This window comes from Microbacterium halophytorum, assembly GCF_002970975.1.
Taxonomy (GTDB): domain Bacteria; phylum Actinomycetota; class Actinomycetes; order Actinomycetales; family Microbacteriaceae; genus Microbacterium; species Microbacterium halophytorum.
This window is the reverse complement of record NZ_PNFA01000015.1, coordinates 1-108,703: the sequence shown is the minus strand read 5'-3', so window position 1 is coordinate 108,703 and position 108,703 is coordinate 1. Positions and strand designations below refer to the sequence as shown.

Genomic DNA, 108,703 nt, shown 5'->3' with positions numbered 1-108,703 from the left:
CCACCCCGAACGGTTCCGGAGCCGGCCGGTCACGCCATCACCCGCCGACCACGTCGGCATCAACCTACCCAACAAAGAAGCAGTCACAATCTGAACCGAGTGACTCCACACAGCTTGACATCCGACGATGCGGCGCGGATTTCGCGACCGCGGCGGATGCGGGGTGCGGCAGTGATCGCGCGGAGCGGATCACGCGTCGTCTGCGGGCATCGGCGCACGCGGACCTTAGGCTGGAGGGGTGACCCTTCGGCTGTACGACACCCGCGCGCAGGAGCTGCGCGACTTCTCGCCCCTCGACCCCGAGAACGTCACCGTCTACGTGTGCGGGCCGACGGTGCAGTCGGGGCCGCACGTCGGGCACGTCCGCGCCGCTCTCGCGTTCGACCTGCTGCGCCGCTGGCTCGCGCACCGGTACCCCCGGGTGACGTTCGTGCGGAACGTCACCGACATCGACGACAAGGTGCTGCAGAACGCGACGCCGGATGAGCCGTGGTGGGCCCTCGCGTACCGGATGGAGCGCGAGTTCACGGCCGCGTACGAGGCGGTCGGCATCCTGCCGCCGACGTACGAGCCGCGCGCGACGGCGTCGGTGACGCAGATGCAGGAGCTGATCGCCGAGCTCATCGAGCGCGGCCACGCCTACGCCGCGGGAGGCGACGTGTACTTCGACGTTCGCTCGTGGCCTGAGTACGGCGCGCTCACCCACCAGTCGACCGACCAGATGGAGGACGCGGCCGACGCCGACCCCCGAGGCAAGCGCGACCCGCACGACTTCGCGCTGTGGAAGGCGGCGAAGCAGGGCGAGCCGGAGAGCGCGGTCTGGGCGTCGCCCTGGGGCGCCGGCAGGCCTGGGTGGCACATCGAGTGCTCGGCGATGTCGCGCCGGTACCTCGGCGAGGAGTTCGACATCCACGGCGGTGGGCTCGACCTGCGCTTCCCGCACCACGAGAACGAGCTGGCGCAGTCGGCCGCGGCCGGCCACGGTTTCGCGAAGTACTGGGTGCACAACGGCCTCGTCACGGTCGACGGGCAGAAGATGGCGAAGTCGCTCGGCAACTTCACGCCGGCCGCCGACCTGCTCGCCGCGCGCCCCGCCGACGTCGTGCGCTACGCGCTCGCTGCGGCCCACTACCGCTCGAACCTCGACGTCTCCGACCGGGCGCTCGACGAGGCGGCGTCGGCGCTCGAACGCGTCCGCGGGTTCCAGGAGCGCGCCGCGCGCGCCGTCGGGCACGCGGAGCCGGGCGATGTCCCCGCTGCCTTCGCGGCGGCCATGGACGACGACCTCGGCGTGCCGCAGGCGCTCGCCGCGCTGCACGAGACCGTGCGCGCGGGCAACACGGCGCTCGACGCCGGAGACGAGGTGGCCGCACGGGGCGCGCTCTCAGCCGTATCGGCGATGATGGGCGTTCTGGGCTTCGCGGCGCAGGATGCCGCCGGCGCCTCATCCGGTGCCGCCGACGAGGCGCTCTCGGCCCTGATGGATCACCTCATCTCGCAGCGCGCCGAGGCGCGCGCAGCGAAGGACTGGGCGACCGCCGACCGCATCCGCGACATGTTCGCGGCGGCGGGCGTCACGCTCGAAGACACCGCAGACGGAACACATTGGAGCATCGATGGCTAAGCCAGGGCGCCCCGGCGCGAGCAAGGGCAAGAAGGGCCCGACCAAGGGGTCGGGCGGCAAGGGGCGCCGCTCGCTCGAGGGCCGCGGCGCGACGCCGAAGGCCGAGGATCGGCCGTACCACAAGGCGTACAAGAGCAAGCAGCTCGCGGAGCGGTCGGAGGCCAAGCGCGGCGGCCAGCGGCCGGCACCGCGGCGGCAGCCCCGCGACGGCTCGGACGTCGAGCACGTGACGGGCCGCAACTCGGTGCTGGAGGCGCTGCGCGCCAAGATCCCCGCGACGGCGATGTACGTCGCCCAGCGGATCGAGATGGACGACCGCGTCAAGGAGATGCTGTCGATCGCGCGCAAGCGCGAGCTGCCCGTGCTCGAGGTCACGAAGCCCGAGCTCGACCGGATGGCCGGCTTCGACGGCGTGCACCAGGGCGTCGCCCTGAAGGTTCCGCCCTACGAGTACGCGCAGCCGCAGGATCTCCTCGAGGGCATCTTCGAGCGGGGCGAGACCCCGCTCCTGCTCGCGCTCGACGGCATCACAGACCCGCGCAACCTCGGTGCGATCATCCGGTCGACCGCGGCCTTCGGCGGCCACGGCGTCATCGTGCCGCAGCGCCGGTCGGCGGGTGTGAACTCGGCGGCGTGGAAGACGAGTGCCGGCGCGCTCGCGCGCACGCCCGTTGCGCTGGCGGGGAACCTGACGTCGACGCTCAAGGACATGAAGAAGCAGGGCGTCTTCGTGCTCGGCCTCGACGGCGACGGCGACGTCGCGCTGTCGTCGCTCGAGCTCGCCGACCGCCCGATCGTCGTCGTCGTCGGCAGCGAGGGCAAGGGCCTCAGCCGCCTGGTCGCCGAGAACTGCGACCAGATCGTGTCGATCCCGATCTCCGCCGCGACCGAATCGCTGAACGCCGGTATCGCCGCCTCGGTCGCGCTGTACCAGGTCTCGACGCTGCGCGCCGAGATCGAGCGCGCCGACCTCTGAGCCGGGCACAGGCGCCGAACGGCCCCCGGGGCGCTCGCGAGTCCGCACGCCGGACCGGCGAGACCGCGGGGCCTTCGCCGTGCGGCGCGGCCGGGACGGCGAAGGGGCGCGGCCCGGCTGATGCCGGACCCGCGCCCCTCGCGCCGTCGGAGTGATCACACCGTGGTGATGATGCGCTCCTTCGTGAGGCGCTCGCCCGTGGTGCCGTCGAAGACGTGCACGTGCTTCTGCACGGGAGAGAGGGTGACGACGTCGCCGGCCATCGGGTGGTCGCGGCCGTCGACGCGCGTGACGATCTCCTTGTCGCCGCCCTCGATCGTGCCGTAGAGGTAGCCGTCGGCGCCGAGCTCCTCGACGAGGTTGACCTTGACGCGCAGGCCCGCCGAGCCGTCGGAGACGACGTGGAGGTCCTCGGGGCGCACGCCGACCGTGACCGACGAACCGGTCGCGTCGGCGAGCGTCGAGCGGTCGAGCGGAACCGTCTCGGTGCCGAACTTCACGCCGCCGTCGACGACCTCCGTCGGGAACAGGTTCATCGCGGGCGAACCGATGAAGCCGGCGACGAACTCGTTCGCGGGCGACTCGTACAGGTCGCGCGGCGTGCCGACCTGCTGCAGGAGGCCGTCCTTCAGCACGGCGATCCGGTCGCCCATCGTCAGGGCCTCGGTCTGGTCGTGCGTGACGTAGACGGTCGTGACGCCGAGGCGGCGCTGCAGCGAGGCGATCTGCGTGCGCGTCTGCACGCGCAGCTTCGCGTCGAGGTTCGACAGCGGCTCGTCCATCAGGAACACCTGCGGCTCGCGCACGATCGCGCGGCCCATGGCGACGCGCTGGCGCTGACCGCCCGAGAGGGCCTTCGGTTTGCGGTCGAGGTAGGGCTCGAGGTCGAGCAGCTTCGCCGCGTCCTGCACGCGCTGGGCGCGCTCGTCCTTGCTGACGCCGGCGATCTTGAGCGCGAAGCCCATGTTCTCGGCGACGGTCATGTGCGGGTACAGCGCGTAGTTCTGGAAGACCATCGCGATGTCGCGGTCCTTCGGCGGCACGTCGGTGACGTCGCGGTCGCCGATCAGGATGCGGCCCTCGTTGACCTCTTCGAGGCCGGCGAGCATACGCAGCGAGGTGGACTTCCCGCAGCCGGACGGGCCGACGAGGACGAGGAACTCGCCGTCTGCGATGTCGAGCTGGAGCTCGTGAACGGCCGGGCGCTCTCCGCCGGGGTACAGACGGGTGGCCTTCTCATAGGTGACCGAAGCCATCATTTCTCCTTCACCGGCAGGTACGTGCCGGACGATCCGTAGTGAATGGAACGGCGGGTACGACCGCCGCGGCCCGTCTCTGGGCCGGAATCAGTATGGCACACGTGAAGCGGTTTCCCATACTCCGCCGATCCGCTCCCCGCCGCGCGGGTGCGTGGCGGCGGCTCCCAGCAACGTGCCCTAGTGTCTTCTGGGTTGTATCAGGGCCGCGCGAGCGGCGAGGGAGGATCATGTCGAACCGGGATCGCGGACCCAGCGACGATCGGCCGGAAGCGGACGACGTCGAGGGCGCAGAGCAGTACGACGCCGACGCGAGCCTGGCGGAAGCCGACGACACCGCCGACGCCGCTTCGGCTGCCGAGCGGCGCGTCGCCGTGCGGCAGAAGGCGAAGCGCGTTTCGACCAAGCAGCGCGTGCGCAAGGTCGTCGTGCGCGTCGTGATCGTCCTCGTCGTGATCGCCGCGCTCGTCGCGGCCGGTCTCTGGATCCGGCAGACCGTCGTGACGGAGGTCACCAAGCCCGCTGTCGAGCCGTTCAACGCCCCGGAAGGCGCCTTCGTGTTCGACGACAAGGACCTCTCGAGCATGCTCGACGACGGCGCCGACGCGGAGCCCACGGAGGCGCCGGAGGAAGAATCCTCCGAGGAGGAGCCCTCGGACGACGAGGCGCCCGAGCGGGTGCGCGTCGACGTGTACGTCGACTACCTCTCGCCGGAGTCCGGCCTGTTCCACACCTCCAACGCGGCCCAGCTCGCGAAGTGGGTCGAGGAGGACGCGATCTCGCTGACGTACCACCCCGTCGCCCTGCTCACGGCGAAGTCCAACGGCACGCGCTACTCGGAGCGGGCCATGGGTGCCGCCGGCTGCGTGGCCAGCGGCGACGCCGGCTACATCGTGGCGTACAACGACGCGCTGCTGACGGAGCAGCCGGAGGTCGACACCCCCGGCCTCACGAGCGAAGAGCTCGCGGAGCTGGCCTCCGAGGTCGGCGTCGAGAACCCGGATGTCGGCACCTGCATCGAGACGGACAAGTACGCGGACTGGGCGCGCGAGACCACCTCCGCGCTCAGCGAGGGCGGCCTGCCGGGGCAGAGCGGTCAGCAGCTCACGGGCGCCCCGACGATCCTCGTCAACGACCAGCCCTACACCGGAGCCCTCGACGACCCGGGCGAGCTCAGCCAGTTCGTCCTCACGATCGAGAGCAGCGAGTTCTACGAGAGTCCGTCGCCCGCACCGACGGAATGACCCGAGGGTCACGGGCATCCCGCCGTCGTCATAGGATGGGATGCGCGCCGGCTTAGCTCAGTTGGCAGAGCACCGCTCTTGTAAAGCGGGGGTCGTGGGTTCGAACCCCTCAGCCGGCACACGAAGAATGGGGCCCGAAAGGGGCCCCATTTTCGTGTCGTTTTTCGGAGTCCTCGGCGTCGGCATGCGATCTTCCCTGCTCCGCAGGAAAGATCGTGCCGACGCCTGCGGGGCGGGCCGGGCTGGCAGGGAGGGCGGGGCCCCGGCGGTGTCTGCGATCTTCCCTGCTCCGCAGGAAAGATCGTGCCGACGCGGGATCTGGCCGCCGGAAGGGCAGCCAGATCCCGTTGTGTTCTTTGGAGTCCTCGGCGTCGGCATGCGATCTTCCCTGCTCCGCAGGAAAGATCGTGCCGACGCCTGCGGGGCGGGGCAGCGGCGGCAGGGGCATCCGGCGTGTCCGATCGTTCGAGGTCTGTGCGAACGATCGCGCCACTGCTGGCGCGGCGGTGGGTACTCGACTGAAGTCACAGCCGGCTCCCAGACATTCGGGACCAAAACTCGGCGGGCGTGCGTTGTACCGGGTGTCGCCGCAGCCAGCGGCGGCGGAACAGGAGGCAGATCATGTCCACCGAATACCGCAGGACCCAGGAGGCAGTCGCCCGCCTCACCCCGCACCAGTACCGGGTCACGCAGGAAGGCGGCACGGAGCCGGCCTTCCGCAACGAGTACTGGGACAACGCGCGGGACGGCATCTACGTCGACGTCGTCTCAGGGCAGCCGCTGTTCTCATCCCTCGACAAGTACGACAGCGGCACGGGTTGGCCGAGCTTCACGCGCCCGATCGAGGAGGGCGCCGTGCGCACGGCCGTCGACGACAAGCTCTGGATGACGCGCACCGAGGCGCTCTCGTCGGGAGCACGCAGCCACCTCGGCCACATCTTCGACGACGGCCCGCGCGCCGCGGGCGGGCTGCGCTACTGCATGAACTCCGCGTCCCTCCGCTTCGTGCCGGTCGCCGACCTCGAAGCGCAGGGATACGGTGAGTATCTCCGACTCTTCACAACACCCGACGACACTCAGGAGCGTGCCGCATGACCAGTGGAACCGAAGACACAGGGCGCATCACCCAGGAACAGGGCACCGAGACGGCCGTCCTCGCAGGCGGCTGCTTCTGGGGCCTCGAGGACCTCATCCGGCGCCAGCCCGGCGTGCTCACCACGCGCGTCGGCTACACGGGCGGCGACAACGATCACGCCACCTACCGCAACCACCCTGGCCACGCAGAGGCCGTCGAGATCCTGTTCGACCCGAACGAGACGTCGTTCCGCGCGATCCTGGAGTTCTTCTTCCAGACGCACGACCCGACGACGCTGAACCGCCAGGGCAACGACGTGGGGACGAGCTACCGCTCGGCGATCTTCCCACTCTCGCCCGAGCAGGAGGCCACGGCGCGCGACACGATCGCCGACGTCGACGCCTCGGGCCTGTGGCCGGGCGAGGTCGTCACGACGATCGAAGAGCCCGGCGACTTCTGGGAGGCCGAGCCGGAGCATCAGGACTACCTGATCGACAACCCCGGCGGCTACACCTGCCACTTCGTCCGCCCCGGATGGGTGCTTCCGAAGCGCGAGTCGGCCGACGCCTGACCGACCCGCTGTCCTCAGGCACCCGCCCCGCAGGCTTCGGCACGATCTTTCCCGCGAAGCGGGGAAGATCGCAGTGCCGAGGCCGAGGACTCCAGAAAGGGCAGTGGGGTCGGGCTGCCCTTTGGCAGCCCGACCCCACCCCGATCTCACTCGGGGCTGAAGCTGAGCGCGAGCGAGTTCATGCAGTAGCGGTCGCCCGTGGGGGTGCCGAAGCCGTCGGGGAACACGTGGCCGAGGTGGCCGCCGCAGCGCGCGCAGCGGACCTCCGTGCGCACCATGCCGTGGGTGCGGTCCTCGAGCAGCTCGACGGCCTCCGGCCGTACCGACTCGTAGAAGCTCGGCCACCCGCAGTGCGCGTCGAACTTGGTGCCGCTGCGGAACAGCTCGTTGCCGCATCCGGCGCAGGCGTACAGTCCCGCGCGCTCCTCGTCGAGGAGCTCGCCCATGAACGGCCGCTCTGTCGCGGCCTGGCGCAGCACCTGGTACTGCGCTTCGTCGAGCTGCCGGCGCCATTCGTCGTCGGTCTTCGTCACCTCGTAATCCATGGTTTCACTCTACGAGCGCCGCGGTGTGGTGTCACCGGATGCACGGGTCGCGCGCGTAGCGTGGGGGTCATGGCGCTGCATGATCGGGACCGCGACATCCTCGCGTTCGAGGCGCGCTGGTCCGTGCACGCGGGCGCCAAGGAGGAAGCGATCCGCGCCGAGCTCGGGCTGACGCCCGCCCGCTACTACCAGTTGCTGGGGCGCCTGATCGATACGGCGGACGCCCTCGAGCACGACCCGCTGCTCGTCAAGCGACTGCGCCGCGTGCGCGACGAGCGCGTCGCCAGGCGGGCGGCGCCCGCGATCGCCGCGCGCCGGTAGCCGGCGCTGCCGATCGACGATCCGGATGCCGAGCACAGGCGCCGCGGGTAACATGCTGGTCGTGCCGACCGAGACGCATCCCCGAGACCGCTTCGACGACGTTCCCCGCCAGCGCGGCCGCATCGGAGCGCACCGCGCGGACGAGCCGCACGCCAGGGGCATCGTGGTTCTCATGTGGGTCGTGATCGCCCTCGTCGTCTTCGGGGCGGCGCTTGTCGTCGGCTTCCTCGCGCTCGCGCAGGACAACCCGCTGCTGAGCGCCCCCGCGGGGCAGGGCCCCGTGCTCGCCGTCGCGCAGCACGCGATCGCCGCCGCCTGACGCGGCCGCAGTCGAGCGGGCGCTCGCGGCCCGGCGCGCTGCCGCACGCGCATCGATCGTCCGCCCGTGACGAACAGCTCTCCCGCGGCTTGCACTCGATGGGGTCGAGTGCCAGAATGCGTATTAGCACTCGGATGTTCAGAGTGCTAAACCCATACGCATACGTCCGGGAGGGACGACACACTCATGGCAAAGATGATCGCTTTCGACGAGGAGGCCCGCCGCGGCCTCGAGCGCGGCCTCAACACGCTGGCCGACGCCGTCAAGGTGACGCTCGGCCCCCGCGGTCGCAACGTCGTGCTCGAGAAGAAGTGGGGCGCCCCCACGATTACGAACGACGGTGTTTCGATCGCCAAGGAGATCGAGCTCGAGGACGCGTACGAGAAGATCGGCGCCGAGCTCGTCAAGGAGGTCGCGAAGAAGACCGATGACGTCGCCGGTGACGGCACCACGACCGCCACGGTGCTCGCCCAGGCGCTCGTGCGCGAGGGCCTGCGCAACGTCGCGGCCGGTGCCGACCCCATCAGCCTGAAGCGCGGCATCGAGAAGGCCGTCGCCGCCGTCTCGGAGGAGCTCCTGGCGAACGCCAAGGAGGTCGAGTCGAAGGAGCAGATCGCCGCGACCGCGTCGATCTCGGCCGCCGACCCTGAGATCGGCGAGCTGATCGCCGAGGCCATCGACAAGGTCGGCAAGGAGGGCGTCGTCACGGTCGAGGAGGCCCAGGCCTTCGGCACCGAGCTCGAGCTCACGGAGGGTATGCGCTTCGACAAGGGCTACCTGAACCCGTACTTCGTCACGGACCCTGAGCGCCAGGAGGCCGTCTTCGAGGAGCCGTACATCCTCATCGCGAACCAGAAGATCTCGAACATCAAGGACCTTCTGCCGATCGTCGACAAGGTGATCCAGTCGGGCAAGGAGCTCGTCATCATCGCCGAGGACGTCGAGGGCGAGGCGCTCGCGACTCTCGTGCTGAACAAGATCCGCGGCATCTTCAAGTCCGTCGCCGTCAAGGCTCCGGGCTTCGGCGACCGCCGCAAGGCCCAGCTGCAGGACATCGCGATCCTCACGGGCGGCCAGGTCATCACCGAGGAGGTCGGCCTCAAGCTCGAGAACACCGAGCTCGAGCTGCTCGGCCGTGCGCGCAAGGTCATCGTCACCAAGGACGAGACGACGATCGTCGAGGGCGCGGGCGAGGCCGACCAGATCGAGGGTCGCGTCACGCAGATCCGTCGCGAGATCGACGCGACCGACAGCGACTACGACCGCGAGAAGCTCCAGGAGCGCCTCGCGAAGCTCGCCGGCGGCGTCGCCGTCATCAAGGCGGGCGCGGCGACCGAGGTCGAGCTCAAGGAGCGCAAGCACCGCATCGAGGACGCCGTCCGCAACGCGAAGGCGGCCGTCGAAGAGGGTGTCGTCCCCGGCGGCGGCGTCGCACTGCTGCAGGCCGCGGCCGCGGCGTTCGGCAAGCTCGAGCTCACGGGTGACGAGGCGACCGGTGCGTCGATCGTCCGCATCGGCATCGAGGCTCCGCTCAAGCAGATCGCCCTCAACGCCGGCCTGGAGCCGGGCGTCGTCGCGCACAAGGTCGCCGAGCTCCCCTCGGGCCAGGGCCTGAACGCCGCGACCGGCGAGTACGTCGACATGTTCGGCGCCGGCATCATCGACCCGGCCAAGGTCACCCGTTCGGCGCTGCAGAACGCCGCGTCGATCGCCGGCCTGTTCCTCACCACGGAGGCCGTCGTCGCCGACAAGCCGGAGAAGGCTCCGGCCGCCCCGGCAGGCGACCCGACGGGCGGCATGGACTTCTGATCCAGCCGTCTCGGCACTGACGAGCGGTCCCCTCCTTCGGGAGGGGGCCGCTCGTCTGCGTGCGGGGCGGCGTCAGCGGAACATCGACGCCGCGCTCTGCTCGGCCTCGGCGTAGCCGGTGCCGGCGATCGCGAGCGCGTTGCCGAGCGCGGCCAGGGCCTCGTCGACCCGGAGCTGCACGCTGCGCCAATTATCGGCGCTCACCTGGAACGCCGCGGCGGCCTGACCGGTCCACGAGCGCTGCAGGTCGGCGAGCTGACCCTGCAGCGCCGCGGTCTCGGACTGCACGCGTCCGACGGTCGCCTGCACGGCGGCCGATTTGGTCTGGATCTCTTCGCTGTCGACGGTGTAGACGGGCATCGTGGGCTCCTTCGGTGGTGGGTTGATCACGATCACGCTAGGAACCCGGGCGGCGCCGCGGGAAGCGCGTCGCGGCCCTGTGGAGGCGCGGCGCAGGGCGAGCGCGGCTGTGAGCGAAGCCCGGCCAGCGGCCCGGCCCCGCCGACGCCCCGCGCGGGCCGCAGCGCTCGGGCCCGCGGGTGCGGGGTGCGCCGGATCGAGGAGGATCGGCGTTGTCGAGGAGCGATCGCGAGATTTCGTCCTCGATGATGCGGGATCTCCTCGTTCTCTCGGCCCGGTCCCTGCGGCGGGGCGGGGGCGCCGTTCAGTAAACTGATCCGGTGGCGAAGCTGTACTTCCGATACGGGGCGATGAACTCGGGGAAGTCGACGGCTCTCCTGCAGGCGGCGTTCAACTACGAGGAGCGCGGTCAGGCGGTCCTCCTTGCCAAGCCGTCCGTCGACACCAAGGCCGCCGACACGGTCGCGTCCCGCCTCGGGGTCGCGAGGCCCGTCGACTTCCTGATCGGCCCGGACGACGACGCCCGCGCGCGCTTCCGCGACGAGCGCGCCGCGTACCGCAGGCGGGCCGGCGATGCGCTGATCCAGCCGGAGGCGCCGGCCGACATCGCCTGCCTCCTCGTCGACGAGGCGCAGTTCCTGGCGCCGGCCCAGGTCGACGACCTGTTCCGCGTGGCCGTCGAGGACGGCGTGCCCGTGATGGCCTACGGCATCCGGACCGACTTCCGGACCCTGGCGTTCCCCGGTTCGCGGCGCCTGCTCGAGCTGGCGCATTCCCTCGAGGAGCTCAAGACCATCTGCCGCTGCGGGCGCAAGGCGCTGTTCAACGGCCGGAGGGTCGGTGGGCGCTTCGTGTTCGACGGCGACCAGGTCGCGATCGACGCGGAGGGTGCGCCCCTCGACAACCACAACGTCACGTACGAGTCGCTGTGCGGGGCCTGCTACCTGCGGGAGTCGGGCGGCGAGCTCGCGCCGCGCTGAGCGGCGACGCGGCCGTCAGGCCCGCAGGTCGTCGAGCATGGCCCTGAGCGTCGCGGCCATGTCGAAGGACGGGTCGAGCAGGAACTGCGCCTGCAGGCCGTCGGTCGCGGCGATCACGAGGGCGGCCGTCGCATCCGGGTCGAAGCCCGCTCGCAGCGCGCCGTCGCGCTGGCCGGCGCGCAGCGATGCCGCGAAGCGCTCGCGCAGGCGCGCGAAGCGCTCGGCGAAGTACCCGTGCGCCGGATGCTCCGGATCGGCCGCCTCGACCGAGAGCTGCGCGTAGAGCTGCACGAGGCCGGGGACGTCGGCGTTGTGCGCCACGATGCGCACGAGGTCCTCCAGCGGATCCCGGCGGGCGGAGGCCGGGGCGTCGACCTCGTCGCGCTTCATCAGGACGGCGGTGAACAGCGCGTCCTTGCTGCCGAAGTAGTGCAGGAGGCCGGCCTGGCTGAGGCCGACGGCATCGGCGATCTCGCGCACGGACGCACCGCGGTACCCGTGGCGTGCGATCACATCGAGCGCCACCGCGAGGATCTCCTCCCGCTTGGCGATGCCCTTCGCATACGCGCCCCGTTGTGCCATGGCCCCATTAAACCCGAATGTCACTTGTGTTTCAAAAGCGAACGTCATAAGGTTTTTGCATCCGCCCTCGACACGATGGAGAGTCATGACCGACGCGTCCTTCCCCGACATCTCAGACCTCACGCTCGAAGAGAAGGCCGCGCTCACCAGCGGCCTCGACTTCTGGCGGCTGAAGGCGATCGAACGGCTCGGCGTGCCGAGCATCATGGTCACGGACGGTCCCCACGGCCTCCGCAAGCAGGCGGGGGAGAGCGACCACCTCGGTCTGAATGCTTCCGTGCCCGCCACGTGCTTCCCGCCCGCCGTCGGGCTCGGCGCCTCGTGGGATCCGGAGCTGGCGCGCCGCGTCGGCGAGGCGATCGGCCGCGAAGCCGCGATCGAGGATGTCGCGGTCGTGCTCGGCCCCGGCGTGAACATCAAGCGCAGCGTGCTGTGCGGCCGCAACTTCGAGTACTTCTCGGAGGACCCCATCCTGGCCTCCGACATGGGCTCGGGCGTCGTGCGCGGCATCCAGTCGCAGGGAGTCGGCACCTCGCTGAAGCACTTCGCGGCGAACAACCAGGAGACCGATCGCATGCGGGTCTCGAGCGACATCGACCCGCGCCCCCTTCGCGAGATCTACCTGCGCGCATTCCAGGGCGTCGTCGAGGACACGCAGCCGTGGACGGTGATGTGCTCCTACAACCGCGTCAACGGCGTGTACGCCTCGGAGGACCCGTTCCTGCTCACCGAGGTGCTCCGCGACGAGTGGGGCTTCGAAGGCCTCGTCGTCAGCGACTGGGGTGCGTCGAACGTGCGCACCGAGGGCATCCGGGCCGGGATGGACCTGGAGATGCCGTCGTCGGGCGGCGTCACCGATCGGCAGCTGGTCGACGCCGTGCGTGCCGGAACGCTCGACGAGGCCGACCTCGACCGCTCGGCGGCGCGCGTTCTGAACCTGATCCGCCGCGCGAACGAGCGCGCGGCCGTGTCTGATCCGCTCGACGTCGACGCGCACCACGCGCTGGCGCGCGAGGCCGCCGGCCGCTCGATCGTGCTGCTCAAGAACGACGGCGGAGCGCTGCCGCTGAAGCCGGCCCAGAAGGTCGCCGTGATCGGCGAGTTCGCCGAGAAGCCCCGCTATCAGGGCGGCGGCTCGAGCCACATCAACCCGACGAAGGTCGACACCGCACTCGACGCGATCCGCGAGGTCGCAGGCTCCGTCGCCTACGCGCCCGGCTACGTGCTCCCGGATGCGCCGGAGGGCATCGGCATGAGCGCCGTCAAGTCGCCGAAGCCGGCGGACGAGATCCTCGACTCTCTGCGCGCCGAGGCCGTCGCCGCGGCCGCCGGCGCCGACGTCGCGCTGGTGTTCGTCGGGCTCCCGGATGAGGACGAGTCGGAGGGCTTCGACCGCGAGCACATCGACCTGCCCGGCGAGCACCTCGCGCTGATCGACGCCGTCGTCGAGGCGAACCCGAACACCGTCGTCGTGCTCTCGAACGGCGGCGTCGTCGCGCTGCCCTTCGCGGATCGCGTGCCGGCCATCGTCGAGAGCTGGCTGCTCGGTCAGGCGGGCGGTTCGGGCGTCGCCGACGTGCTCTACGGCGCCGTCAACCCGTCGGGCCGGCTCGCCGAGACGTTCCCGTACCGGCTCGAGGACACCCCGGCCTACACGGCGTTCCCCGGCGAGAGCCAGCACGTGCGCTACGGCGAGGGCCTCTACGTCGGCTACCGCTGGTACGACGCCCGCAGGATCGACGTGGCCTTCCCGTTCGGTCACGGCCTCAGCTACACCGAGTTCTCCTACGGCGATGCGGTCGCCTCGGCGAACTCCGATGGCGGCATCGACGTGACGGTCGATGTGACCAATACCGGCTCCGTCGCCGGCCGCGAGGTCGTGCAGGCGTACGTGTCGATGCCCGGCTCATCCGTCGAACGCGCGCCGCGCGAGCTGAAGGCGTTCCAGAGCGTCGAGATCGCGGCGGGCGAGACCGCGACGGTCGCGCTCACGATCCGTCGTCGCGACCTCGCCTACTGGTCGACGCGCGCGGAGCGCTGGGTCGTCGAGGGCGGGGAGTGCGCCGTCGAGGTCGGCGCGTCGAGCCGGGACATCCGCGGCGCGGCGACGGTCGCGCTCGCCGGCGACGAGGTCGTCGTTCCGCTGACGCGCGATTCCTCCGTCGGTGACGCCTTCTCGCACCCCGTCGCGGGGCCCGCGGCCCGCGAGCAGCTCGCGGAGTCGTTCGGCATCTTCATGACGCCCGACGGCGAGCTCAGCCCGATGGGTCGCGACATGCCGCTGAACCGCCTCGTGAGCTTCGGCATGCCGGCCGAGGTCATCGAGCGGCTCCTCGAGCTGGGCGCGTAACCCCTGCCGAACGACCCCCGTGCCGCGCGGCACGGGGGTCGTTCGGCGTTCCAGGGCCCGCCGCCTCGTAGACTGGACCCCATGCGCGTACTTCTCGCCGGCGGCGCCGGATATGTCGGAACCCACACTGCGATCGCCCTCATCGAGGCGGGCCACGAGGCGGTGCTGCTGGACGACCTGAGCAACACGAGCGCCGAGGTCACGGCGCGCATCGAGAGCATCACGGGCAAGGCGGCGCCGCTCGCCTCGGGCAGTGCGGCGAGCGTCGCCGACGTCGAGCGGGTGTTCGACGAGTTCGGCCCGTTCGACTCGATCATGCACTTCGCGGCGAAGAAGGCCGTGGGGGAGTCGGTCGAGAAGCCGCTCGACTACTACCGGAACAACCTCGGCTCCACGTTCGCTCTGCTCGAGGTCGGGATCGCCAGGGGCATCCGGTCGTTCATCTTCTCGTCGACGGGCACGGTGTACTCCGACCCGGCCGACCTGCCGTTCGGCGAGGGCGCGACCCGCAACCTCGTGGAGCTGTCGAACCCGTACTCGAAGTCGAAGCTGATGAACGAGGTCGTGCTCAGCGATGTGCAGCGGGTGAATCCCGAGCTGAACATCACCCTGTTGCGCTACTTCAACCCGGTCGGTGCGCACGAGTCGGGCCTCGTCGGCGAGGACCCGAAGGGCATCCCGAACAACCTGATGCCGTACGTCGCGCGCGTCGCGGTCGGCGGGCTCTCCGAGATCAGCGTGTACGGCACCGACTACGACACCCCGGACGGCACCGGCCAGCGCGACTACATCCACGTCGTCGACCTCGCCGACGGCCACGTCGCCGCGCTCGAGAAGGCCGAGCCGGGCCTGAAGGCGTACAACCTCGGCACGGGCAACCCCGTCAGCGTGCTCGAGCTGATCTCGTCGTTCGAGAAGGCGGTCGGCCGCGAGCTGCCGAAGAAGATGGCGCCGCGCCGCGCCGGCGACCTCGCCGCGACCTACTGCGACCCCGCCGTGGCCGAGCGCGAGCTGGGCTGGAAGGCCGCCCGCACGATCGACGACATGACCCGCGACGTCTGGAACTGGCAGAGCAGGAACCCCCGCGGCTACGACGGCTGAGCTGATACGGAGGAACGCCCGCTCCCCTCGGGGAGCGGGCGTTCCTCCATGTCAGGGGTCAGCGGGCGATGACCTGGCGCTTCGACGAGATCACGCCGGTGTCGAAGCCGGCGAGGTGCAGGCCGCCGTGGAAGCGCGCGTGCTCGATCTTCACGCAGCGGTCCATCACGACGTCGAGGCCGGCCGCCTCGGCGATCGCCGCCGCCTCCTCGTTCCACGATCCGAGCTGCAGCCACAGCGCCTTCGCGCCGACCGCGACGGCTTCGCGTGCGACGCCCGGCAGGTCGGCGTCCTTGCGGAACACGTCGACGATGTCGGGCACGACGGGCAGGTCGGCGAGCGAGGCGTACGCCTTCCGGCCGAGGATCTCGTCGGCGCGCGGATTGACGAAGTACACGTCGTACGGCGAGCTCGACAGCAGGTACGTGGCGACGAAGTAGCTCGCGCGCGCCGGGTTGTTCGACGCGCCGACGATCGCGATCGACTTCGCGCGCCGAAGGATGTCGAGGCGCGCACCGGCGCCGGGTCCCTGCCAGGTGCGGTCGGCGTGGGCGGGGTCGGTTCCGCCCGACGGCGCCGCCGGCGGCGTGAAGGCACATGCATCGGTCATCGTTCCACTCCCGTCGCGCTGGTGAGGGCCTGGTCGAGATCCCACACGATGTCCTCCGCGTCTTCGAGGCCGACGGAGATCCGGATGAGGTCGGCGGGCACGCCCGCCGCCGTCAGCTGCTCGGCCGTCAGCTGCTGGTGCGTCGTGGACCCGGGATGGATCACGAGCGTGCGCGCATCGCCGATGTTGGCGAGGTGGCTGGCCAGCTGCAGCGACTCGATCACGTTCTCGCCCGTCGAGCGAGCCGCCGCGAGCCGCGCGTCCTCGTCGGCGAACTCGCCCGTCGGCTTCACGCCGAAGGCGAAGACCGAGCCGGGCCCGAGGGGGAAGTACTTCTGCGCGCGCTGCTGGTGGGGGTGGCCGTCGAGGCCCGCCCAGGTCACGAACGATACGCGCGGATCGGACGCGAGCCATTCGGCGACGACGCGGGCGTTGGCGACGTGCCCGTCGATGCGCTGCGGGAGCGTCTCGATGCCCTGCAGCAGGTTGAACGCCGACTGCGGGCTGAGGGCGGGGCCGATGTCGCGCAGCTGCTCGCTGCGCAGTTTCGTGAGGAAGCCGTACTCGCCGAAGTTGTCCCACCAGCGGATGCCGCCGTACGACTCGACCGGCTCGGTCATGGTGGGGAACTTCCCGTTGCCCCAGTCGAACGTGCCTGCTTCGACGACCACGCCGCCGAGCGTCGTGCCGTGGCCGCCGAGGAACTTCGTCACCGAATGGATGACGATGTCGGCGCCGTGCTCGATCGGCCGTACGAGGTACGGCGTCGCGAGAGTCGCGTCGACGACGAACGGGATGCCAGCCTCGTGCGCGACGGCGGCGAGGCCCTCGAGATCGGCGATCTCGCCGCCGGGGTTCCCGATCACCTCGGTGTAGAGCACCTTGGTGTTGGCGCGGATGGCCTTGCGGAACTCCTCGGGGTCGTCGCTCGCGACGAACGTCGTGTCGACGCCGAAGCGGCGCAGCGTCACGTCGAGCTGAGTCACGGTGCCGCCGTACAGCTGAGCGGAGGCGACGACGTGGTCGCCCGCGCCCACGAGCGCCGCGAAGGTGATGAACTCGGCCGACATGCCGCTGGCCGTCGCGACCGCGCCGATGCCGCCCTCGAGCGACGCGATGCGCTCCTCGAGCGCCGCGACCGTCGGGTTGCCGATGCGCGAGTAGATGTTGCCGTACTTCTGCAGCGCGAACAGGTTCGCGGCGTCCTTGGCGTCGTCGAAGACGAACGACGTCGTCTGGTAGATCGGCACGGCGCGCGCGCCCGTCGCGGCGTCCGGCGTTCCGCCGGCGTGGAGAGCGCGGGTCCGGAACCCGAACTGGTGCTCGCTCATCTGGTCTCCTTCGTCTGGGCGAGGCGCACGGCATCGCGTACGCCGTCGACGGCCCATGGGTTCTGCAGGCTGGTCGTATCGCCGAGCGTATCGCCCTGCCACAGCTGCGCGAGCAGCCTCCGCAGGATCTTCCCCGACCGCGTCTTGGGCAGTTCGGGGACCCGGATGATGTGCTTCGGCTTCGCGATCGGGCCGATGTCGTGCGCGACCCTGGCGCGGAGCGCGGCGGGGTCGGCGGCGCCCGCGGAGCCGTCCGTCACGAACGCCGCGACAGCTTGGCCCATGAGCGCGTCGGCGACGCCGGCGACGCCCGCCTCGCCGACGGCGGGGTCGGCGACGAGCGAGGATTCGATCTCGATCGTCGAGAGCCGGTGCCCCGACACGTTCACGACGTCGTCGAGCCGACCGAGGATCCAGATGCAGCCGTCCTCGTCGATCGTCGCGCCGTCGCCGGCCACGTAGTAGCCGCCGTGCTCGCCGCGACCGGCGTATGCGGCCCAGTAAGAGTCGCGGTAGCGCTCGGGGTCGCCCCACACAGTCCTGGCCATGCCCGGCCACGGCCGCCGCGACACGAGCGTGCCGGAACGGCCGGGCGCAACCGGGCGCCCCTGCTCGTCGACGACGGCCATGTCGATCCCCGGCAGCGCGACCGTCGCGGAACCCGGCTTCAGCGTCGTTGCGCCCGGCAGGGGCGCGATCATGGCGGCGCCCGTCTCCGACTGCCACCAGGTGTCGACGACGGGAGCCTCGCCCCGCCCGAAGGCGTTCCGGAACCAGACCCAGGCCTCGGGGTTGATCGCCTCGCCGACGGTGCCCAGCAGCCGGATGCTCGACAGGTCGTGCCCATCGGGCAGCGCACCGCCGAACCACGTCATGAACGTCCGGATGAGCGTGGGCGCCGTGTAGTAGACGGTTACGCCGTAGCGCTCGATGATCTCGAGGTGCCGCTCGCGGTGCGGCGCATCCGGGGTGCCCTCGTAGATCACCTGGGTCAGGCCGTTCGACAGGGGGCCGTAGATCTCGTAGGTGTGCGCCGTGACCCACGCGAGGTCGGCGGTGCACCAGTGCACGTCATCCGGCTTGGCGTCGAAGTGGGCCCAGTGCGCCCAGCTCGTGTGCGTCAGGTAGCCGCCGGATGTGTGGACGAGGCCCTTCGGGCGGCCCGTCGTCCCCGAGGTGTAGATGATGAAGAGCGGATGCTCGGAATCGAACGCCTCTGGCGCGTGTTCGCTCGACTGGGCCTCGACGACGTCGTGCCACCACACGTCGCGGCCGTCGGTCCATGGCACGTCCTGACCAGTGCGGCGGACGACGAGGACGTGCTCGAGGTGCTCGAGACCCGCGGCGGCCTCGTCGGCGGCGGACTTCACCTCGACGGGCCTTCCTCGGCGGTTCTGGCCGTCGGTCGTGACGAGCAGCTTGGCGCCGGTGTCCTCGAGCCGGAAGCGCACGGCCTCGGCCGAGAAGCCCCCGAACACGAGGGAGTGCACGGCGCCGATGCGGGCGCAGGCGAGCGCGATCACCACGGTCTCGACGAGGACGGGCAGGTACACCACGACGCGGTCGCCGGGCCCGATGCCGAGCTCGGTCAGCCCGTTCGCGGCGCGGGCGACCCGGCGCTGCAGGTCGGCGTACGTCACGGCCTCGCGATCGCCCGGCTCCCCCTCGAAGAAGAGCGCGACCTTGCCGCCGCGGCCGGCCTCGACGTGCCGGTCGACGCAGTTGTAGGCGACGTTCAGCCGGCCGCCGACGAACCACTCGGCCTTCGGTACGGTGAGCCCGTCGGGCGTCTCGGTCGGCGGCTCCCACGTGTGGGGCGTGTGCCACGGCTCCGCCCAGGCGAGGCGCTCGGCGGCGCGCTCCCAGAACGCGACGGGGTCGGCCTCGGCCTCCGCGTACGCCGACTCCGTGACGTTCGCCTGCGCGGAGAACGCCGCCGGGGCGGGGAACGAACGGGTCTCGGCGAGGCGTGCCTCGGCATCCGGTTCCGACATCACATCCACCTCCGCAGGACGGCCTTCTCGACCAGCACCAGGATCCCGTTCGTGAGGGTGCCGAGCAGGGCGAGCAGGATGATCGCCAGGATGATCCGGTCGACGCGGCCGGACGTCTGCGAGTCGCTCAGCAGGAAGCCGAGGCCCATCGACGAGGCGATCAGCTCGGCCGCGACGAGGAACAGCCACGCCTGGGCGAGCGCGAGGCGCAGGCCGGAGACGACGGACGGGACGACCGCGGGCAGCTGCACCGTGCGGAACAGCGACCAGCGGCGCAGGCCGAACGTCCGGCCGGCTTCGACGAGCTGCGGGTCGACGTGGCGCAGTGCGTCGGCGACGGTCGTGTAGACGGGGAAGAACGCGCCGATCGCGATCAGGGTGACCTTCGATTCCTCGCCGACCGTCATCCACAGGATGAGGAGCGGGACCCAGGCGAGGGAGGGAACGGCGCGCAGCGCGACGAGGATCGGCGCGAGCAGCACGGCGCCGGCCCGGGAGAGGCCGACGACGGCGGAGAACGCCAGGGCGATGATCGCGCCGAAGACGAAGCCGAGGACGACGCGCTGCAGCGAGATCGCGATGTGCAGCCAGAGGTCGCCGCTCCGGATGAGCTCGCCGGCCGCGGCGGCGACGGAACCGGGGGAGGGCAGGCGGTACGGCGGCACGAGCCCCGTGACGGTGACGAACTGCCACGCCGCGAAGATGACTACGGGCACGACGAAGCCGCCCGCGATCCTCACCCACGTGCGCGACCAGAAGGGGGCGCGCTGCGCGGCGGCCCCCTTCTGCGCGGTCAGGACCTGCGTCATCCAACGGCCTTCGCGGCGAACTGGTCGTCGACGATCGTCGCGAGCGCCTCATCGAGGGCCTCCTGGCCGCCCTGGACGTCGCCGGAGTCGGCGATGATCGGCGAGATCGCCTCGAGCACGGCGAGCTGGTCGTCGCCGGGAACGCCCGAGACGCCGAGGTTCGAGCGCTCGTCGATCACCGTCTTCGCGACCTCGAGGTCGATCGATGCGGCGTCCGCGAGCAGCTGCGCCGTCTCGTCCGGGTTCTCGAGCGCCCAGACCCGCGCCTCTTCGTACGCGTCGACGACGACCTGCGCGAGGTCGGGGTGGTTCTCGATGAAGTCCTCCGTCGCGTTCAGGAAGCCGTAGGTGTTGAAATCGACGTTGCGGTAGATCAGCTCGTCGCCCGACTCGACCTCGGCGGCGGCCATGATCGGGTCGAGGCCCGCCCAGGCCTCGACCGAACCGCCGTCGAGCAGGGAGCGGCCGTCGGCGTGCTGCACGTTCTGCACCTCGACGTCGTCGAGCGTGAGGCCGCCCTCCTCGAGCGCCTGCAGGAGGAAGAAGTACGGGTCGGTGCCCTTCGTCGCCGCGATCGAGGTCCCCTCGAGGTCGGCGAGCTCGGTGATCTCGCTGTCGGGGCCGACCACGATCGCCGACCACTCCGGCTGGGAGTAGATGTCGATGACCTTGATGGGGGAGCCGTTCGCGCGGGCGAACAGGGCCGCCGAGCCGGCCGTCGAGCCGACGTCGACCGATCCGGAGCGCAGCAGCTCGTTGGCCTTGTTGCTGCCGGCCGACGGCAGCCATTCGACCGCGACGTCGTCGCCCAGCTCCTCCTCGAGGATGCCCTGCTCCTTGATGACGAGGCTCAGCGGGTTGTAGGTCGCCCAGTCGATCGCGAGCGTGTCCTTCGACCATTCGCCGCCGTCGCCCGAACCGCCGCTGTCGCCGCCCTCGCCCGCGAGGCATCCGGTGAGCATGAGCGCCATGGTCCCGGCGACGGCGGTCGCGGGGACGAGTCGGCGGGTGATGGTGCTCATGAGTTCTCCTTGGCGGTGATCGGGTGGTGGTGGTGGGAGACGCCCAGCCCGTCGAGCAGGCTGGTGCGCAGGTCGGTGAGGGCGCGCGAGCCGCGGTCGCGCGGCCGGGCGCCGGGAACGGTGACGACGCGGGCGATCGAGTCGCGGTTCTGCGGCGCCTCCGCGGCGGTCGCCGACGCGGTGCCGTGCGGGCCGGCGGAGCCGAGCGCCCCGATGCCGGACGTCGAGCCGAGGGCGACGACCCTCGCGCGAGGCCGGTCGCGCTCGGCGGGCGCGGCGTGCAGGTTGCGCAGCAGCAGGACGCGGTCGGCGAGGTAGAGGGCCTCCTCGACGTCGTGCGTGACGAGGAGGATCGTCGTCGGCTGTGCGCGATGGATGTCGAGGAGCAGGTCCTGCATCTTGAGCTTCGTCAGCGCGTCCAGCGCGCCGAACGGCTCGTCGAGCAGGAGGACGCGGGGGCTGCGGGCGAGGGCGCGGGCGAGGGAGGTGCGCTGCGCCATGCCGCCGGACACCTCGCGCGGGCGCTGGTCGGCGGCGTGGCTGAGGCCGACGATGTCGAGGAGTTCGGCGACGCGCTCGCGGGCCGCCGCGCGCTTCGTCCCGCGGGGGAGGCCGAGCGCGACGTTCTGCGCGATCGTGCGCCACGGCATCAGGCGCGGCTCCTGGAACGCGATGGCCGTCGAGTCGTCGTGCGCGCTGACCGCCTCGCCGTCGAGCCGGATGTCGCCGGCGGACGGCGAATCCAGGCCGCCGATGAGGCGCAGCAGGGTCGACTTGCCGCAGCCGGAGGGGCCGACGACCGCCACGATCTGGGCGGCGCCGAGCTCCAGGTCGATGCCGCGCAGCACGGTGCGCGGGCCCTCCTTGGTCGCGAACGTGCGCTCGACGCCGGCCAGGCGCACGCCGCCAGCGCGGGCGGCGGAGGGCACAGGTGTGTCGAGCATGGTTCCAGGATGCCGACGGCGGGTTGCGTCCGCGGAATCGGGTGTCACTCTGCGTCATATTCCGCGCGTCCGCGGCCCGGCGTTCGCGAGGCCGCCGCGGGTGCTAGTGTGGTCGGACCACAGTGGTCTGACCACAGGAGCGAGGGGGACGGATGGCCGAGACGCCGCGCGCCTGGCGCACCGTGCTCGACGCGCTGGAGGCCGACCTGTTCAGCGGGGAGCTCTCGCCGGGCGACCGGCTCCCCGGCGAGCGCGAGCTCGCGACCCGGATGGGCGTCGGCCGCTCCAGCGTGCGCGAGGCGCTGCGGGTCCTCGAGGCCATGGGCGTCGTCCGCACCGCCGTCGGCTCCGGCCCCTCATCCGGTGCGATGATCGTCGCCGCGCCCGCGGGCGGGCTCGGTGCGCTGCTGAGGCTGCAGGCCGCGACGCAAGCATTCGCGTTCGCCGACATCGTCAGGACCCGCCTCGTGCTCGAGGGCTCGGTCGTCGCCGAGCTCGCCCGCCGACGCGAGGCGGACCTCTCGCAGGCAGAGGACCTCCTGGCGGCGATGGGACGCGACGGCCTGACGCGCGAGGAGTTCCTCACCCTCGACCAGAGCTTCCACCACGCGCTCGCCGAGGCGTCGGGGAACGCCGTCATCGCGACCGTGATGGCGGGCCTGCGCACGGCGATCGATGCCTACGTCACGGCCGGTGCCCGCACGATCCGGGACTGGGAGCCGACGGCGGCGCGCCTGCGCGACGAGCATGCGGGCCTGCTCGAGGCCATCCGGAACCACGACCCCGACGGGGCTGCCCGCCTCGTCACCGACCACATCTCCGGCTACTACGCGCAGATGCGCGCGGCCGACTGACGACGAGAGGAAGCCATGGTCCAGCGACAGATCCCGAAACCCGCCGAGGTCTTCGAGTTCCTGAAGATCAAGATGCCCGAGTTCGGCAGGGACGCCCGGCTGAAGAAGGCGTTCTCGATCTACGACCTGCGCGACATCGCCAAGCGCCGCACGCCGGCCGCCGCCTTCGACTACACCGACGGCGCCGCCGACCAGGAGCTGTCGATGAAGCGCGCCCGCCAGGCGTTCGAGGACATCGAGTTCCACCCCGACATCCTCAAACCCGCGCCGAACGTCGACACGACGACCGAGATCCTCGGGGGCACGTCGTCGCTGCCGTTCGGCATCGCGCCGACGGGCTTCACGCGCCTGATGCAGACCGAGGGCGAGACGGCGGGCGCGGGCGCCGCCGGCGCCGCCGGCATCCCGTTCACGCTCTCGACGCTCGGCACGACGTCGATCGAGGACGTCAGGAAGGCGAACCCGAACGGCCGCAACTGGTTCCAGCTCTACGTGATGCGCGAGCGCGAGATCTCGTACGGGCTCGTGAAGCGCGCCGCCGAGGCGGGCTTCGACACGCTGCAGTTCACGGTCGACACCCCGATCGCCGGCAACCGCATGCGCGACGGGCGCAACGGCTTCTCGATCCCGCCGCAGCTGTCGCTCGGCACGATCGCCAACGCGCTGCCGCGGCCCTGGTGGTGGATCGACTTCCTCACGACGCCGAAGCTCGAGTTCGCCTCGCTGTCGACGACAGGGGGAACGGTCGGCGACCTGCTCAACGCGGCGATGGACCCGACGATCAGCTACGACGACCTCGAGGTCATCCGGGAGATGTGGCCGGGCAAGATCGTCGTCAAGGGCGTGCAGAACGTTCCGGATGCCGTGAAACTGATCGACAGGGGCGTCGACGGCATCATCCTCTCGAACCACGGCGGGCGCCAGCTCGACCGCGCGCCGATCCCGTTCCGCCTGCTTCCGCAGGTCGTCAAGGAGGTCGGCGGGGACGCGACCGTGATGGTCGACACCGGCATCATGAGCGGCCAGGACATCGTGGCGGCGATGGCGCTCGGCGCGAAGTTCACGCTGATCGGCCGCGCGTACCTCTACGGTCTGATGGCCGGCGGCCGCGAGGGCGTCGACCGCACGATCGAGATCCTCGCGAGCGAGGTGCGCCGCACCATGGCGCTGCTCGGGGTCTCGAGCATCGAGGAGCTGGAGCCGCGCCACGTGACGCAGCTCACCCGCCTGGCTCCGGTGGGCGCGCCGGTCGAGTCGGCGGCCCCGTCCGCCGGCTGACGCCTCGGCCCGAGGCGGTCGCCCCTCCGCGCGCACAACGCAGGATATTCTTCGGGCCCGGGGCGCGACATGCCGGGTTCGGCCCGTCGCGGCGGGCGATCTCCTGCGTTGTGCTCGGCCTGCCGCGTGGTCGGGGTGCCGCCCTGGCTCAGGCGCGCTCCGGGAGGCGCTCGAGCAGTGCGTCGAGGCTGTCTGCCGTGTCCTCCCAGCCCGTGACCTCGACGCACGCGACGCCCAGGTCGAGCACGGGGCGGTCGTTGCCGTCGGGGTCGAGGCGATCGCCGTAGAACAGCATGTCGTCGAGCCGGATGCCCGTCTGCTCGGCGAGGCGGCGCATGCCGTAGGCCTTGTCGATGCCGCGGCGGGTGATGTCGACCGAGGTCGAGCCGCCCGAGCGGACCTCGAGGTCGGGCAGCCGCCCGGCGACGGCCTCCCGCAGGGCCGACTTCTTCGCGCCGTCCGGGTCCCACGCCCGCTTGGCGTCGACGGGCGCGCTCTGGCCGAGCGCCGAGAACGTCACCTGCGAGCCGCGGTCCTCCACGATGTCGCCCCAGGTGCGCTCCTCCCATACGCCGAGGCGGCGCGCCTCCTCCTCGAGCGCCGCCGCCGCGCGGTCGCGCTCGTCGGCCGTGAGGTCGTGGGCGTACACGGGCGAGAAGCGCTCACCGTCGAAGCGGTCGTAGCGGGTGCCGCAGGTGGGCAGTAGGTGGAGATGGGCCAGAGCGCCGGGGGCGTCCGGCAGCCGGTCCACGAGCTGCGCGCGGAACTGCTCGATGTTGCCCCCCGAGATCACCGCGACCTCGACCCGGCGCGCGAGCCGGATGAGCAGGTCTCCGATGCGGGCGTCGATCGGGCTCTTCGACGGCGCGAGCGTGTCGTCGAGGTCGAAGGCGACGAGGAGGGGCGTGGTCACCCGAGAAATCCTATGCGGCGGCGGATGAGCGCGCGGCGCATGCCGGAGAATGGGGGGATGGCCCCACCGTCGCGCGTGCTGCTCGTGGATCACCACGACTCCTACACGGCGAACATCGCTCAGCTGGTGTGGGAGGTGACGGGCCGCGAGCCTCGACTCGTGCAGAGCGACGCCGTCGGCGCGGGCGACCTGGAGCGAGCGACGCACATCGTGCTCGGGCCGGGCCCCGGATCCCCGCATCACGACGCGGACGTCGGTCACACGCTCGAGGTGCTGCGCCGCGCGAGCGTACCGGTCTTCGGCGTGTGCTTCGGGTTCCAGGCGATGGCGGTTGCCCTCGGCGGCAGCGTCGTGCGCGCCCCGCGCCCCGCGCACGGCCTCGTCGACGTGATCGACCACGACGGGACGGGCATGTTCGCCGGAGTGCCGAACGGCTTCGACGCCGTGCGCTACCACTCGCTCGTCGTTGCCGAACCGGCGCCGCTGCGCGTCACGGCGCGCTCCCGCGACGGGCTGCCGATGGCGGGCGAGCACCGCGAGCGCCGCTGGTCGGGCGTGCAATTCCATCCGGAGTCGATCGGGAGCGCACACGGCGCGCGGCTGATCGCGAACTTCCTGAGGAGCGGCGATGAGTGAGATCGGCGGGCGGTCGCGCGACGCGGGCGCGCCCGGCGTCGCGCGCGGTGGTGTCAGGCCGGACAGCGGGGCACCAATGCACGGGCCGTCGCCCGACGACACGACGCGGGAGACGTGGGTGTCGCTGACCCGCCGCGTCGCGGGGGCTGCCGCAGACCCCGCAGCGCTGTTCGCGAGCCTGTACGGCGACCGACCGATCGCGGTGTGGCTCGACAGTGCGCGGTCGGCCTACGGCATGGGCCGCTGGTCGATCATGGGGGCGCCAGAGACCGACCGCGACGACGTGCTCGAGGCCGGCGACGCGGTCTGGGAGGTGCTCACCGAGCGGATCGCCGCGCACCCGGTCGATCCGATCGGGGAGCTGCCGTTCGCCGGTGGGTACGTCGGATGCATCGGCTACGACGCCAAGGCGATCGGCCGCGTCGGGCCGAGCGACGGGCCCCCGGCCCAGCTCGTGCACCTCAGTCGTTTCGTCGTGCTCGACCACGAGACGGGCGACGCGATCGCCGTCGCGGTGGGGCCGGAGCGCGAGCTCCCGGATGCCCGTGCCTGGGTCGAGGACGTCGCGCGGCGCGTCGCGGAGCCGGTGCGCCGACCGGTCGGCGCACCGCCGGGCACCGCGCGGGCCGTGCCCGTGGTCGCGCGCACCTCGGTCTCGCGCGAGCGATACCTCGCCGACCTCGCCGAGGTGCGCCGCTGGCTGTACGACGGCGACTCGTACGAGGCCTGTTACACCTACAACCTGCGCCTGCCCTTCACAGGCGACGGGCTCGCCGCCTACCTCCGGCTGCGCTCGTCGAACCCCGCGCCGAACGCCGCGTTCCTGCGGCTGCCGGGGCGCGAGGTGCTGTCATGCTCGCCCGAGCGGTACCTGCGCGTGGGCCCCGATGGGCTCGCCGAGACGAAGCCGATCAAGGGCACGGCCCGTCGCGAATCCGACCCCGCGGACGACGCGCTCGCGGCGGAGCGACTCGCGGCCGACCCGAAGACGCGCGCAGAGAACCTGATGATCGTCGACCTGATGCGCAACGACCTCGTGCCCGTGAGCGAGCCCGGATCCGTCGAGGTGCCCCGGCTGATGGCGGTCGAGTCGTACGAGACGGTGCACCAGCTCGTGACGACGATCAGCTCGCGGCTCCGCCCCCGCGAGGCCGCGGGTGTGCGCGCCGCCCGAGCGCTGTTCCCGCCCGGTTCCATGACGGGGGCGCCCAAACAGCGCACGGTCGAGCTGCTCGACGGGCTCGAGGCCGAGCCCCGCGGCGTGTACTCCGGTGTGCTCGGGCTGTTCTCCCGCGATGGGGCCGTCGACCTCTCGGTGGTCATCCGGACGGCCGTGGTCGAGGCCGGCGCGGTGACGATCGGCACCGGGGGAGCGATCACCTTCGACAGCGACCCGGAGGCCGAATTGCGCGAGACGGTCGCGAAATCCGGCCCGATCGTTCGCGCCTTCGGCGCCGCGCACCCGTTCGAGGCGTGACGCGGGCCCGCGTCAGCGTTCCTCCATCTCGCGCCGGATGTCGTCGAGGTTGCGGTCGGCCTGCTCGAGCAGCGCCGCCGTGAGCGCGAAGCGGCGGTTGATCTCAGGATCGGGGGCGCCCGACTGGGGCTTGTAGCGGAAATCGTGCTCGACCTCGGCCCACACGTGCTCGAGCATCGTGCGGATCTGGATCTCGACGGGCAGGCCGGCGGGGAACTCCGAGAACGGCTCGGCGCCGCGCGTGAGGCCGACGAACTGCACGCTGCGGTAACCGAAGCTCTCGTCGCCGAGCAGGTTGCCCTTGTCGATGTACGACTCCTCGACGACCTCGAACAGGCGCCGGGTCATGCGCTCGACCTGCGTGAGATCGCTGCGGAAGAACGCCATGATGCGGAGGCCGAGCGTGTCGTGCACGGGCTTGGCGGGGTCGCGCCTGACCTTCTGCTCGAAGGAACCGCGCCGCTTCACGCGGGCCTCGACACGGAAGTCGAGCACGCCCCACTGCTTCAGCTGCTGCGGCAGTTCGTTCTCGAGCGCGTCGCGGAGCGCACGGTACTCGAGGAGCGAGCGGTCGTAACCGCGCAGCGCCTCCTTGACCAGCTCCTCGTCGTCCATGTCCACAGCCTACGGGCGGCAGGCGACATCCGGCCGCAGGCCCGCGGGCGGCCCCTACGAGAACAGCTTCAGCGCGTTCACGCGGCGTTCATCCGGTCGCCTCCGGTCGGTCGGCCGCGCATGCCTATCCTGCGCGTGTTGTTCCCGACCATCGCGGAAGGACCGCACCATGACCGCTCAATCCCCGACCCCGCTCGTCGGCTCCGAGAGCCGCACCGAGGGAAGCGACCGCTGGTGGCACCTCGGTTTCGGCCTGCTCCTCGCGGTGGCGTTCATCACCTTCACCCTCTGGTCGTTCGGCTGGGTGCCCGACAGCACCAACCGGCTCATCCTGTTCACGGCGATCGTCTTCGGCCTGTTCATGGCCTTCAACATCGGCGGGAACGACGTGGCGAACTCGTTCGGCACGAGCGTCGGGGCCGGGACCCTGACGATGAAGCAGGCGCTCGTCGTCGCGGCGGTCTTCGAAGTATCCGGTGCCGTCCTGGCGGGCGGCGAGGTGACCGACACGGTGCGCAGCGGCATCGTCGACCTCGACGTCGTCGCCGGCGACCCGATGGACTTCGTCTACATCATGATGGCCGCGCTGCTCGGCGCCGCCGTCTGGCTGCTGATCGCGACCCGGATGGGATGGCCGGTCTCGACGACGCACTCGATCATCGGCGGCATCGTCGGGGCTGCAGTGACGATGGGGTTCGCAACGGGCACGGGCGGCTGGAGCATGGTGCAATGGGGCGAGATCGGCCAGATCGCCGTCTCGTGGGTCCTGTCGCCTCTCCTCGGCGGCACGGTCGCGTTCCTGCTCTACGGCGCCATCAAGCGCTACATCCTGGTGTACAACGAGCGCGCTGACGAGGCCATCCGCGACATCAAGCGCGAGCGCGCCGAGCACCGCACCCGCCACAAGGAGGGCTTCGAGCGGCTCGGCGAGATCCAGCAGATCGCCTACAACAATGCGATGGCTCAGGACGCCGCGGTGTTCCGCCAGCCGGACTACGACCGTGCCGAGCTCGAGACCGAGTACTACCGCGAACTCGCCGACATCGACGATCGCGCCGCTCGGCTCGATTCGCACCGTGCGCTCGAGACCTGGGTGCCGCTGCTCGCGGCGGGCGGCGCCATCATCATCTCCTCGATGATGCTCTTCAAGGGGCTCAAGAACCTCCACCTGAACATCGACTCGGTCGGCAACTTCCTGATCATGGGCATGATCGGGGCGGCGGTCTGGATGGCCGTGTACATCTTCACGAAGACGCTGCGTAAGCAGGCGCTGTCGAAGGCCACGTACCTGCTGTTCGCGTGGATGCAGGTGTTCACGGCGAGCGCCTTCGCGTTCAGCCACGGCTCGAACGACATCGCGAACGCCGTCGGGCCGTTCGCCGCCGTGCTCGACACGCTGCAGTCGGGCCGGGTCGGCGCCGAGGCGGCCGTGCCGACTGCGGTCATGGTCGCGTTCGGCGTCGCGATGCTCGCAGGCCTCTGGTTCATCGGGCGCAAGGTCATCACGACGGTCGGGAAGAACCTCACCGAGATCCACCCGGCCAGCGGTTTCGCGGCGGAGCTCGCGGCGGCCAGTGTCGTGATGCTCGCCTCGGTCATGGGCCTGCCCGTCTCGAGCACGCACATCCTGATCGGTGCCGTGCTCGGCGTCGGGCTCGTGAACCGGGCGGCCAACTGGAAGCTGATGCGCCCCATCGGGCTCGCCTGGGTGATCACCCTGCCCGCGGCAGCGGGGATCGGCGCCCTCGGCTATCTCGGCCTGAGCCTCGTGTTCTGAGACCCCGCCCGAGCGCAGCTCCGGATGCCGCAGCGCGACATCCGGAGCTCTCGCGCGCCTCGTCGACCTCCCCGTGCGTCAGGCGGCGCCGACGATCCGCTCGCGGGCCCTGATGCCGTTCAGCAGCAGATCGTTGACGGGCGTCGGGATGCCGTGCTCCCGGCCGAGGCGCGCGACCTCGCCGCTGAAGATGTCGATCTCGGTGGGCCGGGCCGCCCGCATGTCCTGCAGCATCGATGTCCGACCCGCGGGGGCCAGACCGTCGACGGTGCGCTGCCACTCGTTCATATCGGCTTCCGTCAGGGCGACGCCGCGCGCGTTCGCGACGAGGAGCAGCTCCCGCTGGGCGGCGCGCATCACCTCGCGCGCCGGGGAATCGGCGCCCTGGTAGGCGCCGTACTCGGCGTCGAGGAGGGCCGAGCTCGGATTGATGCCGACGTTGCCCATGAACTTCCACCACAGAACGCGCTCCATGTCAGCGGGCACCTCGTGCGGCACTCCCGCCCGTGCGAGGAGCTCGTCCGTGCTCGACACGACGGCGTCCGCCGGTTCGTTCCGCTCGCGGCCGAATGCGATCCTGCCGAAGTTCTCGTAGGAGACGACGCTTCCGCTGCGCTCCACGTCGCTGCCCGCCGTCATCGACAGCAGAACCTCGGCTTCGGGGAAGGCCTCGGCGAGGATCGGCTCGCTGTGGATGCCGTTGATCAGGCTCAGGATGACGGTGCCTGCGCCGGCGAAGGGGCGCGCGAGATCGATCGCGGGGGAGAGGCCGCTGGCCTTCGTTGCGATGACGAGCAGTTCGACGGGGCCGGAGGAAGCGTCGGGGCGCTCGATCCGGGGCCGGAACGGGGCGCCGTTGATCGTGACGCCCTCCGCCGCGAGGCGATCGGCGCGGTCGCCGTCGGCGATCGCGAAGACGTCGGCGGACTCGGCAAGGCCCGTGGCGATGCGCTCGGAGTAGATCGCGCCGAGCGCGCCGAGGCCGATGAAGGCGATGCGGGCGGTCATGCGTCTCGTCCCTGCAACCGCTCGAGCATCGTCAGGCCCCGCTGCGCCCACGCGATCTCGGTGCGGGCGCGCTCGATCAGGTTCTCGTAGCCGAGGCGCTTGAACGCGACGACGCGGTCCTTGTCGTCTTCGGGAGTGATCTCGAGGCGTCGCATGAGCGCGGGGTTCGAGCGGCCCTCGATGCGGGTGAGCTCGTCCTCCCACTGGTCGAGCTCGCCCCGCCAGTGCGCGATGTGCTCCTCGAGGAAGGTGCGTGCCGCCTCGGGCGTCGCAGCCTCGAGGTAGGCGGCCTTGAGCGACGCCGGCTCGCGCACGCGGGCGTACGAGAGCGGGCCGTTCATCCACGCGAGGTAGTCGGATTCGCCCGCGTCCGTCACGTGGTAGACCCGCCGGGTGCCGCGGGTACCGCGGACCTGGTCCTCGCCCTCGATGAGGCCGGCGTCCTGCATCTTGCGCAGCTCGGGGTAGATCTGGCTGTCGGGCGCGTGCCACAGGTGGCCGACGGACGTGTCGAACTGCAGCTTCAGGTCGTAGCCCGACATGGGGCCGACCCTGAGCAGGGCGAGCAGGGCGTATCGCAGACTCATGAAGTCGATCCTCTCGCGGATGCGCGGAACCGGCGGGCGCGGCGCGGGGCTCGGGCGATCCGAAGACCGAACCCGAGCCCCGGCCCGACGGTGTCAGAGGCGGCGGATCAGCTGCCGTAGCCCGTGCGCCAGCCGCCGTGGTACGTCTCTCGGGCGACCGTGGAGTACGGCACGGGGCTGACGACGGCGCGCACCTCGATCTGCTCGTGGGGCTCGACCGAGGCCTTCTTGGTGCCGCCGTTCGGCTCGCCCCAGACGACCTTCACCTCGGCGCCCTCCGGGACGTCAGGGTTGACCGTCGCGAGCGACAGGCCGCGCTTCTCGTTCGCGCTGTAGCCCGTGAACATCGAGTAGCCCACGACGTTGCCGTCGGCGTCGACGACCGAGTCGTAGTTCGCCGAGCCGTAGTTCGCGAGCGGCAGGTCGAAGAACTTGTAGCTCGGGCCGTCGGTGTCGAACAGCGAGCCGAAGATCTTCGTGAGGTCGTCGGCGTTCCAGGCGAGCGTCACCTTGCGGCGCTGGGTCGCCGGGTCGACCTTCTCGAGCGCGTCGCGCCCGATGAAGTCGTGGTCGAACTTGACGAAGTTGCCGTAGCCGAGCTCCCAGGGCGTGAGGTAGTAGTCCTCGATGTCGCCCACGTACGAGCCGGCGAGCGTTCCGGTCGCCTCGTAGCTGTCGGCGCCGAGCCACTGGCGGTAGGCGGCCTCCTCGGCGCCCGTGTAGATCGCGGGCAGCGGCGAGGGGATCCACCCCGACTCGAGCGTGTTCGACGGGTAGGCGCGCGAACCGACGGGGACGAGGCCGAATTCGGCGCCCGCATTCACGATCGTGTCGCGGATCAGGTCGTGGTCCTCGTAAGGGCCCCAGATCTCGAGGCCGGGGGCGCCCGCCATGCCGTGGCGCAGCGTGCGCACCTGCTTGCCCGCGATCGTCATGGTCGACATGTTGAAGAACTTCAGCTGCTCGAGCGGGCCGCCGTTGACCTTCTCGATGACGTCCCAGGCTTTTGGGCCCTGGATCTGGAAGCGGTAGTACTTGCGCGTGACGGGGTGGCCGTAGGGGCGCGAGGGGGAGCGGCGGTCGACCTCGATGTCGAGGTTCGAGTACCCGCCGGTCTCGCCGTGGAACATGAGCCAGTTCGATGCGGGTGCGCGGCCGACGTACACGTACTCGTCCTCGGCCTCGCGGAAGAGGATGCCGTCGCCGATGACGTGGCCGGCCGCCGTGGTCGGCACGTACTGCTTCGCCTTGTCGACGGCGAAGTTCGCGACGGAGTTGATCGCGGTGTCGCTGATCAGCTTGATGGCGTCGGAGCCCTTCAGGAACACGTTGTCCATGTGGTGCGACTGGTCGTAGAGAACGGCGGTCTCGCGCCAGGCCCTCTGTTCCTTGATCCAGTTCTGGAAGTCGGCGGGCACGACGGGGTAGATGTACGAGCCGATCTGGGAGTTGCGCAGCAGCTCGACCGGGTTTCCTGCCTGGTCGATCGCCTGCTGAAGATTCTGGGGTGCCACGATGAACCTTTCTGATTTCTGAGATGGGGTCAGGAGGGGAAGACGATGGTGTGGTTGCCGTGCCGGATCACACGGTCCTGCGCGTGCCAGAGCACGGCGCGGCTGAGCACGGCGCGCTCGACATCGGCACCGCGGCTCTGCAGGTCGTGGACGGTCTCGGCGTGGGTGACCCGCACGACGTCCTGCTCGATGATCGGTCCCTCATCGAGCTCCTCCGTGACATAGTGCGCGGTCGCGCCGATGAGCTTGACACCGCGCTCCTTCGCCTTGCGGTAGGGGCCCGCGCCGATGAACGCCGGCAGGAACGAGTGGTGGATGTTGATCACAGGGACGCCGACATTCTGGAGGAAGTCATCGGAGATCACCTGCATGTACCGGGCGAGCACGATGAGGTCGACGTTGCCCTGCACGAGCTTCAGGATCTCGGCCTCCGATTGCGACTTGTCGGGTCCTGTCTGCGACGGCACGTGGAAGAACGGGATCCCGAACTGGCGCACGTCGTCGGCGACGTCGGTATGGTTCGAGATCGTCATCGGGATCGTCACGGCCAGTTCGCCGCGGCGGTGGCGCCACAGGAGGTCGAGGATGCAGTGGTCGCTCTTCGAGGCGAGGATCGCTACGCGCATCGGCTGCGACATGTCGCGCAGCTTCCACGCCAGCCCCATCGGCTCGAGCGTGTTCGCGAGGTCGGACCGGATGTCGGGCATCGCGGCGACGAGGTCGGGGCGGTGCAGCACGACCCGCTGGAAGAACTGACCGTCCACGGGGTCGGTCGAATGCTGGTCGAGCGAGAGGATGTTTCCGCCGTTGCGGCTGATGACCGACGCGACCTGGCTCACGATGCCCTGCTGGTCGGGCCCGTGCACGATCAGGCTCGCGTGGTCGACGAGTTCGGGGATGGTGCCGCTCATGCCGCCGCCTGGAACTTCCGTGCCCACTCGGCCGTCGCCGACAGGCCGCCGAAGGTGTACAGGTGGATTCCGATGTCACCGGCGGCACCGTCGGCGGCGACGAGCGCGCCGAGGTCGTTGATGAAGCGGTCAGGGCCTGCCGTCCCCATCAGGTTCGTGAGCGAGAAGCCGTACTTCTTGACGATCATCGCGTTGGCGCCGATGCCGAAGCGGCGGGCGAAGCCGAGCAGGCGCTTGATGCCGGCGGGGCCCGGCGTCCCGATCCGGATGGGCGCGTCGATGCCGCGCGCGCGGACCTCGCGGATCCACGAGGCCACCGGCTCCGTGTCGAAGCCGAACTGCGTGAGGATCACGGCGTCGAGGCCCTGGTCCCGCAGCGCGGTCGCTTTCGCCTCGAGGTGCTCCCAGAGCACGTCGTCTGCGATGTCGGGGTGGCCCTCGGGATAGCCCGCGATCGAGACCTCCTTGACGCCGTACTCGGGCAGGAGGCCGGAGCGGATCAGGTCGAGGGAGCTCGCGTACGGCCCCTCGGGTGTCTCCGGGTCGCCGCCGACGGCGAAGACGTGGTCGGTCGCACCGACGTCGCGCAGTGCGGCGAGGAACTCCTCCAGCCGTGCGGCGGAGGCGATGCGGCGGGCCGAGACGTGGGGCACGGGCACGAAGCCGGCCTCTTTCACGGCCTTCGCAGCGGCGACGCGCATCTCGAGATCCTCATTGCCGAGGAAGGTCACGTTGATGCGCGTGCCCTGCGGGATGGAGCTCTGCGCCTCGAGCAGGCCGGGCACGTCCTTGCCCGTCATCTCGAGCGAGAAGTCGTCGAGGAGGTTCTGACCAGCGTTCACGGATGTGGGTCCTTCCGTCGTGACGGGCGTCGGTGCCCGTCCGGATCGAATATAGCTATGACGATAGGTATATGTCTAGGGGCGCGCACGATTCGTTCTCGGACACCCAGGTCCGGACTTCACGGCAGCGGCGCAGACCGGCACGTCTCCGTCGAGTCCGCTGCCGTTCGCAGGGGGCTCGACGGAGACGTGTGGACTCAGCCGGTCAGCGGGCGCTCCCCGGCTCGCCCGAGCTCGGCTTGCAGGCGAAGCTCTCCGCCGATTCGGGGTCGCCGCCCGTGTAGCGGGCGACCTCGGGGTAGGGGCAGAGGGGCCGTGTGCGGTCCGCCGACCAGTCGGCGGGGACCTCGTTGTTGGCGCCTGCGGGGTTTCCTGCGCCGCGGGCCGTCGCGACGATGCGGTCGGGCGCCTCGCCCTGCTCGACCCACGACACGAGCGTGCCGAGCGCGTCGAACTGGTCGGTCGCCTGGCCGCCCTGCACGTGCGCCATGCCCGGCACCTCGAAGTAGCGCACGAAGTCGCGCGCATCCTTGTAGCGATCGGAGACCTCGCCGTACCAGCGCGCCGTGTCATCCGGGCTGAAGACGCCGTCGGAAGCGCCGTGCACGACGAGCATCTTCGCGCCCGTGTCGCGCAGCGTGTCGAGGCCGGTGTCGTCGCCGACGGGCGTCATGAAGTCCATGGCGCTTTCGCCTGCGATGCCCTGCTCCCAGATGCCGGCGGCCTTCTCGTCGATATCGAGGGCGAGGGCGTAGCCGGGCAGGTCGCTGAGGATCGACGGGTCTTCGGGCTCCGGCGAGAACACGAACCCGACGGCCATCGGGTCGAGGGCGATGCTCGCGCCCAGCTTCCATCCGGCCCAGCCCGAGTTCGAGATGCCGGCGTCCCACGGGAACGACGTGTAGATCGCGTCGCCATCGCTCGTGGCCGCGCCCGCCATCACTCGGTCGAGCACCTCCTTCTGCGCTGCCGAGAGGCATGTGCCGTCCCTGTCGCCCTCGCAGCTCGGGATGTCGCGCTCGACGTCGAAGAACTTCGCGCAGCGCTCGCCGTCCGCGACGATGCCGTCGACGAGGCGGTCGATGCCGTCGCATCGGTCGAGGATCGCCTGCGACACGACGGAGCGCTCTTCGGCGGTGAAGGCCGATTCGAGGTCGCCGGGCGTCGTCGCGACCGTGTTCCACTGCTGCGCGCCCCAGATCTGCGCGACGGCCGCCTGCGGCAGGTTGAAGCCGGGCGCGACGGGCAGGAACCCGTCGTACTGGTCGGCGTAGCGCGTTGCGGCCACCATCGTGTGGCGGCCGCCGTTGGAACCTCCGGCGATGTACGACGTGTCGGGCCCTCGCCCGTACGCCTCTGCGATGAGCTCCTTGGCCATCGGCGTGAGCGTGCCGACGGCCTGGTAGCCGTAGTCGAGCCGTGCCTGCGGGTCGAGCCCGAACAGCGGGTTCTGCGCGCCGGAGTGACCCGCGTCGGCGCTGATCACGGCGAAGCCCTTCTGCAGTCCGTTCTCGAGCTGGCCGCGCATGGGTGCGCCCATCGCCGTGTTCACGTTGCCGTCCATGCCGCCGTTGGCCTGGTAGAGGAAGCGGCCGGACCAATCGGTCGGGAGGCGCATCTCGAACCCGATCGCGTAGGTCTGGCCGTCGACCTCGCTGACGCGCTCATTCATCCGACCCTGCACGAGGCAGTGCTCGCCGATGTCTTCGCCGGCGTTCTGGAGTGCGCCGGCCGGGACCAGCTCGACGGTGTCGATCTGCGTGTCTTCGTAGGCGAAGTCGGCGAGCGCGGTGCACTCGGCGAGGGTGCCCGGCTGGGCCGGTACGACCTGTGGCGGAGCGGTCGGCGGCGCCGCGAGAGCGGCGGTCGCCGACAGTGTCAGGCCCGCCGCGGCCGCGAGGCCGACGAGCAGACGGGGGAGTTTTCTCATGGGTGTTCCTCCTCTTCGAGGTCGCCCACCGGCGGCGTTGCCGGCGGGCTCTGGGAACATGGTGGCCTGAACCATTGACATTTTCAATAGTGGGAAGGTTTACTGGTTTTACCCGACGCCTGGAAGGGCGCTCACTCAGTCACAAAGGAGTAGCTGAGCATGTTCAGTCGCACTCGAATCACAGCAATCGCGGCCGTGGCCGCAACAGGTCTCCTCCTCGCGTCCTGCAGCCAGGGGTCTCCGAGCGGCGGGGGCGGAGAGGGCGGCTCCGGCGAGACCGAGGGTCTCACCTCCGTCACCGTCGGTGTGCTGAAGATCGCGCCGTCGGCCGCCGTGCAGTACGGCATCGACGAGGGCATCTTCGAAGAGCACGGCCTCGACGTCACGCTCGCCGAAGCGCAGGGCGGTGCGGCCATGCTGCCGTCCGTCTCGACAGGAGAGTACGACTTCGGCATCGGCAACGGCCTCTCCGTTCTCACGGCGGCGACGCAGGGCATCGATATGCGCATGGTGTCGGGCTATTCGTACTCGCTCGCCGAGGGCGAGGACATCAACGCCGTCGTCGTGCGCGCGGGCGACGGCATCGAATCGTGGAGCGACCTCGAGGGCAAGACGGTCGCGACCAACACCCTCAAGACCCAGGGCGACCTCACGATCAACGAGGCGATCGAGCGCGACGGCGGTGACCCCTCCAGCGTCGAGTACATCGAGGTGCCGTTCCCGGACGCGCTCGCGCAGCTCGAGGCGGGCAACGCCGACGCCGTCTGGATCCCCGAGCCCTTCTATTCAGCGGCGAAGGCGGACGCGGAGACGTTCTCGATCGTCGGCTTCCCCAACCAGGACTCGATCCCCGGCCTGCCGACCATGGTCTCCTTCGCCTCGGGGGCGACGGTCGACGACAACCCCGAGCTGGTGCAGCAGTGGCGTGACGCGCTCACCGAGACGCTGGACGCCGCGACGGCCGATGACGAGGGCCTGCGCGAGACGATCGTCGAGTTCACGGGCATGCCTGCCGAGACGGTCGAAGTCATCGGGCTCGAGCGGCTCTCAGGAGAGCTGGAGGACGACCTGATCGTGCAGCTCAGCGACATGGCCGTGAAGTGGGGCTTCCTGGAGTCGGAGCCCGACCTCGACACCGTCATCGCCCCGTAGCGCATCATGGCAGTACCCGAGACGATCACGCGCACGGTTGCCGTCGCGCAGCGCCGCGGCAGCAGGCGCCGGTTCCGGCCGCGCCGCCTGCTGCTCGGCCTCGCGGGCATCCTGAGCGTTCTGCTCGTGTGGGAGGTGGTCTCCCGCACCGGCATGCTCAACCCCGAGTACTTCCCGCCCGCCTCCGAGGTCATCGCGCAGCTCGGTGCCAACGCGACGCTCACGGGCTTCTGGCAGGCGGTGGGCGTCACGCTCGGCACGTGGGCCCTCGGGATGCTCGTCGCCTTCGTGCTGGCGATGCCGCTCGGCATCGTGATCGGCCTGTCAATGCAGCTGACGAGGATCACGCGCTCGACCGTCGAGTTCCTGCGGCCGATCCCGTCGGTGGGTCTGATCCCGCTTGCCGTTCTCGTGTTCGCGGTTCCCCTGCAGCAGAGCCTGCTCATCGTCGTCTACGGCGCGTTCTGGCAGATCTTCGTGCAGGTGCTCTACGGCGTCGCCGACGTCGATACGGTTGCGATGTCGACGGCCCGCAGCTACGGCTTCACCTGGCTGCAGCGCGTGCGCGACGTGGTCTTCCCGACCATGCTTCCGTACCTCGTGACGGGCATCCGGCTCGCCGCGGCGGTCGCGCTGATCCTGACCGTCACGATCGAGCTCGTGGTCGGCACGTCGCACGGCCTCGGCTTCGAGATCGCGCAATCGCGCAACGCGGCGCTGTACGAATCGACATACGCCCTCGTGCTCGTGACGGGCCTGATCGGCGTCGCGATCAACGTCGGCGTCCGCTTCGTCGAGAAGCGGGTGCTGTCGTGGCACCAGTCCGTGAGGGAGGGGATCTGATGCGCAAGGCGCTCATCGCACTGGCCTACGCGCTGGGCCTGCCGATCGTGCTCGTGCTGATCTGGTACGTCGCGACCCTCGGTGCGACGAACCCGTTCGTGCCGAAGCCCCTCGTCCTCGTCGAGACCTTCGCGGAGACGTGGTTCGGCGACCGCATCTCGAACGACATCCTGCCGAGCCTCGCACGCTTCGTCGTCGGCACGGGCCTCGCGATCGTGATCGGCATCATCCTCGGTCTCGCGGTCGGGCTCAGCCGCGGCCTGCGCGCCTACACCGAGCCCGTCTTCGAGTTCTTCCGCGCGCTTCCGCCGCCCGTGCTCATCCCGATCCTCGCGCTGATCCTCGGCGCGACCGACGGCATGCGCATCTCGGTCATCGTGCTCGGCGCCGTCTGGCCCGTGCTCCTGAACACGATCGAGGGCGTGCGTTCCGCCGACGAGGTGCAGACCGAGACGAGCCGCTCGTACGGAATCACCGGATGGGGCAGGATCCGCCACCAGGTGCTGCCGTCGGCCGCGCCGCAGATCATGGCGGGCGTTCGGCAGGCGCTTCCGATCGGCATCATCCTGATGGTGATCGGCGAGATGCTCTACTCCACGGCCGGCCTCGGCTACTCCATCACCCAGTTCCAGCGGCAGTTCGCCGTCTCGCAGATGTGGTCGGGCATCCTGCTGCTGGGGCTCCTCGGATTCGTCGTCTCGCTGCTGTTCAAGCTCGTCGAGCGCCGCGTCCTCCGCTGGTACCACGGACTGAAGGACCTCGAGAATGCCTCCTGAGAACACGACCGCACCCGCCGGCCGAACCCTGCCCGCCGACCAGACCCTGCTCAGCGTGCGGGGCCTGCAGAAGGTGTACGAGACGGATGACGGGCCCATCGAAGCCGTGCGGAATCTCACGTTCGACCTCGGCAAGAACGAGCTCACGTGCCTCGTCGGGCCCAGCGGATCGGGCAAGACGACGCTGCTGAAGTGCATCGCGGGCCTCCTGGAGCCCACGAGCGGCGAGGTGCTGCTCGACGGGAAGAAGGTCACGGGGCCGCCGAAGAAGATGGCCGTCGTCTTCCAGGAGTACGGCCGCTCCCTCTTCCCGTGGCTGCGCGTGGCCGAGAACGTCGAACTGCCGCTCCGGAACGCAGGCGTGCCCAAGGGGGAGCGGCGCGAGCGCGTCGCTGAGGCGCTCGAGTCCGTGGGGCTCGGGCACGCCGCGAAGCAGTACCCCTGGCAGCTGTCGGGCGGTATGCAGCAGCGCGTCGCGATCGCTCGTGCGATCGCGTACCAGCCCGAGGTGCTTCTGATGGACGAGCCGTTCGCGGCCGTCGACGCGCAGACCCGCGCCGACCTCGAGGACCTGGTGCGCTCCATCCGGAAGCGCCTGGGCGTCACGGTGCTGTTCGTGACGCACGACATCGACGAGTCGGTCTACCTCGGCTCGCGGGTCGTCATCCTGTCGTCGTCGCCGACGGTGGTGCAGGAGGACATCGAGATCGACCTGCCGGAGGATCGCGACCAGCTCGAGACCCGCGCTCTCCCGCGCTTCACCGAGCTGCGCCACCACGTGTACGAGCAGATCCAGAAGGCGAAGCAGGGGTTCCGGCCCGACGACGCGCGTGTCTGAGGCGACGCGGCCGACGCTGACGCCGGGGCTCCTCGGCGCGCTCGGCTTCGTCGCGATGGCGGGTTCCCTCGCCACCGACCTCTACCTGCCCGCGTTCCCGGATGTGCAGGACGACCTGGGTGTCTCGGCGCCCGTCGTGCAGCTCACGCTGACGGCGTTTCTCGTGGGCGCCGCGATCGGGCAGTTCTCGGTCGGCACCGTGAGCGATGCGCTCGGCCGGCGCCGCACCCTGCTGGTCGCGCTGTCGCTGTACGCGTTCGCCGGCTTCGGGTCGGCATTGCTGCCGACGATCGAGGGCGTCATCGCACTCCGCTTCCTGCAGGGCGTGTTCGGGGCAGTGGGGGCAGCGGTCGCGCGGGCGATCGTCGCGGACATCGCCGAGACGAAGCAGCAGGCGACGCGCGGCATCAGCATCGTCGTCGCGATGTTGGGCGTCGGGCCCGTGTTCGGCAGCCCGTTGGGCGCTGTTCTCGTCGAATGGGGCGGCTGGCGCCTCGCGCTGACGGGGCTCGCGACACTCGCGTCGGCGATGGTCGTCGTGACGGCCCTCGCCATCCCCGAGTCGCTCCCGCCCGAGGATCGCCACCCCGCCCGCATCCGGCCCCTGCTCGGGAACCTCGGTCGCCTCCTGCGCGACGGGCCCTTCGTCGGCTACGCGCTCTCGTACGGCCTGACCTACGGGGCGTTCGTCGTCTACATCGGCTCGTCGTCGTTCATCGTGCAGAGCGTGTTCGACCGCTCGCCGATGACGTATTCGCTCGCGTTCTCCGCGTCGTCGCTCTGCTTCGTCGGCGGCGCGCTGCTCAACGCCCGGCTGGCGAAGCGAATCGGCGCTGCCGCCGGCCTGCGCGCGGCCCACATCGCCGCGATCGCCGCGGCAGGCGCCCTCGTCGTGCTCGCGTCCGGTGGGGCGCTGACCTTCGCGGCGTGGGTGCCGCTGTCGTGCGTGTTCGTCGCCGGCATCGCGGGGGCGATGTCGAACACGACGGCGCTCGCGCTCGGCAGGGCGGGGTTCGCCGCCGGTGCGGGCTCGGCGACCCTCGGCCTGTTCCAGTACGTGATCGCCGCCCCGGCGTCGCCCCTCGGCGGCCTGTGGGGCGACGACACCGCGCTGCCGGCGACGATCGGGATGGCCGTCGGAGCAGCCTTCGCCCTGTGCGCGGCGCTGTCGGCCCGCGCGGCCGAGCGCCACCGATAGACCCTCGTTTCGGGCCCTTGCGTGTGACGGGCAGCGGCAGGAGACATGCCGGTGACGGAGGGCTGCGGCCTCCGCCGCGGCCCTCCGGAGGCCGACGCCACCAGAACGTGCCGGACGGGACGGCCCGATGCGATCGTTCAGGCCGTCCCGGCCCCTGCCTCTGAGGCTCGTGACCTCAGCGGATGAACGTGGTGCGGCGCCGGCGCAGACTGTGGACCCAGACGATTCCCACGACCGCGGCGGATGCGCCGAGCCACGCGATGAACAACAGACTGACAGGTGCGGCCGACCAGCCGTCGCGCGCGTATCCCACGATCATGACCATCGCCCATGGCATCGTATAGATCGTGCCGCTCAGAGCCTCGGACCCGTACCCGCACGCGGCAGCCGTGAGCAGGCAGAGGAACAAGCCGCTGAGGATCAGGAACAGCCAGGGCGAGAGGTCGCCCCAGATCCGTTGGTCGGAAGGGTAGCCGTAGAGCCCGAGCATTAGCCAGTGCATCGTGAGGAGCACGCCGACGAGCAGTGAGACTGGCCAGACCCGAGACCATCGGACCTCGCCGAGCGCGGCCAGCGCCGCCCACAAGCCGAGGAACACCAGCGTCCTCGTCGAGGGGAGCGGGAGACCGGGCAGTAAGAGATGGGTCGCGGCGAGCGCAATGCACACGACGAATGCTGATGAGGCTGCCCAGCGGGCCGCGCGTGGGTGCCCCGTCGAGGCGAGGACGCCCGCGATGATCCACGGTGTGGCGAGGGCGGTGCCCGCGACGATCCACGCGATGACGTTACTGCCGAAGCCTGCGGCGATGGCGCCGCCGTAGACGTCTTCCGCTGCGGGGGCCAGGACGAACGAGACGACGTAGACGAGACTCACGGCAATGCCCGTGCCGAGCGCGAGCGAGGCCACGAGGCTGCGCGTCGCGCGGCTCAGCACGCGCTCCGCCCAGACGGAAGCGGCGTGGGCGTGGATGCTCAGCTTCTCCGACAACGGCAGCCGGCCACGGCCGGAAGCTTCGGCGGCGTCCATCAGCACCCCGACGGCGGCGGCCCCGTTCCGCTCCCGCCACTCCCGCGGGTGCAGCCGGAACGCCCTATCGAACTCTTTCGGCTCCAGCGCGCTCATGCGGCGCTCACCTTCGCGCCGAACGCCGGCAGGTTGCGGGCGCGGTTCAACCGAGTCTGCGCCTCGGCGGCGATCCTGGCCGAACGCTCTGCCGCCTCGCTGAGAGCGGTGGCACCCTGCTCCGTCAGTGCGTAGTAGCGACGCAGCCGGCCGTCGGTGACTTCGTCTCCGGCCTCTTCGACCAGACCCTCGGCGGCCAAACGATCCAGCGCGGCGTAGAGCGTCCCGACCTTGAGCTGCACGCGATGTGCCGACAGCTCGTCGGCCTCTGCGATGAGCGCGTAGCCGTGCTTCCGGCCACCCGCGAGCGCGGTCAGGATGAGGAACGTGGGCTCACGCATCTCTTTCGTAGTCATGTGTACATGATACTCAGTTCAATTGAATATGCAAGTACCACTCAACTCTTCATTTCTGGCACATCTCCGGCGGTGGCCACCACCGGAGATGTGCCAGAAATGAAGAGATAGCGCGGCGGCTACTGCTTCGGCCGCTTCAGCACTGACTTCTTCGGCACGCGGATGGTCTCCGTCGTCCACGGCTCCTTCGTGCCGATCGGGTGGGTGGGGCGCGCGGAGCCCGTGAACCGTGCTCGCAGGTCGGCCTTGCGGATCTTCCCGGATGCCGTGCGCGGGAACTCGTCGATGACGTGCGTCGTGCGCGGGATCTTGTAGCGCGCGATCTCGCCGGTCAGCGCCTCGACGACCTGTTCGCTCGTGAGCGATGTGCCCTCGCGCAGCGTGACGATGGCGCAGGGCACTTCGCCCCACTTGTCATCCGGGACACCGATCACGGCGGCGCCCGTGACGCCGTCGATGTCGTTGATCAGATTCTCGACCTCCGCGGGGTAGATGTTCTCGCCGCCCGAGATGATCATGTCCTTCAAACGGTCGGCGATGAACAGGAAGCCGTCTTCGTCGAGGTAGCCCATGTCGCCCGAGCGGAACCAGCCGCCCGGCCGGAACGACTCCGCCGTCTTCTCGGGCTGGCCGTGATAACCGGCGAAGACGTTCGGGCCCTGGATCTCGATTTCGCCGACGGTGCCGCGCGGCACGATCTCGCCGGCGTCGTTCGTGACACGGACGTTCGTGAAGAAGTGGGGGAGGCCGACGCTGCCCTGCTTCTCGCGCGTCCACTGCGGCGGCAGGTGAGTGGCGCCCGGCGACGTCTCGGTCATCCCGTAGCCCTGCGAGAACGACATGCCCCGCTCCTCGTACGCGTTCAGGATGCGGGTGGGCACTGCCGAGCCGCCGCAGGTGAGCTTGCGCAGCGTCGACAGGTCGGCGGCGCTCCAATCCGGATGATCGGCGAGCAGCTGGTACGTCGTCGGCACGCCGCTGATGCTGCTGATCCCATACTGTTCGATGAGCGCGAGCGCGCGGCCCGCGTCGAAGCGCTTCTCGAGCACGATCGTGCCGCCCACCATCACGATCGGCAGGGCGCCCATGCCGAGCGCCGCGACGTGGAACAGCGGGGAGATCAGCAGCGCGCGATCGCCCGCGTCGATGCCGTAGTCGACGACGGCGTTGATCGCGACGTAGGTGAGGTTCTGGTGAGTGAGGACGGCGCCCTTCGGTTTACCGGTCGTGCCCGAGGTGTAGATGATCGCCGCCGGCTCGTCGAGGTTCATCGCCTCGGCGACACGGCCCCCGCGCGAGCGCTCCATCAGCTCGTTCAGGCCGGGCGTGCCAGGCAGGCCGTCATGCGTGGGGATCACATGCACGACGTCGCTCGCCGCGACGCCGGGAGCGACGCGCTCGGCGAACTCGATGTCGTAGATGAGCGCGCGAGATCCGCTGTCGGTGAGGACGTGCGTGATCTCCGGCGGCGCGAGCCGCGTGTTGATCGGCACGAACACGGCGCCGATCTGGGCGCACGCGAACAGCGCGAACAGGAACTCGGGGCTGTTCTCACCCAGATACGCCACGCGATCGCCGCGCGTGATGTCCCGCACGTGCAGCACCTCGGCGACCTGGTCGACCGCGTCGGCGAACTGGCGATAGGTGAAGACGCGCTCGCCGAAGATGAGCGCCTCCTTCTCCGGGTCCTTGAGGCGCCGCTTCGTGGCCCAGGCACCGATACCTGCGTTGTACATCCGTGAACTTCCTTGTTCGGGAGGGGAGAAGTGGGGACAGCTCGTGGGGCCCGTGAGCGGCAGACGGCGGAGCCGGATCTGCCCATCGGGCCGAGCTGTGTGTGATGCGCCGTTCGCGCATCACACACAGCGCTTCACGCGTAGAAGCGGTACAGGCTCCGCGTCACGACCGCCGGGCGCTCGGAGCCGAAGACCTCGAAGGTGTGGTCGACGGTCAGCTGGTAGCCGTTGCCCTTGACCTCGGTCACCTCGGCGATCACGGCGTTCATCCGGACCTTCGCGCCGACGGGCACCGGCGAGACGAAGCGCACCTTGTCGAGGCCGTAGTTGACCTTGGTCTTGACGCCCTCGACATCGCACAGGTCGCTCCAGAACTTCGTCGCGAGCGAGAGCGAGAGGAAGCCGTGCGCGATCGGGCCGCCGAAGGGGCTCTCGGCCTTCGCGCGCTCGGGCTCGACGTGGATCCACTGGTGGTCGTCGACGGCGTCGGCGAAGGTGTTCACGCGGTCCTGCGTGATCTCGAACCAGTCGGTGAAGCCGAGGTCGCGGCCGGCGAGCGAGGTGATGTCGTCGTACGACACGACGGTCTGGTTGGTCATAGCGATTCCTTTCGGTTGGTCAGACGAAGGCGGATTCGCCGGTCAGCGATCGGCCGACGATGAGGGCGTTGATCTCGTGGGTGCCTTCATACGAGTAGACGGCTTCGGCGTCGGCGAAGAAGCGAGCGGCGCCGTGTTCGAGCAGGAGGCCGTTGCCTCCGAGCACCTCTCGGGCCAGGGCGACGGTTTCGCGGGCCGATTGCGCGGTGACCATCTTGGCGAGCGCCGAGTTCTCGTCGCTCCACTGGCCTGCATCCTGCTGCGCCGAGAGTTCGACGGCGAGGGCGAGGGACGACGTGGCACCGCCGATCATGCGGGCGAGCTTCTCCTGCACGAGCTGGAAGCCGCCGATGGGGCGGCCGAACTGCGCGCGATCCGCCGCGTAGCGGACCGCGGCGTCGAGGGCGCCGGCCTGGAGTCCCGCCGCGATCCAGGCGACGTCGGAGCGCATGACCCGCAGCACCGCGGCGACGTCGCGCCACGACGAAATGCCCTGCAGACGGCGGTCTTCTGCGACGCGGACGCCCGTCAGGCGGATCCGGAAGTTCTGCATGATGCGCAGCGACACCTTGCCCTCGATCCTCTCGAGGGTGACACCGTCGGCCTCCCGGTCGACGAGGAAGGTCTTGACCTGCCCGTCCGCCGTGTCGCGTGCGAAGACCGCGAGTACGTCTGCGCTGTCGGCACCGCCGATCCACTTCTTCTCACCGTCGAGGATCCATGCGTCGCCGTCGCGCGTCGCGGTGGTCGCGAGGCCGCCCGCGACATCGGATCCGTGCTCCGGCTCGGTGAGCGCGAACACGCCGGTCATCTCGAAGCTCCGGATGAGCGGATCCCAGCGCGCGGCCTGCTCAGCGGACCCGCCGTGGCGCACGATCGCGCGGAACAGGCCCGCCTGTGCGTTGTACATCGTCGCGACCGACGCGTCGCACCGGGCGAGGACGTAATTGCGGAACCCGCTGAACATCGTCGAGTCGGCTTCCTCTGCCGACACGCCTGCGGGCTCCATGAGGTCGAGCGGCACCAGCTCGCCGAGCACCTCCGCGGGCATCACCGCACGCTCCCACGCGTCCGCGAGGAGCGGGCGGATGCGGTCGTCGAGCACGGCCGCGAGCTCGTCGAGGGCGCGCCTTGCCGCGAGGGAGAGATGCCGCTCGGCGAACCCCAGCCGGTCGGCGACGGGATCCTGCGTCATGCGAGCCCCAGCAGCCTCGCGGCGTTGTCCTTCATGATGCCCGGGAGGACATCCGGCTTGAAGGTCCCGGACTGCTCGGCGTCGCGGATCCAGCGATCCGGCGTCAGCATGGGGAAGTCGGAGCCGAAGAGAACCCTGTCCCGGATGAGCGAGTTCGCGTAGCGCACGAGCTGCGGCGGGAAGTACTTCGGGCTCCAGCCCGAGAGGTCGATCCACGTGTTGTGCTTGTGCGTCGCGACCGAGAGCGCCTCGTCCTGCCACGGCACGGAGGGGTGGGCCATGATGATCTGCAGCTCGGGGAAGTCGGCGGCGACGCCGTCGAGCAGCATGGGGTTCGACAGGGCGAGGCGGAAGCCGTAGCCGCCGGGCATGCCCGCGCCGATTCCCGTCTGGCCCGTGTGGAACAGGGCGATCGCGCCGGCGGCCCGCAGCGCCTCGTACACGGGGCGCAATCGGTCGTCGTCGGGTGAGAAGCCCTGCACAGTCGGATGGAACTTGAACCCCCGCGCGCCCCGCTCGATCAGTCGCCCGATCTCGTCGAGCGCGTCGTCGCGGCCCGGGTCGACCGAGGCGAACGGGATGAGCACATCGCTGTTCCGGATGGCGCCGTCGATGATCTCGTCGTTCGAGATCGGCGGGTGGCCGAGGTTCGTCGAAGAGTCGACCGTGAACACGACCGCGGCCATCCTCCGTTCGCGGTAGTGCGTCGCGATGCTGTCGAGGTCGGGGCGCGGGCCGTCGGTGCGGAAGTACTTCGACGCGGCCTCGGCGAGGTCGTCAGGCAGCGAGGACTGGCCAGCGTGGCCGATCTCGATGTGGACGTGGGTGTCGATCGCCTCGATCCCCGCGAGGTCGATCGACGGTTCGTAGCGGGTCATCACCGCGGCTCCGGGGCGAGCTCATCCGGAAGCTGAGGGAACGTCTCCCCGACCGACTGCAGATCGCCGACGGCGCCGGCGAAGCCCTCGACGAGCGAGTCGTAGCTCCAGCCGCCCTCGCGGTACGCGGTTGCGACGGGCTCGGGGTGCGACCACAGCTGCAGACGGTCGCCGCCCGCCCCGATCGCCTGGCCCGTGACGCCGTTCGCGGCATTCGACGCCAGGAAGGCCACAATGCCGGCGACGTCATCGGAGGTGCCGAAGCCGAGATCGTGGCGGAAGAAGGCGGGCATGGGCTCGCCCCGTTCGTCCGCCTCGACCGCCTTCTGGAAGAACGGGACGGTCTTGGTCATCGCGGTAGCCGCGACCGGGATCACGGCGTTGACGGTGATGTTCGCCTTCTTCAGCTCCATCGCCCAGGTGCGCACCATGCCGACGATGCCGGCCTTGGCCGCCGCGTAGTTGGTCTGGCCGAAGTTGCCGCGCTGGCCGGTAGGGGAGCCGATGCACACGATGTGGCCGGGCGTTCCGCCCTCGCGCATGCGGGTCGCGGCCTCCCGCACGCAGGTGAAGGTGCCCCGCAGATGCACATCGATCACGGCGTCGAAGTCTTCGTCGCTCATCTTCCACAGCGTGCGGTCGCGCAGGATGCCTGCGTTCGTCACGAGCGCGTCGAGGCGGCCGTACGTGTCGTAGGCGTGGTCGACGAGCGCCTTCGCGGTCGCGGTCGGACCGACGGGCGCGACGACGGCGCTCGCCGTTCCGCCCGCGTCGACGATGCTTCTGACCGCGGCGTCGGCGGTCTCCTGGCTGACGTCGTTGATGACGACGCTCGCGCCTTTGGCTGCGAGCTCCTGGGCGTACGCGAGCCCCAGGCCCTGGCCCGAGCCCGTGACGATGGCGACTGTGCCTGCAAGCGACATTGCTCTCTCCGATCTGTGCGCCGATTGGGTCGGCTGTGATCCATAGAATCGTCAATGCTTGAAAAAGTCAATGGTTGTTGGAGACATGTGTTTGCTAGGATCACGTCATGACGACAGCCGAGGCCGAGGTCACACGCGGATCCGCGCTCGCGCACAACGCGAGCTTCCTTCTGACGCGTGCGAGCGTCCTCGCCGCGCAGCGCGACAACCGCATGCTCGAACCGCTCGGGCTCAAGGTGCGGTCGTACTCCGTGCTCTCGCTCGCGATCGAGGACGTGCCGCCGACGCAGAGGGAGATCGCCGAGTTCCTGCGCCTCGACCCGAGCCAGGTCGTCGCGCTCGTCGATGAGCTCGAGGGGCGCGGGCTCGTCTCCCGCGCGCCGGACCCGAGGGACCGCCGGGCGAAGGTCGTCGCCGCCACGGCGCAGGGGCGGTCCGTGTACGACGAGGCGCGGGGGCGGGTCGTCGACGTGATGTCGCACCTCGACCCAGACGACGCGGCGACGCTGCAGCGGGTGCTGGAGCAGCTGGCGTTCGAGGAGTAGGCGCGGGGGTGCGGGGTTCCGGGCGGGTGGCTCGGGGCTCCGGGCGCTTTGCGCCCGGTCGTGTGCTCTGTGATGGGGGTGAGTCTTGGGCTCCGGGCGCTTCGCGCCCGGTCGTGTGCTCTGTGATGGGGGAGAGTTTGGGGCTCCGGGCGCTTCGCGCCCGTTCGCGCGGGACGTGAAGCGATGGGGAAGGCCGATGGCTGGGGGTTTCTGGAGCGATGCTCCAGAAACTTCTGTTCCGTCACCACGGGATGCATCCCTACGGCGCCCTCCACGCGCCGCATCGTTCTTGAGAAAGAGGTTGCGTTGTGGGGGCTGTGCGGCGCGCGGAGCCTCTTCGGCGCCGCAGGGGCCCTGCTGGCGTACCGGACGGAATGTGAAGAACCCCGGGCCGAAGGCCCGGGGTTCTTCACATTGGTCGGGATGACAGGATTTGAACCTGCGACCTCCTCGTCCCGAACGAGGCGCGCTACCAAGCTGCGCCACATCCCGATTGCTGACCGCGCTTGCGGCAACCCGACCAGTCTACCCGATGGTCAGGCGTGGTTCGAATCGGCGGCGGGGAGCGCGTTGTGCGGGCGTGTCGCGCGGTGGCGGGGGTGCCCGCGGGGTTCATCGGCGAGGGGCGAGCGTGACGAGGGTCGCCTCGGGGCGGCAGGCGAAGCGCACGGGGGCGTAGATCGAATGACCGAGGCCGGCGCTGACGTGCAGGGGGACCGTGCGGCCGCCGTGCGACCACGTCGACAGGCCGCGCGTCTGCTTCGCCGGCAGATCGCAGTTCGCGACGAGGGCCCCGTAGCCGGGCAGCCGCACCTGGCCGCCGTGCGTGTGGCCGGCGAACAGCGCGTCGGCGCCATCGGCGATGAACGCGTCGAGCACGTGCCGGTAGGGGGCATGCGTCACGCCCAGCGTGAGCGACGCATCCGGCAGGTCGATCAGCGCGCGGTGCGCCGACTCGAGGTCTTCGAGCTGGTGGTGGGCGTCGTTCGTGCCCATGAACCGGATGTCGCGGCCGGCGACCGACACGACGGCCGCCGTGTTGTCGAGGGGCGTCCAGCCGAGGTCGTCGCGCAGGAACGCGTCGAGCGCCTCGGTGTCGAGGGCGGCGGTCGTGGGGTGGTGCCGCGACGGCCCCGCGAGGTACTTCAGCGGATTCCGCGGCTTCGGCGCCCACAGGTCGTTCGAACCGTGCACGAACACGCCGGGAGTGCCCGCGAACGGGCCGAGGGCGGCGCGCACGGCGGGCAGGGCGTCCGGGTGCCCCATGTTGTCACCCGTGCTGATGACGAGGTCGGGGCGCAGCGCCGCCAGGCGCGAGATCCATGCGGCGCGGCGCTTCTGCCAGGGTGCGAGGTGCGGATCGGAGATGTGCAGTGCCCGGATGGGGCGGCTGCCCGGTTCCAGGACGTGCACGGTCCGCGCCCGCAGCGTGTACAGATGCCGCTCGATGCCGATGCCCCAGACGCCGGCGGCCGCGGCGGCCGAAGCCGCCGCGGCGAGCACGGTGAGCGCTGTGCGGCGCCCGCTCATCGATCAGTCGTCATCGTCGTCGTTGCCGCCGATGCCGTTGTTCGACTTCTTCTTGTCGTCCTTGTCCGACTTCTTGTCCTTCTTGTCGTCGTCATCATCGTCATCGCCGCCGCAACTGGGGGCGCTGTAGCTGATGCTGACGCTCGACCCCGGCGCGACGGTCGCACCCGCGCCCGGATCGGACCCGGTTGCCCGCTCGTCGTTCAGGTCTTCGTCCTTCTTGCACGAACCGACCGAGGCGTTCAGACCGGCCGATTGGATCGTACCGCGGGCCTCCGAGAGCGACATGCCCTGCACCGATGGCACGGCGACGCCGCTGCCGTCGCTCGGTCGGATCACGAGGAGCGAGCCGCGCGGCGCGCTGCCGCTCGGGTCGGTGCGCTCGGCCGTGCCCTCCGGGGCCGTACCGGTCGTGTAGTCGCCGACGCGGGAGTTGAAGCCTGCATCCTCGAGCGCCTTCGCCGCCTCATCGAGAGACATGCCGTGGATGTTCGGGACGTCCTTCATGACGACCTTCGTCAGCTCGTCGTCCGGGCCGGGGAAGCTGCCGCCGCCGAGCTCGGCGTTCGCCGCAGCCTGCGTGTCGCGGGCGAGGGCGTAGCGGATGTTCTGCAGGCCCCAGCCGAAGATATCCCCCTTGCCGCTCGCATTTCCGAACCACGCGGCCGTCGTCGCGTTCGTCGACGACTCGACCATCCAGGTCTGCAGCGCTTCGTGCGTACCGGTCTTGCCGATCAGGGGGGTGCCGTCGTAGGTGTTGCCCTGCGCGCCGGTACCGCCGTTCATGACGCCCTCGAGGGCGTAGGCGGCGGTCGCCGCGACCTCGGGCGAGATGACCTTCTTGCACTCGTGCTCGGGCAGGGCCATCTCAGCCCCGTCCGGCCCGACGACCTTCCGGATGGCGCGCTGGTCGCACAGGATGCCCTTGTTGGCGACTGTCGCGAACGCCGACGCGATATCGATCGGTGAGATGTCCTTCGAACCGATGACGTCGGGCGCGACGTTCTGAGTCGTGACGGCCTCGCCGTTGCCGCGCGTGACTCCCATCGTCGCGGCCGTCTCGTTGATGTCGCATACGTTCAGCTGCTCGGCCATCGCCATGTAGCCGGTGTTGAGCGACTGGGCGGTGTACTGCATCGCCGTTCCGACGTAGCCGCGCTGGTTGTTGAAGTTGCCGGGGTTGTACGGCTCGTTCAGGAACTCATCGCGCGACGTGAACTTGCCGTTGTCGTCGATCTCTCCGGTGCAGATCGGGACGACGAAATCGCGATCCGTGCCGTCGATCCGCTCGTTCACGGAGCGCCCCTGCTGGAGCCACTCGACGAGCGTGAAGAGCTTGTAGGTCGAACCCACGTTGAAGCCGCCGGAGTTGCCCCTGTCGCTTCCCGCCGCGTAGACGAGGCTCGTGTAGCCGTCGCCGGTCTCGTGGCCGGGCCGCTGGCTGTACTCGGTGTTCTGCGCCATCGCGAGGACGTCGCCCGTCTTGGGATCGAGCGTCACGATCGCGCCGCCGTAGTTCTCGCCGTCGTAGCTCGCCTGGGTGTTGGCGTTCATCGAGTCCTCGGCCGCGTCCTGGATGCGCGGGTTCAGCGTCGTGTACACCTCGAGGCCGCCGCGGCTCAGCGTCTGGGCCCGGTCGTTCGCAGTCTCCCCGAAGGCCTCGTCCTTCAGGATCGTCTGGCGCACGTACTCGCAGAAGTACGCGGTGTCCCCGGCCTCCTGGCAGCCCTGGTTGCGCTCCGTGACGTGCGGCTTGACCGTCGCCTCGCTGTACTTGTCGTGCTGGGCCTGGGTGATCTTGCCGTCTTCGAGCATGCGGCCGAGCACGTAGTTGCGGCGCTGCTCGGTCTTCGCGTAGCCGCTCTCCTTCGTGTTGACGACCTCGCCGCCGACCTCCATGGTGCCCTCGGGCATGTCGAGGCGCAGCTGGTTCGGGTTCTGCACGATGCCCGCGAGGGTCGCCGCCTCGCCCATGTGCAGTTCGTCGACGCTCTTGCCGAAGTACCGCTCGGCGGCGGCCTCGATGCCGTAGGTCTGGCCGCCGAAGTTCGCGATGTTCAGGTAGCCGAGGAGGATCTCCTCCTTGGTGTACTGCTTCTCGATCGCGATCGCGTAGCGCATCTCCTGGAGCTTGCGCTGGTACCCGTCGGTGCCTTCCGAATCGGTCTGCAGCTGGTAGCAGTCGTTGATCGCCGCGTCCTGCTCCTTGCGGTCGAGCTCCGCGAAGTCGTCGGGCAGGTCCTCCGACGTGCCGGCCTCGCATCGCTGCACCAGGACGTTCTTCACGAACTGCTGGCTGATGGTCGAGGCGCCCTGGGTCGCACCGCCGGCCGCGTTCGACAGGAGCGCGCGGCTCGTGCCGATCAGGTCGACGCCGCCGTGGTCGTAGAAGCGCGGGTCCTCACTCGACAGCACGGCGTCGATGATCGTCTGCGGCAGCTCGTCGTACTCGAGCGGGATGCGGTTCTGGTCGTAGAAGGTCGCGAGCTCGACGTTCTTGCCGTCGTCGTTCTTCGCGTAGATCGTGGTCGGCAGCATCGGCTGGTCGACCTCGAGGTCGGCGGGGATGTTCTCGAACATCGTCATCGCGCCGGACGCGGTGTAGCTGCTCAGGGCGATCGCCGGCGTGACCGTGGCGGTCACGAGGAGCCCGGCGACCGCGCTCAGGCCGACGAGGCCGAGGATGCCGCCGAGGGCACCACCGAGCGTTCTCTTCGAGTGAGGCATAGGCTGATGTTAGCCGCGTCGCCTGTGGAGAATCTGCTCCGCGCTGAGCATCCGCCGGGAACGCGCATCGAACTTTCGCACACGACACGGGAGTGCCATGACCACGTGGGAGTACCTCACAACGCCGCTGCTGATCCACAACACGGCGCAGATTCTGAACAACTGGGGCAAGCAGGGCTGGGAGCTCGTGCAGGTCGTGCCGAACGCGGAGGGCGGGCTCGTCGCCTACCTGAAGCGCCCCGTCGGCGGCGGAGCCGCCAACGAGGGGCTCGGCGCGGCGGCCGTCGCCGCCAAGCAGTTCGAGGGGGAGCAGTGAGCGTCGCCGCGCGCCTCGCGGAGCTCGGCATCGATCTCCCCGACGTCGCGGCCCCCGTCGCCGCCTACATCCCGGCCAAGGTCCATGGCGACCTGGTCTGGACATCCGGGCAGCTGCCGTTCGTGTCCGGTGCCCTGCCCGCGACCGGCAAGGTCGGCGACGGCCACGGCCTGGTCCCCGCGTCGGACGCGCAGGAGCTCGCCCGCACGTGCGCGCTCAACGCGATCGCCGCGGCCGCGGCCGCCGTCGGCATCGACCGCCTCACCGGCGTCTTCAAGGTCACGGGCTTCGTCGCCTCCGACCCGTCGTTCTTCGGCCAGCCCGGCGTGATCAACGGCACCAGCGAGCTGCTCGGCGAGGTCTTCGGCGACGCCGGCGCCCACAGCCGTTCGGCCGTCGGCGTCGCGGCGCTGCCGCTCGACGCGCCCGTCGAGGTCGAGGTCGCCTTCACCTTCGCGTAGGCGGCTCCGAGCCGCGGGAGCGCTCCGAGCGTAGGAGAAATCCTCGGGGTGAGGAACAATCCGCGTGATTCTGCCTAATCTCGAGGAAAACCCCTAGCCCCGGGGCGCTGCATGCGACGAGGCCGGCACCGGATCATCCGGTGCCGGCCTCGTCCTGTCTCACTTCACCTGGGCGCTGATCACGCTCATCACCGCGGTGTCGGCGAGGGTCTGCGTGTCGCCGACCTCGCGGCCCTCGGCGACGTCGCGCAGCAGGCGGCGCATGATCTTGCCGGAGCGGGTCTTCGGGAGCTCGCTGACGACGTAGACGTCGCGCGGGCGGGCGATCGGCCCGATCTGCGTGCCGACCCACTTGCGCAGCTCATCGGCGAGGCCCGCCGCCGAGTTCTCGCGCAGGAAGCTCTCCTTCAGGATCACGAACGCGACGACCGCCTGGCCCGTCGTCTCGTCGCTCGCCCCGACGACGGCGGCCTCGGCCGTCGCCTCGTGCGCGACGAGGCTCGACTCGATCTCGGCGGTGGACAGCCTGTGGCCGGAGACGTTCATCACGTCGTCGACGCGGCCGAGCAGCCACACGTCGCCGTCCTCGTCGAGGCGGGCGCCATCGCCGGCGAAGTAGAAGCCCTTGTCGGCGAACATCTTCCAATAGGTGTCGACGAAGCGCTCGGGGTCGCCCCAGATGCCGCGCAGCATGCTCGGCCACGGCTTCGTCACGACGAGCAGCCCGCCGTTGTCGTTGTCGACCGGCGTGCCCTGCTCGTCGACGACGGTCGCCGAGATGCCGGGCAGCGGCACCTGGGCGGAGCCGGGTTTGGCGGCCGTGATCCCCGGCAGCGGCGAGATCATGATGGCGCCCGTCTCGGTCTGCCACCACGTGTCGACGATGGGGGCGGTTCCCGCACCGACGACGTCGCGGTACCACATCCACGCCTCGGGGTTGATCGGCTCGCCCACGCTGCCGAGCACCCTCAGGCTCGACAGGTCGCGCGCCTGCGGGATCTCTCGGCCCTGCTTCATGAAGCCCCGGATGGCGGTGGGGGCGGTGTAGAAGATGGTGACGCCGTACTTCTCGATGACGTCCCACCAGCGGCCCGGCTTCGGGAACTCCGGCGTGCCCTCGTAGAGCACCTGCGTGGCGCCGTTGGCGAGGGGGCCGTACACGGCGTAGCTGTGGCCGGTGATCCAGCCGATGTCGGCCGTGCACCAGTACACGTCCGACTCGGGGTGCAGATCGAACACGTTCCTGTGCGTGAAGGCCGCCTGCGTCAGGTAGCCGCCCGAGGTGTGCAGGATGCCCTTCGGGTTCCCGGTCGTGCCGGAGGTGTAGAGGATGAATGCGGGGCTCTCGGCGGGGAATGCCTGCGCCTCGTGCTCGGCGGAGGCCTGCGGGACCACGTCGTGGTACCAGACGTCGCGGCCTTCGATCCAATCGACGTCGTTCTCGCCGCGGCGCACGACGAGCACGTTCTCGACGGTCGCCTGCACGCCCTTGCCGTCGCGGTCGGCGAGGGCCTGGTCGACGGCCGGCTTGAGCGGCGAGACCTTGCCCTTGCGCCAGCCTCCGTCGGCTGTGATCACGAGCTTCGCGCCGGCGTCGTCGATGCGAGCGCGCAGGCTGTCCGCGCTGAAGCCGCCGAAGACGACCGAGTGGATCGCGCCGATGCGCACGACCGCCAGCATCGCGGCCACCGCCTCCGGGATCATCGGCAGGTACAGCGCGACGCGGTCGCCCTTGCCGATGCCGAGGCCCTCCAGCACGTTCGCGAGACGCTTGACCTCGTCGGTCAGGTCGGAGTACGTGACGGTGCGGGTGTCGCCGGGCTCGCCCTCGAAGTGGAAGGCGACGCGGTCGCCGTTGCCCGCCTCGACGTGGCGGTCGAGGCAGTTGTACGCGAGGTTCAGTTCGCCGTCGGCGAACCACTTCGCGAAGGGCGGGTTCGACCAGTCGAGGACCTCGGTGAACGGCTTCGCCCACGTCAGCAGCTCGCGCGACTGCTCGGCCCAGAAGGCCTCGGGGTCCGCCGCCGCTCGCTCGTAGATCTCGGGCTTCGCAACCGCGTGCGCCGCGAACTCGGGGCTCGGCGGGAACTCGCGGTTCTCGTTCAGCAGGTGGTCGATCTGACTGCTCATGCAGCACGCTCCTTCGCGGGCCTTGTCCATCCGGATGCACCGGGGCACGGAACAGCCCAGGTGCCCTTCGAATGTAAGCCAGCGGCGGCCGCGCGATCCACCGCCGAAAGGCGGGGGTGCCTGCGACCGGGCCGCGACGGCTCCACCGGACGCGGGTGGCCGTTCCTCCGCACCACAACGGACGCCCGCGTCATTGCAGGTGGGCACCAGGCCGCGGCGACGGTGCGGGCGCTCGCTCACAGCTCGGGGTGCGCGGCGTGTCGCCGGATCGGGCTGTGGACGGCCTCATCGGTCGCCGCGGCGCTCCCTAGCCTCGGGGCATGAGCCAGCCGTTCGTCGTCCAGCCCCGTGCGGGCCGGGTGCCCGTTGCGGCCCCGGACGGCACCCGTGAGGGCACCCCCGCAGCGACGGCCGCGGGGGTGCCGGCCGCGGCGCGCGCGGTCGTCGAGCTCGACGCGACGGCGTTCGGGCCGCTCGCGCCGTTCCTGCGGGGAGGCGACGTGACCGACGCGTTCGTGAACGGCGCCGACGGCCTGTACGTCGACCGCGGCGGAGGCGCCGCGCGGGTCGACGGGTGGCGGGCGTCCGAGCGGGAGGTGCGCGACCTCGCCGTGCGCCTGATCGGGTTGGGAGGCCGCCACATCGACGACGCGACGCCCGCAGTCGACGTGCGGCTCGCCGGCGGAGTGCGGGTGCACGCCGTGCTGCCTCCCGTGGCGAAAGGCGGAACGGCGCTGTCGATCCGGATCCCGACAGCCGTGGGCGCCGACCTCGCGGCCCTCCGCCGCGGCGGCACGTTCGACGAGCACACCGAGCGGTGGCTGATCCGGACGATCAGGGCGCGCGAGAACGTGCTCGTCACGGGCGCGACGGGCTCGGGGAAGACGACGCTGCTCGGCGCCCTGCTGGCGCAGGTGCCGGCGAGCGAGCGGATCGTGACGATCGAGGACGTCGCTGAGCTGCGCGTGCCCCATCCGCACCACGTCGCGCTCGAGGCGCGCCAGCCCAATCTCGAGGGAGCGGGCGGCGTCGGGCTGCCGCGGCTCGTGCGCGAGTCGCTGCGCATGCGGCCCGACCGGATCGTCGTCGGCGAGTGCCGCGGCGAGGAGGTGCGCGAGCTGCTCACGGCGCTGAACACGGGGCACGACGGGGGCGCGGGAACCCTGCACGCCAGCGGCCTCGCCGACGTGCCGGCCCGTCTGGAGGCGCTCGGTGCGCTCGCGGGGATGGACGATCACGCCGTCGCACGCCAGGTGACGAGCGCGATCGCGTGGGTGATCCACCTGGAGAACGGGCCGGAGGGTCGGCGCCTCGCGAGCGTGGGCAGGTTCGGGGACCGCGATGGGCGGCTGACGATCGAGGAGGTGCGGCCGTGGGAATGAGGCGAGGGCGCGAGGCACCCGCCGCGCGGCACGAGAGGCGGCGCGGCGCGGAGGCCGACAGGCCCTCGGACACCGCGGGGAACGTCGCCGTCTCGGCGCTGAGGCTGGCGGCTCTGCTGGGTGCTGGGGCCGTCCCGCATGCGGCGTGGCGTCACCTCGCCGACAGCGGCGACGCCGCGGCGGCGCGCGTCGCCGATCGGATCGCCGGCGGTGCGCCGGTTGCGGAGGCGATCGGGGAAGAAGGGGCTCCGGGGCGTCGCCGATTCGGCCGGCGCGCGGCTGGCGAGCGCGACGCGGCGGCCGCGTGGCGCGACGTGGCGGCGGCGTGGGGAGTCGCCTCGACGGTCGGGGCGCCGCTGGCGGAGTCGCTTCGGGGCATGGCGCACGCGCTGCGCGACGCGCAGGAGACGCTCGACGACGTGCGCGTCGCGATGGCCGAACCCGTGCACACCGCGCGGCTGATGAGCGCGCTCCCGTTCGTCGGCGTCGTGATCGCGGCCGCACTCGGTTTCGATGTCCTCGGGGTGCTGCTCGCGCCGGGCGCTGGCCTGATCTGCCTCGTCGTCGGCCTCGCGCTCATCGCGGGCGGCGGGGTGTGGGCGGCGGCGCTGGTCCGGTCGGCGCGGCCCGAACCCGGCACCCCCGGCATGCGGGCGGAGCTCACCGCGATCGCCCTCGGCGGCGGGGTGTCGCTGGAGCGCGCGCGAGCCCTTGTCGACGAGGCCGGCGGACGCGGGTCAGAGACGGCGGAGGTCGAACGCGTGCTCGGGCTCTCGCGCCGCGCAGGCATCCCCGCGATCGATCTGCTGAGGGCGACGGCGGAGCAGCAGAGGGCGGAGGCGCGCACCGACGGCCGGGTCAGGGCCGCGCGGCTCGGCACGCGCCTGCTCCTTCCGCTCGGCGCCTGCACGCTGCCGGCCTTCCTCTGCCTCGGCGTCGTGCCGATGCTGCTCGCCGTGATGCAGACCGCCGCGCTCCCCGAGCTGTGAACGACAGGAACCGAACAGGGCATCGATCGAGACCCTCGCCCGGCACGCGCCGGCGACGACCAGAGCGATCGACACCGATCGTCGCCGGGGCAGTCCCGGCGCGCTGGAGAAGAAAGAGAGGTACACATCATGAACACCGCAACCCACCTCCTCGCGGACGAGGAGGGCGCGTCGACGGCTGAGTACGCGATCGTCACGCTCGCGGCCGTCGCGTTCGCCGGCCTGCTCGTCGCGGTGCTGCGATCCGACGGCATCCGGGGCATGCTGCAGGACATCATCGAGCGCGCGCTCAGCACGGCATGAACGGCGACTCAGCCCCGGGCGCCGGCGCGGCGCATCCCGCGCCGGCGCCCGGGGCGCGCGAGCGCCTCGGTGCGCCGAGGTCGCGGGGCGCGCTCCGAGCCGCCCGCCGGGGTCCGATGCGCATCCCGGAGGAGAACCAGCGACGTCGGGGACGTTCCCGCCGGATTCGTCCTTCCGAGCGCGGGCGCTCCTCGATCCTGCGCGACGACGAGCGCGGATCCGTGGCGGCCGAGCTCGCGGTCGCCCTGCCCGCCGTCATCGCGGTCGTCGCCCTCGCGATCGGAGGGCTCGCCTGCGCAGGGGCCCAGGTGCGCCTCCAGGACGCCGCCGCCGACGCGGCCCGGATGATCGCGCGCGGCGACGAGGGGAAGGCCGGCGGCGTCGTCGCGAGGGCCGTCACCGGTGCCGGCCACAGCGTGTCGCGCTCGGGCGACCTGGTGTGCGCGACGGCATCGGTTCAGGCCCGCTTCGGGCCGATCAGCGTGCCGCTCGCCGCCGAGAGCTGCGCGCTCGACGGGGGGCTGTGATGTCGGGCTCGGCGCTCGCCGCGGGGGTCGTCGCCGCCGCCGCAGTTCTGGCGATCGGCCTCGTCGGGGTCGGGGCGGCCGCTGCCGAGAGCCAGCGCGTCGCGAGCGCCGCCGACGCGGCCGCGCTCGCCGCGGCCGATGCGGCATCCGGAGCCGCCGCGGGCGAGCCGTGCGGTCGCGCGGGGGAGGCCGCGGCGGCGAACGGTGCGCGGGTGACGGCGTGCGTCGTCGACGGGCTCGTCGCGACGGTCGTCGTCGAGGGCGGTTATGCTGGGCTCCCGGTCGAGGCCGCCGCCCGCGCCGGCCCGCCCGGATGACCGGCACTCGCCCGCGTGCGGGGAACCGGCGGCACCCGTGTCTCGTCCGATCCGTCGAAGGCGGGGCGGCCGACACGGAGAACGTGCATCGCAGGGGTCGGATCCGCCCCCAGACGGCGATGTGTAGGGTGGCCAGCGAAGAAAGGACGCCCCTTGGCTACAGGCAAGAAGCTCGTCATCGTCGAGTCGCCGACGAAGATGAAGTCGATCCAGAGCTACCTCGGCGACGACTACGAGGTGCTCAGCTCGGTCGGTCACATCCGGGACCTCGCGAACAAGCGCGACATCCCGGAGAAGGACCGCGCCGCGTACGGCAAGTACTCGATCGACGTCGAGAACGGCTTCGAACCCTATTACGTGGTCAGCGACCGCAAGACGAAGACGGTCAGCGAGCTCAAGCGGGCGCTGAAGGGGGCGAGCGAACTCCTGCTCGCCACCGATGAGGACCGCGAGGGCGAGGCCATCGCGTGGCACCTCCTCGAGACGCTGAAGCCGAAGGTCCCGGTCAAGCGCATGGTCTTCCACGAGATCACGAAGGACGCCATCAGGGCCGCCGCCGAGAACACGCGCGAGCTCGACATCTCGCTCGTCGATGCGCAGGAGACGCGACGCGTGCTCGACCGCCTCTACGGCTGGGACGTCTCCCCGGTACTGTGGCGCAAGGTCGGCAGCGGCAGGGAGGGCCAGGCGCTCAGTGCCGGCCGCGTGCAGTCGGCGGCGACCCGCATGGTCGTCGACCGCGAGCGCGAGCGCATGGCGTTCGTCTCGGCCGACTACTGGGGCATCGACGCGACGGCGGCTCGCGCCGACGAGAGTTTCCGCGTCAGGCTCGTGCGCCTCGACGACGCTCCCGTAGCGGTCGGTCGCGACTTCGACGACGAGGGCAAGCTCAAGCGCGCCGTCGTCGTGCTCGACGAGAAGACCGCGACCGAGCTCGCCGCCGCGCTCGAGGCCGCCGACGCCGCCGTTACCGGCGTGGAGGCGAAGCCGGGTACCCGCCGCCCGTACGCGCCGTTCACGACGTCGACGCTGCAGCAGGAGGCCGGTCGCAAGCTCGGCATGACGGCGAAGACCGCGATGTCGGTCGCGCAGAGCCTGTACGAGCGCGGATACATCACCTATATGCGCACCGACTCGACGAACCTGTCGGCGCAGGCCGTCAAGGCGGCGCGAGAGCAGGCCGTCGAGCTCTACGGCGACTCGGCCGTGCCGCTGAAGCCCCGCGTCTACGCGTCGAAGAGCCGCAACGCACAGGAGGCGCACGAGGCCATCCGCCCGGCCGGCGACACGTTCCGCCGCCCGAGCGAGATCGGCGGCGCCCTCGGCCGCGACGAGAAGCGGATGTACGACCTGATCTGGAAGCGCACCGTCGCAAGCCAGATGGCCGACGCGAAGCTCGAGACGACCACGGTCACCCTCGAGACGAAGGCCGCGGGCAAGAAGGCCGAGCTGACCGCATCCGGCACCGTCTACACCTTCAAGGGCTTCCTCGAGGCGTACGAAGAGGGCCGCGACGAGTCGCGCGCCGACGCCGACAAGGGCGCCGACCAGCGGCTTCCGAAGGTCGCGGTCGGTGACGGCCTCTCGCTCGCCGAGCCGGAGGCGAAGGGCCACCAGACGAGCCCCAAGCCGCGCTACACCGAAGCCACGCTCGTCAAGGTGCTGGAGGAGAAGGGCATCGGCCGCCCCTCGACGTTCGCAAGCATCATCGCGGTCATCCTCGACCGCGGCTACGTCGTCAAGCGCGGCCAGGCGCTCGTGCCGACGTGGCTCGCGTTCAGTGTGACGCGCGTGCTCGAGCAGCACTTCGCGGAGCTCGTGGACTACGACTTCACGGCCAACCTCGAGAACGACCTCGACGCGATCGCCCGCGGCGAGACCGAGCGGCCCGAGTGGCTCAAGGCGTTCTACTTCGGCGGGGAGGGACAGCCGGGCCTGCGCAACATCGTCGACGACCTCGGCGAGATCGATGCGCGCGCCATCAACGCGACGAAGATCACCGACGTCGCCACTCTCCGTTTCGGCCGGTACGGTCCGTACCTCGAGGTCGTCGACCCCGAGCACCCCGAGGCGAAGCCGCGCATCGTGAACGTGCCGGAGGAGCTGGCGCCGGATGAGCTGACGCCCGCCAAGGCGCAGGAGCTGATCGACGCCCCTGTCGCGGGCAACCGCGTGCTCGGCGAGAACCCCGCAACCGGCAAGGTCGTCGTCGTCAAGGACGGCCGCTTCGGGCCGTACCTCGAGGAAGAGGACCCGGTCGACCCCGAGGCCGCCGACGCGGCCACGGGGGAGGTCGAGGAGAAGCCGAAGAAGCGCACCGCCAAGAAGGACGAGCCGAAGCCGCGGCGTGCATCACTGTTCAAATCGATGTCGCCCGAGACGATCGATCTCGACACCGCGATCCGGTTGCTCGACCTGCCGCGGACAGTGGGGGAGGACCCGGAGTCGGGCGATCCCATCACGGCGCAGAACGGCCGCTACGGCCCCTACCTGAAGAAGGGCGCGGACTCGCGCTCGCTGCAGACCGAGGACCAGATCTTCTCGATCACGCTGGACGAGGCGCTCGAGGTCTACAAGCAGCCGAAGTACGGCGCCCGCCGCGCCGCCAGCGCGCTGAAGGAGTTCGAGGCCGACCCCGTCAGCGGCAAGCCGCTGAAGGTGCGCGACGGCCGCTTCGGGCCGTACGTGACGGACGGTGAGACGAACGCCACGATTCCGCGGGGCGAGCAGGTCGAGGACATCACGTTCGAGCGCGCCGTACAGCTGATCGCCGATAAGCGCGCCAAGGGCCCGGCGAAGAAGCGCACGACGACGCGCAAGACGACGACCACCAAGAAGGCGGCGACGACGAAGAAGGCGACGGCGTCGAAGACCGCCGCCGCGAAGAAGCCGGCGGCCTCGACGTCGGCGACCGGCGCGACCGCGAAGAAGAAGACGACTGCGAAGAAGGCGACGGGCACGGCGGCGAGCAAGACGACGGTCGAGAAGTCGGCGGCGAAGCCCGCCGACACGGGCGAGTGATGCGCGGTGTCGACGGCCCCCGGGCTGGCTCTGCCGGGGGCCTCTGGGTCACGCTCGAGGGCGGCGACGGTGCGGGCAAGACGACCCAGGCCGCGCTGCTGCAGGAGCGCCTTGAGGCCGAGGGGTGCACCGTCGTGCGCACGCGCGAGCCGGGCGGGACCGCGGTGGGCAGGAAGATCCGCGAGATCGTGCTGCACCACAGGGCGGGGGAGCACGACGACGGCGAGCCCGACATCGGCGCCCGCGCCGAGGCGCTGCTCTACGCCGCCGACCGGGCGCACCACATCGATGCGCTCGTGAAGCCCGCGCTGGCGCGCGGGCACGTCGTGATCCAGGATCGGTACCTCGACTCCTCCGTCGCCTACCAGGGGTCGGGGCGCGTGCTCGGCGCCGACGAGGTGCGCGACCTGTCGCTGTGGGCGACCGAGGGTGCGCTGCCCGACCTGACGGTGCTGCTCGACATCGACACCGCCGTCGGCCGTGCGCGCCTGGACGCCGACGATAAGCCCTTCGACAGGCTCGAGGCGGAGAAGGTCGAGTTCCACGCACGCGTGCGCGACGGCTTCCTCGCGCTCGCCGCGGCCGAGCCCGAGCGCTTCCTCGTGCTCGACGCCGCGGCCCCGCGCGACGAGATCGCGGCGGCCATCCGGGCGCGCGTCGCCGAGCTGCTGGCCGGCGCCTGAGCCCGAGCAGCGCCCGGGCTCAGGCGCCGGCTCCTCGGGCGGCCGTGGCGGATCTCCTCGAGATTCTGTTCCTTCTCCGAGCTGTCGCCCGCGCTCCGGGTGGGGACACCGGCGCACACGCCGGCCCACGGCTCGGAGCGGCGCGATGCCGCGCGTCGCGTCGGAGGCCGCCGGTAGGCTGAGTCCATGACTTCCGCACCCCCGACCGAGCTGCCGTGGGGAGACGTCTGGGGGCAGGCGGAGGCCGTCGACACGCTGCGCCGCGCGGCGTCGGGCGGTTCGCTCGCGCACGCCTGGCTCATCACGGGCCCTCCCGGCTCGGGCCGCTCGACGCTCGCGCGGGCGTTCGGTGCGGCGCTGATCGCGGAGCCCGGTGACGAGGGAACGATGCGGCAGGTCCTGGCCGGTACGCACCCCGATCTCACGGCGCTGCGCACCGAAGGCGTGATCATCACGATCGCGCAGGCGCGCGAGCTCGTCGAGCGTTCGTACTTCGCGCCGTCGCACGGCCGATACCGCGTCATGGTCGTCGAAGACGCCGACCGGATGACGGAGCGCACGTCGAACGTACTGCTGAAGGCGCTCGAGGAGCCGCCGGCCGACACCGTGTGGGTGCTCTGCGCACCCAGCGAGGTCGACCTGCTGCCCACCATCCGGTCGCGCGTGCGCACCCTGCGGCTGAACGAGCCGACCGTCGACGACGTCGCACGGCTCATCGTCGAGCGCACGGGAGCCGACGCCGCCGTCGCCGAGCAGTCGGCCAGGCACGCGCAGCGCCACATCGGCATGGCGCAGCGGCTCGCGACGAACCCCGCCTCCCGCGAGCGCCGCGACGAGAGCCTGCGCCGAGTGCTCGGAGTGCGCACGATCGGCGACGTCGTCGAGGTCTCCGGTTCCATCGTGAGTGCGGCGGCCGACGATGCCAAGGCCCTGACGGCCGAGCGCGACGAGGCCGAGCGCGCGTCGCTGCTGCGCACGGTCGGCGTCGCCGAGGGCGGCCGCGTGCCGCCGGCGGTGCGCTCGCAGCTGAAGGCGCTGGAGGACGAGCAGAAGAAGCGCGCAACGCGGAGCCTGCGCGACGGCCTCGACCGCGTGCTCACCGATCTGCAATCGATGTACCGCGACATCGCGATGCTCCAGCACGGGCGCGACGAAGGCATCATCAACCTCGAGCTGCTCGACCAGCTGCGCGGTGTCGCCGCCGCGTGGAAGCCCGAACGCACGCTGCGGGTGCTCGACCACATCGCCGACACCCGCGGCGCGATCGAGCAGAACTCCCAGCCAGCGCTCGCCCTCGAGAGCCTGCTCGTGACGATCGTCAGCGGGAACCGCCTGTGAGGCGCGCCGCGCGCCGCCGTACCCGCCGCCCTTGGAAGGGGAGAGCCCCAGTGATCCGTTCCCTCCGCCGCGCCGCGGCGGCCGCAGCAGGCCTCACGGTCGCCGCACTCGCGCTGTCCGGCTGCGTGTCCGCGCTGATCCCCGACCGTCCCGCCGATCCGGTGCCCGTCACGGAGGGCGTGCCGGGCGACCTGGTCGAGTTCTACGACCAGCCGCCGGTGTGGGAGGACTGCGGTCCGAACCTGCAGTGCACGACGATCACGGCGCCGCTCGATTGGAACGATCCCGACCTCGGCGAGATCGAGCTCGCCGTCAACCGCTACCTCGCGGAGGGCGGCGCCCCGCAGGGTGCGATGCTGACGAACCCCGGCGGCCCCGGCGCGAGTGGGGTCGACTTCGTCGCGGGAAGCGCTGAGTACCTCTTCGGCGAAGACCTGCGCGATGCCTTCGACATCGTCGGCTTCGACCCGCGCGGCGTCGGCGCATCCACCGCGGTGACCTGCCTCGACGACGCCGGGATGGACGCTTACCTGTACGACATCCCGGAGAACGAGCGGGGCACGACTGCGTGGGAGCGGGAGCTCGAGGAGCAGAACGCCGCGTTCGCGGCGGCGTGCGACGAGAACTCCGGCGATCTGCTCGAGTTCACGACCACGGAGCAGGCGGCGCGCGATCTCGACCTCATCCGGGGCGTGCTCGGCCAGGAGGGCCTGCGCTACCTCGGCTTCTCCTACGGAACGTTCCTGGGCGCGACGTACGCCGAGCTGTTCCCCGATCGCGCCGACCACCTCGTGCTCGATGCCGCGATGGACCCGTCTGTGCCGAGCGCCATGGTCGGTGCGAAGCAGGGCGTCGGCTTCGAGAACGCGCTGCGCGGCTACCTCGGCGACTGCGGCGGCGCGGCCGGCGGATGCCCGTTCACCGGCAACGTCGACGACGGCATGGCCGACCTCTCCGCCCTGCTCGCATCGGTCGACGAGCACCCCCTGCCGGTTCCGGACGGGCGCGAGCTCGGCGCCGACTCGCTCATGACGGGGATCATCGCGGCCCTCTACAGCCCGGCCTCCTGGCCGACGCTCACCGACGCGCTCGTCGCGGCGCAGGACGGCGACGGCTCGGGAGCGATGGCCCTCGCCGACATGTACAACGACCGCGTCGACGGCACATACGTGAGCAACACGACCGAGGCGTTCACGGCCTACAACTGCATGGACTATCCGCCCGCGACGCCGGCGGAGGAGAAGGCCGCCGAGGCGCTCGTGAAGGCCGAGGCGCCGACGATCGCGCCGTACTGGTTCGGCCCGGACGGCTGCGCCGAATGGCCGCACGAGCCGACAGGGGCGCGTGGCGAGATCCACGCCGACGGCTCCGCACCGATCCTCGTCGTCGGCACGACGGGAGACCCCGCGACGCCGTACGAGTGGGCGGAGTCGCTCGCAGATCAGCTGACGAGCGGAACGCTCATCACGTACGAGGGCGAGGGACACGGCGGCTACGGCAACAGCGCGTGCGTCAACGACGCCGTCGGAGCGTTCCTGATCGACGGTACGACCCCGGACGAGGGGCTCACCTGCCGATGACCCGCCGATGCCACGCGCGGGCGTCGCGACGATTCGAAGCGCGGCCCGACATGGGGTATGCTCGTTGATCGTGCCGCTGATACAGCGGACACGCCGCCTTAGCTCAGTCGGTAGAGCGATTCACTCGTAATGAATAGGTCGCCGGTTCGATTCCGGCAGGCGGCTCCCCAGAACCCCGGCTCCTCGCGGAGCCGGGGTTCTCACGTATCCGGATGCCCGACGGGCGCGGCCGGGCGCCGGTAGACTCGGCCGGTGACCCGAAGCGAGCCCCGTGCCTGAGCTGAGCGTGCTGGCGTGGGTCGCGCTCGCGGTCGGGGCCATGAGCGTCGGCATGTCGAAGGCGGCTCTGCCCGGCGTCAACACGATCGCCATCGCCCTGTTCGCCGCGGCGCTCCCCGCCAAGCAGTCGACGGGCGCCGTGCTGCTCCTGCTGATCGTCGGCGACGTCTTCGCCCTGCTGCTGTACCGCAGGCACGCGCGGCTGCGCGCCCTCCTCCCGCTCATCCCCGCGGTCCTCGTCGGCATCCTCGCCGGCGTCGTGTTCCTCAACTATGCGTCCGACACCTGGACGAAGCGCGTCATCGGCGTGATCCTGCTGCTCGTCATCGGCGTCACGCTGTGGCGCCGCCGTCGCGAACGACACGATCCCGACAGCGTGCCGGGCGGGCGGGTGATGGCGGCGTCGTACGGTGCGCTGGGAGGTTTCACGACCATGGTCGCCAACGCCGGCGGCCCCGTGATGACGATGTACTTCCTCGCGATGCGCTTCCCGATGAAGGAGTTCCTCGGCACGGCCGCGTACTTCTTCGCCGCGGTGAACCTCGCCAAGGTCCCGTTCTCGATCGGCCTCGGCATCCTCACGGTCGACACGGTGCTGATCGATCTCGTCCTGATCCCCGCCGTCGCCGTCGGGGCACTGCTCGGCCGGATCATCGTACGCCGGATGGACCAGCGCTTCTTCGACGTCTTCGTGATCGCCGTCACGATCCTCGGCGCCGTCTATCTGCTGTTCTGACGCTCGGGCCGCTCGCGCGCCCGTTCATCCCGCGTGAATCGCCGGTGCGGAACGCGGCTCGTGCTGTGCGCGCACCATCGACGGCCCTCGGCGCCCGTGCCGGCGATAGCGTGGAAGCACCGCGAGAACGAGGAGGAACGATGAGCCGAGTACTGATCATCGGAGGGCACGGCAAGGTGGCGCTGCGACTGGCGCCGATCCTGGCCGCACGGGGCGATGAGCCCGTGGCGGTCATCCGGAACCCCGACCACGCTGACGATGTCTCGGCGGCGGGTGCGACGCCGCTCGTGGCCGACATCGAACAGCTCGACGCCGACGGCTTCGCTGAACTGGCCTCGGGGCACGACGCCGTCGTGTGGTCGGCCGGCGCCGGCGGCGGTGACCCGCAGCGCACGTACGCCGTCGACCGCGACGCGGCGAAGCTGTCGATGGACGCCGCCGAGCGCGCGGGCGTCTCGCGCTACGTCATGGTGTCGTACATCGGCGCCCGACCCGACCACGGCGTGCCGGAGGGCGACTCGTTCTTCGCCTACGCGGAGTCGAAGGCGGCGGCGGACGCGCACCTGCGCGAGAGCGGCCTCGACTGGACGATCCTCGGCCCCGGCGGGCTGACGCTCGACGAGCCGACCGGCCTCATCGAGGTCGACGAGCCCGGCGACGGCCGCGTCTCGCGCGGCAACGTGGCGGCGGTGGCAGCGGCGGTCCTCGCCGACGACACGACGATCGGCCGCACGATCAGCTTCGGCGACGGCGCGACCCCGATCGCCGAGGCGATCCGCGGCTGAACCGCCGGCCGCACGAGGGGAGACCTCCTCCGCCCGAGTCGCAGACGACGCGCCAGGATTCCCGAGACCGTGGCGCGTCGTCTGCGACCGCGACGGGCAGAGCGAGACGCCGGCGCACCACCGCACGCCGAGGGCGCGTCCGGCACCGTCGCGATAGCCTCGAGGGATGCAGCTTCCCGATTCCGGACTCGATCCCGAAGCTATCCGTCAGTCCTGGCGTGCGGCCACGTCCGACGACGTCGACTGGCGCGGCGGCCGAGGCTGGTCGCTCGTGTACGACTCGCCCGACTGGCACCAGGACCTGGTCGACGAGGCCTCCGCGCTGTTCGCCCACGAGAACGCCCTCTCGGCATCGGCGTTCCCGAGCGTGCAGCAGTTCGAGTCCGAGGCGATCTCGATGGTCGCGTCGGTGATCGCGCCCGGCGTCGATGCGTACGGCGTCTTCACCTCCGGCGGCACCGAGTCGATCATGGTCGCGATGAAGGGCTACCGAGACCTGCCGGGCAACGCCTCGCGCCGCAGGCTCGTCATGCCGGTCACGGCTCACCCCGGCTTCTGGAAGGCAGCCGACTACCTCGGGCTCTCCGTGGAGCTCGTCCCGGTCGGCATCGACGGCCTCCCGTCCGTGTCGGACATCCTCGCCGCCGTCGACGAGTCGACGGCGGCCGTGTGCCTCTCGGCCCCCTGCTTCCCGTACGGCGTCGTCGACCCCGTCGAGGAGGTCGGCGCGGCACTGCAGGGGACGGGCGTCGGCCTGCACGTCGACGCCGCGATGGGCGGGCTCTTCCTCCCGTTCCTCGACGCAGCCGGCACGACGCCGCCGAAGTTCAGCATTGATGTGCCGGGCGTCACGAGCGTGTCGGTCGACATGCACAAGTACGGCTACGGCATGAAGGGCGGTTCGGTGCTGCTGTTCTCCAGCCGCGAGCTGCGCCACGCGAGCTACTACGTCTCGAACGACTGGCCGGGCGGCGCGTACGCCGCGTCCGGTGTGCTCGGCACCCGGCCCGTCGGGCCGGCGGCCGCCGCCTGGACGGCGCTCAGCGCCCTCGGCCGCGACGGCTACTCCCAGCTCGTCGCCGACGTGATGACGACGGCGCGCAAGCTCCAGCGCGGGCTGGAGCGCAACGGGCTCGAGGTCATCGGGGCGCCGCCCATGGGCGTGTTCGCCGCGGCATCCTCGGGTCCCGCGATCCCGGCGATCGCCGGTGCGCTGGGGGAGCGCGGGTGGTGGATCGACACGCAGGAGGTGCCGCCGTCGCTGCACGTCGTCACCTTCCCGAGGCACGCTGAGGTCGCCGACGAGTTCCTCGACGACGTGGCCTGGGCCGTCGGGAGAGCGGCGTCGGCCGACACTCCCGCCGAAGCCGGAATGTCCTACGGCGTGATGGTGCGCGGCGGCAGGATCGACGACCAGGTGCTCCGAGAGCACCTCGACGAGCGCTTCACCGTCGGCGGCTGAATCCCGTCGGCACGACGGCCGCGCCGATGCCATCGGAGGCATCCGGGCAGCGGCCGTGGGACAGAACGCGCGCGGTTTCTCGGAATCATCGCCGGCCGAACGCGATCAGCCGCTGGCGCCAGGTGACGGCCTATGCGGGGTCGATGCCGGCGCGGCGGAGGGTCTCGCGGGCGAGCTCGTCGAGCGCATCGACGACGTCGGGCATCGGAGCATCGGCCATGAGCACCGACAGCTCCGTGCACGCGACGAGCACGCCGTCGCTCGCGCCGGCGAGGGCATGCGTGATCACCGCGAACAGGCGCGCTCGGAGCGCCTCGACGTCGCCGCCGGCCTTCACCGCCGCGATGATGTCGAGCACCGCCTGCTGATCGTCCGGATGCGTCGCCTCGACGCCGTGGGCGGCGAGCGCGCGCTCGTACATGCCGTCCTCGAGCGTCGCGGCCGTCGCCAGCACGGCGGCGCGCGTGATGCCGTGGGAGGCGACGATGCGCGCCGCCTCCCCGATCATGTCGACGTAGCCGCCCGCGCCGAGGGCGTCGTCGAGGAACGGGTGCACGGTGTTGCACGGCACCGCGACGATGTCGGCTCCCGCCGAACGGATGATCTCCGCTCCGCGGCGGAGGCCGGGGACGGGGGAGGCTCCGCTGCCGCGCAGCGCCGCCACGCGGTCGGGGAGCTGCGGGTCCGACCACATCACGGTCGGCGGATGGTCGGCGTCGCTCTCGGCGGGCGTGAGGTCGACGAGCCGCTTCTGGAAGTGCACGCTCGCGGCGGGGCCCATGCCGCCGAGGATGCCGATCGTCGTTCCGGTCATGCGGCGGCGAGCTCCTTCTCGGTGGCGTACGTGCGGTTCCATCCGGTCAGGGCCGATACGACGATGACGACGAGCAGCGCCCATGCGTACGGATTCATGAACGCCGCGCCGATGCCGGGGGCGTCGATGCCGATGTCGGCCGCCGCGATCGAGATCGTCGCGAACCAGGCGATCACGGCGTTGTGCCACGGGAGCATGTAGAACACGGTGCACGCGCTGCAGTCGAGCAGGTTCGCGCGTCGGGCCGCGCTCAGGCGGTGCTTCTCGCCGAGAGGCTTCGCGATGGTCGGGCCGACCAGCAGGATCGCCGGCGCGTTCGCGCCGAGCGGCACCGTGAAGACCAGGGTGACGACGATGATCGTCAGCTCCGCGCTGCGCACGCCGCGAGCCGAGGCGCGCTCGAGCTTCGCCAGCAGCGACGCCATCATCCCGCTCTCGGCGAGCACCTGCGAGAAGGCCATGATGAGCAGGACGAGCAGGATGAGGCCCGTGACTCCGGCCATGCCGTCCTCGATCAGGCCGGTCGATTCCCCGCGCTCGGCCGGGATCGAGAAGATCTGCGCGGGGTCGAGCGTGCGGGTGACCAGGCCGATCGCGATGCCGGCGATGATGCCCCAGGTCAGAGAGACGAACAGATGCCGCTTCATCATCGCGAGCGTCAGGACGACGGCGAAGGGGATGATCTGGATGAGGCCGATCGGGCCGGTGCCGCTCGCCGACTGCTCGACGACCTCGCCGCCGCCCCCGAAGATCGCGAACACGACGATCGAGACGGCCGCCGCCGTGAGCGCGAGAGGCAGGCGGCTCCTGACGACATCGCCCATCGACGCGTTCTGCGTGTACGCGCTGGTCACGGTGGTGTCGGAGATCGGAGCGATGTTGTCGCCGAACGCGCCGCCGGCGAGGATCGCGACCGCGAGCATCGTCGGGTCGGCGCCCAGCAGGATGCCGGCCGGGAACAGCACGGGTGCCATCGCCTGAACGGTCCCGACGCTCGTGCCGGTGCCCGCCCCGAAGATGCAGGCCAGGATGAACGCGAGCACCGTGAACCAGCCGCCCGTGAGCCCCGTCTGCAGGCCGAGCCACAGCAGGCCGTCGACGAGGCCAGCCGCCTTCATGATGGCGCCGAAAACGCCGGCGAAGATGAACGCCACGATCACGGTCGCACCCGTGCGGTCGGTGAGGCCGCGCACGATCGTGTCGGCGTACGCCTTGCGGTCGCGGGCGAACAGCATTCCGATGATCAGGGCGAGGATGCCGCCGACCCAGAACGCCGAGATCGAAGCGCGCTCGGTGAACGACACCCAACACATCACGGCGATCAGAGCGACGGTCGGGACGAGGAGGACCCACTTCCCGCCGTAGAACTCGAGCGGCGGGCGTGCGGGCGTCTCGTGCGACGGCGCACCCGCGTGCTTGCGGGAAGACATGGTGAACCCCTCTGCGGTCGTCTCCGGTCAGTGAGGAACGCTACCGGTCGACAACCGCCGCGCCGCGCGCCGTTCGGCGAGTCCGCGCGTTCGGCCGGTACTGCCCATGAGCTGCCCTCCGGATGCCCGGGCATACGGCAGCTCGGAAGGGCGAGGGACGCAGACCTCACCGCTCGGGTATCTAGTGACGCGGCAAGAATTGATGCGAAGTCAAGTGGCGGACGCATCAGCTGCGTCACTCGCGACCGCGGCGAATGGGCAACGAGGAGCCGCCGCTCACGCCCCGGAACGCGCAGCTTCCTCTGCAGAAGTGAGAATGTTCGGGTACCGGTACGGCTTGTACGGCCGCTTCTTGTGCGTCGTCTTGACGGACCACGTGCTGTGACCCATATCAGTCTTCGGGTCGCGGAGGTCGAGCGCGACGAACTTCGTCCGCTTCTCGTTCGCCCACTTCTCGAAGATCACGATGTGACCGGACTTCCCGTCAGGACGCGCGATGTCGCCAACGACGTCACCGGGGCGCAGATCATCCCAGGCGATCGGCTCCAGAACTTCGTCGATGTCGCCGGTCCAGTACTTCGCGCTCGGATCGAGATTCAGCGCCATCGAGACGAAACCGGAGCAGTCTCGGCGATACATGTCGCCGTCGGCATCGGTCGTGTATTTGCGCTGGCTGTACTGCACATCCTTCTCGTACCACTGATAGGCGCGCGTCAGAATCTGCTGACGCGTGATCCCGGCGGTGGTCGGCTTCGCCTTCGCGGGTGCCGCTGGCATTGCGCGTGCTGATTCGCTCGATGCCGTCGTTGCCCGAGGAGTGTCAGCGAGGGTCGGCCCAGCGGGCTCCGAGTCGATCGGGAGGACGAATCCAGCGACGAGCGCCACCACGACCGTGCACCCCCCGAGGATGCCTGCGGTGCGGAAGCGCTTCGCGGTCACTGGTTTCCTCTCTCGGTACTCGCTGCCTTCTGTGGGCCCAGAGGGGCTCGAACCCTCGACCCGCGGATTAAAAGTCCGATGCTCTGCCAACTGAGCTATAGGCCCGTCGGTTGAGTTTAGTGGAAGCGGCGCTGACCACCCACTCGGGAGCGCCTGACGATCCCCACAGAGCCGCGTGCCTTGCGCTGGCCCGAAGGACTGCACCCGATTCCCGGCAGTTTCTCCCGAACACCCGCAGAGGCGACAGCCAGTGTCGGCGCTGACGGCGCTCAGCTGAGGCCCCGGCCGAAGCCGAGGCCCTCAGCTGTGCGTCTACTTCTCGAAGACAGCCTCGCCGTCCTTGATCGTCGCGAGCACCTCGATGTCGCGCAACTCGTGGGGTACGGCCGCGAGCGGGTCGCCCGAGAGCACGACCAGGTCGGCGCGCATACCGGGGCGGAGCTGGCCCTTCGAGTTCTCCTCGCCGTATTGGAATGCCGCGTCGACCGTGACGGCGCGCAGCGCTTCCCACGTTGAGATGCGCTGTTCCAACCCGATGGGATTGCTGTTGCGGCTGACGCGGTTCACTGCGGCCCAGATCGTGTGGATCATGTCGGGCGGGGTGACAGGGGTGTCCTGGTGCAGGGTGACCGTGACGCCGCGGTCGAGCGCCGATCGCGCGGGGGAGACCCGGCGTCCGCGCTCCGGGCCGAAGTTCTGGATGTGCACGTCGCCCCAGAAATAGGTGTGCACGCTGAATACCGAGGCGATCATCCCGATCTCCGCCATCCGGTCGAGCTGGTCGTCGCGCACCGTCTGGGCATGGATCATCACGGGGCGTGTGTCGGGCAGCGACGGGTGCCGCTCCGCGGCGCGCTCGAACGCGCTGATCCACTGCTCGGCCGCTGCGTCGCCGTTGCAGTGCACGATCATCTGGCGGCCGCCCTCGACGGCGACGCGCTGAACGACGGCGTCGACTTGCTCATCGGTGAGGATCGGGTAGCCGGCGAACGATGGGTCCTGTCCTTCGACCGGCGTGTACGGCTCGCTCATCCACGCCGACCGTGCCTGCGGCGAGCCGTCGAGCACGAGCTTCGTGCCGCCGAGGCGCATGCCGCCGACGTAGCCGCCGGTGAGATCAGGATGCGCGGCGAACGAGTCGACGTCGATGGTGCCGAGCGGGTACACGACGAGGTCGAGACCGATGCCGCCCGATCGCGCGACCTCTGCGAGCTGGTTGATCGACTTCGGATCCGCCGCGCCCTCTTGGGCGGTCGTGATGCCGTGCCGGAGATAGTCGGCGACCGCGGCGGCCACGGCCTCTTCTCCCGAGACGCTGACGCCCGGAAGGAGACTGATCGTCTCGGCGTCGGGTGCGAGCACCGCCATCAGACGGCCGAGTGCGCCGTGCTCCTCGAGGTATCCATCGGGGGTGACGCCGTCTGCCTCACGGCCGAACCGGGACCCCTCCGGGTCCGGTGTCTCGGCGGTGATGCCCGCCGCATCGATGAGCGCGCTGTTCGCGACGCCGACGTGCAGGCTGCGGTGGAAGGCCAGCACTTTCACGTCGCCGCGGACGCGGTCGAGGTCGTGCCGGGTGGGATGACGGCGCTCGTCGAGCACCGCCGGGTCGTACTTCACACCGATCAGAGGCGACGCGTCGCCGGGGTCGCGCGCGTCGAGCTCGGCCCGGAAAGCGGCCACGATGTCGTCCATGCTCCTGGCATGCTCGAGGTCGACGAGCGTCTTCAGGATGCCGTGCATCAGCATGTGGCCGTGCGAGTCGATGAACGCGGGCATCAGCGTGCGGCCGGCGAGATCGATCTCGCGGTCGTCCGGCTTCGCCGCGGCGCGCGTGTCGGCGAGCGTGCCGATTGCGGCGACTCGTCCTTCCTGAACGAGCAGGGCTTCCGGCGCGTCGTCGCGCCCGACCATCGTGATGATCCGGCCGTTGCGGTAGATGGTTCCCATAGTTCGGGTCTCTTTCTCTCGGGGTGCGAGTTCAGCGATGGCGCGCGAACGACCAGGTCCGCCTGCCCATCGACTTGGTGAAGAGCATGATCAAGAAGTAGACGACGACGAGGCCGCCGAGTACGCCGAGAGCGATGGGCATGCCCATGGCATCGGCGAAGACGGCCGAGATGATCAGCACGACGGGCATCGACAGCAGCTCCGGCAGGTTCATCAGTCCCATCTCACCGAACGTCGCGGTGCGCATGCGCGGGTCGAGGATGCGCACGAGCGCGAGGCCGGTCGGCGTGGTGCCGGTGAGCGTGCCGAACATGCCCATCGTCCGCTCGAAGTCGTGGTCCGATCCGTAGCGCTGACCGATCAGGATGACGACGCAGGCCGTGACCGTCGTGACGACGACGCAGGTGATCAGGATCGGGACGATCCACTCGACGACGACTGCGAGCTGCACGGCCATGAACGATGCCACGACGACGAGGTCGGTGCCGGTGCCGGTGATCTTCGCCTGCAGCCTGCGGTCGAGCAGATGCTCGATCCCCAGCATCCGCAGCACCCAGCGCACGATGTACGCGCTGATGAGGCCCGTCATGAACAGCATTCCCGAGACGGTCTCGCCGACGAATCCAGGGATGAACGAGGCGAGCCATGCGAGCCCGTATGCACCCATGTACGAGACGCCCATCATGGCGGCGTGGAAGGTCAGGGTGTCGATCGAACCGGCATAGGTCGTCTCGCGACCCATGGGTTCGGTCTCCTCGCCCTTGTCGAAGTAGCCCTTTGCGACCGACGGCGAGATGTCCATGGCGTGCGTCGCGATGCCGCGGCGCATGCCCCAGCGGGCGAGGGGGACGCCGACGACGAACGCGGCGATGAAGCCGGCCGACGAGAACGCCAGGCCCACGTCGATCGCGTTGTCCCAGCCCTGCTTCTCGAAGATCGTGGCGAACGCGATCGCCTGTCCAGGGCCCTGCGCGAATGCGAAGGGTGCGATGAGGCCGTAGACCGGGTCCATACCGCTCGGCGTGCCAGACACGGCGACGGTGCCGACGCCGATCAGGCCCTGCATCGCGTACACGAGGGTCCACGTCAGCCCCATGACCCAGGCGCCGCGCAACAGGCCATTGCGCGAGAGCCCGCCCTTGTCGGCCTTGTGGGCGGGGTCGCCGGGCGTCAGTCCGATGGAGATGAAGCTCAGGATGAAGAGCTGAGCTGTCAGTGTTGCGAACAGACCCGAGTCGACGCCAGGGATCAGTCCGGACAGACCGGAGTTCATCGCGATCATGCCGAGCAGGCCGGCGAGCACGAATGCGGGGACGAGATTGCTGCGGAAGAGGGGGATCCAACGGCGGAGCGCCATGCCCAGCAGGCAGAACACTCCGATCATCGCGAGACCGAACACGGCGGGCATGGGGTGGAGACGCTCCTCGGAATCGGGGTGCTCTCAGCCGCGCTCCGGCTTCGGAGCTGGACCCGAGACGGGACGACGAAGAGTCGAGCGCCTGCGCGGCATGCGTCCGCGGCATCGGTGACGCCCGTCAGGTACAGGACCCTACCGAAGGTTGCGTGATATAACGGGTTCGCTCCGCATCGGGGGCGATGGGCAGCGCCCGTCGTCTCGGCGGGCTCCGGTGCCGCGCTGAAGCGGAGCCCCTCCTCCCCAGGCCGCACGGATCGGGCCGCCGGTACCGTGGGGTCCATGAGGACGGAGCTCGCAGACGTCGTAGAGACGACCCAGGAACACCCCTGGCTGTCGTGGGTGTGGGTCGCGGTCGCGGTGGCGATCGCCGTCGCGGTGGGGTTCATCGTGTCGTTCGCATTCGCGCGCACGATGGCGGGGCTGACGAAGCGCCACCCCACGTTCGGCGAGCTGAGGGGGCGCTTCTCGAAAGCGATCTTCTGGGCGATCGTCGTCTTCGGCTCGTGGTTCACGGTGCCGCGCCTGATGCCCGAGGATGTGGAGGGCCTGGCCGACCTGACTGAGTACGTGCTGAGGCTGTGCTCGATCGGCGTGCTCGGATGGCTGATCGCGAAGATCCTGATCTTCTTCATCGACAGCGCGATGCAGGTGCAGGAGAAGAAGACGCAGGCCGACGAGTTCACGCTGCGACAGCGACGAACGCAGGTGAAGATGATCCGCCGCCTCGTCATGGTGGTCGTGATCGTGCTCACCGCCGGTGCGATGCTGCTGACGATCCCCGGGGCGCGCACGTTCGGGGCATCTCTGCTCGCGTCGGCCGGTGTCGCGTCGATCGTCGCCGGTATCGCGGCCCAGTCCACGCTGGGCAACCTGATCGCCGGGCTGCAGCTCGCGTTCTCCAACGCGCTCCGCGCTGGCGACACGGTCGAGGTCAACGGCGAGTACGGCACAGTCGAGGAGCTCACTCTCACCTACGTCGTCGTGCAGATCTGGGATGACCGACGCCTCGTGCTGCCCTCGACGTACTTCACGACGACGCCGTACACGAACTGGACGCGGAACCAGACGGCCGTGACCGGCACCGTGTACTTGGAAGTCGACTACTCCGTCGACGTCGACGCGCTGCGCGACGAGCTCCAGATGGTGCTCGACTCGACGGACCTCTGGGACCGCCGCTCGTGGGGGCTCGTGATGACGGATGCCGTCGGCGGCTCCGCCCAGCTCCGGGTGTCGGTGACCGCCGTCGACGCCGACACGATCTGGGCGCTGCGGTGCCTCGTGCGCGAGCGCCTCGTCGCATTCCTCGCGCGCACGCGCCCCGACGACATGCTGCGCAAGCGCGTCATCGTCGAACCGCCCCACGAACATCGACGCGGCGTCTTCGAACGCGACGTGCAGCAGGAGGACATGCCGGAGAAGGCGGAGGGCGGGCAGTAGTGTCCGAGGACTTCCACAAGCCGGTGCGGCTGCCCGGCGAAGTGTTCGACCGCCTGTTCGTCGGCGACGATCCCGCCGAGGTCTCGCGCGCCGCGCACGCGACGGCGCAGGCGCTGTTGGCGCGCGTGCGCGCCGACCCGGAGATCGATGTCGTCGATCGCCTGGTGGCGTTCACAGCGAGCCACGGCATCGACGACATCGCCGAGCTGTGGTCGCGCAGCCCCGCCAACACCCTCCCGGGCTCGCTGTGGCGGCTGTACCTGCTGCAGCTGTCGATACATGACGACTCAGTGACGGCGGCGCTCCTGCACGAAAGGGGAACCGCCGAGCTGCGCACCGCCGACCCGGTGGTCGCTGGGGCGCCGTCGTCTGCGGGCCCCGCCGAGCTGGTTGCGGTCATCGATCGCATCATGCGCGGCGTGTTCGCCGGTGACTTCGCGGTCGCCCTCGATCGCGCGGCCGCGTTCTGCCGCGTGCAGGCATCCGGCGCGACGCACCTCGCGGATGACTATGAGGCGACGGAGCCGGAGCGCGCGTCGACGTTCACGGCGCGCGCGGCGCGGCTCGCGGCCTATGCCGAGGACCTGCACCAGGCGGCGCGCCTCTGGCGGCGCGACTCCCTGACCTGAGGCACCGTACGGCTCCGCGCCGCCTCCCACAGCTCGGCACGGGGAACTCTGCGGGTCGTGCCAGGCGACGGCAAGGGGCGGGACATACCCTTGTCGCGTGCTCCACTCCTCGCAGAACCCCCTCGTCGGCGTCGTCATGGGCTCCGACTCCGATTGGCGCGTGATGGCCGATGCCTCGGAGGCGCTCACCGACTTCGGCGTCCCTCACGAGGTCGAGGTCGTCTCGGCGCACCGGACGCCCGACAAGCTGATCAGCTATGGCCGTGAGGCCCGCTCGCGCGGCCTGAAGGCGATCATCGCCGGTGCGGGGGGAGCGGCGCACCTGCCGGGCATGCTCGCATCGCTGACGGCGCTGCCCGTGATCGGGGTGCCCGTGCAGCTGAAGACCCTTGACGGCATGGACTCCCTGCTGTCGATCGTGCAGATGCCGGCCGGCATCCCCGTCGCGACCGTGTCGATCAATGGCGCGAAGAACGCGGGCCTCCTCGCCGCGCGCATCCTCGGCACAGGCGACCCCGCCGTCGCCGACCGCATCGAGGCATATGCGCGCGAGCTGGAGGAGCAGGTCGGCGAGAAGAACCGCCGCCTGAAGGCTTCGCTCGGCTCGGGGGATGCCTCCGCATGACGCTGACCGAGTCGCCGCGCGTCGCGCCGGGGAGGCCGCGACCCGTCGCGCGCCCGCTGCCGCTGCGGCACCCCGACGCATCCGACCGCGAGGTCATGACGCGTCGCGGCTGGTGGCTCGTGGTGCTGAACTGGCTCATCCCGGGGTCGGCGCAGGTGTTGGCGGGCAACCGGAAGCTCGGGCGCTTCGGCCTGGGAGCGACGCTCGCGATGTGGGTGCTCATCGCGCTCGTCGTGGCGGGGCTCCTGCTGGCGCGGACGTTCACCCTGAGCGTGCTGCTGAATTCATTCGTCCTCGTCGCGCTCGCGATCGTCGTCGTCGCCTACGGGGTGCTCTGGATCATCCTGAGCCTCGACGCACTGCGACTCGTGCGCCTCGTGAAGACTCAGGCGCCGGGCAGGTTCCTCATCGCGGCCCTGTCGATCGTCCTGATGGTCGTGTCGGGCAGCGCGGCCGGGTTCGTCGCACCTCGGCTGATCGCGGCGGGCGGTGCGCTGAACATCTTCGGCGGCGGTGGGCCGATCCAGCCGGCCGACGGCTACTACAACGTGCTGCTGCTCGGCGGCGACTCGTCTGAGGGGCGCGACTCCATGCGCTTCGACAGCGTCTCGGTCGTCTCGGTGAACGCGGATACCGGCAAGGTCACGATCTTCGGGCTGCCGCGCGAGATGCAGAACGTGCCGTTCGAGGAGGGGTCGCCGATGCACGAGCGGTACCCGGACGGCTTCCAGGGCCAGAGCGGCGAGTGCGGGTGGAACGGCTGGCTCAACCACGTGCGCCAGGCCGTCGAGGTCTGCGACGCGAACGGGAACTTCAGCGAGACGGGGGGCACCGAGCTCTACCCCGACGCGGCGGCGCAGGGGTCGGCGCCGGGCATCGAGGCGACCAAGGACGCGGCCGAGGGCGCGCTGGGCATCGACATCGAGCACTACGTGCTGCTGGACATGCACGGGTTCGCATCGCTGGTCGACGCGCTCGGCGGCGTGGAGATCGACGTGAAGGAGCGCCTGCCGAAGGGCGACGGTCACCCAGGGCCCGTTGAGGACTGGGCGACCGGATGGATCGAACCAGGGCTGCAGACGATGGACGGTGACACGGCGCAGTGGTACGCCCGTTCGCGGTACACGACGACCGACTGGGACCGGATGCGCCGGCAGCGCGAGCTGCAGGCGGCCATCATCGATCAGTTCACGCCCCAGAACGTGCTCAGCAATTTCGAGGCCGTGGCGCGGGCGGGCGAAGACCTGGTGAAGACCGACCTGCCGCAGAGCGACCTGCCTGGCTTCTTCGACCTCGCCACGAAGGCCAAGGAGCAGGAGATGGCTTCGATCGAGCTCACGCCGGACAACGGCTACGGTGCCGACGGCGGCGCGCCGGACTACGCCGCGGTGCGCGAGGCGGTTTCCTCGGCGCTGCACCCGGAGGGGGAGTGAGACCGCACGGCGCCCCGGTGACGCGCGTCTTCGCGGAGGTTCAGGCACGCGCAGATAGGCTCTGCTCATGCCGGTAAGCCTTCGCGTCGTGCTCGACCAGGTCGTGCACCCCACGAACGATGATCTGCGCGGCGTCGCGCGCGACCTCACCCGAGCGCTCATCGCGACGGCCCCCGTCGGGTGCCGCGTAGAGGGCATCGCACCCGTGGAGGACGGGATCGACGTCGACGGGCTGTTCAACGTGACGGCGGCCAAGCACATGCGGCGCGACTGGCCGCTGGGCTTCGTGCGGGGGTCGGCGCGCGGCATCGTGCATTCCCCGACGCTGCTCGCGCCGCTCATGGCGCACGATCGCGTCAACGACGGCGACCAGACGGTCGTCAGCGTGTGGGACCTGTCGCCGTGGGTGTCGGTGGCCGAGCGCAACGCACAGGGCGCTTCCCGCCAGCGCGGTCTCCTGCGCCGCGCCGCGCGCTACGCAGACGCGATCGTCGTTCCGACGCACGCCATGGCGGACGAGCTGAGCTCGTACGCCAACGTCGACGATCGACTCCGCGTGATCCCGGGTGCCGTCGAACTCGACTTCGCGGCCCCGATCGATTCCGGGGCGCGCCGCATCGGCGCCGGGCTGCCGGAACGCTTCGCCGCGACCAGCGGCGGCACGGCGGACGCCGACGGCCTGCTGGCGGCGCTGAGCGCGATCGCCGCGACCGATCTCGCCGCCGCGGTGCTCGACGTCCCCACCGGGCAGGAGGACGGGGTCGCCGAGCTCGCCCAGGCAGCGGGGCTGTCGCCCGACAGGGTCGTGACGCTCGGGCCGCTCGCGCGCGCAGACCGCGCCGCCGTCATCTCGGAGGCCGCGGCGTTCGTCGCAGGCGGCACGCGCACCGCCTGGCCGTGGCGCGCCGTGGAGGCGATGTCCCTCGCCGTGCCGCTCGTGGCGGTCGACTCCCCGGTGCACCGCGAGGTCATCTACGACGGCGGCCTGTTCGTCGCGGCGGAGGACCTCGGCGAGGCCCTCCGCACCGCACTCGGCTCGGGCCGGGAGCGGCTCAGCGTGCTCGGCCACGACCGTTCGCGCGCCTTCACATGGGCGGGGGCCGCCGAGAAGGTCTGGCACCTGCACGCGGACCTGTGACGGCGATGCGCCGCGCCGGGGCTCACGAGGATTCCAGGCGGGCGGCGCTACGATCGCGGAAGTCCGATAAGCAGAGGAAGATTCGGGGCACGGCCGAGTGAGCACAGTCGATCTCAAGGAGTTCAACGTCCCCGGTCGGGGTCGCGGACTCATCGATGTCTTCCGTCGGCGCTACCTGCTGAAGCTGCTGGTGCGCAAGACGACGTCGACCCGCTACCGCAACTCGGTGCTCGGATGGACATGGTCGTACGTGCGGCCGCTCATCCGGTTCATGGTGTACTGGCTCATCCTCGGCGTCGTCCTCGGGGTCAACCGCGGCGTCGACAACTTCCCCCTGTACATGTTCGCGGGGTTCTCCGCGATCACGTTCTTCAACGACGCCTTCAGCAAGGCCACCGGATCGGTCGTCGCGAACAAATCGCTCGTGAAGAAGATCTATCTGCCGCGCGAGCTGTTCCCCGTCGCTGCCGTGATCGACGCGTTCGTCCACTTCCTGCCGCAGGTGGCGATCCTCGTGATCGTCGCGATCTTCTACGGGTGGGCTCCCGGCGCCTGGCACATCGGTGCGGCTCTCCTGGGCCTGCTGCTGATCGCGCTCGTCGCGCTCGGCATGGGCATCCTGTTTGCGGGCATCAACGTGCGGTACCGCGACGCGGGCAACTTCGCCGACGTCATCCAGCAGGTCTCGCTCTGGCTCTCGCCCGTCCTCTACCCGTGGCAGATGATCCAGGACACGCTCGGCGACACGCTCCTGTACATCTATCTCTGCAACCCGCTGACGGTCGCGGTCGAACTGCTGCACTACGGCTTCTGGGCACCCACGGTCTCTCCGGAGGACGCGGCGCACCCCGGGGGCTGGACGGGCTTCCCGCCCCACTTCGGCATCTACATCGGAGTGGCGCTCGCCATCGGCGTCGCCCTGATCTTCCTCGGCCAGCTCACCTTCCGCCGCTTCGAGCGGACCTTCGCTCAGGACGTGTGATGTCGAAACCCATAGTGCAGACGACCGAGACGAAGCCGTCGATCATCATCGACCACGTCACGAAGCGCTTCCGCAAGCGGAACGCGCGCTCGATGAAGGACGCCGTGGTCGGCGCCTTCAAGGGCACCAAGGTGCGCTCCGAGATGTACACGGCTCTCGACGACGTGAGCTTCCAGATCGGCGAGGGCGAGTCGGTCGCGGTGATGGGCATGAACGGCTCCGGCAAGTCGACGACGCTGAAGATGGTCTCCGGCGTGCTCGAGCCGGACGAGGGGCGCGTGTTCACGCGCGGCCGGGTCGCCGGCCTGATCGAGGTCGGCGCCGGCTTCCATCCCGAGCTGACGGGGCGCGACAACGTATACCTGAACGCGGCGATCCTCGGCATGTCGAAGGAGGAGACGGACGCGCGCTACGACGACATCGTCGCCTTCAGCGAGATCGGCGACTTCATCGATCAGGAGGTCAAGCACTACTCGTCGGGCATGTTCATGCGCCTGGCGTTCTCGGTCGCGATCCACGTCGACGCAGACGTTCTCCTGGTCGACGAGATCCTCTCCGTCGGTGACGCGCCGTTCCGACGGAAGTGCAACGAGAAGCTGCACGAGCTCGTGCAGCGCGGCGTGACGATGATGATCGTCAGCCACAACAAGAACGTCGTGAAGAAGCTCTGCTCGCGCGGCATCGTCATCCGCGACCACGAGGTCGCGTTCGACGGCCCGATCGACGAGGCGATCGCGGAGCTCGGCGACGGCACCCCGACGGCGACCAAGAAGCCGGCGACGCCCGCCGCGAAGCCTGCGCCTCAGCCGCAGGAGAAGGCGCCGGAGCCGAAGCCGGCAGAGGCGGAGCACGCCGAGGCGGCGCAAGGTGCACCCGAGGCGGCACCGGCCGAGCGGGTGCCCGCGGAGCCGACGGCACCGGTGCCCGCGCCGCGGCCCCCGGCACCGGCGACGCCCGAGGTGCCAGCGCCAGCCCCGCAGGCCGACCCGGTCGCCGAGCCGAGCCAGCCGCTGCCGGGCACGGCGCTGACGGCCCCGATCACCTCGTCGGGCGAGGCGCTGTCGGCCGCGGCGCGCCGACCCGCGCCGGCCGAGACGGCGATCGATCCTGGCGAAGGGGGTTTGCTGCGCAGCGACCTGCGTCGCCTGCGCCGTGCGGCGCGCAGCGGCGCCGCCGAACCGAAGCCCGCACGCCGGCTCCCGGACCCCAGCGAGATCCCCGAGCAGGTCAAGGGCCCCAATACCGGACGCATTCCGCTCGCGGGCTTCAGCGACGGCGACGACGTCGACTTCGACGACCTGCTCACGGGGCGCTGAGCCGCTCGACACGCCGGGTCGCGGGCCTCCACCGCGATATGGGCGCGCACTCCGTGTACATGGAGGGTAGACGCCGATCGGGATGGAACAATTGCGACATGGAAACTGATCTTCTCGTCGTCGGCTCCGGGTTCTTCGGTCTCACGATCGCTGAGCGCGCCGCCGCATCCGGTCGTCGGGTCACCGTCATCGACCGCCGCAACCACATCGGCGGCAACGCCTACAGCGAGGCGGAAGCCGAGACCGGCATCGAAGTGCACCGCTACGGCGCTCACCTGTTCCACACCTCGAACGAGCGGGTGTGGGAGTACGTGAACCGCTTCACGACCTTCACGAACTACCAGCACCGCGTCTACACGCACCACGACGGCATCGTGTACCCGCTGCCGGTCAACCTCGGCACGATCAACCAGTTCTTCCGCGCCGCGTACACGCCCGATGAGGCCAGGGCGCTCGTGAAGGAGCAGGCGGGCGAGTTCGACGTCGCCACGGCGCAGAACTTCGAGGAGAAGGGCATCGCCCTCGTCGGCCGCCCGCTGTTCGAAGCGTTCTTCCGCGACTACACGGCGAAGCAGTGGCAGACCGACCCCAAGAAGCTCTCGGGCGACATCGTGAGCCGGCTGCCCGTGCGGTACAACTACGACAACCGCTACTTCAACGACACGTACGAGGGCCTCCCGACCGACGGCTACACGGCGTGGCTCGAGCGGATGGCCGACCACCCCAACATCGACGTGCGCCTCGACACCGACTTCTTCGACGCGTCGCAGCCCTTCCACAAGGCCGCGACGGTCGGTCAGGTGCCGATCGTGTACACGGGCCCCGTCGATCGCTACTTCGACGACGCCGAGGGCGCGCTCAGCTGGCGTACGCTCGACTTCGAGCAGGAGGTGCTGAACGTCGGCGACTTCCAGGGCACGCCCGTGATGAACTACCCGGACGCGTCCTATCCGTACACGCGCATCCACGAGTTCAAGCACTTCCACCCCGAGCGCAGCGACCGGTACCCGACGGACAAGACCGTGATCATGCGCGAGTTCTCGCGCTTCGCGGAGCACGGCGACGAGCCGTACTACCCCGTGAACACGGACGACGACCGCGCCCGCCTGCTGAAGTACCGCGAGCTCGCCAAGGGCGAGCGGGACGTGTTCTTCGGCGGCCGGCTCGGCACCTACCAGTACCTCGACATGCACATGGCGATCGGTTCCGCGCTGTCGATGTGGCATAACCAGCTCGAAGGCTGACGCACGCCGCGGCCCCTCGGCTGAGGGGCCGCGGCCCCGTGCACCGAGACGGACCGGAGGGCAACGATGACCTGGGGCGACGCATTCCCCTCGCTCCTGGCCGCGATCGCCTGGCTGGTCGGGCCTGGGCTGATCGTGACGGCGCCGTTCCGCCTCGGGGCCCTCGCACGGGCCGCGATCTCGGGGCTCGTCGGGGTGTGCCTCGTCGTGGGCGCTGCGACGCTGTTCGGTGCGTTCGGCCTGTCGTTCGCGTGGTGGCAGGTCGGGGCGGTCACGGCGATCGGCCTCGCGCTCGCCCTTGCCGTGCGCCCGGCGATGCCCCGGCTCGAGCCGCGCCCCGACAGGCGGCTGCTGCTCACCATCGGCCTCTGGATGCTGTCGGTGCTCGCGGCCGCGACCGTCACGTTCTTCCGGGTGCCCACCCCCGACCGCATCTCGCAGACGCGCGAGGCGATCTTCCAGCTGTCGTCGACGAGCGCCGTCCTCGACGGGCACTCCGCATCGCCGTTCGCGCTCGGCGAGCTGCACAGCACGGCCGGGGCCTTCGTCTACGAGTCGTCGGCCTGGCAGTCGTTCGCCGCCCTCGTCGTGCAGACCACGGGCCTGCCCATCGCCGCGGCGTTCAACGTGCTGTGGGTCGCGCTCGTCGCGGCGGTCTGGCTGCCGGGCATCTGCTGGTTCACCCGCACGCTCGTCCCGACGTGGTCGGCAGCCGTCGTTGCGATGCCCCTCGGCGTGTCGTTCGGCTGGTTCCCCTATGCGCTCCTCACCTGGGGCACGCACTATTCGGCGACGTTCGCCTATGCGCTGATGCCGGCGGCGGCGGCTCTCGCGGTGCTCGCCACGCGCGCCGTGCTCGGGGACAGGGGTCGCCGGTCCCGCCCCATGCGCTGGACCGCGGCAGCGGTCGGAGCGGCTCTCGCGGGAGGCGCGATCGTCGCCGCCGAGCCGAAGGCGCTCGCATCGCTTTTCGTAGTCGTCGCACCCTTCGCGGTGTGGCGGCTGATCGTCGTCGTGCGCAACGCCCGCGACCAGGGCCCCGAGCGGCAGCGGCACGCGCGGATCGCAGCAATGGTCGCTGCGGCTTCAGGTCTCGTCCTCGTCTCGTTCGGCCTCTGGTACGGCCACGAGGCGATCGAACCCACTGCACAGCTCGATTACCCGTCGATGCGCGTCAACCAGACGGCGTTCGAGAGCCTGACGCAGGTGCTCATGACGCAGTCGCTGCTGGGCGTGACCGGCATCGTCACGATCGTCGCCCCGCTGCTGGCGCTGGCCGTGATCGGCGGGGTCTTCATGGCGCTGCGCCGCCCTTCGAATCGCTGGTTCGTGGCGTCGTACGTTCTCTTCGCAGCGCTCTACGTGCTCGCCGCCGGCAGTTACGGCGTTGTCGCGCGCACGCTGACGGGCCCGTGGAGCGACGACCCCTTCCTCGTCGCCGCGGCGCTCCCGCTGCTCGCCGTCCCGCTCGCTGCGGTGGGTGTCGTCACGCTGGGCCGGGTGATCTTCCCCAAGCGCCGCGCCATCAGCGCGGCCGCCGCGATTGCGCTGTCGTTCGTCATCGCGGTCGCCTCGACGGGAACTCTCGCCGAGAGCGGTGTGAGCGAGTCAGCGGGTTCCGTGTTCCGACTCCCGGCGGCTGACAGCGAGTTCGCCGTGGTGTCCGCGGCGCAGATCCAATTCATGCAGGGCGACGTGCGCAGCCGGGTGCCGGCCGGGCAGCGCGTGCTCGGCGACCCGTGGGACGGGTCGGCGCTCACGGGGGTGTATGCAGGGCGCGAGCCGGTGTTCCCGGATGTCGCGGGGGAGTGGGACGAAGCACGGCTGACCCTTGCGCAGCGGCTCCCGATGATCGGCGAGGAGCCGGAGGTCTGCGAGGCGCTCGACGCGCTGCGCGTGCGCTATGTGCTCTACAACCCGCACCAGTTCGCCGGCGGCGACCCGCAGGGCAGCGTCTTCTCCGGGATCCGCGCGGCGGTAGACGCCGGCCTGTTCACGCTCGTCGCCGACGACGACGATTCGCGCCTGTACCGCATCGAGCAGTGCGGCCCGCTGGCGTGAGCGCCCGCGCGGCGCGGCGTCCGCCGACCATGCGCATCAGTAGGATCTACGCGTGACGGTACGAGCACGATCAGGCGCGCACGGGGTGCGCGAATATCTGCGATCGCTCTGGCTCGTGTCGGCCCGAGACCTCAAGGTGCGCTACTCGACGAGCTGGTTGGGCTACCTGTGGAGCGTGCTCGACCCGCTCGTCATGAGCGCGATCTACTGGTTCGTGTTCACGCAGGTCTTCCAGCGCGGCGTCGGGCAGGAGCCCTACATCCTGTTCCTTATCTCGGCGCTCCTGCCGTGGGTCTGGTTCAACACGTCCATCAGCGACTTCACCCGTGCGTTCCAGATCGATGCGAAGCTCGTGCGCTCCACGGCCATCCCTCGTTCCATCTGGGTGGCCCGCACGGTGCTCTCGAAGGGCGTCGAATTCCTGCTCTCGCTCCCGGTGCTGCTCATCTTCATCGTCGTGGCCGGAATCACGCAGGGGTGGGGCGTCGTGAGCATCGGGTGGGGCGTGCTCTGGATCCCCGTTGCGGTCGCGCTGCAGGCGCTCCTGCTCCTCGGCCTCGGCCTCATCATCGCGCCACTGTGCGTGCTCTTCCGCGACCTCGAGCGGACCGCGAAGCTCGTGCTGCGCGCCCTGTTCTACGCCAGCCCGATCATCTACGGCATCGGCGATCTGCCCGACGGCTTCGGCTGGCTCGAATACGCGAACCCGCTCGCGGGTCTCTTCGCGCTGTATCGCGCGGGTTTCTTCCCCGAACAGCTGGTCGCGGGCCCCGTGATCTCGGCCGCCGTCATCGCCGTCGCCCTGTTCCTCATCGGCATGCGCGTAATGCGTGCGCTCGAGCGCCCCATCCTGAAGGAGCTGTGATGACCCGCGACGCGCGCAATGCCATCGAAGTCTCCGGCCTGGGCATCCGCTTCCGCCGCAGCAAGAGGCAGCGCAGCAGCATCCTGTCGATGTTCGCCAGCTCGAACCGGCGCACGCCCAAGGACCAGTTCTGGGCGCTGCGCGACGTCTCGTTCGACGTGCGCCCCGGCGAGGCGATCGGCGTAGTCGGGCGGAACGGCCAGGGCAAATCGACGCTGCTGAAGCTCGTCGCGAGCGTGCTCATCCCGGATGAGGGGAACGTGCAGGTCAATGGCGGCGTCGCCCCGCTGATCGAGATCACGGGCGGCTTCGCCAACGACCTCACGGTGAAGGAGAACGTGCGCCTCGCCGGCGGCCTGCACGGCATGACGAAGGCCGAGGTCGCGTCCCGCTACGACGAGATCATCGACTTCGCAGAGCTGCACAAGTTCCAGAACACGCCGTTCCGGCACCTCTCCAGCGGCATGAAGGTGCGCCTCGCGTTCGCCGTGGTGTCCCGCCTCGACGAGCCGATCATCCTCGTCGACGAGGTGCTGGCTGTCGGCGACAAGGGGTTCCGGGAGAAGTGTTACGCCCGCATCGACGAGATGCTCGCTGAGGGCCGTACGCTCTTCTTCGTGAGCCACAACGAGAAGGACCTGCAGAGGTTCTGCACCCGGGGGCTCTACATTCGCGACCACCGTCTGGTGATGGACGGCCCCATCGCCGAGGTGCTCGAGCAGTACAACGCCGATATGAACCCGGCCGAGTAGAGCGGCGACAACCGCACGGCGGCGCGCTCGGCGCGGTACGGACGGAGCAGGGGATGGAGTTCCGGCTTGCGTGCCGGAGGAGGAGAACTGATGGATAACCAGAGTATGGCTGGCCTGAGCGACAGCGACGTCGTTGAGCGATTCGCGACTTACTCGCCGTCCTTTGTTCGACTAGACACCGAGCCGGATAGTGACCACTCAGCCTCGGAGGAGTTTCACCAGGACGCTGACGGTGTGTGGCGAAGGAGCGTGGATACCGCGCTGGGGCAAGCAGTCGTGACGATCGGTGGTGCTCTGCACTACGATCTTGCGCTCGAGAATAATGCGCGAGTCGGTGACGCGTACCAATTCCGCTCGTCGTTCAAGCACATCAAGGGCACGTTCGATGCGAGCGATCTTTCGATCGCGAGCTTCACCTCGGTCGTTGATGACAAGTACCCGTCGCTCGCACTGGCACAGGGCGTCATGAAGTCCGGGAGATACGCGAATGCTCGGTCTGAGTATCTCGAAGCAATCCGCTACGCAGGCATCGATTGCATCGCGGCGGCGCACCCTCGTAATCTTTCGCTCGGCGTGGCTGGTGTCCTCGCCACGGAGGCGGCGGCGCGAGCGCGAGGGGTGGTGCTCTCCGGGCTGGGCAGGGAGAGTGCGCCTGTGTACGAGGTCAACGGAATTCTGGTCGCGGTACTCTCATACACCCTCGACATCCGTGATCGTGACGCTCGAATCACGTCGGACGGGGCGGCCGCGCTGCTCAGCGAGTATTCGCCTGAACGCGTCGCCGCGGACGTCGAGACCGTCCGCTCCCGCGGCGCTGGAGTCATCATCGGTATGCTCAACTGCCAGGGCGTGGCCGCGCCCCACGACATCGATGCGCGCCGCATCGCAGGGATGACGATGGCGGAGCTCGGCGTCGATTACGTTGCGTGCAATCGGCCGGGCACGGTCTCGGAATACGAGCGCTACCGCACGGAGGACGAACGTGAGGTTCCGCTCGCCACGTCGCTCGGCACCCTCATGTCGGGGGCATCTCGGGAGGCCGGTTACGCATCTGTTCTCCTGCGCTTGACACTTCGTCCGACTGTCGACGGATCGGTCGACATCGAGGATGCCTTCATACCAGTGCTGCGACTGCCGTACTACGAAGGCGCAGCTACACCGGCGATACCACTCCCCGCTGGGAGCCGAGCATTTCGCGAGCACGATCGCGCGGGCGCCGTGGCAGGTCAGATCACGAAGCTTCTCGGCGACGGCATTGCGCACCACGAGCAGCGCCGGGTCACGGTCTTCAGCCACTACCAGCCTCACTTCACGCCGAACACACTTGCCGAGCTGCTCGGTGTGGAGTTCTCCGATGCAGATCAGGCCGTGCTGGGCAGTCGTGCGGACAAGCCGCTCAACCGCATCGCGACCCGGCTCGAAGACATCGCAAAGGGTTGTGCTGTCGTCCTCGGCGCGCGCACGCGGGGCGCGAAGATTCAGCACAGGATCACGCCGGAAACTGCGCGGGAAGTGAACGCGCGAGTCGCGATCGCGCCGGAGCCGATCGCTGGCATTCCGACTCTTGTCGTGGAGGATCCTTGGGCGGCTGCCATGGCTGCCGGCCGAGACATCCTCGACCGTTACGATCCCACCGTCGTCGCAGTCACAGGTACCGCGGGAAAGACGACGACCAAAGACCTCATCGGCCTGTGTCTGAGTGCAGGCATGAAGACACTTCACATACGTGGGAACGGCAACACCGCCACAACGATTCATACTTCGATCCAGAAGCTGCGAGCTACTGACGAGGCGTTCGTGCAGGAAGTGCACGAGGGCACGCCTAAAGCTGCGGGATTGATGTCGGAGCTGCTGAGGCCACGGATCGCGGTGATCACGTCCATTGCGGATGGGCACCTCGACCAAATGGGCACTCTCGAGAACGTCATTGAAGGCAACACCGATATCGTCAACGGCATGCCCGCAGACGGCGTGCTGATCGTGAACAACGACAATGAGTACCTGCGTGAACTGACATTCCCGGTGCGCACGCTGCGTTACGGCGTCGATGATCCGGCGTGCGACGTGTACGCGCGAGATGTCGAGCTCTCGGAATCGCACTCGAGCTTCACGATCGTTGACGGCGACACCGTGCTGGACGCGTGGCTCGGCGTCTCGGGCGTCCACAACGTGAGCAACGCGCTGGCGGCCTACCTAGCGGCGCGCGAGGCGGGAGTGCCCCCGCACCGAATCATCGGCGCACTTTCGACGTACCGCGCGAACAGCGTGCGACAGAACCTCGTCGAACACGGCGGATACCAGTTGTTGGTCGATACGTACAACTCGAATCTGCTGGCGCTCGGAGTGTCGCTCGACATGCTGTCCCGTGTGGAGATCGTGCCGCATGCGCGTCGTATCGCCGTGTTGGGCGATATGGGGGAGCAAGGCGACAAGTTCCACGAGAATCACGTCGAGGCCGGCGTCAAAGTCGCGGAGCTCGGGGTCGACATCTTGTTGTGTCACGGCGACGGGATGCGGCTGGCCGCAGAGACCGCGCGAGCAGCAGGCGTCACAACGATGCACGAGGGCAACCTGGAGGATTTCCTCGCCCGCGTCCGCGACACGCTGCGGCCAGGTGATGCCGTGCTGTTCAAAGCGGCGGGTGCCGCGAACTTCACGGAGCGGGTCGTCGTCCCTCTCTTCGGGAAGATCGTCTGACATCGGTCGACAACCGGTCGACGTGTAGTCCGCGCCATCCCCCGTAAGCTTGTTCGGGTGGTGCTGATTGACGAACAAACGCCCGTGCTGTTCCCCCTGACGTTGCGGCGCATTGCAGCGTTCCTCGGCATCGGTCTGCCGGAGTCGGCGTTGCCGATCGCGGACCATGAGTTCGCGAAGGCTGCCGCCGCATGGTCCATGGCAGCCCCGAACGTGGTGCACTTCGGTAAACCGCGTAAGGCAGTCGACGCCGCAGTCGCGGACGGCGTCGTCGCTTTCGTCGACGACGAGCAGCGTTACCTCAGCACGGGGGAACCCGTTCCGACACTGATTCAGCGCAGGCCACGCGAGGCATACGTGCGTCTCATGCGTGCGATCCGAGATCAGTACGATGTCAAGACCATCGCGGTCACCGGCAGCAACGGCAAGACGACGACGCGCGAGATGATCCGACTCGTGACATCCGAGCAGTTCACGACGCACTGGAGCCGAGGGAACTCGAACGTGTTCGGTCGCGTCGGGGACACCGTGCAGCGGCTGCGCCAGGAGCACGAGGTGTACGTGCAGGAGACCGGCGCCGTCGAACCAGGAATCATCGATCAAGCCGCGCGAATGATTGCGCCCGACGCCGGTCTGATCACGAACATCGGCGTGAGCCACATCGGTGAGTACGGCGGCGAACAGCGCAACGTGCTGTATGACAAGCTCAGCATCGATCGCCGGCTCGGTGACGACGGCGTGATGTTCGTAAACTTCGATGACCCGATCCTGCGCGTTCACACGTATCAGCATCGAGTCGTTTCGTACGGTCTCGACGAGCCGGGCGTCGACTACACAGCAGAAGGCCTCCATGAAGACGGCGGTGCCGTGCACTTCACGGTCGTGGAGCGGGCAACGGGGGCGCGAACGGCCGCGAAGATTCACGTGGTGGGGCGTCACAACGTCGGCAACGCCGTCGCGGCGTTCGCCATCGCACGCTGGCTCGGCATGGAGCCCGCAAAGATCACCGCGGGGCTGGCGAAGTACCGCACGACCGGAACACGCCAGAACCTGCTCCTCCTCGGAGGGCACAAAGTGCTCGTGGACTGCTTCAACGCGACGGAGATTGCGATTCGAGGAACTGCGGAGACGCTCGCGAGTCTCAGCCGCCCGGCCGGAGCGAAACGCACGTACGTCGTGGGGGACATCCCCCGGCTCGGAGAGCATGCCGAACCCACTCACCGGCAGGTCGGTCGGGAACTCGCGACGTTCCATGACATCGATGCGTTCTACTGCTTCGGGCCGCTGTCGAAGTTTGTTGCGGAAGAGCTCGAGAATGCTGGCAGACAGGTGTTCCACACCGAAGCTCGGGCCGAGTTGCAACACGCCATCGAGCTGAGCCTGGGGCCCGACGATGTGCTGGCGTTCAAGGCAGGCGCACCAACGGCGCTCGGTCTCACGATCGACGCGATCTTCGGCACGGATTTCCTCTACGGCGACCCGTCATATTGGCGGAGCAGTTCATGCGAATCAGATGGGATCGCATACCGAGTGATCGACGCGCTCGGCACGGAGTTGCGCGACGGGACCGCGGCAGAGCGCAGCTCCGTCAGCGTGGGCGGTGAGGCTGGCGGCGCAGGGCTCGTGCTGATCGGGCAGCGCGCGTTCGCGGGCAGTGCCGTTGAAGATGTGCGCATCGAAGAACCAGTGCGCGGCATTGCGACGCGCGCCTTCTACCAGTGCACGTCATTGCGCTCGGTCACATTGCCGGCGAGTTTGCGTACGATCAACCGCGGCGCATTCAACGGGTGCACTTCGCTCATAGATGTCGAGATCTCGGAAGGGCTGACGACGATCCAGGTCGGTGCGTTCCGGAATTGCACGTCGTTGCGCACGATCACTCTGCCGCGATCTGTGCGCACTATTGAACCGGGCGCATTCGCTGGGAACGGCAAACTCGTCATCCGCTGTTACAAGGGATCGCCGGCCGAGGCCATCCTGCGAACCCGGCTGCGTCCGCGGCAACTGGACGTCGTGCCGGACTGATTCGCGGATCCTCGCCGAACGGGCCATCATCCTCCTCGAGCGCGGCGTGACGCTCCAGAGCGTCACGCACTACAGCACAGCGGGATGATTCTCAACCATCGATCACTGGGATAATATGCTGAGGTTGCCTGCGCACGGTTCGATGCGGAGGAGCTGGATTCCATCGGCTGGGGGGACGCGGAAGCGTGCGAAGAATTACTGCACGGATCAAGCGAGCGACCGTCACGGCGCTGTCGCAACCGTACGTCCACAAGGGCCTGGATCCGGCTGTGGCCCGTCTCGTCGCACGCGAGCAAGTGAGGACGGTGCGTCGGAAGAAGTGGCGCCATGAGCAGTCTGCTGACGCGAACCAGGCCTTCAGCCGTCGCGACTTCTACGAGCTGCACCCCATCAACAAGCAACGTCAATGGCTGACGAATCGTGTGGTCGCACGGCGCATCGCGCCGGCCTTCGCGGATCTTCTGGGCGACGGACTGTGTGTGATCTCCCGGGCGGCAGAGAACCGCGAAGGCGTGTCAATCGTCCGCCTGCGGAAGTTCCCCAACGCCCTGGACGCGAACATCGATGGCCTCATCGAGGCCATACGCCAGCGCGGAGATGTCCGCATCGTGCCGCTTAGGTGGGATCGCGGTATCGGAGTCAAGCTGACGTACGACGGGTCGTCGATCAGCTTGAACGATCGCGGCGTTTCGCGCTCGGAGCTCGTGAGCGCGCTCAACGATCTCACCTCGCGCACGCGCTGCATCGTGGTCGCCGGTTTGGAGCGCGCCTCGATCCTTCCTGACAGGACCGAGCACGATCTCGTGATGCGGTTCTATGTCGGTCGTCGCTCAGGGAACGCTCGTGTGCTCGACGCCGAACTCTTGGCGGGAGACCGTACCCGTCGTGCAGAGGACTCCGGGCGGGAGAGCCTCGTTCAACGCGGTGCCTACTTCCGGCGGGTGCCCTTTTTCACACCCGAACTCGCGCACGGGCGTTTCAGCGTCCGTGTTCGAGTTGATGAGCGGACCGGAGCGATCGCGGGTACGGGCCGCGAGATCCCCGATTATCGTGCGATCGTGCGACGCATCGAGAAAGTGCTTAGTCGGCCAGACTCGCGATTCACGTTCATCTCAGTGGACGTGACTCTGGGGCGAGACCGCAACTTCCAGGTCGTCGACATCGCGTCTCGACCCATCTATCCCGATGGTCGGCCGTTCAGCCAACGTGCGCAGCGATTCCTGATCAAGCTCAGCAAACGTACACAGGAGGACCGGCGCAAGCGCGCTGACGCAGCGTCCGTGCGACGGCGCGTATTGCACCAAGTCGATCGCATGCGCAGGCGGCTCGGGATCTTCCATCTCCGGTCTGCAGGTTTCACCGGCCCCGCCGCAGCGCAGTGGTACGCGATGCGGCGTGGAGACGTTGCGAACGGCACGTTCGAACCGCAGCAGATCCGCCGCGCGCATGCCTGGGGCTTCGAGGCAGGTACGGTCGAGCGATTCGGGATCAAGGATGACAATCGCGCTTCATTCCTGGCACGCCGCGACTACCTGTATGCCCAGCCGCTGAATGGGAAGTACGCGAAGTGGATTCGTGACCGGGTCTCGGCGCTGATGGTGTTTCATCCCTTCGAGCACCTGTTCGCTCCCACACACTTCCAGGTGTATCGGCGAGATCGAGGCGTCCACCTGGTGCCGATCTCGCAGGAGGCGAATGCAACCGGCGCGTCGCTTGACGCACTCGCGCAGGTGCTGCAGCAGCGCGGTGAGTGTGTGCTGATGCCGGCGCAATGGAGCGGCAGGGCCCGGGCACGGGTGGCGCACGACGGGGAGACATTCTTCGTGAACGGTGTCGCATGCACTCCAGGTGAGCTCTTCGAACTTCTCGCGATCTACTCGCGCCGCCGCTCCATGGTGATCGCGGAACCCCGCCGCGTATCCGCGCGCCAGACACGCTACCTTCGTGTGACCATGCTGAACGCGGTCGGTGACAACCCGACGCCCGTAGAGGTCCTGCTGCAGCTGCCGGTGACGCTCGGCGAAGGCGACGATGCTGAGCGCGTGATGCTGTTCGCGCGCGTGGATCCGGAAACGGGGCAGTACACGGAGGCGCGCCGGTCGGTGGGGCCGAAGATCGAGGTCTACGACGAGTACCCCGGGTCGAACGCACCCGTCGCCGGCGAGATCGAGAATTGGCCGATCATTCTTCAGAGCCTGAAGGAGATGGGGAGATTCGCGCCGCAGTTGCGGTGCATGCAGTACACCATCGCGATCAGCGACGGCGAGATGCAGATTCGGAAAATCGCAGAGAAGCCGCTTCTCAGCTCCGTCTACCCCGTGTCGGCTGAACTCCGCGAGTTCGTGCAGGAGCAGGCCCGCGAGAAGCACCGCACGTCTGCTGGCTTCAGTGCACGCACGGCACGAGGATTGCACAATGCGAAACTGATCATCCGACGCCAGTTCGCCGAGGCGTTGTACCCGAAGGGGCTCCTGCCCTATCAGTCCGTGCGCTGGCTCGGCGACATACGACGCGATTTCGTTCAGCGGAACGGAGTTCCCGTGAAGACGAAGTTCTGGGCGTACAAGAACGGTTTTCTTTCGTACCGCATCCCGCAGTACCGAATCACGCCGGCGAACCGTCTCAACTTCATCTCAGATTTCGAGTACCGGTGGCTTCGCCACATCAACACTCGGTACAAGTACTGGCTCGAAGACAAGATCAGCATCAAGCACGTCGCGGCTGACTTCAACCAGTTCCTTCCTGCTTACTACTACGTCACGAGCCCGTCGGGCAGCGGCACCCATCTCGTGCCGATGATGGACTGCCCGGAAGGGTATACAGCGGAGTTCACGGATGTGCTTCGCCTAGCACGAGAGAAGGGGGTGCTCGCGCTCAAGCCTGACGAGGGCTCGCATGGCGATGGCTTCTTCCGCCTCGCTTTCGAAGGCGGACAGTACACGCTGAATGGCGAGATCGCCGCAGAAGACGATGTGCTGGCGATTCTGCGAGATCCGGCGAATCGCTACTTGGTCACGGAATTCATCATGATGCATCCCGTGCTCGCTGAGGTCTACCCGCAGTCGGTGAACACGTTGCGCATGACCGTATTCAAGATGGATGCGGTGACGCCGCAGTTGGGCAACGCCTATCTCAGGGTCGGCTCCGCTGCATCGGGGTTCGTCGACAACACCGCGGCAGGAGGCCTGCTGGCCGAGGTTGACATCGCCACCGGTAAGTTTGGCAACGCCAAGTCTCTCGTCAACGGCCGCGTGGTCGCGACCCCGAGTCATCCCGATACTGGCGTGCTCATCGACGGCGTGATTCCGCATTGGGAGTTCGTGAAAGAGCAGGTGCTGAAGATGGCGGCGAGCTTCTCCCAGTTGGAATACCTGGGTTTCGACGTGGCGATCACTGAGGATAGCTTTAAGATTCCCGAGATCAATCGGTTCCCCGATTTCCCCCGGATCGACGTCCTTGAGCCCGAGACCATCAAGTACCTGCTCATGAAGCTCGATGAGAAGAAGCGGCACTACGGATACCACCGTCGACGCCCACGCACTCTGATCTCGCTGCCGCTGCGTGTGGGGCAGTAGGGTTTTCGGCGCCACGCGTCGGTAGCGCAACGATGTAGCACCGTTTCAAGTAATATCGTCACGTTCACGACCGGGATCGGAGGACCGATCGAGGCTGAGCAATGATCTCGCTGAGGGGAAACTGTGCCGCAAAAGAGGACCGCGACGATGAAGCCGCGCACGCGCCGCTTCGTTCTGGCGAGCGCCGTATTCGTCGTCCTGCTCGCCGTCTGGTGGATGGTCACGGCGCTGAGGCTCGTGCCCGAGACATACCTGCCGACACCGGGCGCGGTCGTGGCGGCGTTTGTAGAGTCGAACACGTGTCGTCCGATCTCCGAGGGCAGCTCGCGCATGGTGTGCGGCGAGTTCGACTACTTCATGTGGCAGCACCTGATCGCTTCGCTCGGTCGCATCGCCGTCGGGGTGGGCGCCGCTATCGTCTTGGGGCCGATCATCGGCTTCATGATGGGCACGATCGGCTGGATGCGCGACGCATTCGACCCGTACATCAACTTCCTTCGCGCTCTGCCGCCGCTCGGCTACGTCGGACTGCTGATCGTCTGGTTCGGCATCGGTGACGTCTCGAAGTACTGGTTGCTCTTCCTCGCCGCGTTCCCTCCGCTCGTGATCGCCACCATGAACGGAGTGCGCGGAGTGAAACAGGATCACATCCGGGCCGCGCAGTCGATGGGCGCCTCCCGCCTGCAGGTCGCGACGAAGGTCCTCCTTCCGAGCGTGCTGCCGGAGCTGCTGAGCGGCATCCGCATCGCGACCGGTTTCGCGTGGACGACGGTCGTTGCCGCTGAGCTGAACAACGGCATCCCTGGAATCGGCGGCCTCGCCTACCAATCGGGCACGCAGTTGCAGACGGCGCTCACGATCGCCTGCATCATCGTCATCGGGATCGTCGCCGTCGCGCTCGACTCGCTCATCAAGATCATCTCGCGGCTCCTGACGCCATGGCACGGCCGCGTCTGACCGCACTGAACCGGAGGAATCCATGAACCGCAAGGCCGCACTCACGTTCTCCCTGACCGCCGTCGCCGGGGTAGCGCTGCTCGCCGGCTGCGTCACGCCGCAATCGGAGCAGAACAGTACGGGAGCGAGCGACGAGCTCACCGCCTGCCCCGTCGAGGTCGATGACTCGATCACGACCGAGGTCAACATTGCGTATCAGCCGATTCCGAACGGCGACCTGGTCGTGAAGGACCTGGGCTGGCTCGAGACCTGCATGCCGAACGCCACGATCAACTGGGGACAGTACGCCTCAGGCGCCGACGTCGTCCAGGCCTTCGGCTCGGAATCGGCGGACATCGGGCTGGTCGGTTCCGGCCCCGCGGTCAAGCTCCTGGCGGAGCCCTTGAACCTCGACGTGAAGACGATCTGGATCTTCGACGTGATCGGTGCGGCGGAATCACTCATCACGCAGGAAGAGCTGTCGTCCGTCGAGGAGCTCGCCGGCAAGACCGTCGCCGTTCCGTTCGGATCGACGGCACACTACTCGCTGATCGCCGCGCTCAACGAAGCGGGCATGACCACCGACGACCTCGACGTCATCAACCTCGCGCCTGACGCAATGCTGGCGGCCTGGGACCGTGGCGAGATCGACGCCGCCTGGGTCTGGAACCCGACCCTCGCCGAGCTCCAGGAGAGCGGACACCTGCTGCTGACCGCCGCCGAGACCGCCGAGGCTGGTCGGGCGACGTACGACCTCGCTGGCAGCACGACCGCCTTCATCGAGGAGAACCCCGAGTTCATGGAGGTCTGGACTGCCGCGCAGAATGCAGCGAGTCAGATGATTCAGGACGACCCGGCGACGGCGAGCGAGAGCGTCGCCGTCGAGCTCGGCGTCTCGGTCGAGGAAGCACAGGCCCTCGTTGAGGGGTACGCGTATCCGACGGCGAGCGAGCAACTGGGCGACGAGTACTTCGGCGGCGGCCTCGGCGACACGCTCCTGTCGACGGCGCAGTTCCTCACCGACCAGGGCGAGGTCGACGGAATTGGCGACGAGCAGCGTTACGCCGATGCGCCGTGGAGCGACGCGATCGAGAACGCGGCCGAGTGATGAAGCTCAGTCTCGACGGCATCTCACAGCAGTACGTCACCGACAAGGGGGAGACGATCGACGCTCTCGGCGCGACGGATCTCGAGATCGACGAAGGGCAGTTCGTGTGCGTCGTCGGCTCCTCCGGCTGCGGCAAGTCGACGCTCCTGAACATCATCGCGGGCTTCCTCGAGCCTACGACCGGCACCGTGAAAATGGACGGCGAAGCGATCGCCGGCCCCGCACGCCAACGCGGCGTCGTCTTCCAGCAGCCGACGCTGTTCCCGTGGCTGACGGTTCACAAGAACGTGGAATTCGGCCTCAAGATCAAGGGGGTGAGCGCCGCGGAACGGGAACGGAAGGCGTCGGAGGCGCTCGCGACGGTCGGCCTCGCCGACTTCCATGAGAGCAAGCCGTACGAACTGTCCGGAGGCATGCAGCAGCGCACGCAGATTGCGCGTGTGCTCGCGAATGACCCTGAGATCATCCTCATGGACGAACCGTTCGGTGCGCTCGACGCGATCACGCGCGAGAAGCTGCAGAACGACCTTCTCGACCTCTCGCGGGAGAAGAAGAAGACCATCTTCTTCATCACCCACAGCGTCGACGAAGCGATCGTCCTGGGCGACAGGGTGATCGTGATGAGCCCGCGCCCGGGGCGCGTCGTGCGCGACGAGCCGATCGGCATCTCGAAGAAGTACGGCCGGCCGCTCCGCGGCGCGGAACTGCGCGAGACGCCCGAGTTCGCGGAGATGCGCGACTCGATCGCTGCCAGCATCGGCATGGCCGCTGCGTGATCGCACGAGCTCTACTCGATGGACTCACCTCGAGGTGAGGTCGAGCCGTGACCGGCCTAGACTCTCACGGAAGACTGCTCTGCCGCTGCCCGAGCGCAGTCATACCGAGGAACAATGACCGCTCTGGCAGCGACCCTGAAAGGAAAAGACAATGGCTGACCGGGACATGGTCCGCAAGGCGCGTGCTGTCGCGCGGGGTGTGAAGAAGCGGCTCAAGTCTGTCGGCCCGACCACAGCGGACCCACAAGCATCGCGCGAGACGGCGACTGAGCCACCGGTGGAACCTTCGGATGCACTGCCGGACCAGGTATACGACACCGAAGCGGACACCGACGAGCCTCGCGAGTCCGATGTCGCAGAGACGCTGAATGCGCTCGCGTCCTTCGAGGAGGACGCGGAGGACGGTGAAGCATCCTCAGACGGTGTCGACGAATCAGATGCGCATGAGCCTGTGAATCCGGCTGGAGTTGATTCAGATAGCCCTGGCGTCGCGCCTGGGAAAGCGGAACCGACGAACTCAACTCCGAAGACCAAGGTCCCGAAGGGGCGCAGGGTGGCCCTGGCCGGCGCCGTATACGCGCTGGGGGCCGACGGAGCGAAGCTGGTCAGCGTTGATCGCGACCTTACGAAGTTGGAGATCCCAGCGGCAGTCGAGGGTCTGCCTGTGACGACCATCGGTAAAGGGGCGCTCGCGGGCAGTTCGTCGCTCACCTCGGTCCTGGTGCCGGAAACCGTGACGCTGATCGGGTCCGAGGCGTTCGCCAATTGCACCTCCTTGCGGGAGATCGAGCTCCCGAGCGACCTTCAAGTCATCAACGCCGAGACTTTCGCGGGTTGCACCACACTCGAGCGTGTGTTCCTGCCGTACGACTTACAGCGCATCGCGAGTCGAGCGTTCGCCGATTGCAGCTCGCTCGTAGACATGCCGCACTACGTGAAGACGGGCATCAGCCTCGGTCTCACCGTGGACCGGACCATCGTGGAGCGGTCCTGGCCGACTGAGCTGCGCTACATCGGTGAAGAGGCGCTTCGCGGGTGTTCGTCGTTGCGAAAGATCGTGATTCCATTCCGGGTGCGCCGCGTACCTCGGTCAGCTTTCGAAGGCTGCTCTTCGCTCGCGCAGGTGTGGCTGCATTCGGGCGTACGGACGATCGAGGAGAACGCTTTCGCCGGTTGCACCGGCCTGGAACGCATCGCTGTCCCGGGCGAGACCGAGACGATAGGCAAGAGCGCTTTCGCAGCAACGACTGCGATCGTGTGCGAGGAAGGTTCGCCTGCGCACGCTCATGCACTCGAAGAAGGTCTGGCGTCGGTCACGGCGGAACTGCCCGAGCAGCCCGTCGTGTCACAGTTTGGTGCGGAACACGGACTGAACGTCTCCGAAGTATTGGCTTCACCCGAGCTGCTTCAGGTGTTCCTGGATAGATTCGACCTCCGCCCCGCCGCGGAGCCGATCGAACGCGGTGACGAGGAATCTAATCGCACTCCAATCGTCCCGAGTCGCTTCGAGCTGCACGACGGCGTGTATCGACCTGCTGACCCGTCGGGTGACACCAGCGACGAAGTCACGATCTCGATGGTCGGTGACCTGATGAGTCGGTTCAAACAGCAGAGCTCGGCGCTGCAAGATGGTGTCTACGACTTCACAGAGAGCTTTGAAGCAATTACGCCGTTGCTGACATCGACTGATCTTGCGATCGGCAACATGGAGACGATGGTTTCCTCGTCGACGCCGTACATGCACGAGTCGAAGTACATCGATGATCGGCCGCACCTCAACACCGCGTTCGCATTCGTCGCGGCGGTTCGGCAGGGCGGGTTCGACCTGGTGATGAATGCTCAGAATCACATGTACGACGCGGGCACCCGTGGCGTGCTTGAGACACTTGACGCGCTCAACCGTGCCGAACTGATCCACAACGGGATGTACGCTTCTCCGGCCGACCCTCACTACGTGCTCTTCGAGATCAAGGGCATCAGGATCGGCGTGGTGTCCTTCCTCGACGGCGCACGGCAGAAGATGAAGCAGGCGAACTTCACCTCGGAAGGACTCGCGACGATAACGAGCCAGTTCGAGGAGTCGCGCGTGCGCGCTGACATCGCGGCAGCACGTGAAGCAGGTGCGGAGTTCGTCATCGCATACGCGCACTGGGGACGTGAGTACACGACGATGATCACCGAGCGGCAGGAGCGCTTCGCTCAGATGGTGGTCGACGGCGGGGCCGACTACGTCTTCGGCTCCCACTCACATTGCCCGCAGTCATACACGATCGTGGAAGCCGAAGACGGGCGCCGGGTGCCTGTGATCTACTCCGGCGGAAATTTCCTGTCGGACATCGGACTTGCACGCCCGATCACGATGGACACGTTCGTCGCACGGCTCACGCTCGGCCGTGATGCTGGCGGCTCCGTGGTGATCAAGGGAGACGGCTACACGCCGTGCCGCATCCTTGAAGGCGATCACATCCGCGGATTCGTCAAGGCAGTGCCCGCGGATGCGCTGCTCGACGGTGCCTACGGATACAGCCCGCTTCGCGCAGAGGAGGACGTTAGTCGGATTGCGGCGGCCCTCGGCACGCAGTACACGCAGCTTGCAGGCGATGGCTCACCGCTGGCCCGACTGTCGGATGAATCGAGGACGGCGACCCCGGACGACGCACTCGTGGACGCATACTCGGTCCAGGAACCGACGTTCTTCCGTCAGGATTCGGATCGAGAAGAAGTCCGTGCCGAGTACGCGTTCGACGATGCATCCGGTACTTGGAAGCGTGACGAAGACACCGCGCTCGATGAGGCGATTGTGTTGGTTGGCGGCTCGTTGATGTATGACGGCGCCATGGAGCGCGCTGCAGACATGGGCGACACCTATCAGTTCCGTCCACTGTTCCGGCATGTGCGCAAGCTGCTCCAATCCGCTGACCTTGCGATCGGCAGCTTCGGGTCCGTCGTTGCCGACATGTATCCTCCGATGTCGCTGATGCGTGCAGACTTCCGTGAGGGGCACTACGCGAACGCGCGTCCTCAGTATCTCGACGCCTTGATGTACGCGGGATTCGATTGCTTGGCGCTGGCCAACCCGTTCAACCTCGACGCTGGTGTACGGGGCATTGCTTCCACAGAACGAGCGACGCGAGAAGCTGGCATTGCGCCGAGCGGGCTCGGGATCAACAAAGCGCCGATCTTCGAGGTGAACGGCATTCGGATCGCCGTCCTCTCGTACACGATGAATGCGTACCAAACGCGGAAGTACATCACGAACGAGGGAGCTAAGACTCTCCTCAATGAGTTCGATGAGGAGCGCGCTCGCGAGGACATTCAGCGCGTCCGTGAAGGCGGCGCTGAGTACGTGCTCACGTATCTGGATTGTCGCTCCGCGGGTGAACAGATCGGATTCAACGACCGGCTTGCGGCCGCGCGCCGTGTCGCTGAGGCCGGCGCAGACTACGTTGTGTGCTCCGTACCGAATGTGCTGTCGAAGTATCGGGTGCACACGACGTCCGACCAGCGACGGGTACCGATTGCGACAGGTCTCGGAACGCTCATGGCCGGTCCAGACACGCGCATCGAGTCGCCTGCGGCGGTCGTCAAGGTCGCGATCAGGCGCCTCGCCGATGGGTCGCTCGAGGCCGACGCCAAGTATGTGCCGGTGCGCCGGTACGCGACGTACGACGGCGCGATGAACGCGATCGTACCGGCCGGCGAGGGCTACGTACGCTCCTACCGCGAGAGTTTCTTCGCGGAGGACGTAGCTAATGTTGAGCAACGAATCGGCGGGGAAGTCGCGCAGGAAACGGCACGCGAGGTGCGCGTCAGCGAACGGTTCCGGCCACAACTGACGCCGTCGCAGATCAGTGACATTCTTGGTGTCCCGTTCTCGCTCGAGGCGCGCGCGGCGCTCGGCAGCGCGATCGACGAGCCGGTGACGAATATCGCCGCACGTAAGGAGGACTTGCGCCGCGGCGGTGTCGCCATTTTCCTGCCGCGCCCCGGCAATCTCGCGAAGACGGAACAGATCCGCCCGTTGCCTGCGCGCAAGGCTCGAGTCCGATTCGCAATTGCGACGGAACCGCAGCGGAACATCCCGACGCTCGTCGTTGACGAGGTGCGCGGCGTATACGGCAGATTGATGGCCGCGATCAAGGCGAAGTACTCGCCGATCACGGTTGCCATCACCGGTACGGTCGGGAAAACGACGGCCAAGGAACTCCTGGCAGAGGCATTCGTGCGTCAGTATCGGACGCTGACGGTGAAGGGCAACAACAACACAATTCTCACCGCTGGTCTCGTGATCCAGAAGCTCTCGCCCGAGGACGAGGCCTATATCCAAGAGGTCCACGGCGGCTCGCCAGGCGCGGCGAGCGAGACGTCGACGGTTCTCGCCCCAGACATTGCCCTGATCACCGCAATCGGCGATGGTCATCTCGGCCAGATGGGCTCGATCGAGCGGGTCATCGAGGGCAAGATGCAGATCGTCGATGGGCTGAAGCCCGACGGCGTGCTCGTCATCAACAACGACAACGAGTACCTGCGCGAGCAGAGCCCAGACGTTCGCACGATCCGATACAGCGTGAGAGACGAGACCTGCGACTACCACGCGCGCGACATCCGCGACGACGGCGAGCGGCTCGAGTTCGAGATCGTGTCGCCCGACGGGGTCTTCCCTGCGAAGCTCAACTTCCAAGGCGTCCACAACGTCAGCAACGCGCTCGGCGTGTTCGCCGTCTCCCGCGAAGCCGGTATCCCGCCGCACAAGATCATTTCCGGCCTGTCGCGCTTCGTGCCCGACTCGGTGAGGCAGAACCTCATCGAGAAGGGTGGCTACAAGTTCCTGATCGACACGTACAGCGCGACCCCGACATCGGTGCTGTCCGCCGCCGAAACCCTCGTCGGCGTGCCGATCGCCGAGGGCGGGCGTCGCATCGCGGTTGTGAGCGACATCCCGGATCTCGGTGCGAAGTCCAAGGAGGATCACGCCGCAGTCGGTGAGAAGCTCGCCGACTTGGACATCGACATGCTGCTGTGCGTCGGGACCGACGCGCGCTACATGGCGGAGGCAGCCAAGGCGAAGGGCATGAATGCGTACTTCTTCGCCTGGCGCGCCGACTTCAACCGGATGGTCGTAGAGTCCAGCAGGCCGGGCGATGTGCTGCTGTTCAAGGGCGGCACGCGCGCGAAGCTGCTGGAGAAGACGGTCTACCCTCTGTTCGGCCGCATCGTCTGATCCACCGGCACCACGACAGGAACGCGCCGCCGCATCCTCGAAGGGTGCGGCGGCGCGTTCCTGTCGTCATCCGTGCGTTCCTCCGTGCGGAGAGCACCGGGGCGAAGACTCGTGAGTCGGCCGAGAAGCGGATGTCCGCACCTCCATCAGGAGGCGCGGGCATCAGATTCTGCTGTGCGGCCGGTTACATCGCGCCGTCGCAGTTGCCCTCGATGTCGACGGGGGTGTCGGTGACCGACGGAGAGTACCGCACCGAGACGGGGCCGTTGTCGCCGTCCGGGATCGTGCTCGTGAACGAGAACGTGCGACTCTCGCCCGACGCCACGAAGTAGCGGTTGCTCACGACGTTCCGCTCGCGCTCGACACCCGTGCGCGTCGCGCCAGGGTCGTCGCCCGGCGTCGACTCGGTGATCTCGCTGCCGGGGGGAGCGAAGTACATCGTGTCGAGGATGAACGACGTCGTCGGGATGCCGTAGCCCTTGTTCCGGATGCCGAGCTGGTACTCCGTCATGCCCTCGGGCGGCACGTTGTTGGCGACCGTGATGTCCGTGGTCATCGTTCCGGCGCCCGCGTCGCACGAGACCCTGACGTCCGACTCGAGGAAGTACTCGAGCTTGCTCGCCGCGTAGTCGTTCAGGAAGATCCCGACCTCGGTCGTCTCGGCGTTGTCGGTCGGCAGTGCACCGTCGATGCCGAGCTCGACCATGAGGTCCTCCGACGCCTCGTCCGGGAACCACGCGTTCAAGCGCTGCTCCTCGGCGCCCTGGCTGAGCGCGTCGAGCATCGCCAGCGCATCGTAATCGCCAGCGGCCACCGTCTCGAAGACACGGGCGGCAACATCGCTGAAGAACAGGTCCTGCTGCTCGCCGGGATAGCGGACGTACGTCTCGTAGAGCAGTTGCTCCACGACGTTGTCCTCGGTGAGCTCCGTGCCGTCGCTCGCCGTGACGGGGCCCGTCACACCGAGGATGTGCGAGAGCACGACGGGGTCGAGGCTCATCACGCCGTCGAGCGACTCACCCGTCGTCATGTTCCACAGCGAGTCGAACGCCTCGGCGGTCGTCGGGAAGTTCGGCGTGCGGGTGAAGTTGCCGAAGCCCGTGAACGTCTCGCCGTCGTAGAGCTGCTCCATCTCGTCCGGGGGGTCGATCACCTTGATGTCGCGGCGGAAGGTGTATGTGCTGGTCTGCTCGGCCAGGTCGGCCTTGCCGTTCGCGACGTCGACGACCGCCGTCGCCGCGGGCAGTCCGCCGCCCGAGCGGATCTCGGCGTTGTTCTGGAACACGAGCATGTAGCGCTGCGGCTCCTCGGCGCCGGCGATCTGGAGGATCGTCGGCAGGTTGTCGGCCACGACCTGCACGGTCGGGCTGGCGGTCTCGATGATGTCGAGCACCGAACCGATCGCGCCGTCGACCATCGGGATCAGGTTCTCGCGGTCGATGTCGGCGACGATGCTCTCCGCTTCGGCGAACGCGTCGCTGATCTGCGGGAGGGAGTCCTGCGCCTCGATCAGCGGCGTCAGGTCGAGACCGCCGCCCTCGACGTCGGCCGAGCCGAGGTCCATGCTCGACATGATCGTGAGGCCAGGGGGCAGTGCGTCCTCCACGAGGACGTGCGTGGCCTGGGTCGTGCGGCGGACGGCGTCGACGTTCTGGCCCACGAACGGCACGTGCGATGCGACGGCCCACAGGGGCGTCGACACCTTCTCATTGGCACTCGTGGTGTGCTCGAGGATCTCGTCGGCGCTGGCCTGCATGGCGTCGGCGTCACCCGATTCGACGTCGCCGACGACGGCCGAGAGCTCGGTCTTCGCGGCGAGCAGGTCTTGGCGCACGTCCAGGGCCTGCTTGACGAAGATGAAGCCGAAGATCGCGCAGACGATCAGGATGAGGAGGATGACCAGGGCGGTGATCCAGGGCCAACGGCGGGGACGCCGGCGGCCGCCCGCCGAACGGCGGGGAGCGGATGCAGCGGAGAGGTTCGTCACGGGGTCAGCCTAGGGGGCTGCCCTGCGGGTACCTGGGAAGCCTGTGGGGAGTCTGCCGTCGTTCCGCCGCAGAGACCCTGTGGACCGAGCCTCGCCTGCCCGGCGGATGGGGGCGAGCGGCGCGGCTTCGCGACACGCCCATCCTGGGATATCTGTTGCCAGGGTTTTCAACAGACACATACATCTGTCACTCTATTCACATGCGAACCACAGCTCGACTGCGACACGCCATCGTTTTGGCCACCGTTGCAACACTGACTGCGGCGCTGATTCCGACGGCCGCTTCGGCCGTCGCACCGGGGGACGGGGCGGCGCTTCCCAGCGCCGTGCAGGCCGCCGAGCCCGGATCAGAGCAGGCAGAACCCGACGAACAGGCCGATGCCGAGGAACCCTCGGAGGACGTGTCCGTCGAGCAGACCGACGGCGACCCCGCGCCCGGCACGGGGGCGGACGCGCCGGACGGCGAGACCCCGGAGGACGTCGCGCCGGTCGAGGGTTCGACGGACGCGGGCGAACCGCAGGACGACTCCGCCGAGGGTTCCGCTGACGGCGGTGCGCCGGCGGAGGAGCCCGGTGCGACCGACGGTTCCGCATCCGATGCGGGAGACCCGGCAGAGCTGCAGACGTTGACGCCCGACCCCGCGGGCACGGACGACCCGCGCTTCACGAACAACGCGGGCATGGCGAAGAACGCGGTTCTCACCCCCGAGGTGATGGACCGGATGGCCATGTCGACGGGTGACGACGAGGCGATCCTCGAGACGGTCGAACCCGAACTGCGCGCATCACTGCGCGGATGGAACGCGGGCAACATCATCAGCGATCGAGAACTCTTCAACGGTTCGACGATGTCGCTGTCGGCGATCAAGTCCTTCCTCGCGGAGAAGGTTCCGAACTGCCAGAGCGGCTACACGTGCCTCCCGGAGTTCCGCCAGAACACGAACTACAAGGCGCCTGACCGATTCTGCGACGGCTACACGGCGCGCACGGGCGAGAGCGCGGCGGCCATCATCTATCGCGTCGCGAAGTCGTGCGATATCAACCCGAAGGCGCTCATCGTGATGCTCCAGAAGGAGCAGGGCCTCGTCACGCACGTCTGGCCGAGCGACTGGCGGTACACGATCGCCATGGGAATGGCGTGCCCTGACACGGCCGCGTGCGACACGCGCTACTACGGCTTCCAGAACCAGGTGTACGGCGCGGCCCGGCAGCTGCAGGTCTACACGCAGGACGACTACTTCAGCTGGTACCCCGTCGGCAAGACGTCGAACGTGCGCTACAGCCCGAACGCCGCGTGCGGCTCGTCACCCGTGACCATCCAGAACAAGGCGACGGCGGCGCTGTACTACTACACGCCGTACCAGCCGAACCGCGCGGCCCTGAACGCCGGCTACGGCACGGGCGACAGCTGCTCGACGTACGGCAACCGCAACTTCTACAACTACTACACCGACTGGTTCGGGCCGACGCGCACATCGCCCTGCACGGTGCCGAGCGGCGTGAGCGCGAAGAGCGGTGCGTTCGTCACCACCGTCGACCTGAACGCGCGCAAGGCGCCGAGCACCGGGTGCGACACCGGCATCTCCTCGCTCCCGAAGGGCACGATCGTCAAGGCCACGCGCCAGACAGCGGGAGGCGGCTGGTATGAGGTCGTCACCGAGCAGGGCAGGCGCTGGGTCTCAACGGCGTACCTCAAGCGGGCGACGACGGCACAGGCCGCCTGCGTGACGCCGAGCGGCACCTCCGGCGCCTCGCGCGAGTACGTCGTGACGTCGTCGACGAGCGCGAAGCTCGGCCCCTGGGCGAAGTGCACGACGGGCGCGAAGGCCGTCGGCGAGGGCACCATGGTCCAAGCGACGCGAGTGTCCGCGACGGGGAACTGGCTCAGGATCCGCACGAGCTCGGGGGAGCGGTGGATCGCCCGCGACAAGGTGTCGATCTGCCTCCAGCCCAAGGGCACGGGGCCGGCGTCGCGCGCTTACCTCGTCAAGAACGGCGTCGACGCCGAGAAGTACCCGATGGCGAAGTGCGGCACGAGCGTCGACCATTACGGCACGGGGACGTCGCCCAGCCGGTACATCGGCGACGACACGCTGGTGAAGGCCACGCGCGTCTCGAAGTCCGGCAACTGGCTTCGGATCCGTACGGGTGCCGGCGACCGCTGGATCCCGCGCGACGAGGTCACGATCTGCTCCGACCCGGCGGGCACCCGAAGCACCTCGCGCACCTACGTCGTGACCGATCGCACGCGCGCGGTCGTCTCGCCGTTGCAGAAGTGCGCCGGCGCCGACCACTTCGGCACCGGCACGGGGCCGCGCACGCTCGGCGCGGGGACCGCCGTCAGCGCGACGCGCGTGTCGTACACGGGCAAGTGGGTCGAGATCCGGACGTCGGTGGGGCTGCGCTGGGTCAAGCGGTCCGACCTGCGCCTCCGCTGAACGCAGAAGAGTGGG

Annotated in this window: 89 protein-coding genes and 4 tRNA genes; 57 read left to right on the top strand and 36 right to left on the bottom strand. The window is 69.2% G+C overall.

The features are described 5' to 3' along the window. Nucleotides 1-238 precede the first annotated feature (238 nt). Together cysS and rlmB are read left to right on the top strand one after the other, a co-directional pair. Nucleotides 239-1,624, top strand: coding sequence for a cysteine--tRNA ligase (gene cysS / locus C0010_RS13620; protein WP_105567636.1), 1,386 nt, complete (start codon nucleotides 239-241; stop codon nucleotides 1,622-1,624). Then, entirely contained in the window at nucleotides 1,617-2,600 is a 984-nt protein-coding gene (rlmB, locus tag C0010_RS13615) for a 23S rRNA (guanosine(2251)-2'-O)-methyltransferase RlmB (RefSeq protein WP_105567635.1), read from the top strand. Before cysS ends, rlmB begins: the two co-directional genes overlap by 8 nt. 155 nt (nucleotides 2,601-2,755) lie before the next feature. Here the strand turns inward: rlmB and C0010_RS13610 are convergent, their stop codons facing one another. Beyond that, nucleotides 2,756-3,856 (bottom strand): ABC transporter ATP-binding protein, encoded by a 1,101-nt coding sequence (locus C0010_RS13610; protein ID WP_105567642.1) that lies wholly within the window; start codon nucleotides 3,854-3,856, stop codon nucleotides 2,756-2,758. Nucleotides 3,857-4,086: 230 nt separating this feature from the next. Here C0010_RS13610 and C0010_RS13605 point away from each other — a divergent pair, with 230 nt between their 5' ends. From C0010_RS13605 to msrA, 4 genes are all read left to right on the top strand, one after another. Further along, nucleotides 4,087-5,100: a DsbA family protein gene (locus C0010_RS13605; protein ID WP_105567634.1), complete on the top strand. Its 1,014-nt coding sequence runs from the start codon at nucleotides 4,087-4,089 to the stop codon at nucleotides 5,098-5,100. A 46-nt stretch (nucleotides 5,101-5,146) separates the two neighbouring features. After that, a tRNA-Thr gene (locus C0010_RS13600) sits at nucleotides 5,147-5,219 on the top strand. A gap of 502 nt (nucleotides 5,220-5,721) precedes the next feature. Next, nucleotides 5,722-6,195 carry a peptide-methionine (R)-S-oxide reductase MsrB gene (msrB, locus tag C0010_RS13595; RefSeq protein WP_105567633.1) on the top strand — a complete coding sequence of 158 codons (474 nt, stop codon included), beginning with the start codon at nucleotides 5,722-5,724 and terminating at the stop codon, nucleotides 6,193-6,195. Next, complete coding sequence (msrA, locus tag C0010_RS13590; protein WP_105567632.1) at nucleotides 6,192-6,746, top strand: peptide-methionine (S)-S-oxide reductase MsrA; 555 nt, start codon at nucleotides 6,192-6,194, stop codon at nucleotides 6,744-6,746. The genes msrB (C0010_RS13595) and msrA overlap by 4 nt, the downstream gene beginning before the upstream one ends. A 146-nt stretch (nucleotides 6,747-6,892) precedes the next feature. Here the strand turns inward: msrA and msrB (C0010_RS13585) are convergent, their stop codons facing one another. Further along, entirely contained in the window at nucleotides 6,893-7,291 is a 399-nt protein-coding gene (msrB, locus tag C0010_RS13585; protein ID WP_105567631.1) for a peptide-methionine (R)-S-oxide reductase MsrB, read from the bottom strand. 69 nt (nucleotides 7,292-7,360) lie between these two features. Between msrB (C0010_RS13585) and C0010_RS13580 the strand changes: the two genes are divergently transcribed. The 3 genes from C0010_RS13580 (at nucleotide 7,361) to groL (ending at nucleotide 9,740) form a co-directional block, all read left to right on the top strand. Then, nucleotides 7,361-7,612, top strand: a complete 252-nt coding sequence (locus C0010_RS13580) for a DUF3263 domain-containing protein (protein ID WP_105567630.1) — start codon at nucleotides 7,361-7,363, stop codon at nucleotides 7,610-7,612. Nucleotides 7,613-7,637: 25 nt separating this feature from the next. After that, on the top strand, nucleotides 7,638-7,931 hold the full coding sequence (locus tag C0010_RS13575; RefSeq protein ID WP_158685520.1) for a hypothetical protein: 294 nt from the start codon (nucleotides 7,638-7,640) through the stop codon (nucleotides 7,929-7,931). A 186-nt stretch (nucleotides 7,932-8,117) separates the two neighbouring features. Then, complete coding sequence (gene groL / locus C0010_RS13570) at nucleotides 8,118-9,740, top strand: chaperonin GroEL (protein ID WP_105567628.1); 1,623 nt, start codon at nucleotides 8,118-8,120, stop codon at nucleotides 9,738-9,740. A gap of 72 nt (nucleotides 9,741-9,812) precedes the next feature. Here the strand turns inward: groL and C0010_RS13565 are convergent, their stop codons facing one another. After that, a complete protein-coding gene (locus C0010_RS13565) occupies nucleotides 9,813-10,100 on the bottom strand; it encodes a WXG100 family type VII secretion target (protein ID WP_105567627.1) in 288 nt (95 codons plus the stop codon). Nucleotides 10,101-10,420: 320 nt separating this feature from the next. Here C0010_RS13565 and C0010_RS13560 point away from each other — a divergent pair, with 320 nt between their 5' ends. Continuing rightward, on the top strand, nucleotides 10,421-11,080 hold the full coding sequence (locus tag C0010_RS13560; protein ID WP_105567626.1) for a thymidine kinase: 660 nt from the start codon (nucleotides 10,421-10,423) through the stop codon (nucleotides 11,078-11,080). Between the two features lie 15 nt (nucleotides 11,081-11,095). On the opposite strand, the gene C0010_RS13555 is transcribed toward C0010_RS13560, so the two are convergent. Continuing rightward, nucleotides 11,096-11,662 carry a TetR/AcrR family transcriptional regulator gene (locus C0010_RS13555; protein WP_105567625.1) on the bottom strand — a complete coding sequence of 189 codons (567 nt, stop codon included), beginning with the start codon at nucleotides 11,660-11,662 and terminating at the stop codon, nucleotides 11,096-11,098. Nucleotides 11,663-11,747: 85 nt separating this feature from the next. On the opposite strand from C0010_RS13555, the gene C0010_RS13550 reads away from it, so the two are divergent. After that, a complete protein-coding gene (locus C0010_RS13550; RefSeq protein WP_105567624.1) occupies nucleotides 11,748-14,012 on the top strand; it encodes a glycoside hydrolase family 3 C-terminal domain-containing protein in 2,265 nt (754 codons plus the stop codon). Nucleotides 14,013-14,093: 81 nt separating this feature from the next. Next, nucleotides 14,094-15,113: a UDP-glucose 4-epimerase GalE gene (galE, locus tag C0010_RS13545; RefSeq protein ID WP_105567623.1), complete on the top strand. Its 1,020-nt coding sequence runs from the start codon at nucleotides 14,094-14,096 to the stop codon at nucleotides 15,111-15,113. Between the two features lie 58 nt (nucleotides 15,114-15,171). On the opposite strand, the gene C0010_RS13540 is transcribed toward galE, so the two are convergent. From C0010_RS13540 to C0010_RS13515, 6 genes are read right to left on the bottom strand one after another with little or no spacing between them, the layout of a single operon-like run. After that, nucleotides 15,172-15,723, bottom strand: a complete 552-nt coding sequence (locus tag C0010_RS13540; RefSeq protein ID WP_105567622.1) for a CoA-binding protein — start codon at nucleotides 15,721-15,723, stop codon at nucleotides 15,172-15,174. Then, nucleotides 15,720-17,054 (bottom strand): O-acetylhomoserine aminocarboxypropyltransferase/cysteine synthase family protein, encoded by a 1,335-nt coding sequence (locus C0010_RS13535; protein WP_105567621.1) that lies wholly within the window; start codon nucleotides 17,052-17,054, stop codon nucleotides 15,720-15,722. Before C0010_RS13535 ends, C0010_RS13540 begins: the two co-directional genes overlap by 4 nt. After that, on the bottom strand, nucleotides 17,051-19,048 hold the full coding sequence (acs, locus tag C0010_RS13530) for an acetate--CoA ligase (RefSeq protein WP_105567620.1): 1,998 nt from the start codon (nucleotides 19,046-19,048) through the stop codon (nucleotides 17,051-17,053). The genes C0010_RS13535 and acs (C0010_RS13530) overlap by 4 nt, the downstream gene beginning before the upstream one ends. Then, nucleotides 19,048-19,857: an ABC transporter permease gene (locus tag C0010_RS13525; protein WP_105567619.1), complete on the bottom strand. Its 810-nt coding sequence runs from the start codon at nucleotides 19,855-19,857 to the stop codon at nucleotides 19,048-19,050. The genes acs (C0010_RS13530) and C0010_RS13525 overlap by 1 nt, the downstream gene beginning before the upstream one ends. After that, nucleotides 19,854-20,879, bottom strand: coding sequence for an aliphatic sulfonate ABC transporter substrate-binding protein (locus C0010_RS13520; RefSeq protein WP_105567618.1), 1,026 nt, complete (start codon nucleotides 20,877-20,879; stop codon nucleotides 19,854-19,856). The genes C0010_RS13525 and C0010_RS13520 overlap by 4 nt, the downstream gene beginning before the upstream one ends. Next, entirely contained in the window at nucleotides 20,876-21,823 is a 948-nt protein-coding gene (locus C0010_RS13515; RefSeq protein WP_105567617.1) for an ABC transporter ATP-binding protein, read from the bottom strand. Before C0010_RS13515 ends, C0010_RS13520 begins: the two co-directional genes overlap by 4 nt. A 152-nt stretch (nucleotides 21,824-21,975) precedes the next feature. On the opposite strand from C0010_RS13515, the gene C0010_RS13510 reads away from it, so the two are divergent. Then, nucleotides 21,976-22,677 carry a FadR/GntR family transcriptional regulator gene (locus C0010_RS13510; protein WP_105567616.1) on the top strand — a complete coding sequence of 234 codons (702 nt, stop codon included), beginning with the start codon at nucleotides 21,976-21,978 and terminating at the stop codon, nucleotides 22,675-22,677. A 15-nt stretch (nucleotides 22,678-22,692) separates the two neighbouring features. Next, entirely contained in the window at nucleotides 22,693-23,955 is a 1,263-nt protein-coding gene (locus tag C0010_RS13505) for an alpha-hydroxy acid oxidase (protein WP_105567615.1), read from the top strand. A 148-nt stretch (nucleotides 23,956-24,103) separates the two neighbouring features. On the opposite strand, the gene C0010_RS13500 is transcribed toward C0010_RS13505, so the two are convergent. Next, nucleotides 24,104-24,868: an HAD-IIB family hydrolase gene (locus tag C0010_RS13500; protein WP_105567614.1), complete on the bottom strand. Its 765-nt coding sequence runs from the start codon at nucleotides 24,866-24,868 to the stop codon at nucleotides 24,104-24,106. Nucleotides 24,869-24,925: 57 nt separating this feature from the next. Here C0010_RS13500 and C0010_RS15175 point away from each other — a divergent pair, with 57 nt between their 5' ends. Both C0010_RS15175 and C0010_RS15170 read left to right on the top strand, forming a co-directional pair. After that, on the top strand, nucleotides 24,926-25,504 hold the full coding sequence (locus C0010_RS15175; RefSeq protein ID WP_198410841.1) for an anthranilate synthase component II: 579 nt from the start codon (nucleotides 24,926-24,928) through the stop codon (nucleotides 25,502-25,504). After that, nucleotides 25,497-26,981 carry an anthranilate synthase component I family protein gene (locus C0010_RS15170; protein WP_232531964.1) on the top strand — a complete coding sequence of 495 codons (1,485 nt, stop codon included), beginning with the start codon at nucleotides 25,497-25,499 and terminating at the stop codon, nucleotides 26,979-26,981. The genes C0010_RS15175 and C0010_RS15170 overlap by 8 nt, the downstream gene beginning before the upstream one ends. A gap of 12 nt (nucleotides 26,982-26,993) precedes the next feature. Here the strand turns inward: C0010_RS15170 and C0010_RS13490 are convergent, their stop codons facing one another. Beyond that, nucleotides 26,994-27,596, bottom strand: coding sequence for a GTP pyrophosphokinase (locus C0010_RS13490; RefSeq protein ID WP_105567613.1), 603 nt, complete (start codon nucleotides 27,594-27,596; stop codon nucleotides 26,994-26,996). A 169-nt stretch (nucleotides 27,597-27,765) separates the two neighbouring features. Here C0010_RS13490 and C0010_RS13485 point away from each other — a divergent pair, with 169 nt between their 5' ends. Beyond that, complete coding sequence (locus tag C0010_RS13485; protein ID WP_105567612.1) at nucleotides 27,766-29,373, top strand: inorganic phosphate transporter; 1,608 nt, start codon at nucleotides 27,766-27,768, stop codon at nucleotides 29,371-29,373. Nucleotides 29,374-29,451: 78 nt separating this feature from the next. On the opposite strand, the gene C0010_RS13480 is transcribed toward C0010_RS13485, so the two are convergent. The 6 genes from C0010_RS13480 to C0010_RS13455 form a co-directional block, all read right to left on the bottom strand. Beyond that, complete coding sequence (locus tag C0010_RS13480) at nucleotides 29,452-30,381, bottom strand: ketopantoate reductase family protein (RefSeq protein WP_105567611.1); 930 nt, start codon at nucleotides 30,379-30,381, stop codon at nucleotides 29,452-29,454. Beyond that, nucleotides 30,378-30,968 (bottom strand): PadR family transcriptional regulator, encoded by a 591-nt coding sequence (locus C0010_RS13475; protein WP_105567610.1) that lies wholly within the window; start codon nucleotides 30,966-30,968, stop codon nucleotides 30,378-30,380. The genes C0010_RS13480 and C0010_RS13475 overlap by 4 nt, the downstream gene beginning before the upstream one ends. Before the next feature lie 107 nt (nucleotides 30,969-31,075). After that, entirely contained in the window at nucleotides 31,076-32,482 is a 1,407-nt protein-coding gene (gene ligM, locus C0010_RS13470) for a vanillate/3-O-methylgallate O-demethylase (protein WP_105567609.1), read from the bottom strand. Nucleotides 32,483-32,511: 29 nt separating this feature from the next. Next, entirely contained in the window at nucleotides 32,512-33,393 is an 882-nt protein-coding gene (gene purU, locus C0010_RS13465; protein ID WP_105567608.1) for a formyltetrahydrofolate deformylase, read from the bottom strand. Then, nucleotides 33,390-34,193, bottom strand: a complete 804-nt coding sequence (locus C0010_RS13460) for a methylenetetrahydrofolate reductase (RefSeq protein WP_105567641.1) — start codon at nucleotides 34,191-34,193, stop codon at nucleotides 33,390-33,392. The genes purU and C0010_RS13460 overlap by 4 nt, the downstream gene beginning before the upstream one ends. A 247-nt stretch (nucleotides 34,194-34,440) precedes the next feature. Continuing rightward, on the bottom strand, nucleotides 34,441-36,165 hold the full coding sequence (locus tag C0010_RS13455; protein WP_105567607.1) for a tannase/feruloyl esterase family alpha/beta hydrolase: 1,725 nt from the start codon (nucleotides 36,163-36,165) through the stop codon (nucleotides 34,441-34,443). 159 nt (nucleotides 36,166-36,324) lie between these two features. On the opposite strand from C0010_RS13455, the gene C0010_RS13450 reads away from it, so the two are divergent. The 5 genes from C0010_RS13450 to C0010_RS13430 are packed head-to-tail and all read left to right on the top strand — an operon-like array spanning nucleotide 36,325 to nucleotide 40,972. After that, a complete protein-coding gene (locus C0010_RS13450; protein ID WP_105567606.1) occupies nucleotides 36,325-37,317 on the top strand; it encodes an ABC transporter substrate-binding protein in 993 nt (330 codons plus the stop codon). A 6-nt stretch (nucleotides 37,318-37,323) separates the two neighbouring features. Then, nucleotides 37,324-38,160: an ABC transporter permease gene (locus tag C0010_RS13445; protein WP_105567605.1), complete on the top strand. Its 837-nt coding sequence runs from the start codon at nucleotides 37,324-37,326 to the stop codon at nucleotides 38,158-38,160. After that, nucleotides 38,160-38,936, top strand: a complete 777-nt coding sequence (locus C0010_RS13440; RefSeq protein WP_105567604.1) for an ABC transporter permease — start codon at nucleotides 38,160-38,162, stop codon at nucleotides 38,934-38,936. Before C0010_RS13445 ends, C0010_RS13440 begins: the two co-directional genes overlap by 1 nt. Beyond that, nucleotides 38,926-39,774 carry an ABC transporter ATP-binding protein gene (locus C0010_RS13435; RefSeq protein ID WP_105567603.1) on the top strand — a complete coding sequence of 283 codons (849 nt, stop codon included), beginning with the start codon at nucleotides 38,926-38,928 and terminating at the stop codon, nucleotides 39,772-39,774. Before C0010_RS13440 ends, C0010_RS13435 begins: the two co-directional genes overlap by 11 nt. After that, on the top strand, nucleotides 39,767-40,972 hold the full coding sequence (locus tag C0010_RS13430) for a Bcr/CflA family efflux MFS transporter (RefSeq protein WP_105567602.1): 1,206 nt from the start codon (nucleotides 39,767-39,769) through the stop codon (nucleotides 40,970-40,972). The genes C0010_RS13435 and C0010_RS13430 overlap by 8 nt, the downstream gene beginning before the upstream one ends. Before the next feature lie 175 nt (nucleotides 40,973-41,147). Here the strand turns inward: C0010_RS13430 and C0010_RS13425 are convergent, their stop codons facing one another. The 7 genes from C0010_RS13425 to C0010_RS13395 all read right to left on the bottom strand — a co-directional run bounded on the left by C0010_RS13425 (nucleotide 41,148) and on the right by C0010_RS13395 (nucleotide 47,782). Then, entirely contained in the window at nucleotides 41,148-42,095 is a 948-nt protein-coding gene (locus tag C0010_RS13425) for a hypothetical protein (protein WP_105567601.1), read from the bottom strand. Next, nucleotides 42,092-42,451 carry a PadR family transcriptional regulator gene (locus C0010_RS13420; protein WP_105567600.1) on the bottom strand — a complete coding sequence of 120 codons (360 nt, stop codon included), beginning with the start codon at nucleotides 42,449-42,451 and terminating at the stop codon, nucleotides 42,092-42,094. The genes C0010_RS13425 and C0010_RS13420 overlap by 4 nt, the downstream gene beginning before the upstream one ends. 119 nt (nucleotides 42,452-42,570) lie before the next feature. Next, the gene (gene menE, locus C0010_RS13415; protein WP_105567599.1) at nucleotides 42,571-44,187 is read right to left on the bottom strand and encodes an o-succinylbenzoate--CoA ligase; all 1,617 of its coding nucleotides are present in this window, start codon (nucleotides 44,185-44,187) and stop codon (nucleotides 42,571-42,573) included. Nucleotides 44,188-44,321: 134 nt separating this feature from the next. Next, a complete protein-coding gene (locus tag C0010_RS13410; protein ID WP_105567598.1) occupies nucleotides 44,322-44,786 on the bottom strand; it encodes a MaoC family dehydratase in 465 nt (154 codons plus the stop codon). A gap of 19 nt (nucleotides 44,787-44,805) precedes the next feature. After that, nucleotides 44,806-45,981 (bottom strand): acyl-CoA dehydrogenase family protein, encoded by a 1,176-nt coding sequence (locus C0010_RS13405; RefSeq protein ID WP_105567597.1) that lies wholly within the window; start codon nucleotides 45,979-45,981, stop codon nucleotides 44,806-44,808. Next, nucleotides 45,978-46,859, bottom strand: a complete 882-nt coding sequence (locus C0010_RS13400) for an amidohydrolase family protein (protein WP_105567596.1) — start codon at nucleotides 46,857-46,859, stop codon at nucleotides 45,978-45,980. The genes C0010_RS13405 and C0010_RS13400 overlap by 4 nt, the downstream gene beginning before the upstream one ends. Next, nucleotides 46,859-47,782 carry an SDR family NAD(P)-dependent oxidoreductase gene (locus C0010_RS13395; protein ID WP_105567595.1) on the bottom strand — a complete coding sequence of 308 codons (924 nt, stop codon included), beginning with the start codon at nucleotides 47,780-47,782 and terminating at the stop codon, nucleotides 46,859-46,861. The genes C0010_RS13400 and C0010_RS13395 overlap by 1 nt, the downstream gene beginning before the upstream one ends. 107 nt (nucleotides 47,783-47,889) lie before the next feature. Here C0010_RS13395 and C0010_RS13390 point away from each other — a divergent pair, with 107 nt between their 5' ends. Continuing rightward, on the top strand, nucleotides 47,890-48,327 hold the full coding sequence (locus C0010_RS13390; RefSeq protein ID WP_105567594.1) for a MarR family winged helix-turn-helix transcriptional regulator: 438 nt from the start codon (nucleotides 47,890-47,892) through the stop codon (nucleotides 48,325-48,327). A gap of 415 nt (nucleotides 48,328-48,742) precedes the next feature. Here C0010_RS13390 and C0010_RS13385 read toward each other — a convergent pair. From C0010_RS13385 to C0010_RS13375, 3 genes are all read right to left on the bottom strand, one after another. Beyond that, nucleotides 48,743-48,819, bottom strand: a tRNA-Pro gene (locus tag C0010_RS13385). Between the two features lie 120 nt (nucleotides 48,820-48,939). After that, on the bottom strand, nucleotides 48,940-49,857 hold the full coding sequence (locus C0010_RS13380; protein WP_105567593.1) for a metallophosphoesterase: 918 nt from the start codon (nucleotides 49,855-49,857) through the stop codon (nucleotides 48,940-48,942). 3 nt (nucleotides 49,858-49,860) lie between these two features. Continuing rightward, nucleotides 49,861-52,584, bottom strand: a complete 2,724-nt coding sequence (locus tag C0010_RS13375; RefSeq protein ID WP_105567592.1) for a transglycosylase domain-containing protein — start codon at nucleotides 52,582-52,584, stop codon at nucleotides 49,861-49,863. Nucleotides 52,585-52,681: 97 nt separating this feature from the next. On the opposite strand from C0010_RS13375, the gene C0010_RS13370 reads away from it, so the two are divergent. Both C0010_RS13370 and C0010_RS13365 read left to right on the top strand, forming a co-directional pair. Beyond that, on the top strand, nucleotides 52,682-52,900 hold the full coding sequence (locus tag C0010_RS13370) for a DUF4177 domain-containing protein (protein ID WP_105567591.1): 219 nt from the start codon (nucleotides 52,682-52,684) through the stop codon (nucleotides 52,898-52,900). Next, nucleotides 52,897-53,361, top strand: coding sequence for a RidA family protein (locus C0010_RS13365; protein WP_105567590.1), 465 nt, complete (start codon nucleotides 52,897-52,899; stop codon nucleotides 53,359-53,361). The genes C0010_RS13370 and C0010_RS13365 overlap by 4 nt, the downstream gene beginning before the upstream one ends. Nucleotides 53,362-53,520: 159 nt before the next feature. On the opposite strand, the gene acs (C0010_RS13360) is transcribed toward C0010_RS13365, so the two are convergent. Beyond that, nucleotides 53,521-55,491 (bottom strand): acetate--CoA ligase, encoded by a 1,971-nt coding sequence (acs, locus tag C0010_RS13360; RefSeq protein ID WP_105567589.1) that lies wholly within the window; start codon nucleotides 55,489-55,491, stop codon nucleotides 53,521-53,523. 320 nt (nucleotides 55,492-55,811) lie between these two features. Here acs (C0010_RS13360) and C0010_RS13355 point away from each other — a divergent pair, with 320 nt between their 5' ends. From C0010_RS13355 to C0010_RS13295, 13 genes are all read left to right on the top strand, one after another. Continuing rightward, complete coding sequence (locus tag C0010_RS13355) at nucleotides 55,812-56,873, top strand: TadA family conjugal transfer-associated ATPase (RefSeq protein WP_105567588.1); 1,062 nt, start codon at nucleotides 55,812-55,814, stop codon at nucleotides 56,871-56,873. After that, nucleotides 56,870-57,862, top strand: a complete 993-nt coding sequence (locus tag C0010_RS13350; protein ID WP_105567587.1) for a type II secretion system F family protein — start codon at nucleotides 56,870-56,872, stop codon at nucleotides 57,860-57,862. Before C0010_RS13355 ends, C0010_RS13350 begins: the two co-directional genes overlap by 4 nt. 129 nt (nucleotides 57,863-57,991) lie before the next feature. Continuing rightward, the gene (locus tag C0010_RS13345) at nucleotides 57,992-58,165 is read left to right on the top strand and encodes a DUF4244 domain-containing protein (RefSeq protein WP_105567586.1); all 174 of its coding nucleotides are present in this window, start codon (nucleotides 57,992-57,994) and stop codon (nucleotides 58,163-58,165) included. 221 nt (nucleotides 58,166-58,386) lie between these two features. Next, nucleotides 58,387-58,692 (top strand): TadE family type IV pilus minor pilin, encoded by a 306-nt coding sequence (locus C0010_RS13340; protein WP_232531963.1) that lies wholly within the window; start codon nucleotides 58,387-58,389, stop codon nucleotides 58,690-58,692. After that, nucleotides 58,692-59,009: an Rv3654c family TadE-like protein gene (locus C0010_RS13335; RefSeq protein ID WP_105567585.1), complete on the top strand. Its 318-nt coding sequence runs from the start codon at nucleotides 58,692-58,694 to the stop codon at nucleotides 59,007-59,009. The genes C0010_RS13340 and C0010_RS13335 overlap by 1 nt, the downstream gene beginning before the upstream one ends. A gap of 153 nt (nucleotides 59,010-59,162) precedes the next feature. Then, entirely contained in the window at nucleotides 59,163-62,030 is a 2,868-nt protein-coding gene (gene topA / locus C0010_RS13330) for a type I DNA topoisomerase (RefSeq protein WP_105567584.1), read from the top strand. After that, nucleotides 62,030-62,713 (top strand): dTMP kinase, encoded by a 684-nt coding sequence (gene tmk, locus C0010_RS13325; RefSeq protein WP_105567639.1) that lies wholly within the window; start codon nucleotides 62,030-62,032, stop codon nucleotides 62,711-62,713. Before topA ends, tmk begins: the two co-directional genes overlap by 1 nt. 186 nt (nucleotides 62,714-62,899) lie before the next feature. Next, on the top strand, nucleotides 62,900-64,051 hold the full coding sequence (locus tag C0010_RS13320) for a DNA polymerase III subunit delta' (RefSeq protein ID WP_105567583.1): 1,152 nt from the start codon (nucleotides 62,900-62,902) through the stop codon (nucleotides 64,049-64,051). 50 nt (nucleotides 64,052-64,101) lie between these two features. Then, a complete protein-coding gene (locus C0010_RS13315; protein ID WP_105567582.1) occupies nucleotides 64,102-65,631 on the top strand; it encodes an alpha/beta hydrolase in 1,530 nt (509 codons plus the stop codon). Nucleotides 65,632-65,723: 92 nt separating this feature from the next. Further along, nucleotides 65,724-65,796, top strand: a tRNA-Thr gene (locus C0010_RS13310). 106 nt (nucleotides 65,797-65,902) lie between these two features. Beyond that, nucleotides 65,903-66,646 carry a sulfite exporter TauE/SafE family protein gene (locus tag C0010_RS13305; RefSeq protein WP_232531962.1) on the top strand — a complete coding sequence of 248 codons (744 nt, stop codon included), beginning with the start codon at nucleotides 65,903-65,905 and terminating at the stop codon, nucleotides 66,644-66,646. Nucleotides 66,647-66,786: 140 nt separating this feature from the next. Continuing rightward, nucleotides 66,787-67,431, top strand: a complete 645-nt coding sequence (locus C0010_RS13300; RefSeq protein WP_105567581.1) for an SDR family oxidoreductase — start codon at nucleotides 66,787-66,789, stop codon at nucleotides 67,429-67,431. 166 nt (nucleotides 67,432-67,597) lie between these two features. Further along, complete coding sequence (locus C0010_RS13295) at nucleotides 67,598-68,893, top strand: pyridoxal phosphate-dependent decarboxylase family protein (protein ID WP_105567580.1); 1,296 nt, start codon at nucleotides 67,598-67,600, stop codon at nucleotides 68,891-68,893. Nucleotides 68,894-69,023: 130 nt separating this feature from the next. Here the strand turns inward: C0010_RS13295 and cuyB are convergent, their stop codons facing one another. The 6 genes from cuyB to C0010_RS13265 form a co-directional block, all read right to left on the bottom strand. Then, nucleotides 69,024-69,707 carry a cysteate racemase gene (gene cuyB, locus C0010_RS13290; RefSeq protein WP_158685519.1) on the bottom strand — a complete coding sequence of 228 codons (684 nt, stop codon included), beginning with the start codon at nucleotides 69,705-69,707 and terminating at the stop codon, nucleotides 69,024-69,026. Then, on the bottom strand, nucleotides 69,704-71,137 hold the full coding sequence (locus tag C0010_RS13285) for a Na+/H+ antiporter NhaC family protein (protein ID WP_105567578.1): 1,434 nt from the start codon (nucleotides 71,135-71,137) through the stop codon (nucleotides 69,704-69,706). Before C0010_RS13285 ends, cuyB begins: the two co-directional genes overlap by 4 nt. A 276-nt stretch (nucleotides 71,138-71,413) precedes the next feature. Beyond that, complete coding sequence (locus C0010_RS13280; RefSeq protein WP_158685518.1) at nucleotides 71,414-71,914, bottom strand: NlpC/P60 family protein; 501 nt, start codon at nucleotides 71,912-71,914, stop codon at nucleotides 71,414-71,416. A 194-nt stretch (nucleotides 71,915-72,108) separates the two neighbouring features. Continuing rightward, nucleotides 72,109-72,181: transfer RNA gene (locus tag C0010_RS13275), tRNA-Lys, on the bottom strand. A gap of 207 nt (nucleotides 72,182-72,388) precedes the next feature. Further along, nucleotides 72,389-74,026 (bottom strand): amidohydrolase, encoded by a 1,638-nt coding sequence (locus tag C0010_RS13270; RefSeq protein WP_105567576.1) that lies wholly within the window; start codon nucleotides 74,024-74,026, stop codon nucleotides 72,389-72,391. A 31-nt stretch (nucleotides 74,027-74,057) separates the two neighbouring features. After that, nucleotides 74,058-75,434: a sodium/glutamate symporter family protein gene (locus C0010_RS13265; protein ID WP_105567575.1), complete on the bottom strand. Its 1,377-nt coding sequence runs from the start codon at nucleotides 75,432-75,434 to the stop codon at nucleotides 74,058-74,060. 288 nt (nucleotides 75,435-75,722) lie between these two features. Here C0010_RS13265 and C0010_RS13260 point away from each other — a divergent pair, with 288 nt between their 5' ends. The 18 genes from C0010_RS13260 (at nucleotide 75,723) to C0010_RS13175 (ending at nucleotide 104,263) form a co-directional block, all read left to right on the top strand. Further along, nucleotides 75,723-76,880, top strand: coding sequence for a mechanosensitive ion channel family protein (locus tag C0010_RS13260; RefSeq protein ID WP_105567574.1), 1,158 nt, complete (start codon nucleotides 75,723-75,725; stop codon nucleotides 76,878-76,880). Next, on the top strand, nucleotides 76,880-77,509 hold the full coding sequence (locus tag C0010_RS13255; RefSeq protein WP_105567573.1) for a DNA-directed RNA polymerase subunit beta: 630 nt from the start codon (nucleotides 76,880-76,882) through the stop codon (nucleotides 77,507-77,509). Before C0010_RS13260 ends, C0010_RS13255 begins: the two co-directional genes overlap by 1 nt. 136 nt (nucleotides 77,510-77,645) lie before the next feature. Continuing rightward, a complete protein-coding gene (gene purE, locus C0010_RS13250) occupies nucleotides 77,646-78,134 on the top strand; it encodes a 5-(carboxyamino)imidazole ribonucleotide mutase (protein ID WP_105567637.1) in 489 nt (162 codons plus the stop codon). Beyond that, nucleotides 78,131-79,567, top strand: a complete 1,437-nt coding sequence (locus tag C0010_RS13245) for an LCP family protein (RefSeq protein WP_105567572.1) — start codon at nucleotides 78,131-78,133, stop codon at nucleotides 79,565-79,567. The genes purE and C0010_RS13245 overlap by 4 nt, the downstream gene beginning before the upstream one ends. 67 nt (nucleotides 79,568-79,634) lie before the next feature. Beyond that, nucleotides 79,635-80,705: a glycosyltransferase gene (locus C0010_RS13240; protein WP_105567571.1), complete on the top strand. Its 1,071-nt coding sequence runs from the start codon at nucleotides 79,635-79,637 to the stop codon at nucleotides 80,703-80,705. Between the two features lie 97 nt (nucleotides 80,706-80,802). Next, the gene (locus C0010_RS13235; protein WP_105567570.1) at nucleotides 80,803-81,687 is read left to right on the top strand and encodes an ABC transporter permease; all 885 of its coding nucleotides are present in this window, start codon (nucleotides 80,803-80,805) and stop codon (nucleotides 81,685-81,687) included. Then, a complete protein-coding gene (locus C0010_RS13230) occupies nucleotides 81,687-83,003 on the top strand; it encodes an ABC transporter ATP-binding protein (RefSeq protein ID WP_105567569.1) in 1,317 nt (438 codons plus the stop codon). Before C0010_RS13235 ends, C0010_RS13230 begins: the two co-directional genes overlap by 1 nt. Nucleotides 83,004-83,101: 98 nt before the next feature. Further along, the gene (gene glf / locus C0010_RS13225; protein WP_105567568.1) at nucleotides 83,102-84,247 is read left to right on the top strand and encodes a UDP-galactopyranose mutase; all 1,146 of its coding nucleotides are present in this window, start codon (nucleotides 83,102-83,104) and stop codon (nucleotides 84,245-84,247) included. Nucleotides 84,248-84,313: 66 nt separating this feature from the next. After that, nucleotides 84,314-86,308 (top strand): DUF6541 family protein, encoded by a 1,995-nt coding sequence (locus C0010_RS13220; protein ID WP_105567567.1) that lies wholly within the window; start codon nucleotides 84,314-84,316, stop codon nucleotides 86,306-86,308. 52 nt (nucleotides 86,309-86,360) lie between these two features. Continuing rightward, nucleotides 86,361-87,173, top strand: coding sequence for an ABC transporter permease (locus tag C0010_RS13215; RefSeq protein WP_105567566.1), 813 nt, complete (start codon nucleotides 86,361-86,363; stop codon nucleotides 87,171-87,173). Continuing rightward, complete coding sequence (locus C0010_RS13210) at nucleotides 87,173-87,925, top strand: ABC transporter ATP-binding protein (RefSeq protein WP_105567565.1); 753 nt, start codon at nucleotides 87,173-87,175, stop codon at nucleotides 87,923-87,925. The genes C0010_RS13215 and C0010_RS13210 overlap by 1 nt, the downstream gene beginning before the upstream one ends. Nucleotides 87,926-88,015: 90 nt before the next feature. Continuing rightward, nucleotides 88,016-90,622 carry a Mur ligase family protein gene (locus C0010_RS13205; protein WP_105567564.1) on the top strand — a complete coding sequence of 869 codons (2,607 nt, stop codon included), beginning with the start codon at nucleotides 88,016-88,018 and terminating at the stop codon, nucleotides 90,620-90,622. 57 nt (nucleotides 90,623-90,679) lie between these two features. Continuing rightward, nucleotides 90,680-92,647, top strand: coding sequence for a Mur ligase family protein (locus C0010_RS13200; RefSeq protein ID WP_158685517.1), 1,968 nt, complete (start codon nucleotides 90,680-90,682; stop codon nucleotides 92,645-92,647). A 269-nt stretch (nucleotides 92,648-92,916) separates the two neighbouring features. After that, nucleotides 92,917-96,222 (top strand): sugar-transfer associated ATP-grasp domain-containing protein, encoded by a 3,306-nt coding sequence (locus tag C0010_RS13195; protein ID WP_105567562.1) that lies wholly within the window; start codon nucleotides 92,917-92,919, stop codon nucleotides 96,220-96,222. A 147-nt stretch (nucleotides 96,223-96,369) separates the two neighbouring features. Then, nucleotides 96,370-97,179: an ABC transporter permease gene (locus C0010_RS13190; RefSeq protein ID WP_105567561.1), complete on the top strand. Its 810-nt coding sequence runs from the start codon at nucleotides 96,370-96,372 to the stop codon at nucleotides 97,177-97,179. Between the two features lie 22 nt (nucleotides 97,180-97,201). Further along, a complete protein-coding gene (locus C0010_RS13185) occupies nucleotides 97,202-98,266 on the top strand; it encodes a taurine ABC transporter substrate-binding protein (protein ID WP_105567560.1) in 1,065 nt (354 codons plus the stop codon). Next, the gene (locus C0010_RS13180) at nucleotides 98,266-99,042 is read left to right on the top strand and encodes an ABC transporter ATP-binding protein (RefSeq protein WP_105567559.1); all 777 of its coding nucleotides are present in this window, start codon (nucleotides 98,266-98,268) and stop codon (nucleotides 99,040-99,042) included. The genes C0010_RS13185 and C0010_RS13180 overlap by 1 nt, the downstream gene beginning before the upstream one ends. Nucleotides 99,043-99,193: 151 nt before the next feature. Beyond that, the gene (locus tag C0010_RS13175; protein WP_105567558.1) at nucleotides 99,194-104,263 is read left to right on the top strand and encodes a CapA family protein; all 5,070 of its coding nucleotides are present in this window, start codon (nucleotides 99,194-99,196) and stop codon (nucleotides 104,261-104,263) included. Between the two features lie 184 nt (nucleotides 104,264-104,447). Here C0010_RS13175 and C0010_RS13170 read toward each other — a convergent pair whose 3' ends face one another. After that, on the bottom strand, nucleotides 104,448-106,250 hold the full coding sequence (locus tag C0010_RS13170; RefSeq protein WP_105567557.1) for a DUF4012 domain-containing protein: 1,803 nt from the start codon (nucleotides 106,248-106,250) through the stop codon (nucleotides 104,448-104,450). 200 nt (nucleotides 106,251-106,450) lie between these two features. On the opposite strand from C0010_RS13170, the gene C0010_RS13165 reads away from it, so the two are divergent. Next, on the top strand, nucleotides 106,451-108,688 hold the full coding sequence (locus tag C0010_RS13165; protein ID WP_158685621.1) for an SH3 domain-containing protein: 2,238 nt from the start codon (nucleotides 106,451-106,453) through the stop codon (nucleotides 108,686-108,688). Nucleotides 108,689-108,703: the final 15 nt, after the last annotated feature.

Coding starts and splice junctions, on each gene's coding strand:
- rlmB (WP_105567635.1), top strand. CDS start 1,617: ATGGCTAAGCCAGGGCGCCCCGGCGCGAGCAAGGGCAAGAAGGGCCCG.
- C0010_RS13610 (WP_105567642.1), bottom strand. CDS start 3,856: ATGGCTTCGGTCACCTATGAGAAGGCCACCCGTCTGTACCCCGGCGGA.
- C0010_RS13605 (WP_105567634.1), top strand. CDS start 4,087: ATGTCGAACCGGGATCGCGGACCCAGCGACGATCGGCCGGAAGCGGAC.
- msrB (WP_105567633.1), top strand. CDS start 5,722: ATGTCCACCGAATACCGCAGGACCCAGGAGGCAGTCGCCCGCCTCACC.
- msrA (WP_105567632.1), top strand. CDS start 6,192: ATGACCAGTGGAACCGAAGACACAGGGCGCATCACCCAGGAACAGGGC.
- msrB (WP_105567631.1), bottom strand. CDS start 7,291: ATGGATTACGAGGTGACGAAGACCGACGACGAATGGCGCCGGCAGCTC.
- C0010_RS13580 (WP_105567630.1), top strand. CDS start 7,361: ATGGCGCTGCATGATCGGGACCGCGACATCCTCGCGTTCGAGGCGCGC.
- C0010_RS13575 (WP_158685520.1), top strand. CDS start 7,638: ATGCCGAGCACAGGCGCCGCGGGTAACATGCTGGTCGTGCCGACCGAG.
- groL (WP_105567628.1), top strand. CDS start 8,118: ATGGCAAAGATGATCGCTTTCGACGAGGAGGCCCGCCGCGGCCTCGAG.
- C0010_RS13565 (WP_105567627.1), bottom strand. CDS start 10,100: ATGCCCGTCTACACCGTCGACAGCGAAGAGATCCAGACCAAATCGGCC.
- C0010_RS13555 (WP_105567625.1), bottom strand. CDS start 11,662: ATGGCACAACGGGGCGCGTATGCGAAGGGCATCGCCAAGCGGGAGGAG.
- C0010_RS13550 (WP_105567624.1), top strand. CDS start 11,748: ATGACCGACGCGTCCTTCCCCGACATCTCAGACCTCACGCTCGAAGAG.
- galE (WP_105567623.1), top strand. CDS start 14,094: ATGCGCGTACTTCTCGCCGGCGGCGCCGGATATGTCGGAACCCACACT.
- C0010_RS13540 (WP_105567622.1), bottom strand. CDS start 15,723: ATGACCGATGCATGTGCCTTCACGCCGCCGGCGGCGCCGTCGGGCGGA.
- C0010_RS13535 (WP_105567621.1), bottom strand. CDS start 17,054: ATGAGCGAGCACCAGTTCGGGTTCCGGACCCGCGCTCTCCACGCCGGC.
- acs (WP_105567620.1), bottom strand. CDS start 19,048: ATGTCGGAACCGGATGCCGAGGCACGCCTCGCCGAGACCCGTTCGTTC.
- C0010_RS13525 (WP_105567619.1), bottom strand. CDS start 19,857: ATGACGCAGGTCCTGACCGCGCAGAAGGGGGCCGCCGCGCAGCGCGCC.
- C0010_RS13520 (WP_105567618.1), bottom strand. CDS start 20,879: ATGAGCACCATCACCCGCCGACTCGTCCCCGCGACCGCCGTCGCCGGG.
- C0010_RS13515 (WP_105567617.1), bottom strand. CDS start 21,823: ATGCTCGACACACCTGTGCCCTCCGCCGCCCGCGCTGGCGGCGTGCGC.
- C0010_RS13510 (WP_105567616.1), top strand. CDS start 21,976: ATGGCCGAGACGCCGCGCGCCTGGCGCACCGTGCTCGACGCGCTGGAG.
- C0010_RS13505 (WP_105567615.1), top strand. CDS start 22,693: ATGGTCCAGCGACAGATCCCGAAACCCGCCGAGGTCTTCGAGTTCCTG.
- C0010_RS15175 (WP_198410841.1), top strand. CDS start 24,926: ATGGCCCCACCGTCGCGCGTGCTGCTCGTGGATCACCACGACTCCTAC.
- C0010_RS15170 (WP_232531964.1), top strand. CDS start 25,497: ATGAGTGAGATCGGCGGGCGGTCGCGCGACGCGGGCGCGCCCGGCGTC.
- C0010_RS13490 (WP_105567613.1), bottom strand. CDS start 27,596: ATGGACGACGAGGAGCTGGTCAAGGAGGCGCTGCGCGGTTACGACCGC.
- C0010_RS13485 (WP_105567612.1), top strand. CDS start 27,766: ATGACCGCTCAATCCCCGACCCCGCTCGTCGGCTCCGAGAGCCGCACC.
- C0010_RS13480 (WP_105567611.1), bottom strand. CDS start 30,381: ATGACCGCCCGCATCGCCTTCATCGGCCTCGGCGCGCTCGGCGCGATC.
- C0010_RS13475 (WP_105567610.1), bottom strand. CDS start 30,968: ATGAGTCTGCGATACGCCCTGCTCGCCCTGCTCAGGGTCGGCCCCATG.
- purU (WP_105567608.1), bottom strand. CDS start 33,393: ATGAGCGGCACCATCCCCGAACTCGTCGACCACGCGAGCCTGATCGTG.
- C0010_RS13460 (WP_105567641.1), bottom strand. CDS start 34,193: ATGACGGGCAAGGACGTGCCCGGCCTGCTCGAGGCGCAGAGCTCCATC.
- C0010_RS13455 (WP_105567607.1), bottom strand. CDS start 36,165: ATGAGAAAACTCCCCCGTCTGCTCGTCGGCCTCGCGGCCGCGGCGGGC.
- C0010_RS13450 (WP_105567606.1), top strand. CDS start 36,325: ATGTTCAGTCGCACTCGAATCACAGCAATCGCGGCCGTGGCCGCAACA.
- C0010_RS13445 (WP_105567605.1), top strand. CDS start 37,324: ATGGCAGTACCCGAGACGATCACGCGCACGGTTGCCGTCGCGCAGCGC.
- C0010_RS13440 (WP_105567604.1), top strand. CDS start 38,160: ATGCGCAAGGCGCTCATCGCACTGGCCTACGCGCTGGGCCTGCCGATC.
- C0010_RS13435 (WP_105567603.1), top strand. CDS start 38,926: ATGCCTCCTGAGAACACGACCGCACCCGCCGGCCGAACCCTGCCCGCC.
- C0010_RS13425 (WP_105567601.1), bottom strand. CDS start 42,095: ATGAGCGCGCTGGAGCCGAAAGAGTTCGATAGGGCGTTCCGGCTGCAC.
- C0010_RS13420 (WP_105567600.1), bottom strand. CDS start 42,451: ATGACTACGAAAGAGATGCGTGAGCCCACGTTCCTCATCCTGACCGCG.
- menE (WP_105567599.1), bottom strand. CDS start 44,187: ATGTACAACGCAGGTATCGGTGCCTGGGCCACGAAGCGGCGCCTCAAG.
- C0010_RS13410 (WP_105567598.1), bottom strand. CDS start 44,786: ATGACCAACCAGACCGTCGTGTCGTACGACGACATCACCTCGCTCGCC.
- C0010_RS13405 (WP_105567597.1), bottom strand. CDS start 45,981: ATGACGCAGGATCCCGTCGCCGACCGGCTGGGGTTCGCCGAGCGGCAT.
- C0010_RS13400 (WP_105567596.1), bottom strand. CDS start 46,859: ATGACCCGCTACGAACCGTCGATCGACCTCGCGGGGATCGAGGCGATC.
- C0010_RS13395 (WP_105567595.1), bottom strand. CDS start 47,782: ATGTCGCTTGCAGGCACAGTCGCCATCGTCACGGGCTCGGGCCAGGGC.
- C0010_RS13390 (WP_105567594.1), top strand. CDS start 47,890: ATGACGACAGCCGAGGCCGAGGTCACACGCGGATCCGCGCTCGCGCAC.
- C0010_RS13380 (WP_105567593.1), bottom strand. CDS start 49,857: ATGAGCGGGCGCCGCACAGCGCTCACCGTGCTCGCCGCGGCGGCTTCG.
- C0010_RS13375 (WP_105567592.1), bottom strand. CDS start 52,584: ATGCCTCACTCGAAGAGAACGCTCGGTGGTGCCCTCGGCGGCATCCTC.
- C0010_RS13370 (WP_105567591.1), top strand. CDS start 52,682: ATGACCACGTGGGAGTACCTCACAACGCCGCTGCTGATCCACAACACG.
- acs (WP_105567589.1), bottom strand. CDS start 55,491: ATGAGCAGTCAGATCGACCACCTGCTGAACGAGAACCGCGAGTTCCCG.
- C0010_RS13355 (WP_105567588.1), top strand. CDS start 55,812: ATGAGCCAGCCGTTCGTCGTCCAGCCCCGTGCGGGCCGGGTGCCCGTT.
- C0010_RS13350 (WP_105567587.1), top strand. CDS start 56,870: ATGAGGCGAGGGCGCGAGGCACCCGCCGCGCGGCACGAGAGGCGGCGC.
- C0010_RS13345 (WP_105567586.1), top strand. CDS start 57,992: ATGAACACCGCAACCCACCTCCTCGCGGACGAGGAGGGCGCGTCGACG.
- C0010_RS13335 (WP_105567585.1), top strand. CDS start 58,692: ATGTCGGGCTCGGCGCTCGCCGCGGGGGTCGTCGCCGCCGCCGCAGTT.
- tmk (WP_105567639.1), top strand. CDS start 62,030: ATGCGCGGTGTCGACGGCCCCCGGGCTGGCTCTGCCGGGGGCCTCTGG.
- C0010_RS13320 (WP_105567583.1), top strand. CDS start 62,900: ATGACTTCCGCACCCCCGACCGAGCTGCCGTGGGGAGACGTCTGGGGG.
- C0010_RS13300 (WP_105567581.1), top strand. CDS start 66,787: ATGAGCCGAGTACTGATCATCGGAGGGCACGGCAAGGTGGCGCTGCGA.
- C0010_RS13295 (WP_105567580.1), top strand. CDS start 67,598: ATGCAGCTTCCCGATTCCGGACTCGATCCCGAAGCTATCCGTCAGTCC.
- cuyB (WP_158685519.1), bottom strand. CDS start 69,707: ATGACCGGAACGACGATCGGCATCCTCGGCGGCATGGGCCCCGCCGCG.
- C0010_RS13285 (WP_105567578.1), bottom strand. CDS start 71,137: ATGTCTTCCCGCAAGCACGCGGGTGCGCCGTCGCACGAGACGCCCGCA.
- C0010_RS13280 (WP_158685518.1), bottom strand. CDS start 71,914: ATGCCAGCGGCACCCGCGAAGGCGAAGCCGACCACCGCCGGGATCACG.
- C0010_RS13270 (WP_105567576.1), bottom strand. CDS start 74,026: ATGGGAACCATCTACCGCAACGGCCGGATCATCACGATGGTCGGGCGC.
- C0010_RS13265 (WP_105567575.1), bottom strand. CDS start 75,434: ATGCCCGCCGTGTTCGGTCTCGCGATGATCGGAGTGTTCTGCCTGCTG.
- C0010_RS13260 (WP_105567574.1), top strand. CDS start 75,723: ATGAGGACGGAGCTCGCAGACGTCGTAGAGACGACCCAGGAACACCCC.
- purE (WP_105567637.1), top strand. CDS start 77,646: ATGGGCTCCGACTCCGATTGGCGCGTGATGGCCGATGCCTCGGAGGCG.
- C0010_RS13245 (WP_105567572.1), top strand. CDS start 78,131: ATGACGCTGACCGAGTCGCCGCGCGTCGCGCCGGGGAGGCCGCGACCC.
- C0010_RS13240 (WP_105567571.1), top strand. CDS start 79,635: ATGCCGGTAAGCCTTCGCGTCGTGCTCGACCAGGTCGTGCACCCCACG.
- C0010_RS13230 (WP_105567569.1), top strand. CDS start 81,687: ATGTCGAAACCCATAGTGCAGACGACCGAGACGAAGCCGTCGATCATC.
- glf (WP_105567568.1), top strand. CDS start 83,102: ATGGAAACTGATCTTCTCGTCGTCGGCTCCGGGTTCTTCGGTCTCACG.
- C0010_RS13220 (WP_105567567.1), top strand. CDS start 84,314: ATGACCTGGGGCGACGCATTCCCCTCGCTCCTGGCCGCGATCGCCTGG.
- C0010_RS13210 (WP_105567565.1), top strand. CDS start 87,173: ATGACCCGCGACGCGCGCAATGCCATCGAAGTCTCCGGCCTGGGCATC.
- C0010_RS13205 (WP_105567564.1), top strand. CDS start 88,016: ATGGATAACCAGAGTATGGCTGGCCTGAGCGACAGCGACGTCGTTGAG.
- C0010_RS13190 (WP_105567561.1), top strand. CDS start 96,370: ATGAAGCCGCGCACGCGCCGCTTCGTTCTGGCGAGCGCCGTATTCGTC.
- C0010_RS13185 (WP_105567560.1), top strand. CDS start 97,202: ATGAACCGCAAGGCCGCACTCACGTTCTCCCTGACCGCCGTCGCCGGG.
- C0010_RS13180 (WP_105567559.1), top strand. CDS start 98,266: ATGAAGCTCAGTCTCGACGGCATCTCACAGCAGTACGTCACCGACAAG.
- C0010_RS13175 (WP_105567558.1), top strand. CDS start 99,194: ATGGCTGACCGGGACATGGTCCGCAAGGCGCGTGCTGTCGCGCGGGGT.
- C0010_RS13165 (WP_158685621.1), top strand. CDS start 106,451: ATGCGAACCACAGCTCGACTGCGACACGCCATCGTTTTGGCCACCGTT.